The 112,407-nt window shown below is 67.9% G+C and carries 115 protein-coding genes and 1 riboswitch (2 of these 116 cut by a window edge); of the genes, 58 read left to right on the forward strand and 57 right to left on the reverse strand.

The window, feature by feature from the left end:
• From CJ177_RS24635 to CJ177_RS24685, 11 genes are all read left to right on the forward strand, one after another.
• Positions 1–374, forward strand: the end of a protein-coding gene (locus tag CJ177_RS24635; protein ID WP_179443280.1) for a DUF6779 domain-containing protein. The gene continues 613 nt to the left of window position 1, outside the view; 374 of the gene's 987 nt are visible here — the last part of the coding sequence; its start codon lies beyond the left edge, outside the window; the stop codon is at positions 372–374.
• Positions 375–521: 147 nt separating this feature from the next.
• Positions 522–1,448 (forward strand): Rossmann-like and DUF2520 domain-containing protein, encoded by a 927-nt coding sequence (locus CJ177_RS24640; protein WP_005244966.1) that lies wholly within the window; start codon positions 522–524, stop codon positions 1,446–1,448.
• Between the two features lie 5 nt (positions 1,449–1,453).
• Positions 1,454–2,389: a pantoate--beta-alanine ligase gene (panC, locus tag CJ177_RS24645; RefSeq protein ID WP_025431748.1), complete on the forward strand. Its 936-nt coding sequence runs from the start codon at positions 1,454–1,456 to the stop codon at positions 2,387–2,389.
• A gap of 18 nt (positions 2,390–2,407) precedes the next feature.
• Positions 2,408–2,854: an aspartate 1-decarboxylase gene (gene panD / locus CJ177_RS24650; protein WP_005262154.1), complete on the forward strand. Its 447-nt coding sequence runs from the start codon at positions 2,408–2,410 to the stop codon at positions 2,852–2,854.
• A 3-nt stretch (positions 2,855–2,857) separates the two neighbouring features.
• On the forward strand, positions 2,858–3,673 hold the full coding sequence (locus tag CJ177_RS24655) for a type III pantothenate kinase (RefSeq protein WP_095868866.1): 816 nt from the start codon (positions 2,858–2,860) through the stop codon (positions 3,671–3,673).
• A gap of 122 nt (positions 3,674–3,795) precedes the next feature.
• Positions 3,796–4,329: a cysteine dioxygenase family protein gene (locus CJ177_RS24660; protein WP_005244961.1), complete on the forward strand. Its 534-nt coding sequence runs from the start codon at positions 3,796–3,798 to the stop codon at positions 4,327–4,329.
• The gene (locus tag CJ177_RS24665; RefSeq protein ID WP_005244960.1) at positions 4,326–4,748 is read left to right on the forward strand and encodes a rhodanese-like domain-containing protein; all 423 of its coding nucleotides are present in this window, start codon (positions 4,326–4,328) and stop codon (positions 4,746–4,748) included. Before CJ177_RS24660 ends, CJ177_RS24665 begins: the two co-directional genes overlap by 4 nt.
• A 141-nt stretch (positions 4,749–4,889) precedes the next feature.
• Entirely contained in the window at positions 4,890–6,401 is a 1,512-nt protein-coding gene (gene lysS / locus CJ177_RS24670) for a lysine--tRNA ligase (RefSeq protein ID WP_005244958.1), read from the forward strand.
• A gap of 138 nt (positions 6,402–6,539) precedes the next feature.
• The gene (locus tag CJ177_RS24675) at positions 6,540–6,890 is read left to right on the forward strand and encodes an Lsr2 family protein (protein WP_005244957.1); all 351 of its coding nucleotides are present in this window, start codon (positions 6,540–6,542) and stop codon (positions 6,888–6,890) included.
• A 100-nt stretch (positions 6,891–6,990) separates the two neighbouring features.
• Positions 6,991–7,926: a triacylglycerol lipase gene (locus CJ177_RS24680; RefSeq protein WP_061044540.1), complete on the forward strand. Its 936-nt coding sequence runs from the start codon at positions 6,991–6,993 to the stop codon at positions 7,924–7,926.
• A gap of 605 nt (positions 7,927–8,531) precedes the next feature.
• Positions 8,532–11,069 carry an ATP-dependent Clp protease ATP-binding subunit gene (locus CJ177_RS24685; protein WP_005244954.1) on the forward strand — a complete coding sequence of 846 codons (2,538 nt, stop codon included), beginning with the start codon at positions 8,532–8,534 and terminating at the stop codon, positions 11,067–11,069.
• 69 nt (positions 11,070–11,138) lie between these two features.
• Here the strand turns inward: CJ177_RS24685 and CJ177_RS24690 are convergent, their stop codons facing one another.
• Positions 11,139–11,720, reverse strand: coding sequence for a TIGR03086 family metal-binding protein (locus tag CJ177_RS24690; RefSeq protein ID WP_095868867.1), 582 nt, complete (start codon positions 11,718–11,720; stop codon positions 11,139–11,141).
• Positions 11,721–11,781: 61 nt separating this feature from the next.
• On the opposite strand from CJ177_RS24690, the gene CJ177_RS24695 reads away from it, so the two are divergent.
• Both CJ177_RS24695 and CJ177_RS24700 read left to right on the forward strand, forming a co-directional pair.
• Positions 11,782–12,732: a YafY family protein gene (locus CJ177_RS24695; protein WP_005244951.1), complete on the forward strand. Its 951-nt coding sequence runs from the start codon at positions 11,782–11,784 to the stop codon at positions 12,730–12,732.
• A 39-nt stretch (positions 12,733–12,771) separates the two neighbouring features.
• A complete protein-coding gene (locus tag CJ177_RS24700; RefSeq protein WP_005244949.1) occupies positions 12,772–13,209 on the forward strand; it encodes an OsmC family protein in 438 nt (145 codons plus the stop codon).
• A gap of 10 nt (positions 13,210–13,219) precedes the next feature.
• Here the strand turns inward: CJ177_RS24700 and CJ177_RS24705 are convergent, their stop codons facing one another.
• From CJ177_RS24705 to CJ177_RS24725, 5 genes are read right to left on the reverse strand one after another with little or no spacing between them, the layout of a single operon-like run.
• Positions 13,220–13,555, reverse strand: coding sequence for an SH3-like domain-containing protein (locus tag CJ177_RS24705; protein ID WP_005262166.1), 336 nt, complete (start codon positions 13,553–13,555; stop codon positions 13,220–13,222).
• Entirely contained in the window at positions 13,552–14,241 is a 690-nt protein-coding gene (gene scnC / locus CJ177_RS24710) for a thiocyanate hydrolase subunit gamma (protein WP_005244945.1), read from the reverse strand. The genes CJ177_RS24705 and scnC overlap by 4 nt, the downstream gene beginning before the upstream one ends.
• The gene (locus CJ177_RS24715; RefSeq protein ID WP_025431751.1) at positions 14,238–14,537 is read right to left on the reverse strand and encodes an SH3-like domain-containing protein; all 300 of its coding nucleotides are present in this window, start codon (positions 14,535–14,537) and stop codon (positions 14,238–14,240) included. Before CJ177_RS24715 ends, scnC begins: the two co-directional genes overlap by 4 nt.
• Positions 14,534–14,977 carry an SH3-like domain-containing protein gene (locus CJ177_RS24720; protein ID WP_025431752.1) on the reverse strand — a complete coding sequence of 148 codons (444 nt, stop codon included), beginning with the start codon at positions 14,975–14,977 and terminating at the stop codon, positions 14,534–14,536. The genes CJ177_RS24715 and CJ177_RS24720 overlap by 4 nt, the downstream gene beginning before the upstream one ends.
• A gap of 23 nt (positions 14,978–15,000) precedes the next feature.
• Positions 15,001–15,195 carry a CbtB domain-containing protein gene (locus CJ177_RS24725; protein WP_005244942.1) on the reverse strand — a complete coding sequence of 65 codons (195 nt, stop codon included), beginning with the start codon at positions 15,193–15,195 and terminating at the stop codon, positions 15,001–15,003.
• 236 nt (positions 15,196–15,431) lie between these two features.
• On the opposite strand from CJ177_RS24725, the gene CJ177_RS24730 reads away from it, so the two are divergent.
• Entirely contained in the window at positions 15,432–16,097 is a 666-nt protein-coding gene (locus CJ177_RS24730; RefSeq protein WP_095868868.1) for a DsbA family protein, read from the forward strand.
• Here CJ177_RS24730 and CJ177_RS24735 read toward each other — a convergent pair.
• Positions 16,094–16,549, reverse strand: a complete 456-nt coding sequence (locus CJ177_RS24735; RefSeq protein WP_095868869.1) for a hypothetical protein — start codon at positions 16,547–16,549, stop codon at positions 16,094–16,096. The genes CJ177_RS24730 and CJ177_RS24735 overlap by 4 nt on opposite strands.
• A gap of 142 nt (positions 16,550–16,691) precedes the next feature.
• On the opposite strand from CJ177_RS24735, the gene CJ177_RS24740 reads away from it, so the two are divergent.
• A complete protein-coding gene (locus CJ177_RS24740) occupies positions 16,692–17,633 on the forward strand; it encodes a DUF5996 family protein (RefSeq protein ID WP_061700400.1) in 942 nt (313 codons plus the stop codon).
• Positions 17,634–17,649: 16 nt separating this feature from the next.
• Here the strand turns inward: CJ177_RS24740 and CJ177_RS24745 are convergent, their stop codons facing one another.
• From CJ177_RS24745 to CJ177_RS24755, 3 genes are all read right to left on the reverse strand, one after another.
• The gene (locus CJ177_RS24745; protein ID WP_061044536.1) at positions 17,650–18,444 is read right to left on the reverse strand and encodes a CbtA family protein; all 795 of its coding nucleotides are present in this window, start codon (positions 18,442–18,444) and stop codon (positions 17,650–17,652) included.
• Entirely contained in the window at positions 18,435–18,629 is a 195-nt protein-coding gene (locus CJ177_RS24750) for a CbtB domain-containing protein (protein ID WP_005244930.1), read from the reverse strand. Before CJ177_RS24750 ends, CJ177_RS24745 begins: the two co-directional genes overlap by 10 nt.
• Before the next feature lie 22 nt (positions 18,630–18,651).
• A riboswitch (cobalamin riboswitch) is annotated at positions 18,652–18,785 on the reverse strand.
• A gap of 51 nt (positions 18,786–18,836) precedes the next feature.
• Positions 18,837–19,151, reverse strand: coding sequence for an antibiotic biosynthesis monooxygenase (locus tag CJ177_RS24755; protein ID WP_005244929.1), 315 nt, complete (start codon positions 19,149–19,151; stop codon positions 18,837–18,839).
• A gap of 32 nt (positions 19,152–19,183) precedes the next feature.
• Between CJ177_RS24755 and CJ177_RS24760 the strand changes: the two genes are divergently transcribed.
• On the forward strand, positions 19,184–19,939 hold the full coding sequence (locus CJ177_RS24760; RefSeq protein ID WP_061700401.1) for an alpha/beta fold hydrolase: 756 nt from the start codon (positions 19,184–19,186) through the stop codon (positions 19,937–19,939).
• A gap of 12 nt (positions 19,940–19,951) precedes the next feature.
• Here CJ177_RS24760 and CJ177_RS24765 read toward each other — a convergent pair whose 3' ends face one another.
• Entirely contained in the window at positions 19,952–20,830 is an 879-nt protein-coding gene (locus CJ177_RS24765; protein ID WP_025431756.1) for an A/G-specific adenine glycosylase, read from the reverse strand.
• 100 nt (positions 20,831–20,930) lie between these two features.
• On the opposite strand from CJ177_RS24765, the gene CJ177_RS24770 reads away from it, so the two are divergent.
• Complete coding sequence (locus CJ177_RS24770) at positions 20,931–21,557, forward strand: carbonic anhydrase (RefSeq protein WP_005244926.1); 627 nt, start codon at positions 20,931–20,933, stop codon at positions 21,555–21,557.
• A gap of 59 nt (positions 21,558–21,616) precedes the next feature.
• Positions 21,617–22,375, forward strand: a complete 759-nt coding sequence (locus tag CJ177_RS24775; RefSeq protein WP_061700402.1) for a hypothetical protein — start codon at positions 21,617–21,619, stop codon at positions 22,373–22,375.
• Here CJ177_RS24775 and CJ177_RS24780 read toward each other — a convergent pair.
• Genes CJ177_RS24780 through CJ177_RS24790 form a run of 3 tightly spaced genes read right to left on the reverse strand, consistent with a single transcriptional unit; the run spans position 22,368 to position 26,236 of the window.
• The gene (locus CJ177_RS24780; RefSeq protein ID WP_061044532.1) at positions 22,368–23,330 is read right to left on the reverse strand and encodes an asparaginase; all 963 of its coding nucleotides are present in this window, start codon (positions 23,328–23,330) and stop codon (positions 22,368–22,370) included. The two genes, CJ177_RS24775 and CJ177_RS24780, sit on opposite strands and share 8 nt — an antisense overlap.
• A 15-nt stretch (positions 23,331–23,345) precedes the next feature.
• Positions 23,346–24,791: an amino acid permease gene (locus tag CJ177_RS24785; protein ID WP_005244919.1), complete on the reverse strand. Its 1,446-nt coding sequence runs from the start codon at positions 24,789–24,791 to the stop codon at positions 23,346–23,348.
• Positions 24,788–26,236 (reverse strand): aspartate ammonia-lyase, encoded by a 1,449-nt coding sequence (locus tag CJ177_RS24790; protein ID WP_025431758.1) that lies wholly within the window; start codon positions 26,234–26,236, stop codon positions 24,788–24,790. Before CJ177_RS24790 ends, CJ177_RS24785 begins: the two co-directional genes overlap by 4 nt.
• A 221-nt stretch (positions 26,237–26,457) precedes the next feature.
• On the opposite strand from CJ177_RS24790, the gene CJ177_RS24795 reads away from it, so the two are divergent.
• On the forward strand, positions 26,458–27,177 hold the full coding sequence (locus tag CJ177_RS24795; RefSeq protein ID WP_061700405.1) for a FadR/GntR family transcriptional regulator: 720 nt from the start codon (positions 26,458–26,460) through the stop codon (positions 27,175–27,177).
• Between the two features lie 15 nt (positions 27,178–27,192).
• Here CJ177_RS24795 and disA read toward each other — a convergent pair whose 3' ends face one another.
• Complete coding sequence (disA, locus tag CJ177_RS24800) at positions 27,193–28,278, reverse strand: DNA integrity scanning diadenylate cyclase DisA (RefSeq protein ID WP_005244912.1); 1,086 nt, start codon at positions 28,276–28,278, stop codon at positions 27,193–27,195.
• A gap of 85 nt (positions 28,279–28,363) precedes the next feature.
• Here disA and CJ177_RS24805 point away from each other — a divergent pair, with 85 nt between their 5' ends.
• Entirely contained in the window at positions 28,364–28,927 is a 564-nt protein-coding gene (locus CJ177_RS24805; protein WP_037179973.1) for a PaaI family thioesterase, read from the forward strand.
• 20 nt (positions 28,928–28,947) lie between these two features.
• Here CJ177_RS24805 and radA read toward each other — a convergent pair whose 3' ends face one another.
• Together radA and CJ177_RS24815 are read right to left on the reverse strand one after the other, a co-directional pair.
• Entirely contained in the window at positions 28,948–30,330 is a 1,383-nt protein-coding gene (radA, locus tag CJ177_RS24810) for a DNA repair protein RadA (RefSeq protein WP_037206067.1), read from the reverse strand.
• Between the two features lie 46 nt (positions 30,331–30,376).
• The gene (locus CJ177_RS24815; protein WP_005244901.1) at positions 30,377–31,009 is read right to left on the reverse strand and encodes a hypothetical protein; all 633 of its coding nucleotides are present in this window, start codon (positions 31,007–31,009) and stop codon (positions 30,377–30,379) included.
• 263 nt (positions 31,010–31,272) lie between these two features.
• On the opposite strand from CJ177_RS24815, the gene carD reads away from it, so the two are divergent.
• The 6 genes from carD to CJ177_RS24845 all read left to right on the forward strand — a co-directional run bounded on the left by carD (position 31,273) and on the right by CJ177_RS24845 (position 36,685).
• Positions 31,273–31,761: an RNA polymerase-binding transcription factor CarD gene (gene carD, locus CJ177_RS24820; protein ID WP_005262216.1), complete on the forward strand. Its 489-nt coding sequence runs from the start codon at positions 31,273–31,275 to the stop codon at positions 31,759–31,761.
• An 18-nt stretch (positions 31,762–31,779) separates the two neighbouring features.
• The gene (gene ispD / locus CJ177_RS24825) at positions 31,780–32,460 is read left to right on the forward strand and encodes a 2-C-methyl-D-erythritol 4-phosphate cytidylyltransferase (protein ID WP_005244899.1); all 681 of its coding nucleotides are present in this window, start codon (positions 31,780–31,782) and stop codon (positions 32,458–32,460) included.
• Positions 32,460–32,936 carry a 2-C-methyl-D-erythritol 2,4-cyclodiphosphate synthase gene (ispF, locus tag CJ177_RS24830; protein WP_005244898.1) on the forward strand — a complete coding sequence of 159 codons (477 nt, stop codon included), beginning with the start codon at positions 32,460–32,462 and terminating at the stop codon, positions 32,934–32,936. Before ispD ends, ispF begins: the two co-directional genes overlap by 1 nt.
• An 11-nt stretch (positions 32,937–32,947) precedes the next feature.
• On the forward strand, positions 32,948–34,342 hold the full coding sequence (gene cysS / locus CJ177_RS24835; RefSeq protein ID WP_061044526.1) for a cysteine--tRNA ligase: 1,395 nt from the start codon (positions 32,948–32,950) through the stop codon (positions 34,340–34,342).
• Between the two features lie 2 nt (positions 34,343–34,344).
• On the forward strand, positions 34,345–35,313 hold the full coding sequence (gene rlmB, locus CJ177_RS24840; protein ID WP_061700406.1) for a 23S rRNA (guanosine(2251)-2'-O)-methyltransferase RlmB: 969 nt from the start codon (positions 34,345–34,347) through the stop codon (positions 35,311–35,313).
• Positions 35,314–35,488: 175 nt separating this feature from the next.
• Complete coding sequence (locus CJ177_RS24845) at positions 35,489–36,685, forward strand: fatty acid desaturase (protein WP_095868870.1); 1,197 nt, start codon at positions 35,489–35,491, stop codon at positions 36,683–36,685.
• Positions 36,686–36,689: 4 nt separating this feature from the next.
• Here the strand turns inward: CJ177_RS24845 and CJ177_RS24850 are convergent, their stop codons facing one another.
• The 3 genes from CJ177_RS24850 to CJ177_RS24860 all read right to left on the reverse strand — a co-directional run bounded on the left by CJ177_RS24850 (position 36,690) and on the right by CJ177_RS24860 (position 40,547).
• Positions 36,690–37,571, reverse strand: a complete 882-nt coding sequence (locus CJ177_RS24850; RefSeq protein ID WP_061044523.1) for a biotin-dependent carboxyltransferase family protein — start codon at positions 37,569–37,571, stop codon at positions 36,690–36,692.
• Positions 37,572–37,628: 57 nt separating this feature from the next.
• Entirely contained in the window at positions 37,629–38,726 is a 1,098-nt protein-coding gene (gene ald, locus CJ177_RS24855; RefSeq protein WP_095868871.1) for an alanine dehydrogenase, read from the reverse strand.
• A gap of 213 nt (positions 38,727–38,939) precedes the next feature.
• Entirely contained in the window at positions 38,940–40,547 is a 1,608-nt protein-coding gene (locus tag CJ177_RS24860; protein WP_005244891.1) for a PucR family transcriptional regulator, read from the reverse strand.
• Between the two features lie 132 nt (positions 40,548–40,679).
• Here CJ177_RS24860 and CJ177_RS24865 point away from each other — a divergent pair, with 132 nt between their 5' ends.
• From CJ177_RS24865 to CJ177_RS24875, 3 genes are all read left to right on the forward strand, one after another.
• Positions 40,680–42,197, forward strand: a complete 1,518-nt coding sequence (locus tag CJ177_RS24865) for a CoA-acylating methylmalonate-semialdehyde dehydrogenase (RefSeq protein ID WP_095868872.1) — start codon at positions 40,680–40,682, stop codon at positions 42,195–42,197.
• Between the two features lie 20 nt (positions 42,198–42,217).
• Positions 42,218–43,606: an aspartate aminotransferase family protein gene (locus CJ177_RS24870; RefSeq protein ID WP_095868873.1), complete on the forward strand. Its 1,389-nt coding sequence runs from the start codon at positions 42,218–42,220 to the stop codon at positions 43,604–43,606.
• A 129-nt stretch (positions 43,607–43,735) separates the two neighbouring features.
• Entirely contained in the window at positions 43,736–47,017 is a 3,282-nt protein-coding gene (locus CJ177_RS24875) for an NAD-glutamate dehydrogenase domain-containing protein (protein ID WP_095868874.1), read from the forward strand.
• A gap of 44 nt (positions 47,018–47,061) precedes the next feature.
• Here the strand turns inward: CJ177_RS24875 and pxpB are convergent, their stop codons facing one another.
• Both pxpB and CJ177_RS24885 read right to left on the reverse strand, forming a co-directional pair.
• Complete coding sequence (gene pxpB / locus CJ177_RS24880) at positions 47,062–47,682, reverse strand: 5-oxoprolinase subunit PxpB (RefSeq protein ID WP_005244878.1); 621 nt, start codon at positions 47,680–47,682, stop codon at positions 47,062–47,064.
• Complete coding sequence (locus CJ177_RS24885; RefSeq protein WP_005244877.1) at positions 47,682–48,440, reverse strand: LamB/YcsF family protein; 759 nt, start codon at positions 48,438–48,440, stop codon at positions 47,682–47,684. The genes pxpB and CJ177_RS24885 overlap by 1 nt, the downstream gene beginning before the upstream one ends.
• A 125-nt stretch (positions 48,441–48,565) precedes the next feature.
• Here CJ177_RS24885 and CJ177_RS24890 point away from each other — a divergent pair, with 125 nt between their 5' ends.
• The 4 genes from CJ177_RS24890 to CJ177_RS24905 all read left to right on the forward strand — a co-directional run bounded on the left by CJ177_RS24890 (position 48,566) and on the right by CJ177_RS24905 (position 51,488).
• Positions 48,566–49,720 (forward strand): hypothetical protein, encoded by a 1,155-nt coding sequence (locus tag CJ177_RS24890; protein WP_095869220.1) that lies wholly within the window; start codon positions 48,566–48,568, stop codon positions 49,718–49,720.
• Positions 49,717–50,478 carry an ESX secretion-associated protein EspG gene (locus tag CJ177_RS24895; RefSeq protein ID WP_005244875.1) on the forward strand — a complete coding sequence of 254 codons (762 nt, stop codon included), beginning with the start codon at positions 49,717–49,719 and terminating at the stop codon, positions 50,476–50,478. The genes CJ177_RS24890 and CJ177_RS24895 overlap by 4 nt, the downstream gene beginning before the upstream one ends.
• Before the next feature lie 63 nt (positions 50,479–50,541).
• A complete protein-coding gene (locus CJ177_RS24900; RefSeq protein WP_061701023.1) occupies positions 50,542–50,955 on the forward strand; it encodes a hypothetical protein in 414 nt (137 codons plus the stop codon).
• Positions 50,956–50,975: 20 nt separating this feature from the next.
• Entirely contained in the window at positions 50,976–51,488 is a 513-nt protein-coding gene (locus CJ177_RS24905) for a DUF3558 family protein (RefSeq protein WP_061701024.1), read from the forward strand.
• 7 nt (positions 51,489–51,495) lie between these two features.
• Here CJ177_RS24905 and CJ177_RS24910 read toward each other — a convergent pair whose 3' ends face one another.
• From CJ177_RS24910 to CJ177_RS24920, 3 genes are read right to left on the reverse strand one after another with little or no spacing between them, the layout of a single operon-like run.
• Complete coding sequence (locus tag CJ177_RS24910) at positions 51,496–52,389, reverse strand: metal ABC transporter permease (protein WP_005566094.1); 894 nt, start codon at positions 52,387–52,389, stop codon at positions 51,496–51,498.
• On the reverse strand, positions 52,386–53,264 hold the full coding sequence (locus CJ177_RS24915) for a metal ABC transporter ATP-binding protein (RefSeq protein WP_005244871.1): 879 nt from the start codon (positions 53,262–53,264) through the stop codon (positions 52,386–52,388). Before CJ177_RS24915 ends, CJ177_RS24910 begins: the two co-directional genes overlap by 4 nt.
• Before the next feature lie 13 nt (positions 53,265–53,277).
• The gene (locus tag CJ177_RS24920) at positions 53,278–54,234 is read right to left on the reverse strand and encodes a metal ABC transporter solute-binding protein, Zn/Mn family (protein ID WP_095868875.1); all 957 of its coding nucleotides are present in this window, start codon (positions 54,232–54,234) and stop codon (positions 53,278–53,280) included.
• Positions 54,235–54,372: 138 nt separating this feature from the next.
• Between CJ177_RS24920 and CJ177_RS24925 the strand changes: the two genes are divergently transcribed.
• On the forward strand, positions 54,373–55,461 hold the full coding sequence (locus CJ177_RS24925) for a substrate-binding domain-containing protein (RefSeq protein WP_061043583.1): 1,089 nt from the start codon (positions 54,373–54,375) through the stop codon (positions 55,459–55,461).
• Positions 55,462–55,480: 19 nt separating this feature from the next.
• Here the strand turns inward: CJ177_RS24925 and otsB are convergent, their stop codons facing one another.
• Positions 55,481–58,021: a trehalose-phosphatase gene (gene otsB, locus CJ177_RS24930; RefSeq protein ID WP_095868876.1), complete on the reverse strand. Its 2,541-nt coding sequence runs from the start codon at positions 58,019–58,021 to the stop codon at positions 55,481–55,483.
• A 68-nt stretch (positions 58,022–58,089) separates the two neighbouring features.
• Positions 58,090–58,728 (reverse strand): cholesterol catabolism transcriptional regulator KstR, encoded by a 639-nt coding sequence (gene kstR / locus CJ177_RS24935; RefSeq protein WP_005566090.1) that lies wholly within the window; start codon positions 58,726–58,728, stop codon positions 58,090–58,092.
• A 94-nt stretch (positions 58,729–58,822) separates the two neighbouring features.
• On the opposite strand from kstR, the gene CJ177_RS24940 reads away from it, so the two are divergent.
• The 6 genes from CJ177_RS24940 (at position 58,823) to CJ177_RS24965 (ending at position 65,857) form a co-directional block, all read left to right on the forward strand.
• Complete coding sequence (locus tag CJ177_RS24940; protein WP_095868877.1) at positions 58,823–60,988, forward strand: acyl-CoA dehydrogenase; 2,166 nt, start codon at positions 58,823–58,825, stop codon at positions 60,986–60,988.
• 82 nt (positions 60,989–61,070) lie between these two features.
• Positions 61,071–62,111, forward strand: coding sequence for an acyl-CoA dehydrogenase family protein (locus CJ177_RS24945; RefSeq protein WP_061701028.1), 1,041 nt, complete (start codon positions 61,071–61,073; stop codon positions 62,109–62,111).
• Positions 62,096–63,247 carry an acyl-CoA dehydrogenase family protein gene (locus CJ177_RS24950; RefSeq protein WP_095868878.1) on the forward strand — a complete coding sequence of 384 codons (1,152 nt, stop codon included), beginning with the start codon at positions 62,096–62,098 and terminating at the stop codon, positions 63,245–63,247. Before CJ177_RS24945 ends, CJ177_RS24950 begins: the two co-directional genes overlap by 16 nt.
• Positions 63,248–63,261: 14 nt before the next feature.
• Positions 63,262–64,272, forward strand: a complete 1,011-nt coding sequence (locus CJ177_RS24955) for a bifunctional MaoC family dehydratase N-terminal/OB-fold nucleic acid binding domain-containing protein (protein WP_095868879.1) — start codon at positions 63,262–63,264, stop codon at positions 64,270–64,272.
• Positions 64,269–64,691 carry a MaoC family dehydratase gene (locus CJ177_RS24960; protein ID WP_005265182.1) on the forward strand — a complete coding sequence of 141 codons (423 nt, stop codon included), beginning with the start codon at positions 64,269–64,271 and terminating at the stop codon, positions 64,689–64,691. The genes CJ177_RS24955 and CJ177_RS24960 overlap by 4 nt, the downstream gene beginning before the upstream one ends.
• Positions 64,688–65,857 (forward strand): lipid-transfer protein, encoded by a 1,170-nt coding sequence (locus CJ177_RS24965; RefSeq protein ID WP_061701031.1) that lies wholly within the window; start codon positions 64,688–64,690, stop codon positions 65,855–65,857. The genes CJ177_RS24960 and CJ177_RS24965 overlap by 4 nt, the downstream gene beginning before the upstream one ends.
• On the opposite strand, the gene CJ177_RS24970 is transcribed toward CJ177_RS24965, so the two are convergent.
• Positions 65,829–66,938 (reverse strand): NAD(P)/FAD-dependent oxidoreductase, encoded by a 1,110-nt coding sequence (locus CJ177_RS24970; RefSeq protein ID WP_095868880.1) that lies wholly within the window; start codon positions 66,936–66,938, stop codon positions 65,829–65,831. The genes CJ177_RS24965 and CJ177_RS24970 overlap by 29 nt on opposite strands.
• Positions 66,939–67,048: 110 nt before the next feature.
• The gene (locus CJ177_RS24975) at positions 67,049–68,689 is read right to left on the reverse strand and encodes a LuxR C-terminal-related transcriptional regulator (protein WP_095868881.1); all 1,641 of its coding nucleotides are present in this window, start codon (positions 68,687–68,689) and stop codon (positions 67,049–67,051) included.
• A 151-nt stretch (positions 68,690–68,840) separates the two neighbouring features.
• On the opposite strand from CJ177_RS24975, the gene CJ177_RS24980 reads away from it, so the two are divergent.
• Entirely contained in the window at positions 68,841–69,797 is a 957-nt protein-coding gene (locus CJ177_RS24980; protein WP_025431767.1) for a daunorubicin resistance protein DrrA family ABC transporter ATP-binding protein, read from the forward strand.
• Complete coding sequence (locus tag CJ177_RS24985; protein WP_005244857.1) at positions 69,794–70,612, forward strand: ABC transporter permease; 819 nt, start codon at positions 69,794–69,796, stop codon at positions 70,610–70,612. The genes CJ177_RS24980 and CJ177_RS24985 overlap by 4 nt, the downstream gene beginning before the upstream one ends.
• A 9-nt stretch (positions 70,613–70,621) precedes the next feature.
• On the opposite strand, the gene CJ177_RS24990 is transcribed toward CJ177_RS24985, so the two are convergent.
• The 3 genes from CJ177_RS24990 to CJ177_RS25000 form a co-directional block, all read right to left on the reverse strand.
• Complete coding sequence (locus CJ177_RS24990) at positions 70,622–71,050, reverse strand: ester cyclase (protein ID WP_025431768.1); 429 nt, start codon at positions 71,048–71,050, stop codon at positions 70,622–70,624.
• A 104-nt stretch (positions 71,051–71,154) separates the two neighbouring features.
• Complete coding sequence (locus CJ177_RS24995; RefSeq protein ID WP_095868882.1) at positions 71,155–71,736, reverse strand: NTP transferase domain-containing protein; 582 nt, start codon at positions 71,734–71,736, stop codon at positions 71,155–71,157.
• Positions 71,737–71,771: 35 nt separating this feature from the next.
• Complete coding sequence (locus tag CJ177_RS25000; protein WP_095868883.1) at positions 71,772–72,764, reverse strand: isopenicillin N synthase family oxygenase; 993 nt, start codon at positions 72,762–72,764, stop codon at positions 71,772–71,774.
• A 244-nt stretch (positions 72,765–73,008) separates the two neighbouring features.
• On the opposite strand from CJ177_RS25000, the gene CJ177_RS25005 reads away from it, so the two are divergent.
• The gene (locus CJ177_RS25005; protein WP_025431769.1) at positions 73,009–73,953 is read left to right on the forward strand and encodes an alpha/beta fold hydrolase; all 945 of its coding nucleotides are present in this window, start codon (positions 73,009–73,011) and stop codon (positions 73,951–73,953) included.
• On the opposite strand, the gene CJ177_RS25010 is transcribed toward CJ177_RS25005, so the two are convergent.
• A complete protein-coding gene (locus CJ177_RS25010; protein WP_005244852.1) occupies positions 73,950–74,849 on the reverse strand; it encodes a LysR family transcriptional regulator in 900 nt (299 codons plus the stop codon). The genes CJ177_RS25005 and CJ177_RS25010 overlap by 4 nt on opposite strands.
• Before the next feature lie 154 nt (positions 74,850–75,003).
• Here CJ177_RS25010 and CJ177_RS25015 point away from each other — a divergent pair, with 154 nt between their 5' ends.
• Both CJ177_RS25015 and CJ177_RS25020 read left to right on the forward strand, forming a co-directional pair.
• Complete coding sequence (locus CJ177_RS25015) at positions 75,004–76,308, forward strand: NAD(P)/FAD-dependent oxidoreductase (protein ID WP_095868884.1); 1,305 nt, start codon at positions 75,004–75,006, stop codon at positions 76,306–76,308.
• Positions 76,309–76,317: 9 nt separating this feature from the next.
• The gene (locus tag CJ177_RS25020; RefSeq protein WP_095868885.1) at positions 76,318–76,782 is read left to right on the forward strand and encodes an NUDIX domain-containing protein; all 465 of its coding nucleotides are present in this window, start codon (positions 76,318–76,320) and stop codon (positions 76,780–76,782) included.
• 32 nt (positions 76,783–76,814) lie between these two features.
• Here CJ177_RS25020 and CJ177_RS25025 read toward each other — a convergent pair whose 3' ends face one another.
• From CJ177_RS25025 to CJ177_RS25070, 10 genes are all read right to left on the reverse strand, one after another.
• Positions 76,815–79,526, reverse strand: a complete 2,712-nt coding sequence (locus CJ177_RS25025) for a molybdopterin cofactor-binding domain-containing protein (protein ID WP_095868886.1) — start codon at positions 79,524–79,526, stop codon at positions 76,815–76,817.
• A complete protein-coding gene (locus CJ177_RS25030; protein WP_095868887.1) occupies positions 79,523–80,332 on the reverse strand; it encodes a xanthine dehydrogenase family protein subunit M in 810 nt (269 codons plus the stop codon). The genes CJ177_RS25025 and CJ177_RS25030 overlap by 4 nt, the downstream gene beginning before the upstream one ends.
• 4 nt (positions 80,333–80,336) lie before the next feature.
• Complete coding sequence (locus CJ177_RS25035) at positions 80,337–81,704, reverse strand: 8-oxoguanine deaminase (protein ID WP_095869221.1); 1,368 nt, start codon at positions 81,702–81,704, stop codon at positions 80,337–80,339.
• Positions 81,704–82,615, reverse strand: a complete 912-nt coding sequence (gene pucL / locus CJ177_RS25040) for a factor-independent urate hydroxylase (protein ID WP_005244846.1) — start codon at positions 82,613–82,615, stop codon at positions 81,704–81,706. Before pucL ends, CJ177_RS25035 begins: the two co-directional genes overlap by 1 nt.
• Before the next feature lie 3 nt (positions 82,616–82,618).
• Complete coding sequence (uraH, locus tag CJ177_RS25045; RefSeq protein ID WP_005244845.1) at positions 82,619–82,948, reverse strand: hydroxyisourate hydrolase; 330 nt, start codon at positions 82,946–82,948, stop codon at positions 82,619–82,621.
• Positions 82,948–83,460: a 2-oxo-4-hydroxy-4-carboxy-5-ureidoimidazoline decarboxylase gene (gene uraD / locus CJ177_RS25050; RefSeq protein WP_005244844.1), complete on the reverse strand. Its 513-nt coding sequence runs from the start codon at positions 83,458–83,460 to the stop codon at positions 82,948–82,950. Before uraD ends, uraH begins: the two co-directional genes overlap by 1 nt.
• Before the next feature lie 44 nt (positions 83,461–83,504).
• Positions 83,505–84,824 (reverse strand): amidohydrolase family protein, encoded by a 1,320-nt coding sequence (locus CJ177_RS25055; RefSeq protein ID WP_095869222.1) that lies wholly within the window; start codon positions 84,822–84,824, stop codon positions 83,505–83,507.
• A gap of 120 nt (positions 84,825–84,944) precedes the next feature.
• Positions 84,945–85,712 (reverse strand): alpha/beta fold hydrolase, encoded by a 768-nt coding sequence (locus CJ177_RS25060; RefSeq protein WP_095868888.1) that lies wholly within the window; start codon positions 85,710–85,712, stop codon positions 84,945–84,947.
• Complete coding sequence (locus tag CJ177_RS25065; protein WP_005244841.1) at positions 85,709–86,773, reverse strand: isopenicillin N synthase family oxygenase; 1,065 nt, start codon at positions 86,771–86,773, stop codon at positions 85,709–85,711. Before CJ177_RS25065 ends, CJ177_RS25060 begins: the two co-directional genes overlap by 4 nt.
• Positions 86,754–88,136, reverse strand: a complete 1,383-nt coding sequence (locus tag CJ177_RS25070; RefSeq protein WP_061043599.1) for a uracil-xanthine permease family protein — start codon at positions 88,134–88,136, stop codon at positions 86,754–86,756. The genes CJ177_RS25065 and CJ177_RS25070 overlap by 20 nt, the downstream gene beginning before the upstream one ends.
• 141 nt (positions 88,137–88,277) lie before the next feature.
• On the opposite strand from CJ177_RS25070, the gene CJ177_RS25075 reads away from it, so the two are divergent.
• Positions 88,278–88,841, forward strand: coding sequence for a helix-turn-helix domain-containing protein (locus CJ177_RS25075; RefSeq protein WP_025431772.1), 564 nt, complete (start codon positions 88,278–88,280; stop codon positions 88,839–88,841).
• Positions 88,842–88,844: 3 nt separating this feature from the next.
• On the opposite strand, the gene CJ177_RS25080 is transcribed toward CJ177_RS25075, so the two are convergent.
• From CJ177_RS25080 to CJ177_RS25105, 7 genes are all read right to left on the reverse strand, one after another.
• Positions 88,845–89,573: an aspartate/glutamate racemase family protein gene (locus tag CJ177_RS25080; RefSeq protein WP_005244838.1), complete on the reverse strand. Its 729-nt coding sequence runs from the start codon at positions 89,571–89,573 to the stop codon at positions 88,845–88,847.
• A gap of 12 nt (positions 89,574–89,585) precedes the next feature.
• A complete protein-coding gene (locus CJ177_RS25085; RefSeq protein WP_005244837.1) occupies positions 89,586–91,124 on the reverse strand; it encodes an NCS1 family nucleobase:cation symporter-1 in 1,539 nt (512 codons plus the stop codon).
• Between the two features lie 179 nt (positions 91,125–91,303).
• Complete coding sequence (locus CJ177_RS25090; RefSeq protein ID WP_005244836.1) at positions 91,304–92,017, reverse strand: GntR family transcriptional regulator; 714 nt, start codon at positions 92,015–92,017, stop codon at positions 91,304–91,306.
• A 10-nt stretch (positions 92,018–92,027) separates the two neighbouring features.
• On the reverse strand, positions 92,028–92,960 hold the full coding sequence (puuE, locus tag CJ177_RS25095) for an allantoinase PuuE (protein WP_005244835.1): 933 nt from the start codon (positions 92,958–92,960) through the stop codon (positions 92,028–92,030).
• Entirely contained in the window at positions 92,957–93,100 is a 144-nt protein-coding gene (locus CJ177_RS47450) for a hypothetical protein (RefSeq protein WP_179443281.1), read from the reverse strand. The genes puuE and CJ177_RS47450 overlap by 4 nt, the downstream gene beginning before the upstream one ends.
• 86 nt (positions 93,101–93,186) lie before the next feature.
• Entirely contained in the window at positions 93,187–94,434 is a 1,248-nt protein-coding gene (locus tag CJ177_RS25100) for an aldolase/citrate lyase family protein (RefSeq protein ID WP_005244834.1), read from the reverse strand.
• Between the two features lie 61 nt (positions 94,435–94,495).
• Complete coding sequence (locus CJ177_RS25105; RefSeq protein ID WP_005244833.1) at positions 94,496–95,074, reverse strand: TetR/AcrR family transcriptional regulator; 579 nt, start codon at positions 95,072–95,074, stop codon at positions 94,496–94,498.
• Between the two features lie 78 nt (positions 95,075–95,152).
• On the opposite strand from CJ177_RS25105, the gene zapE reads away from it, so the two are divergent.
• Positions 95,153–96,070: a cell division protein ZapE gene (gene zapE / locus CJ177_RS25110; RefSeq protein WP_037180085.1), complete on the forward strand. Its 918-nt coding sequence runs from the start codon at positions 95,153–95,155 to the stop codon at positions 96,068–96,070.
• Positions 96,071–96,113: 43 nt separating this feature from the next.
• Here the strand turns inward: zapE and CJ177_RS25115 are convergent, their stop codons facing one another.
• Entirely contained in the window at positions 96,114–97,430 is a 1,317-nt protein-coding gene (locus tag CJ177_RS25115; RefSeq protein WP_095869223.1) for a TrpB-like pyridoxal phosphate-dependent enzyme, read from the reverse strand.
• A 115-nt stretch (positions 97,431–97,545) separates the two neighbouring features.
• Between CJ177_RS25115 and CJ177_RS25120 the strand changes: the two genes are divergently transcribed.
• From CJ177_RS25120 to CJ177_RS25140, 5 genes are read left to right on the forward strand one after another with little or no spacing between them, the layout of a single operon-like run.
• On the forward strand, positions 97,546–98,520 hold the full coding sequence (locus CJ177_RS25120; RefSeq protein WP_095868889.1) for a DUF4129 domain-containing protein: 975 nt from the start codon (positions 97,546–97,548) through the stop codon (positions 98,518–98,520).
• Positions 98,502–98,984, forward strand: a complete 483-nt coding sequence (locus tag CJ177_RS25125; protein ID WP_005244829.1) for a hypothetical protein — start codon at positions 98,502–98,504, stop codon at positions 98,982–98,984. The genes CJ177_RS25120 and CJ177_RS25125 overlap by 19 nt, the downstream gene beginning before the upstream one ends.
• A complete protein-coding gene (locus CJ177_RS25130) occupies positions 98,981–99,937 on the forward strand; it encodes a MoxR family ATPase (RefSeq protein WP_005263839.1) in 957 nt (318 codons plus the stop codon). The genes CJ177_RS25125 and CJ177_RS25130 overlap by 4 nt, the downstream gene beginning before the upstream one ends.
• Positions 99,934–101,157: a DUF58 domain-containing protein gene (locus CJ177_RS25135; RefSeq protein WP_095868890.1), complete on the forward strand. Its 1,224-nt coding sequence runs from the start codon at positions 99,934–99,936 to the stop codon at positions 101,155–101,157. Before CJ177_RS25130 ends, CJ177_RS25135 begins: the two co-directional genes overlap by 4 nt.
• On the forward strand, positions 101,154–101,486 hold the full coding sequence (locus CJ177_RS25140; protein WP_061701042.1) for a hypothetical protein: 333 nt from the start codon (positions 101,154–101,156) through the stop codon (positions 101,484–101,486). The genes CJ177_RS25135 and CJ177_RS25140 overlap by 4 nt, the downstream gene beginning before the upstream one ends.
• Here CJ177_RS25140 and CJ177_RS25145 read toward each other — a convergent pair.
• From CJ177_RS25145 to kstD, 3 genes are all read right to left on the reverse strand, one after another.
• Positions 101,465–101,992, reverse strand: coding sequence for an NlpC/P60 family protein (locus CJ177_RS25145; RefSeq protein WP_005244825.1), 528 nt, complete (start codon positions 101,990–101,992; stop codon positions 101,465–101,467). The two genes, CJ177_RS25140 and CJ177_RS25145, sit on opposite strands and share 22 nt — an antisense overlap.
• A gap of 171 nt (positions 101,993–102,163) precedes the next feature.
• On the reverse strand, positions 102,164–103,030 hold the full coding sequence (locus tag CJ177_RS25150; RefSeq protein WP_005244824.1) for a MaoC/PaaZ C-terminal domain-containing protein: 867 nt from the start codon (positions 103,028–103,030) through the stop codon (positions 102,164–102,166).
• A complete protein-coding gene (kstD, locus tag CJ177_RS25155) occupies positions 103,020–104,738 on the reverse strand; it encodes a 3-oxosteroid 1-dehydrogenase (protein ID WP_082833614.1) in 1,719 nt (572 codons plus the stop codon). Before kstD ends, CJ177_RS25150 begins: the two co-directional genes overlap by 11 nt.
• 147 nt (positions 104,739–104,885) lie before the next feature.
• Between kstD and CJ177_RS25160 the strand changes: the two genes are divergently transcribed.
• Genes CJ177_RS25160 through dmpG form a run of 3 tightly spaced genes read left to right on the forward strand, consistent with a single transcriptional unit; the run spans position 104,886 to position 107,645 of the window.
• The gene (locus tag CJ177_RS25160; RefSeq protein WP_095868891.1) at positions 104,886–105,671 is read left to right on the forward strand and encodes a 2-keto-4-pentenoate hydratase; all 786 of its coding nucleotides are present in this window, start codon (positions 104,886–104,888) and stop codon (positions 105,669–105,671) included.
• Positions 105,672–105,681: 10 nt separating this feature from the next.
• Positions 105,682–106,584, forward strand: a complete 903-nt coding sequence (locus tag CJ177_RS25165; protein WP_061701045.1) for an acetaldehyde dehydrogenase (acetylating) — start codon at positions 105,682–105,684, stop codon at positions 106,582–106,584.
• The gene (gene dmpG, locus CJ177_RS25170) at positions 106,581–107,645 is read left to right on the forward strand and encodes a 4-hydroxy-2-oxovalerate aldolase (protein WP_095868892.1); all 1,065 of its coding nucleotides are present in this window, start codon (positions 106,581–106,583) and stop codon (positions 107,643–107,645) included. The genes CJ177_RS25165 and dmpG overlap by 4 nt, the downstream gene beginning before the upstream one ends.
• A 28-nt stretch (positions 107,646–107,673) precedes the next feature.
• Here dmpG and CJ177_RS25175 read toward each other — a convergent pair whose 3' ends face one another.
• The 3 genes from CJ177_RS25175 to CJ177_RS25185 all read right to left on the reverse strand — a co-directional run bounded on the left by CJ177_RS25175 (position 107,674) and on the right by CJ177_RS25185 (position 109,743).
• Positions 107,674–108,051, reverse strand: coding sequence for a VOC family protein (locus CJ177_RS25175; protein ID WP_095868893.1), 378 nt, complete (start codon positions 108,049–108,051; stop codon positions 107,674–107,676).
• Between the two features lie 133 nt (positions 108,052–108,184).
• Positions 108,185–108,532, reverse strand: a complete 348-nt coding sequence (locus tag CJ177_RS25180; protein ID WP_005244812.1) for a hypothetical protein — start codon at positions 108,530–108,532, stop codon at positions 108,185–108,187.
• A 2-nt stretch (positions 108,533–108,534) separates the two neighbouring features.
• Positions 108,535–109,743 (reverse strand): Rieske 2Fe-2S domain-containing protein, encoded by a 1,209-nt coding sequence (locus tag CJ177_RS25185; RefSeq protein ID WP_095868894.1) that lies wholly within the window; start codon positions 109,741–109,743, stop codon positions 108,535–108,537.
• Between the two features lie 190 nt (positions 109,744–109,933).
• On the opposite strand from CJ177_RS25185, the gene hsaA reads away from it, so the two are divergent.
• The 3 genes in view from hsaA to hsaC are tightly spaced (at most 8 nt apart) and all read left to right on the forward strand, a layout consistent with a single transcriptional unit that may run on beyond the window.
• Positions 109,934–111,109: a 3-hydroxy-9,10-secoandrosta-1,3,5(10)-triene-9,17-dione monooxygenase oxygenase subunit gene (hsaA, locus tag CJ177_RS25190; protein WP_005244809.1), complete on the forward strand. Its 1,176-nt coding sequence runs from the start codon at positions 109,934–109,936 to the stop codon at positions 111,107–111,109.
• A gap of 8 nt (positions 111,110–111,117) precedes the next feature.
• A complete protein-coding gene (gene hsaD / locus CJ177_RS25195) occupies positions 111,118–111,996 on the forward strand; it encodes a 4,5:9,10-diseco-3-hydroxy-5,9,17-trioxoandrosta-1(10),2-diene-4-oate hydrolase (protein ID WP_095868895.1) in 879 nt (292 codons plus the stop codon).
• A protein-coding gene (gene hsaC, locus CJ177_RS25200; RefSeq protein WP_005263859.1) for an iron-dependent extradiol dioxygenase HsaC crosses the window boundary here: on the forward strand, positions 111,996–112,407 show its beginning. Its footprint extends 491 nt past the window's final position; the window shows 412 of its 903 coding nt (coding positions 1–412); its start codon is at positions 111,996–111,998; the stop codon falls past the right edge of the window. The genes hsaD and hsaC overlap by 1 nt, the downstream gene beginning before the upstream one ends.

Here is a 112,407-nt window from a genome sequence, read left to right on the forward strand (position 1 = left end):
CCGAGACGTCCATCGTGGAACCTGCGTACGCCGGATACACCGAACCCGAGATCGAGGTCGAACCGGAACCGGAACCGGAGCCCGAGCCGGTTGCCGAGACCCGGCCGGCACCCGAGCCTGTTGCCGAGGTCGGGCCCGAACTGGTCCCCGAGCCCGAACCGGTCCCCGAGCCCGAGCCTGTAGCGGAGTCCGAGCCCGACTCCGAGGCGGAGGCAGAGCCCGAAGCGCGGCGGGGCCGCCGACGGGCGCCCGAGGACGACGAATCGTCGGGTGCGCACTCGAACGGGCTGTCCGTCGCCGAGATCATGGCCAACATGCAGTCGGCATCCGGAACCGGCCAGAGCGCCGGAGGCAGGCGTCGCCGGGCCGAATAAGGCCGGACGCGCCCGAGGATCAACCCGCATCGTGTGAGGCATATATCACTCCGCAGGCACATGGCGGGGTGCGTTCGAGCCGGGCTATCCTCACTCGAGAACGTCTGGTACCCGCCGAGCGGGACTGGAACGAACGAGAGGACGAAGGTGACCTCTTTCGGGATCACTAATGGCCCTGCGCCTGCGAGGTTGACGGTGGGAATCGTCTCCGCCGGCCGGGTCGGTACAGCAATCGGTGCCGCGTTGGAGCGGGCAGGTCACGTCGTCGTCGCCTGCTCGGCTGTCTCCGACGCGTCACGTCACCGGGCACGGACCCGGCTTCCCGAGACCGAGATTCTGCCGGTGGCAGAGGTCGCGGCCCGCTCAGAACTGCTCGTTCTCGCCGTCCCCGACGCCGAACTGCCGTCACTGATCGCTGGGCTGGCCTCCACCAGCGCGGTGCCGAGTCGCGCGATCGTGGCTCACACCTCCGGCGCGAACGGCATCGGGATCCTCGACCCCCTCACCGAGCAGGGCGTCGTTCCGCTCGCGATTCACCCCGCGATGACGTTCACCGGGCACGACGAGGACACCGTCCGTCTCGCGTCCGCCTGTTTCGGCATCACCGCCGCCGACGACATCGGTTACGCGATCGCACAGTCGCTGGTCCTCGAGATCGGCGGCGAGCCCGTCCGGGTCCGCGAGGACATGCGGCCGCTGTACCACGCCGCTCTCGCGCACGGCAGCAACCACCTGGTGACGCTCGTCGTCGACGCCGTGGCCGCGCTGCGCGTCGCCCTCGAGGGCCAGGAATTGCTCGGCCAGGAGCTGATCGGCGACGATCCGAACGGCCTGGCCGAGCGAGTCCTCCAGCCGCTGCTCTCCGCGGCGCTCGACAACGCCCTGCGGCGTGGGCCGTCGGCACTGACCGGGCCGGTCGCGCGAGGCGATTCGGAAGCGGTTGCCACGCATCTGCGGGTACTCGAAGAGGTCGATCCGCGGATCGCGGCCGGCTACCGTGCCCTGTCTCTGAGGTCGGCGCAACGCGCCGGCGCCACACCTGAACTGCTGGAAATCCTGGAAGACCGGAGGTGAGTTCCGTGAGCGATCTGCAGGGCGGATACAAGCGCGGCGAACTGACCGTGCACCACGACCCGAACGTGCTGACCCGGGTCTCGAAGGCGCTCCGCGGTGTCGGCCGCCAGGTCGCGCTCGTGCCGACGATGGGAGCCCTCCACACGGGTCACCTGGAACTGGTGCGGCAGGCCAAGCTCACCGGCGCGGTGGTGATCGTCTCGATCTTCGTCAACCCGTTGCAGTTCGGCGCCGGCGAAGACCTCGACGCCTACCCGCGCACCCTCGACGCCGATCTCGAACTGCTGCGCGAGGCCGGAGTCGAGCTGGCGTTCGTGCCCACCGCAGCCACCATGTACCCGGCAGGACCGCGGACCACGATCCATCCCGGACCGCTGGGTGCCGAGCTGGAGGGCGCGTCCCGGCCGACACACTTCGCGGGCATGCTCACCGTCGTCGCCAAGCTGCTGCAGATCGCAGCGCCGAACGTCGCGTATTTCGGCGAGAAGGACTACCAGCAGCTGACGCTGATCCGGCAGATGGTGACCGACCTGAACTTCGACGTCCGGATCTTCGGCGTGCCCACGGTGCGTGAGCACGACGGGCTGGCACTGTCCTCGCGCAACCGCTACCTCGACGAGGCGCAGCGCAACGCGGCGACGGCACTGTCCGCGGCCCTGATCGCCGGGGCCCACGCCGCCGCCGGTGGCGCCGAGGCGATCCTGGCCACCGCGCGCGAGGTGCTGGCGTCCGTCCCGGAAGTGGAGGTCGACTACCTCGAAGTGCGGGGCGTCGATCTCGGTCCCGCCCCCGAACGAGGCGACGGCCGGCTGCTCGTCGCCGCCAAGCTCGGAACCACCCGATTGATCGACAACGTCGGTGTCGCCGTCGGCACCGGTTTCCTCGAACGCGACGCCGAACCACCGTCGGGCGCGGCCACAGACGAACTTCTTTCCCGCTAGAAGAGTAAGGACCGGAACATGTTTCGCACCATGATGAAGTCGAAGATCCACCGCGCCACCGTCACACACGCCGACCTGCACTACGTAGGCTCGGTGACGGTCGACCAGGATCTGATGGACGCCGCCGACCTCCTCGAGGGCGAGCAGGTGTGCATCGTCGACATCGACAACGGCGCGCGGCTCGAAACCTATGTGATCGCCGGCGAGCGGGGAAGTGGTGTCATCGGGATCAACGGTGCGGCAGCGCATCTGGTCAAGCCCGGCGACCTCGTCATCCTCATCGCCTACGGCGTCATGAACGAGCAGGAGGTGCGCGACTACGAGCCGCGCGTCGTGTTCGTCGACGCCGCCAACTCGCCGATCGAGCTCGGTGCCGACCCGGCGCACGCGCCGGAGGGCTCCGGTCTCATCACCCCGCGCATGCTGTCGACGCTCGACGCCGAGCGCGAATCCAGTTTGGTGTAACCCATGCTCCTCACCGTCGACGTCCGGAACACGAACATCGTTCTCGGACTGTTCACCGGTACCGGTGAACACTCGAAGTTGGTGCAGGACTGGCGGATGCGCACCGACGCGAGGATGACGGCCGACGAGCTGGCCCTCATCTTCCGGGGGCTCCTCGGCGCGCACGCCGATCAGATCACAGGTGTGTCCGCGCTGTCGACGGTGCCGTCGGTGCTGCGGGAGATCCGCGTGATGCTGACGCGGTACTGGGGGCACGTCCCGCACGTGCTGGTGGAACCCGGGGTGCGAACCGGTGTTCCGCTGCTCGTCGACAACCCCAAGGAGGTGGGCGCCGACCGGATCGTGAACAGTCTTGCGGCGCATCACCTCTACGACGCACCGTGCATCGTGGTCGACTTCGGGACGTCCACGTGCGTCGACGTCGTGTCCGCCAAGGGTGAGTTCCTCGGCGGCGCCATCGCGCCGGGCCTCGAGATCTCCTCGGACGCACTCGCGTCGCAGTCGGCGGCTCTGCGCAAGGTCGAACTGGTGCGTCCCCGCTCCGTCGTCGGTAAGAACACCGTCGAGTGCATGCAGTCGGGTGCGGTGTTCGGTTTCGCCGGGCTCGTCGACGGGCTGGTCCGCCGCGTGCGCAAGGAACTGCCCGCCTTCTCCGGTTCCGACGTGGTGGTGATCGCGACCGGTGACCGCGCGCCGCTGATCATGCCCGAGACGGAAACCGTCGACGAGCACGAACCGGATCTCACGCTCGAAGGGCTGCGCCTGGTCTACGAGCGGAATCAGGCTCGCCGGGGGGCGCGTCGCAGCCCGCTCGAGTGACGGGTTCCCTCTTCGCGGAAGTTATGTCAGAATGGTCCCCGTGAATCTCTGCACGAGTGCTCAGGAGTGTTGTCGAGGCTGAACGCTGCCTTGACCAATTCACACTTCTGGGAGTCTCTCTCGTGCTCGCAACGTATTCTTCTGCATCTGTACCCACCCGTCTTCGCCCGGCTGACCTGCTGCGCATCACCGACCAGGGTGCTTCCGAGGTCCTCGACGGCCGCCACGACGTCCTGCTCCCGCAGAGCTGGCCCACCGACGAGCGCTGGTCGACCCGGCTCTACTCGGATGACGACGTCGACGTCTGGCTGATCAGCTGGGTTCCCGACCGGAACACCGAATTGCACGACCACGCAGGCTCTTTCGGCGCGCTCACCGTTCTCAGCGGCGCGTTGTCCGAGTTCCGTTGGGCGGGTGACCGTCTGCGTCACCGCACTCTCGAGGCAGGCGATCAGGCCTCGTTCCCGCTCGGCTGGGTCCACGACGTCGTGCGGGCGCCGGACGCACCCGGGGCGGAGGTGGTGACGCCGACCCTGAGCGTGCACGCCTACTCGCCGCCGCTATCGGCCATGTCCTATTACGAGGTCACCGACCACGGCACGCTGCGCCGTACCCGGACCGAGCTCACCGATCTCCCCGAGGGTGGTTCGAAGTGAACATCGACCAGATGCTCGAAGAGGCCCGCACCCAGATCGACCGCATGTACGCATTCGAGCTGCCCGAGGCCGTGGCGCGCGGCGCGATCGTGGTGGACATCCGCCCGCAGGCGCAGCGAGCGATCGAGGGAACGCTGCCCGGTGCACTCGCCATCGAACGCAACGTCCTCGAGTGGCGTTGCGATCCCACCAGCTCGGCGCACCTGGCGCTGGCAGTGGACCACGACGTCGAGTGGATCATCGTCTGCTCCGAGGGCTACACGTCGAGTCTCGCCGCGGCGGCGCTGCAGCAGCTGGGCCTGCACAAGGCGACCGATCTCGTCGGCGGGTACAAGGCGATCAAGGCGGCGGGACTGCTGGGCTCGCTCATCGCCACGCAGCACTGCGTGCGGGAGCTGGCCACCGTCTCGGCTCACTGACGGCGAGCCGTCTCATGACACTGACGGCGAGCCGTCTCATGACACTGACGGCGAGCCGTCTCATGACACTGACGGCGAGCCGTCGCATGACACTGACCTCTGAATAGGGGCACGGTCGGCTGTCGATTAGGCTGGTGACCCGTGAGTGAAGTAGCAGCCCAGCCAGTCGACGACACCCCCGAGCAGCTTCGGATCCGCCAGGAGAAGCGTGAGCGCATCCTCGCGGAGGGACGCGAGGCGTACCCGGTGTCGGTGGCGCGCACCCACTCGCTGGCGGAGATCCGGGCCAAGTACCCGGAACTCGAGCCCGACACGGCCACCGGTGACCAGGTCGGTGTCGTCGGCCGGGTGATCTTCGTGCGCAACACGGGCAAGTTGTGCTTCGCGACGCTGCAGGAAGGCGACGGCACCCAGCTGCAGGCGATGATCAGTCTCGCCGCTGTCGGCGAGGACGCTCTCGCGTCGTGGAAGGCCGATGTCGACCTCGGCGACTTCGTGTTCGTGCACGGTGAGGTGATCAGCTCCCGTCGCGGTGAGCTGAGCGTGATGGCCGATTCGTGGCAGATCGCGTCCAAGTCGCTCCGGCCGCTGCCCGTTGCGCACAAGGAGATGAACGAGGAGTCGCGGGTCCGGCAGCGCTACGCCGATCTGATCGTGCGCTCCGAGGCGCGGGAGAATGCGCGTAAGCGGGTGGCTGTCGTCCGTGAGCTCCGGAACGCGCTCGAGCGTCGCGGGTTCCTCGAGGTCGAGACGCCGATGCTGCAGACGGTGGCGGGCGGCGCGGCGGCCCGTCCCTTCATCACGCACTCCAATGCCCTCGATATCGATCTCTACCTCCGTATCGCGCCCGAACTGTTCCTGAAGCGGTGCGTCGTCGGCGGTATCGAGAAGGTCTTCGAGATCAACCGGAATTTCCGCAACGAGGGTGTCGACTCGACGCACTCGCCGGAATTCGCGATGCTCGAGACATACGAGGCGTACGGCACGTACGACGATTCTGCCGTCATGATCCGGGAACTCGTCCAGGAAGTGGCGCAGGCCGCTTTCGGTTCGCAGGTCGTCACTCTCGCCGACGGCACCGAATACGACTTCAGTGGTGAATGGAAGACCCTCGAGATGTACCCGTCGCTGTCGCAGGCGATCGGTGTCGAGGTCACTCCTGATTCCACCGTCGAGGAATTGCTGGCGCTCGCCGAGAAGGTGGGCCTGGAGGTCCCGAAGGACAAGGGTTACGGGCATGGGAAGCTCGTCGAGGAACTGTGGGAGCACCAGTGCGGCGACCAGTTGTTCGAGCCGACGTTCGTCCGTGATTTCCCGGTCGAGACCTCGCCGCTGACTCGTGACCACCGCAGCAAGGCCGGGGTGACGGAGAAGTGGGACCTCTACATCCGCGGGTTCGAGTTGGCCACGGGCTATTCGGAATTGGTCGATCCGGTCATCCAGCGTGAGCGGTTCGTCGATCAGGCGCGTCTCGCGTCGGCCGGCGACGACGAGGCGATGGCCCTCGACGAAGAATTCCTCGCCGCAATGGAGCAGGGAATGCCGCCGACCACCGGTACCGGAATGGGAATCGACCGTCTGCTCATGGCTTTGACGGGATTGGGAATCCGCGAAACAATCCTCTTTCCCATTGTTCGGCCTTCTACTCGCTGATTCACCAGGGTGAATTCGCGCGGATAAATTCGATCCATTCCTCGTATTCCGAATCGGAAGAACAGGGGTATGGTTACCTCCGGGTCGTAGCTCACGTTGACGATGAGACGTCGCTTCATTCGAGAGGAATTTCATCCCATGGCTAAGAAGGTCACTGTCACCCTGATCGACGATGTCGATCAAGAGGCGTCTGCCGACGAGACGGTCGAGTTCGGACTCGACGGTGTCCAGTACGAGATCGACCTTTCCTCGGAGAATGCGGCGAAATTGCGCGAGCAGCTCGACGTGTGGGTTTCCCACGCGCGCAAGGTGAGCTCGCGCAAGCGCGGCAAGGCCGTGGCGGCTCCGGCCGCCACCAAGTCTCGAGTTTCGGTCGATCGGGAACAGAGCGCCGCTATCCGGGAATGGGCGCGCAAGAACAACAAAAAGGTTTCTGCGCGCGGGCGTATCTCCGCGGAAATTATCGACGCCTACAACAAGGCGAACTGAAAGTTAGCTGGGAACAGAATTCGCTGATTCGCTACGCGACGTGACCTGGACTGTTACCGTCCCGCACTGATCCGTTAATCGGGAAGTCTGGGGGGTAGCTGTGCGGCGCTGCGTGACCGTTTCAGGGATTCTGTTCCTGGCGTTCGTGATGTGGTCCGGGGTGGCGTCCGCAGCGCCGACCTATCCGGTGCCGGATTCGTTCCTCGCCGGCGTGCCCCTCGAATTGGGAAATCCGGGCGGTTCGGCCCCGGGTTCGAACGACTGGTCCTGCCTGCCGAGTGACGCGCATCCCGAACCGGTGGTCCTCGTCCACGGCACTGGAGGCGCACGCCAGACCAACTGGGCGGTGTACGCACCACTCCTCGCGAACGAGGGCTACTGCGTGTATTCCCTCACCTACGGCAACTTCCCCGAACTGCCGTGGCCGCTCGATGCGATCGGCGGGATGACGCCCATCGACAGCGGCACCGCTCAGATCGCCACGTTCGTCGATCAGGTGCTGTCGAGCACGGGGGCCTCGAAAGTCGATCTCGTCGGACATTCCCAGGGCACCCTGCAGGCGAACAACTACGTGAAGTTCTTCGGCGGCGCAGACAAGGTCTCGAAGATCGTGTCATTGGCACCGCCGTGGCACGGAACGTACGGCAACGATCAGATCAGCGTCGGGCGGTCCCTGCGGGCGCTCGGCGTCGACGACGAGGTGGCGGCAGGTTTCCCCGTCTGCGGGGCCTGCCCCGAGATGTTCCAGGGGTCCGCGTTCATCGACCGCATGCGGGCGGACGGGGTCTACGTCCCCGGCATCGAGTACACGAACATCGCCACCCGCTACGACGAACTGGTCGTCCCGTACACGAGCGGCATCGAGCCGGGCCCGAGCACCACGAACATCGTCGTCCAGGACGGTTGCGAGCAGGACTACTCCGACCACGTCGCCGTCGCCGGTTCGGCACGGGCCGCCGGATTCGTGCTCAACGCGCTCGATCCCGCCCACCCGCGCGACGTGCCGTGCCGTTTCGTCGCCCCCGTCGCGGGGTAGCCCTTTCCCGCCTCGTCGCCGGTTACCGGGGGAGTCCTGAGGAACCCGCTGGGTATCGCCGCCGACGCCGGGTGGAAACGTATGGGTGGCGAACTCACAGCTCATCGACATACCCTGTCCGGACACGCAGGTCTCGCTTCCTTCGGGAAACGGGTCGCGAACTTCGCGGGCAAGAGGTTGTCGCATTTCTGCGACACCACGGTCACGACGTGCCCGCAGGGTCCCGTCCAGGAACGTCTGGATGGTGAACAACTGGAAAGAAGTGTCCATTCGAGCCAGTCCCGGCGGCTACGAAATGGTGGTCCACATCGGCATCGCGGAACCTGTTCGCTCCAGGCGTACAGCGAAGGGGAAACGATTGCCGGAGCTGGGGCGTTAAATACGGGTAAGCAGGCCTGCTCTTCCACCTAAAGGGGTGGAGGGGCAGCAGGTCGATCGGCAGCCAACTAGAGTAATAGCTGGGGTCGTGGAACCTTCGTCGGTTCGGGGCTTCTGCCCTCCGAGCAGGCGCTGGCGATCTGCTTGTAGTGCCGGAGCGAAACGCGGCGAACAGGGACGAGACACCCGGTCTCGTGACTGCACGTCGGAAAGTGTGAGGGAGAGCGATGTTCGAGAGGTTCACCGATCGCGCACGGCGCGTTGTTGTCCTGGCTCAAGAAGAAGCCAGGATGCTCAACCACAACTACATCGGTACGGAGCACATCCTGCTCGGCCTCATTCACGAGGGCGAAGGTGTCGCTGCCAAGTCGCTGGAGTCGTTGGGCATCTCCCTCGAAGGAGTGCGCAGCCAGGTCGAGGAGATCATCGGCCAGGGCCAGCAGGCCCCGTCCGGCCACATCCCCTTCACCCCGCGTGCCAAAAAAGTCCTGGAGCTCAGCCTGCGCGAGGCACTGCAGCTCGGACACAACTACATCGGCACGGAGCACATCCTGCTCGGCCTCATCCGCGAGGGTGAAGGCGTCGCAGCGCAGGTGCTGGTCAAGCTCGGTGCCGACCTCAACCGGGTGCGTCAGCAGGTCATCCAGCTGCTCTCCGGCTACCAGGGCAAGGAGCCGGCCGAGGCCGGCGGCACTCGTGGCGAGGCGGGCACCCCGTCCACGTCGCTGGTGCTCGACCAGTTCGGTCGCAACCTCACCCAGGCCGCCCTCGAAGGCAAGCTCGACCCCGTCATTGGCCGCTCGAAGGAAATCGAGCGCGTCATGCAGGTGCTGTCGCGCCGTACCAAGAACAACCCGGTGCTGATCGGCGAGCCCGGTGTCGGTAAGACCGCCGTCGTCGAGGGGCTCGCTCAGGCCATCGTCAACGGCGAGGTGCCCGAGACGCTCAAGGACAAGCAGCTGTACACGCTCGACCTCGGGTCGCTCGTGGCCGGCAGCCGTTACCGCGGTGACTTCGAAGAGCGACTGAAGAAGGTCCTCAAGGAGATCAACACCCGCGGCGACATCATTCTGTTCATCGACGAGCTGCACACCCTCGTGGGTGCAGGCGCGGCCGAGGGCGCCATCGACGCGGCCTCGATCCTCAAGCCGAAGCTCGCCCGCGGTGAGCTGCAGACCATCGGTGCCACCACCCTCGACGAGTACCGCAAGTACATCGAGAAGGACGCCGCACTGGAGCGCCGCTTCCAGCCGGTGCAGGTCGGCGAGCCGACAGTGGAACACACCATCGAGATCCTCAAGGGCCTTCGCGACCGTTACGAGGCGCACCACCGCGTGTCCATCACGGACGGTGCACTCGTCGCCGCGGCCACCCTGGCCGATCGCTACATCAACGACCGCTTCCTGCCGGACAAGGCCATCGACCTCATCGACGAGGCCGGAGCCCGGATGCGCATCCGCCGGATGACCGCACCGCCGGACCTCCGCGAGTTCGACGACAAGATCGCCGACGCCCGCCGCGAGAAGGAGTCCGCGATCGACGCGCAGGACTTCGAGAAGGCCGCGAACCTGCGCGACAAGGAGAAGACCCTCGTCGCTCAGCGTGCGGAGCGGGAGAAGCAGTGGCGTTCCGGTGACCTGGACGTCATCGCCGAGGTCGACGACGAGCAGATCGCCGAGGTCCTGGGTAACTGGACCGGCATCCCCGTGTTCAAGCTCACCGAGGAGGAGACCACGCGTCTGCTCCGTATGGAGGAGGAGCTGCACAAGCGGATCATCGGTCAGGAAGACGCGGTCAAGGCGGTCGCCAAGGCGATCCGTCGTACCCGTGCCGGCCTGAAGGACCCGAAGCGTCCGTCCGGTTCGTTCATCTTCGCCGGCCCGTCCGGTGTCGGTAAGACCGAGCTGGCCAAGTCGCTCGCCAACTTCCTGTTCGGTGAGGACGACGCTCTCATCCAGATCGACATGGGTGAGTTCCACGACCGCTTCACGGCGTCGCGGCTGTTCGGTGCCCCTCCCGGCTACGTCGGCTACGAAGAGGGCGGCCAGCTCACCGAGAAGGTGCGCCGCAAGCCGTTCAGTGTGGTGCTGTTCGACGAGATCGAGAAGGCACACCAGGAGATCTACAACACGCTCCTGCAGGTGCTCGAAGACGGCCGTCTCACCGACGGTCAGGGCCGGACCGTGGACTTCAAGAACACGGTGCTCATCTTCACCTCGAACCTCGGTACCTCGGACATCTCCAAGGCTGTGGGTCTCGGCTTCACGTCCGGTAAGGGCGACGAGTCGAACTACGAGCGGATGAAGCTCAAGGTCCACGACGAGCTGAAGAAGCACTTCCGTCCCGAGTTCCTCAACCGCATCGACGACATCGTCGTGTTCCACCAGCTCACCACCGAGCAGATCGTTCAGATGGTGGACCTGATGGTGGCACGCGTCGAGGTGGCCTTGAAGAACAAGGACATGACGATGGAGGTCACCGACAAGGCCAAGTCGCTGCTGGCCAAGCGTGGCTTCGATCCGGTCCTGGGTGCGCGGCCGCTGCGTCGCACCATCCAGCGCGAGATCGAGGACCAGCTGTCGGAGAAGATCCTCTTCGGCGAGGTCGGCCCCGGTCAGATCGTGTACGTCGACGTCGAGAACTGGGACGGCGAAGGCGCGGGCGAGGACGCGAAGTTCACGTTCCGCGGCGAGACGAAGCCGGTCACGGTTCCCGACGAGGTTCCGGTCGACCTGGCCAAGTCCGGCGCAGCCGACTCGGAGTAGACAGGCAGCAATCGCACGACAACGGGCCGCCGGTGGTTTTCCACCGGCGGCCCGTTCGTGTGTGCAGGGTCAGATGCTCTTGCGTCCCGACCAGTTGGCGAGGCGCTCGGTGGGACCGGCGGTGGGGTGCGGCTCGACCACGTCCGCGAACGGCACGTGCCCGCCGCGCGTCTCCGCCGGGATCGCATGCCGTGCGACGGCGAGCATGGCCTCGGCGAGTTCCGGGCGAGTTTCGGAGGGTTGGCCGGTGGCGACGGCCAGGTCCCAGCCGTGCACGAGGGTCTCGTTGATGTAGCCCCAGATGGCGGCACGGCCGGGGACGGTGCCCCACGGCGCCGTCACCGTCGCGTCGAGCCGGCTGTCGTCGGTCCAGACGGGCCACATGCGGTCCGTGGCGGACCGGTAGGCGTCCGCGTAGCCGTCGCCGGAGATGTCGGTGACGACGAGCGGAACGGTGCTCGGGTCGCCGCCCTCACCGATCACGCGGGCACGCTCCACGGTGGCGACCAGGTGGCCGAGCAGGGTGCGGACGTCGAAGTCGGCGCACGGAGTGGATGCCGTCAGCTGGTCCTCGCGGACTTTCTCGATGAGGCCGGTCGTCCAGGTGAGGGCTTCGCGGTGCAGGGGCCGGGGATCTGTCGTGTTCGTCATGAGGCAACTATCGCCGCAAAACATGACATCTCCTGTCATGTATTTCTGACAGACTTCTCCCATGCGCGCCGATCGCCTGCTCTCGCTCGTCCTCCTGCTCCGCAACCGCGGGCGCATGTCGGCGTCGGCGTTGGCCCGCGAACTCGAGGTGTCCCCGCGCACCGTGCTGCGGGACATCGACGCATTGTCCACGGCGGGGATACCGGTGTACGCCGAACGCGGCCGTGACGGCGGCTTCGAGTTGCTGCCGGGATTCACCACCGACCTCACGGGCCTGACTGTCGACGAGGCCAAGGCCCTTCTGGCGGCAGGCTCTGCGGTGACGTCGGAATCGCTGGGCATGGCACCGGCGTTCGCCTCGGCCATGCGCAAGGTGGTGGCGGCGATGCCCGACGCGCACCGGGCGGCGGCGACGAAGGTGGCGGAGCGGGTGTTCGTCACCCAGGGAACGTGGCTGACCGATCCGGAGCCGGTCGACGATCATCTCGGGCTGATCCAGCAGGCGGTGTTCGTGGGCCGGCGGCTGAGCATCCTCTACCCGTCGCGGGGCAACGATGCGGTGTGGCGCGTCATCGACCCGCAGGGCCTCATCCATGCGGCGGGACGGTGGTATCTGGTGGCGACGGACGCCGGCCGCGACCGGACGTACCGGCTCGAGCGGATCGAGGACGTCCGCGAACTCGACGAGCCGGCGCAGAGATCGGCCGACATCGACCTGGCCGCGATCTGGGAGCGTCGCCGTTCGGCGTTCCGGGCGCGCGGGACACCGGTGGTCACCGACGTTCTCGTGCGCCGTGAGCGCCGCGACGACCTGGTGGAGCGTGCCTATGCCGTCCGATCCGAGCAGTCGGTCGACGGCGACCGGGTGCGCCTGGAAGTGGTGTTCGGCGACGACTCCCACGCACGCGGGGTTCTGTGGGCGTTCGGCGAGGACGCGGAAGTGCTGGCACCGGACGCTCTGCGGGCCGCCCTGCGTTCCCGCGCGCTGCGGATGGCCACCCGGTACGAGTAGGTTCGACACGTAAACCGAAGAACCACGAGAGGATGTGGCATGCCGACACGTACCGCACGGACCGCTTGGAACGGATCGCTCGAACAGGGAAGCGGCCAGGTGGAACTCACCAGTTCCGGAGTCGCGACCTTCGACGTCTCGTTCCCCAAGCGGGCGGCCGAAGAGGCGGGTGGAACCACCAGCCCGGAGGAGCTGATCGCCGCGGCGCATTCCTCCTGCTACGCGATGCAGCTGTCCGCACTCATCGCAGAGGCAGGCGGCACCCCGCAGAGCCTCGAGGTGAAGGCGGATGTCTCACTCGGACCGGACAACCCGGGTTTCAAGCTCACCGGCATCAAGCTGACGGTCCGCGGCGAGGTGGACGGTCTCGACGCCGACGGCTTCGCGAAGGCCGCTCAGGCCGCCAAGGAGTCGTGCCCCGTCAGCAAGGCGCTCACCGGAGTCGAGATCACGCTGGACGCGGCACTCGAGTCCTGAGTCCAGTCGGCTACTGACGGTTGAACCGTGCGCGCACTTCCTCCATCTTCGCCTGGAGTTCGTCCGGGCTGATGACGCCCTTGTCCATCAACGCGTGAGCGGTGGCGACGACGGACCGGGAGCGGACGGGGAAGTCGCGGTAGACGGTTTCGCCCAGCTGGTCCTCGGTGTGGCGCCTGTCGAGATTGTCCCAGGCGCCACGCCAGGACAGGCATTCCGCGGTGGCCTGCATGCTCGATTCCCACGGGTCGGGCTTGCGGTCGAGGTCCGGTAGCGTCACGTCGTCGCGGGTCGTCTCCGGCGTCAGCGTGTTCAGGATGACGTCGTATGCCTTGTCCGTCATCATCGCGCGGTTCCTCCGTTGTCCGAGGGTGGTGTGGTCGCAGTCCAATCGACCTGCGGGACGGCGACGCCGATCATGGTGTCGCGGGTGACGATCGACGCCAGTTGTTCCTCACTCCACCCCTCGGTGCCCTCGGGGCGCATGGGCATCACCATGAACCGTGATTTTTGATTCGAATCATGCACGCGCACTTCGACATCCGACGGGAAGTGTAGACCGAACTCCGCAATCACCTCGCGGGGCCAGCGCACCAACCGGCGACGATAGTTGGGGGTGCGGTACCAGTCCGGAGACATACCGAGAACGGGCCGCGGATAGCACGAACACAACGTGCAGACGATGACGTTGTGGACCTTCGGAGTGTTCTCCAGCACGTAGAAGTAGGTGTAGTCGCTCGGCGTGCCCGATCCGGTCGGGTCGCGCCAGTCGATCCCCACTTCTTTGCAGGTTTCGGTGCCGTCGGCCAGCAGTCGCTTCTTGAATTCCGGGTCGACCCACGCTTTCGCGACCAATTTCGAACCACCCGAGGGCCCTACCGATTCGGCCCATTCGGAGAAACGGCGGTGATCCTCGCGGGAGAACAGTCCGTGTTCGATGGACAGTTCCCGAATCGCGGTCTCCAGGATCTCGAATTCGCTGACCTCCTCCGAGGCCTGGATCGGGGCGTGATCGTCGTGCGAGTGCGTCATGTGTCCGCCTCTCCTGCCGGCTCGAGCCAGCGCTCGGAGCACTCGGTTTCCAACGTGTCGATCTCGAATCCGGTGTAGCGGGGCCAGAGGTCGGTCTGCCGGAAGCGGACGACGTAGAACGGCTCGGTCCGGCCGTCGTCCACGCGTCCCCACGCCTCGTCCTCGGGAATCACCCACTCCGGGCGGTGCTCGACGACGACTCCGGTGCGCCCGCGGATGAATGCCTGGGTTCGGGTGTGGAACATCGACGTCGCGTCCTTGACGGTGACCCGGTCGCCGATCTCGAATTTCGTCATGACCGGCCTCCGGTCGCGTTCCCGCCACCCGACCGGGCCCGGACCTCGTCGATCTTGGCGGAGAGTTCGTCGGGCGTGATCAGGCCCTTGTTGATGAGTGTCTTGGCGGCCACCGTGATCCACCGCGCGTAGTACGGCAACCCGAAGTACAGCGTTGCGCCCAGGTCGTTCTCGGCGCGCCGGCGCTCCTCGGAGTTCCACACACCGCGCCACCCGAGGCACTCGCACGTGACGTATGTACTCATCTCCCAGTCCTCTTCGACCTTCTCCTCGTACTTGACGGGAAGGGCGGTCTGGCCGCCGACGTCGTGGAGAACGTGTCGCAACGCGTCGAACGCGGAATTGGACAGGTAATACGGCGAATCCATCTCTGCGTGATGGACCGGGCCGTACTCCGCGACCCTGTTCGCCTGTGCTTCGAAATCTGCTGGAGAGTTCATCGCGTGCTCCGGTGGTGGTGGAACTAGTGACAGGGAACTCCCAGGAGATGGCGGCCGTCGTGCATCAATTCGTGCAGGTACATGCCACTTCGGGAGATCGCACCCTGGTCGAATCCGACCAGGTAGAGGGTGAGCAGAGCGAGCAGGACGACTCCGACGGCGATCAGCACGATTCCGAGTGACTCGACGGACTTGCTCGGTGAAGAGACGTAAACCATGGCTACTCCTGGAGGAGTTCGGGTTCCGCAACTGTCGGCCGTCGATTGTCCGGGCATCGCGACGAGCGCCCCTCACTCAGCGGCACGATCGATACGACGTTACTCTCGCCGTGTCGATCTCATCACCGTACCGTTCGGTCGAATCCGGCGTGCGGAAATGCAGCGCGGCGAACCAAGACAAACACCGTGTCGCACCCGGCGGAACAGAATGCACCGGCGATTCGTTCCACTGAACTGTGACGACACAGCAGAACACCGACGGCGACATCGAGATCGAAATCTGGTCCGACGTCGCCTGCCCCTGGTGCTACATCGGCAAGCACCGTTTCCTGGCCGCCCTCGCGGAGTTCGAGGGGCGTGACCGGGTGAACGTGGTGTGGCGGTCGTATCAGCTGTCGCCGGAGACGCCGGTGGGCGAGCGGCGCAGCGAACTCGACGCCCTGGTGGAGAGCAAGGGCATGTCTGCCGAGCAGGTCCGTCAGATGTTCGGACACGTTGCGCGCACGGCGGCCGACGAGGGGCTGAGTCTCGACTTCGACACCGTGATCGCCGCCAACACCTTCGACGCCCACCGGTTGATCCACCTGGCGGGCGACGAGCGAGATGCCGTGGTGGAGGCGCTGTTCCGCGCGCACTTCGGTGAGGGAGCCGTGATCGACGACCGCGAGGTGCTCGTCGACATCGCGTCGCGGGCCGGGCTCGACGCCGACACCGTGCGCGCCGAACTCGAGTCCGATGCCGGTGCGGACGCGGTCCGCGCCGACCTCGAGACCGCCCGTCGACTGCAGGTGTCGGCGGTGCCGTTCTTCGTCGCCAACCGCCGCGTCGCCGTGTCCGGTGCGCAGCCGAAGGACGTGTTCCTGCAGCTTCTGACGCAGGCGAGCGCGGCGCCGGTGAACTAGCGGCGCGTGACGTACCGGTTGGCGTCGGGCCGGAACATGAGTGCCACCGCCGCGATCACCGCCACGAGATGGGTGAGCCGGGCGGTCGCGATCACCGCGACGTCGAGCGTCAGACCTGCGACGGCGGACATCGGGTCGTTGCCGGCCGACAACCAGGCGAGCGGCTCCATCACGAGCGAAGCGACGCCGAAGACGCCGAGACCGATCGCGAGAGTGTTCCGCGCCCACGCCCTGCCACTGCGGAATCGGGTCATGACGAACAGCACCGCGCCGTAGACGACGACGCGGACCGCGAGTTGTCCGGCGAGGCTGCCGACGTCGGGGTCCGGGCCGTCCAATGCCGTCGATGTGTGCGCGATGGCCTCGACCACGCCGGCGAACAGGGCGAGTCCGAGCAGCCAGTACGCGCGCTCGACCGTCTGCGGGACCGAGGGTGCAGTACGAGTGGTCATGTCCCCATGCTGGTATCGGCGACGTCGCGGCACATCACCCCACGGAGTGGAGTTCACCCCTACCCGGGTATCGGTGCGACGTGCTTGCCATCACCCCGGACGAGGGGCACATTGAAATGCACGTCATCGGCAGGGAGGCACTGTGCGCGAGCAGACACGACCCGGAGATGCATGGCCGGCGTTGAAGGTGGACGACTGGACGACGACGCGGGACACCCTGCACATGTGGACGCAGATAGTCGGAAAGATCCGCTTGGCCCACGCACCGTTGATCAACCACTGGTGGCAGGTCCCGCTGTACGTGAGTCCCCGCGGTCTCACGACGTCGACAGTCCCGTACGGCACCGACTGTTTCGACATCGAATTCGACTTCGCCGACCATCGACTGGTGATCCGCACGAGCACCGGCGGCACCGGGACGGTTGCCCTCGAACCGAAGTCGGTGGCCGATTTCTATGCGGAGACGATGGACACGCTGGCCGAACTGGGTGTGGCGACGACCATTCTGGCCCGGCCCAACGAGGTGGACCCCGCCGTCCCGTTCGCGGAGGACACCCAGCACTGCTCGTACGACGGTGAGTCGGTGCACCAGTTCTGGCGGCAACTCGTGCAGGCGGACCGCGTCCTGCACGAGTTCCGTTCCCATTTCATCGGGAAGGTCAGTCCCGTGCACTTCTTCTGGGGTGCGCTCGACCTGGCCTGCACCCGGTTCTCCGGGCGAACCGCACCGACTCACCCTGGGGGAGCACCGAACTGCGGAGACTGGGTGATGGTCGAGGGCTACTCGCACGAGCTGAGCAGCTGCGGTTTCTGGCCCGGCGGTGGTGTCGAAGGCGCGTTCTACGCGTACGCCTACCCGGAACCGGACGGCTTCGCCGACTACCCGGCCGGGCCCGACGGAGCGTTCTACAGCAAGGAGAACGGACAGTTCCTGCTGCCGTACGAGACCGTCCGAACCGCAGACGATCCCGATGCCGCACTGCTGAAGTTCCTGCACAGCACGTACGACGCGGCCGCCGAACGGGGTGGCTGGGACCGGGCCGCCCTGGAGGCGGACCCGGCCCGATGGGACAAATCCCGCTGACGCCCTGACAGGTGGGTCAGGCGGCGTTCGCCGACGCGGGCGTCGTGACCCGGGTGGCACGCTCCGTGAGGAACGCGAATGCCAGTCCGAGGACCAGCCACAACGTGGCCTGCGTCGCGAGGGACGACAGGCGGAACTGCCACAGAAGCACTGCGGGGAAGTCGTCGCCCACTTCGTTGACGGTGGGCAGCACGAGGTATCCGACGGTCACCACCACGAGGAAGGCGAGAACCGGCGCCGCGATCCGCACCGACAGGAACTCCTGCGCTGCGACGGCCTTCGCCGCGAAGACGGAGGCCACCACCGCGAGCAGGCCCAGCACGACTGCGGCGAGCCACAGCCAGGTGCGCTGGGTGATCGTTTCGGGGTCTCCGACAGCCGGTGGGTTGGCGGGGTACTTGAAGAACGGCACCGCCTCGATTGCCAACCAGCCCAACGTGGCCAGTGTCAGCCCGAGCAACGGCCCCGACAGCGTCGTCAGCCGACGCGCGTAATTCGCGACGACGGCGAAGATCGCTCCCAGAGCCAGGCCCGCGAGGGACGTGGCGAGGAACAGTCCGAAGCGCTGTCCGTCACGGCTGACCAGTGCTTCTTCCTCGTCGTGCGAGTGCCCGGCCGGCTCCTCTGCCTGCGTGGCGTCGTGCGAGTGGACTTCGGCTTCGGCAGCGCTGTTCGACTCTTCGATCGCGATGGCCGCATCGATGTGCGACTCACCGAGGACGAAGGCGACGCCACCGGCCAGGATGCCTGCGATCAGGCCGGCCAGCAGACCGCGGATGAGGAGTTTCGCGAAGGAATCGGTCAGTGGCATGGCAGGCCCAGGAGGTGGCGGCCGTCGTGCATCAGTTCATGCATGTACATGCCACTGCGCGAAATCGCGCCCTGGTCGAAGCCAACGAGATAGAGAGCGAGCATCGCGAACAGAACGATCGCGAAAGAGATGACGGCGAGACGGGTCGTGTCGACCGACGAGCCGGGTGCGTAGGCGAGTGCCATAGTTCCTCCTGGGATTTCGCGTCCCCTAGGTCCAGGCGATGGCCGCAGTATCTGGCTGTCGAGGTGGCTCCCGTGAAGGACTACTCCGATTTACAGTGGCGCGACCGCTCCGGGATTGCACCGGATTCCTGCCGAACCATCGCTTTGTCCTGCGAACTTTTGCACCCGGCGGGCCGTCGTGTCAATCCTCCCGCTCGGCCCTGGCTCTCAGTTCTTGTTCGCCGCCGCGACGTCGAGAACGACCTCGAACTCGAGCAGCGAAGCTCCGGACGCCACCGGCTTCTTCTGCTCACCCGCGTGTGCTTCCCGGGCCGGACCGTCGCGCCACGCCGCGAATGCCTCTTCGCTCTCCCACTGGGTGACGACGAAGTAGCGGTTCTCGCCCTTGACGGGGCGCAGAAGCTGGAATCCGAGGAAGCCGGGGGAGTTCTCCACGGCGTGCGCGCGCGCCGCGAAGCGCTTCTCGAGTTCGGGGCCCGCGCCCTCGGGGATTTCGATTGCGTTGATCTTCACCACTGCCATGCGGGCGAGATTACTCCGCTAGCGTCGGAGGGGTGGTGGGTGAGAGTGCGTTGCACGACGAGGGTGGGACGGGACAGCCGATTCTGCTGCTGCACGGGCTGATGGGCAGCGCCCGGACGTGGGGCCGGCACGTGCCGTGGTTGCGCGAGCACGGCCACGTCTTCACGTTCGACGCCGCAGGTCACGGCAGGCCCGCACCGTCGCGGTTGACGACGGAAGCGTTCGTGGAAGACCTGGCCGCCGCGGTCGCGCCCTTCACCGAGCCGTGGGTGGTGATCGGTCACTCGATGGGCGCCCTGCACGCGTGGTGCCTTGCGGCCGAACACCCAGAGAAGGTATCGGCGCTCGTGCTCGAAGACATGGCCCCCGACTTCCGGGGCCGGACCGCCGCGGACTGGGCGGCGATGATCTCGAACTGGCCGCAGCCGTTCGCGACCCGGGAAGACCTGCTCGAATTCTTCGGTCCGGTTGCCGGACAGTACTTCCTGGATTCTTTCGAGAAACGCGCCGACGGCTGGTACCTGCACGGGGACGTCGACACGTTCCGCGACATCTCCGAGGAGTGGGGCGGCAGGCACTTCTGGGACCAGTGGGCGTCGATCACGGTTCCGGCCCTGCTGATCGAGGGGGAGTTCACCATCACCCCAGACGGTCAGATGCGGACCATGGCGGAGCGGCATCCCGGCGCCGAGTACGTCCGTATCGAGCAGGCCGGGCACCTCGTCCACGACGACCAGCCGGAGCAGTACCGGAAGGTGGTCGAGGCATTCCTCGACGGGCTCGGCTGAGCCGCCCGGCGGCTAGCTTCCCTCGCCGGCCAGGGCGAAGAGGCCGTCGTCGGTCTGCTCGACGAGTCCGTCGACGAGCAGGGAGTGGAGGGCGCGGTCGCGTTGGCCCGGATCGCCCGGCCACACCTGGTCGAGCCGGACCCGTTCGACCGGGGCGGAGCTCTCACGGAGTACGGCCATGAGCTTGCCGCGCACCTGACGGTCGGTGCCTGCGAACTTCTGGACCTTCCGGCGCTCACCGGTGTGCGCCGGACGTCCGGCATCCACCCAGGCGCAGCTGGGCAGCGGGCAGCGAGCGCATTCGGGGGAGCGGGCGGTGCACACGGTGGCCCCCAGCTCCATGAGGGCCGCGGAGAACGTGGCCGCCCGTGCCCGGGTGCGGGGGAGCAGCGCGGACACGTCGGCGAGGTCACGCGTGGTCGAGGGATTTCCCGGCTCGGCGCTTCCGTGTACGGCCCTGGCGACCACCCGCCGGACGTTCGTGTCGACGACGGGGACCCGCTGTCCGTAGGCGAAGCAGGCGACGGCCCGCGCGGTGTAGGCACCGATGCCGGGCAGGCCGAGGAGAGTGTCGACGTCGCTCGGAACCACGTCGCCGTGCTCGGCGGCCAGTACTCCGGCGCACTCGTGGAGTCGCAGCGCGCGGCGCGGGTAGCCGAGCTTGCCCCACGCGCGCAGTACGTCGGCCTGACTCGACGCGGCCATGCGGGACGGGACGGGCCAGCGCTGCACCCATTCCTCCCAGATCGGGGCCACCCGGACGACGGGCGTCTGCTGCAGCATGATCTCGCTCATCAGGATGTGCCAGGCGGTGACGCCGTCGCGGCGCCACGGCAGATCCCGGGCCTGTACGTCGTACCAGTTGATCAGCGCGGAGGAGTCAACGGCCACTTCGTCCTCACAAGTCCCTTCGTTCACGGGGGAAACAGATTTTCCGCGGTCGTCACATTCCCGTCGCGACGGTGCGACACGCTCGGTGCACAATGATCCCATGCCTAATTCCAACCCCGTGTCCGCGTGGAAGGCCCTGCGTCAGGGTAACGACAGATTCGTGAGCGGCACCTCGCTCCATCCCAGCCAGGGCATCGCCGATCGCGCGAAGCTCGTCGGCGGCCAGCACCCCACGGCCGTCCTGTTCGGATGCGGAGACTCCCGCGTCGCCGCCGAGATCATCTTCGATCAGGGTCTGGGCGACATGTTCGTCGTCCGCACCGCCGGTCACGTGATCGACGACGCCGTGCTCGGGTCCATCGAGTACGCCGTCGGGGTGCTGAACGTGCCGCTCATCGTCGTGCTCGGTCACGACAGCTGCGGTGCCGTCAAGGCGACGCTCGACGCCCTCGACGACGGCAACGTGCCGCCCGGGTTCATCCGCAGCATCGTGGAACGTGTCGCGCCGTCGATCCTCATGGGACGCCGCGAGGGCCTCAGTACCGTCGACGAACTCGAGGGCCGCCACGTGGTGGAGACCGGGGCGCTGCTCATGCAGCGGTCGCGCATCATCGCGGAGAAGGTGGAGAGCGGCGCGTGCGCCATCGCGGGTGTCACGTACAAGCTGTCCGACGGCCGCACCCACCTGCAGGGCGCCGTCGGGGACATCGGTGAGCTCACGGACTGACCGCGACACGCCGCACCCGCTGAGCCGTTGCCGCGCGACGCCGAACTACCGTTGACGTCGTGCTGGAACCGAATGGACCGTTGCCCCCCGAGATTTACTGGCGCCGCAGGGCGCTGGCGATCGGCGGCGCCATCGTCGTGTTGCTGCTCGTCGTGTGGTTGATCAACTCGCTTCGTGGTGGCGGTGACTCCGAGACGGATCCGGCGGCAGCGAGTTCCTCGTTGACCACTCCTGTGTCGATTTCCCCGACAGCCTCGGGTTCGTCCACGTCCAGCGGCAGTTCGGGCGGTTCCGGTGGCGGTGGCGCCGCTGCCGCCGGCGGCGAGGCCTCCTCGGGCGCGTCCGGTTCGTCCGGGGCGTCGAGCAGCGGTGCCTCGAGTAGCGCGGCTCCCAGCGGCCAGCCGGTCGCCGCGGGACAGTGCCCGGACCAGTCGCTGGCCATCAAGGTGGCCGCCGACAAGCCGACGTACCTGGCGGGTGAGGAGCCGAGCTTCACGACGGTCGTCACCAACATCGGCACCACACCGTGCGAACGTGATCTGGGCAGCAGCCTCCAGCAGGTGCTCGTCTACACGATCGACGGTGCCGTGCGGCTGTGGTCCAACATCGACTGCTTCCCGCAGTCCGCGGCCGACGTGCGCACCCTCGCGCCCGGTGAGCAGGCTCAGTTCACCGTGAAGTGGTCGGCCAAGACCTCCGCCCCCGACTGCCTGACGCAACCGGAACCCCAGCGTGATCCGGTGGGGCCCGGTGCGTACACCGTGGTCGGCCAACTCGGTCAGCTCCGCAGCGCGCCGGAGCCGTTCAACCTCAGCTGATCCTCGGTGCGGGGTCGATGCGTGAGCGTCGATCGAATTCCTTGTCGAGGTCGGTGTGCTCGGGGTCGGCGAGCAGCGCCGCGAGAAGGATGCGGGCCTGACCTGCTCTGAGGTCGGTGGAAAACAGTGCACCCGCCGAGACGAGGTCGTGCCCGCCGCCTCCACCGCCGTAGGTGGCGGAGGTCGGGCCCTGCGGCACCCGGGTGGTGACCACGACCGGGATCCCGGCGGAGGCGCAGTCCCGGACCGCCTCGACGATCGCCGGGTTCGCGTTCCCGGATCCGAGCCCGTCGAGCACCAGTCCTTGGGCCCCGGCGGCCCGGCACGCGTCGATTTGGACGCGGTCGGCCCCGGGATAGGCGGCGACGATGTCGACGCGGGTTCCGGAGATCGGATGCCACGGCAGCGGATCGAGACTTCGCCGCGGGGTGACACCGGCGGGGTGGACGGATCGGAACGCGTCGAGTGACGTCGTGTCGACCTTCCGCGTTCCCGACGCCCGGTGCAGGGCGCCTCCGAACGCGATGAGGACACCCGCGCCGCGCAGAGCGGGATCCGATCCCGCGGCCACCGCGTCGGCCAGATTGGCCTGGGCATCGGATTCCGGGTGGTCGAACGTGCGCTGCGCACCCGTGAACACCACCGGCCGCGGGTCGGCGTGGTGGAGGTCGACCAGGTACGCGGTCTCCTCCATGGTGTCGGTTCCGTGGAGCACGACCACCGCGTCGAGTTCGGGGTCGCGCAGTTCCGCGGTGACGGCGTCGCGGACCCGGTCCATGTCGGCGAACGTCATGCTCGAACTGTCCTTCGACATCACGTCGACGACACGGAGTTCCGTCCCGGTCCACGCACTGCCCAGCAGGTCCGGGCCTGCGACCACCGGTCTGCTGACACCCTGCCCGTCCCGCCTGCTGGCGATGGTGCCTCCGGTGGTGACGACGGCGACTTTCGGCACTGTTGTCCTTTCTCGCTAAACGGTCGGGCGGTCCGAGGCCAGGGTGCGGATGCGGTTCCGCGCGCCGAACCAGCCGATCACCAACAGCGGGGCGATGATCGCGATGGACCCGACGGTCCAGGTTCCGACGGGGTGATCGAACGCCATCAGTATGACGACGCACGCGAGGAACGCCAGGGTCAGGAGCCCGGTGTAGGGGGCGCCGAACATCCGGAAACCGGGCCGGGCGAGTTTCCCTTCCTTGGCGAATTTCCACAGTTTCAGCTGGCACAGCACGATCACGGCCCAGGCGCTGATGATCCCGAGCGCAGCGAGGTTCAGGACGATCTCGAACGCCTGCGCGGGAACGACGGCGTTGAGTCCGACGCCGAGCAGGATGACGAATCCGGTGAGGGCGATGCCGCCGTAGGGCACCCCGGCCTTGTTCATGCGGGCGGCGAACGAGGGCGCCGATCCGGCCATGGCCATCGAGTGCAGTATTCGGCCGGTGGAGTACAGGCCGGCGTTGAGCGAGGACAGCGCGGCCGTGAGCACCACGAGGTTCATGATCGCGTCGGCGCCCTGCACATCGATGGAGCCGAAGAACGTGACGAACGGGCTCTCGCCGGCGTGGTACTCGGTGTAGGGGAGCAGCAGCGACAGCAGCAGGACGGAGCCGACGTAGAAGACGAGGATCCGGATGATGACCGTGTTGATCGCCTTGGGGATGACCTTCTGCGGGTTCTTCGTCTCGCCCGCAGTGGTTCCCACGAGTTCGATGGAAGCGTAGGCGAAGACGACGCCCTGGATCACCACGACGGCGGGCAGGATTCCGTTGGGGAAGAGTCCGCCGTTGTCGGTGATCATGCTGAAGCCCGACGAATGTCCTTCGATCGGCGTTCCGAACAGCACGAAGTAGATGCCGAAGCCGAGGAACGCGGCGAGGGCGACGACCTTGATGAGGGCGAACCAGAACTCCAGTTCACCGAACACCTTGACGGAGACGAGATTCAGCCCGAGGACCAGTACGACCGCGGCGAGGGCGAAGACCCATTGGTCGACGTTTCCGAGCGGTGCCCAGTACTTCTTGAAGAAGTTCATGTACAGCGCGACGGCGGTGACGTCGACGACGGCTGTCATCGCCCAGTTCATCCAGTACAGCCAGCCCGCGGCGAAGGCCATCTTCTCGCCGAAGAATTCCCGCGAGTACGACACGAACGACCCGGAGGTGGGTCGGTGCATCACGAGTTCGCCCAGGGCTCGCAGGATCAGGAAGGCGAAGAACCCGCAGAGGGCGTAGACGAGGACGAGGGCGGGGCCGGCTTGCTGGAGGCGTCCGCCCGCGCCCATGAACAGGCCGGTGCCGATCGCTCCGCCGATCGCGATCATCTGGATCTGTCTCGGGCCGAGCGCTTTCCGGTAGCCGAGGTCTTCCTCGACGAAGATGTCTGCGCCGGAGGTGTCGTCCTTCTCGATCGTCACGAGACCACCTCCGCGGCAGCGGCGACGGGTGTCTGCCGTGGCGAACCGGACGCTCTCAGGTTGGCGAGATGCTCGGGGCTGAGGAGGCGGTCGAGTTCTTCACGGTCGAGCAGACCGGCCTCGATCACGAGGTCGGCGACCCGGCGGCCGGAGACCAGCGCTTCCTGTGCGATCCGGGTCGAGGCGGTGTAGCCGATGTACGGGTTGAGCGCGGTGACGAGTCCGATGGAGTCCTCGACCCGGGCACGCAGCAGATCGGTGTTGGCCGTGATGCCGAGTACGCAGCGGTCGGCCAGGATCCGGCAGGCGGCGCCGAGGTGGCGCATCCCCTCGGACAGGGAGTGCACGATGATCGGTTCGAACGCATTGAGCTGGAGCTGCCCGGATTCGGCGGCCATCGTGATGGTGACGTCGTTGCCGATGACCTCGTAGGCCACCTGGTTGAGGACTTCGGGGATCACCGGATTGACCTTGCCGGGCATGATCGACGAACCGGCCTGTACCGGTGGGAGATTGATCTCGTTCAGGCCCGCGCGCGGCCCCGACGACAGCAGGCGGAGGTCGTTGCACACCTTGGACAACTTGACCGCGATCCGCTTGAGCACGCCCGAGAGGTGGACGAACTGACCGACGTCCTGGGTTGCCTCGACCAGGTCCGTGGCCAGGACGAGGGGGAATCCGGTGAGTTCCCGCAGCGTGTCGCACGCTGCCTCGGCGTAGCCCGCGGGGGCGTTCAGGCCCGTGCCGATCGCGGTGGCGCCGAGATTGATCTCGTGGACGAGGAGAGCGGCCTCGTCGAGGCGGGTGCGGTCCTCGTCGATCATCACCGAGTACGTGGCGAATTCCTGGCCGAGCGTCATCGGCACCGCGTCCTGGAGTTGGGTGCGCCCCATCTTCACGGTGTCGGCGAACTCGACCGCCTTGGTCGCGAAGGCCTCCTGCAGGACGCGCATCGCATCCAGCAGGTCGTCGATCGCGAAGATCGTCGCGATGTTGACCGCGGTGGGGTAGACGTCGTTGGTCGACTGGCTGAGGTTCACGTGCTCGTTGGGATGGAGCTCCGCGTACTCCCCGCGCCCGTGGCCGAGGATCTCGAGTGCCCGGTTGGCGATCACCTCGTTGGCGTTCATGTTGGTCGACGTCCCGGCGCCGCCCTGGATGACGTCGACGACGAACTGCTCGTGCCAGCGGCCGTCGACGATCTCCCGGCACGCCTCCCCGATGGCGTCGGCCCGGCGGTGATCGAGGATCCCGAGTTTCTCGTTGGCGCTCGCCGCGGCCCATTTGACGTAGGCGAGCCCGCGAATCAGATAGGGGTTGGTGGAGATCGGCCGGCCGGTGATGGGGAAGTTCTCCACGGCCCGCAGCGTGTGGATTCCCCAGTAGGAATCCGCAGGCACTTGGCGGTCGCCGAGCAGATCGTGTTCTGTTCGCGTTTCGAGCACTTGATCATTCCTCACGGGGATTCGCGCGAGCCGTTGCTCTGCACGGATGCGGCGGATGGAGTCTGCTGCTCGAAGAGGGTAGATTTCTCGGTCGAGCCACCCGGCTATCCACCTGCCAGGCTGTCAGACAGGTGCAGTTGTTACCGCGCTCACTCGCAGGCGTCAACCCCCGGCGGTGCCTCGGATTGACGTTGCCGCCGGTGCGTGAGCAGAATATCTACATGAACCTGTCAGACAGCTGGGCAGCCAGGCGTCCCGTCACGGCGCGGGTCAGTGCTGCGGAGGCGGTCCTCGCGGACCTTCGCGACGCGATCACCTCGGGTGAGCTGACGGTCGGCGAACGACTTCCCTCCGAAGCGTCCCTCGCCGCGCGGCACGGGGTCAGCAGGTCGGTGATCCGGGAGGCCCTGCGGTCCTGCCATGCGCTCGGACTCACGGAGACGAAGTCGGGCCTCGGAACGTTCGTCGTCAGCGATTCGATCGCTCGCGACCTCGACTTCGGGAACTATGCGGCCAACGAGCTCGTCGAGGCGCGTCCGCACGTGGAGATTCCCGCCGCCGGATGGGCGGCGCAGCGGCACACCGTCGAGGACCTGGCCGCCCTGCGCGGCCTCGTGGACCAGATGCGGGACGAGGACGATCCCCTCGTGTGGGTGTCCCTGGATGCGCAGTTCCACGCGTTCATCGCCAGGACGAGCCGGAACCGCGTGTTCGAATCCGTGATCGTCGACATCCGCGAGGCACTCACCCGGCAGTCCGAAACGCTGAATCTCGTTGCGGGGCGGCAGCAGAAGTCGAACGACGAGCACGACCGGATCGTGGAGGGCATCGCCTCCGGAAGTTACGACAAGGCCGCCCGCGCCATGGCCGAACACCTGGACGCCGTCCGGGTCGCACTGGAATCCGTGGTCGGAGATGCCGGCCCGGACCGCCGACGGTAAGGACGAGAACAAGCCCTAGTCGTACGGGCCCGAGATCGACGTCTCGGCGAGCCGGGACAGGCCCTCGCGGATGTGCCGGGCCCACAGCCCACCGATCCCCTCCACCGACTGCAGATCGGCGGCTGTCGCGGCCAGCAGTGACTGCAGCGTCCCGAACGAGCCGACGAGCCGGTGAATCTGGTTGAACTGCAGTCGGGGAACGCGGGTGAGGACGCGGTAGCCGCGAGGACTCATCGGCGCCTCGAGCGCTTCGATGGTGCCAGGGTAGCCGAACGCCCGGGCCAACGTCGTGAGGTCGAGAAGGTCTGCGTCCGTGATCCTGTCGAGCGCGGAGAGGGACTTCTCGACGTCGTCGGCGGGCGCCGGGCCGGTGCCGGCCAGGTAGTCGCGCACGATGAGTTCTCGCGCCACGTCGTTGTCGCCGACGAGTTCCTCGAGTTGCAGTGCGAGCTGACGCCCGTCCGTGCCGAGCTCGAGCACGTCCTGCTCGATCTCGACGGACACACGCCGCACCATCTCCAGCCGCTGTACCACGGTCAGGGCGTCGCGGAGCGTGACGAAATCCTCGATCTCGACCACCGACAACTGGCGGGTCACCTCGTCGAGCCGCGCCTTGTACCGCTCGAGGGTGGCCACCGCCTGATTGGCACGCGACAGGATCGTGGCGGACCCGTCGATGACGTGCCGGATGCCGCCGACGTACACGCTGACGATGCTCATCGACTGGCTGACCGACACCACGGGGTACCCGGTCTGCATTGCCGTCCGCTCGGCGGCACGGTGACGCGTGCCGGACTCGACGGTCGGGATCTTGTGGTCGGGGACCAGCTGGACGTTGGCGCGCACGATGCGGGACCCGTCGGTGGACAGAACCACGGCGCCGTCCATCTTCGACAGCTCACGCAGGCGGGTCGGCGCGAACTCCACGTCGAGCTCGAAGCCGCCGTCGCAGATCTCTTCCATCTGCTCGTCGTAGCCGAGGACGATCAGGGCGCCCGTGCGACCGCGCAGAATGCGTTCCAGGCCGTCGCGAAGTGCTGTTCCGGGAGCCAGCCGGGCTATCGTTTCGCGCAGCGCAGACGACGACTCGGCATCGTTCATCGCGCAATACTCCCGCTGAGGTAGACGTCACTTGTCGGGGACCGCCGCGGAAACACGTCCGGACCCGCGTTTAGATTACCTATCCATGAGTAGTACCTGGACTTTGCCCGACGACCTGACCCTGCCCGCACCGGTCGGCAGTTTCCCCGCCGCAGGTCAGCCCGTGCCGCAGCACTGGTCACGGTGCTTCGGGTGCGGCGACCAGTCTCCTGCCGGGATGTCGATGAGCTTCACGGCCGGGGAGGGGCTCGACGTGTGGGGCCGGCTCGAGGTGGCCCCTCGCTACCAGGGCGGTCCGGGAGTGATCCACGGCGGCATCCTCTCGACCGCGTTCGACGAGGCGCTGGGCATGGTGTGCCGATCGATCGTCGACGGACCGGTGGTCACGGGTCATCTGGAGATCGACTTCGCCAAGCCCATCCCGCTGGGTTCCGTCCTCGAATTCCACGCGCGCATCGACGGATCGATCCGCCGCAAGGTGTACGCGAGCGCCGAGGCGCGCATCGTCGAGGGGCCGACTGCCGATCCCGACGTGGTCGTGGCGACGTCGCGGGGGCTGTTCCTCACCGTGACGGCCGAGCACTTCGAGAAGACCAAGGACTTCGTCGACGGTGTGCCGGAGCGCCCGTTCGGCACGTCGTCGATCTGAGCGTCACCGCGATCCGAGCGTCACCGCAGTGACGCGATGGCTGCCCCCAGGTTCCCGACCTCGGTGACCTTCATGCCCTTCGGAGCCGCCCCGGAGTCGAGGGGAACGATCGCGCGGGTGAATCCGAGGCGGTAGGCCTCGGCGAGCCTGCGCCCGACGCCGGGTACCCGGCGAACCTCACCGGCCAGTCCCACTTCGCCGAGGATCACCAGTCCGTCCGGAACGGGCTTGTCCTTGACCGCGGACGCGACGGCGAGGGCCAACGCGAGATCGGCGGAGGGCTCGGTCATCCGCATTCCGCCGACGGTGGCCGCGTAGACGTCGTTCTTCGCGATCGGCACCCCGCACCGGCGGTCGAGCACGGCCAGCACCATGGCCACGCGGGCGCTGTCGAGCCCGCTCACGGCACGCCGGGGTGCCGGCATGGATGTGGCGGCCACGAGAGCCTGCACCTCACCGAGGAGGGGCCGCTTGCCGTCCATCATGACGGTGACTGCGGTTCCGGGAACGGCCTCGGCACGGTGATGAAGGAACAGTCCGGACGGGTCGCTGATGCCGGCGATGCCGTCTTCCCGCAGTTCGAAGCAACCGACCTCGTCGGCGGCGCCGAAACGGTTCTTGACGCCGCGCACCATCCGCAGCGTGGAGTGTTTGTCGCCCTCGAAGTGCAGCACCACGTCGACGAGATGCTCGAGCGACCGCGGTCCGGCGACCGCACCGTCCTTGGTGACGTGGCCGATGAGGAGCACCGGCACGCCGCTGGCCTTCGCGAGGGAGGTGAGGGCGCTGGTGACGGCCTTCACCTGGGTGACTCCGCCGACCACGCCGTCGACGTCCGCGGCCAGCATGGTCTGCACGGAGTCGACGATCAGCAGGGTGGGGCGCACCTGCTCCACGTGACCGAGGATGGTCGCGAGGTCGGATTCGGCGGCGAGATAGACCCGCTCGTGGACGGCACCCGTGCGGTCGGCACGCAGCCGCACCTGTCCGGCGGATTCCTCACCGGTGACGTAGAGGGAGCGGTCGTCCGGGCCGCGGCGGGCCCACTGGTGGACCACCTCGAGGAGCAGGGTCGACTTGCCGACGCCGGGTTCGCCGGCGAGGAGAACGACGGAACCGGGTACCACGCCGCCGCCGAGCACACGGTCGAGTTCGTCGATGCCCGTGGGCTTGGCGCGGGTGGACGTGCTGTCGATTCGCGTGATCGGAGTGGCCGGGGTGGACGGAAGTACCGCTCCGGCCCCGGCTTTCGCGAGCGAGGCACCGGGGCGGCTGGCGACGGACGCGACGATCGGGGCCTCGTCCATCGATCCCCAGCTACCGCACTCGGGGCACCGGCCGACCCATTTGGGAACGGTGCACTGGCACGACGAGCAGCGGAAGCTGGTTTTGAGTTTGGCCACCGGGCCAGCCTAGGTATCGGGTCCGACAGCGGACCCGGTCCGGCTGTTAGTGTCCGCCGCCCTCGGCTTCGGATCCGGGGGACGTGTCGGAGACGTGGCGCTCGGTCTCGTGGCCCGCGTCGACGGGAACGGACACGGTGACGTCTCCGGCCTTCTCGAACGCGAACGTGACGGGGACGGTGAGGCCCGGGCGGACGCCTTCCTTCAGGCCGTCCAGGGTGACGAGGACGACGTCGATCGGTGCGTCGGCACCTTCGTCCGTCTGGCCGGCGGCGTCGGCGCTCGCTTCGGCGTCCTCGCCCGGCTGGCCGGCGACGAGCGCGGTCTGCGGCGCGATCTCGAGGCCGCCCGCCTTGTCGCCGAGGGTGACGGACTGCGCGAAGTCGGTGCTGATCCGGGTCAGCTTGTCCGGGGTGTCCTCGTTGTTGTTGATCGCGATGAACGAGAGGACGGCGTTGCCGCCCGGCTCGAGGCTGTACTCGGCGGAGTTGGGGTAGACCACGTGCACGTTCCGCAGGGCGATCGACCCGACGTCCGCGCTGTTGCCGTTGACCGCGGCGACCTGACTCGACGTCTGAGTGATCTGGCCCGCGCTGCAGGCGGACAGCACGAGTGCTGCGCCGGCAGCGAGAGCGACGGCGGTAGCGACTCGGCGAGTCGACTTGTCGAGAGCAGTCACGAGTTGTCCTCCGGTGTCAGGTTCGCACTTCAACTAGGCAGAGTAGTAGTTCGTCCGCGTGGCCTGCTCGCTGGGTACTCACAATGGTTGTCTGCGTGCGGTTTCGGCGCTGGAGAACCGCCCGATCGGGGTGTCCGGAATGCACGTATCGGGGACCCTGTCAACCCCTACGGTCAGGCCATGATGCCCCTGACCTGCACCGTTGATGAGACCAGGTTCCGGACACGTGTTAAACTCGAATGATCGAAAGGGGCACGGGACAGATGATTTTTAAGGTCGGAGACACCGTCGTATACCCCCATCACGGTGCGGCGCTGATCGAAGCAATTGAAACCCGCACCATCAAGGGTGAGCAGAAGGAATATCTCGTTCTCAAGGTTGCTCAGGGCGATCTCACCGTACGGGTTCCCGCAGACAACGCAGAGTACGTGGGCGTACGCGACGTCGTCGGCCAGGAAGGTCTCGACAAGGTCTTCCAGGTACTGCGGGCACCGCACACCGAAGAACCCACCAACTGGTCGCGCCGCTACAAGGCGAATCTCGAAAAGCTCGCGTCAGGTGACGTCAACAAGGTCGCCGAGGTCGTTCGGGACCTGTGGCGTCGTGAGCAGGATCGCGGCCTGTCCGCAGGAGAGAAGCGCATGCTCGCGAAGGCGCGGCAGATTCTTGTCGGCGAACTCGCACTGGCCGAAGGCACCGACAGCGACAAGGCCGAGACCATCCTCGACGAGGTCCTCGCGGCCGCGTCCTAGACAGTCGCGATACCCACAGTGGCCGAGGGAAATGGTCCTGTAGTCGCACTGGTTCCCGCCGCAGGTCAGGGAGTGCGTTTGGGCGAGAACAAGCCCAAGGCATTCGTTGATCTGGGTGGGACGACCATGCTTACACGCGCGGTCGACGGGCTCCTGCAGTCGGGGGCTGTCGACCGCGTCGTCGTGATCGTTCCGGAGGAGCTCGTCGAGTCGACGCGAAACCTCCTCCCCGGTGAAGTCACCGTCGTCGCCGGCGGAAGCGAGCGGACCGATTCGGTTCGCGCCGGACTCGCCGTCGCGGACGACGCCGAATACGTGCTCGTGCACGACGCCGCCCGAGCGCTCACACCACCGTCGCTCATCGCGCGGGTGGTCGCGGAGCTGCGGTGCGGCCGCAGCGCGGTCATCCCCGTCCTCCCGGTGACGGACACCATCAAGACCGTCGACGTTCTCGGCGCGGTCACCGGCACCCCCGAACGGTCCGAACTGCGGGCCGTACAGACGCCGCAGGGTTTCACCGCGGAACTGCTCCGGCGCGCCTACGACGCCGCCGACGGCATCGCCACGGACGACGCCGGCCTGGTGGAGCGCCTCGGGGAACGGGTCCGCAGCATCGTCGGAGAACCCACAGCATTCAAGATCACCACGCCGCTGGACCTCGTGCTGGCCCGCGCGCTGGTGGAAGAGGGAGCGCACTAGTGCGAGTCGGAATCGGGACGGACGTCCACCCGATCGAGCAGGGACGGCCGTGCTGGATGGCCGGCCTGCTCTTCGAGGACGAGAACGGCTGCGCGGGTCATTCCGACGGCGACGTGGCCGTTCACGCACTCTGCGACGCCCTGCTCTCCGCCGCCGGACTCGGCGATCTCGGCTCCGTCTTCGGAACCGGCAGACCCGAATGGTCCGGGGTGAGCGGTGCCGCGATGCTCGCCGAGGTACGCCGCCTCCTCGAAGAGGACGACTTCGGTGTCGCCAACGCCGCGGTCCAGGTGATCGGGAACCGGCCGAAGATCGGCCCGCGCCGAAACGAGGCGCAGAAGGTGCTGAGCGACATTCTGGGCGCGCCGGTTTCGGTGTCCGCGACCACCACGGACGGGCTCGGCCTCACCGGGCGCGGCGAGGGGATCGCCGCCATGGCCACCGCGTTGGTCATTCCCGATCGAAGCGCCAGGTAGGATCGCTGGTCGTGACCCTGCGCCTATTCGACACCGAGACGCGGGCCATGCGTGACTTCGTTCCGCTGGCCCCTGGACACGCATCGGTGTACCTGTGTGGCGCCACGGTGCAGGGCGACCCCCATATCGGCCACGTACGCAGCGGCGTCGCATTCGACGTGCTGCGACGCTGGCTGCTCGCCCACGACTACGACGTGGCATTCGTCCGCAACGTCACGGACATCGAAGACAAGATCCTGAACAAGGCCGCGGAGGCGGGCAGGCCGTGGTGGGAGTGGGCCGCCACGTTCGAGCGGTCCTTCACGTGGGCCTATCAGCAGCTGGGTGTGCTGCCGCCGTCCGTCGAGCCGCGAGCCACCGGCCACATCACGCAGATGGTCGAGATGATGCAGCGCCTCATCGACAACGGCCACGCGTACGCGGCGGGCGGGGACGTCTACTTCGACGTCCGCAGCTACCCGCGGTACGGCAGCCTGTCCGGGCACAAGCTCGACGACGTGCACCAGGGCGAGAGCGCCGGCGAATGCAAGCGCGATCCCCGCGACTTCACGCTGTGGAAGGCGGAGAAGCCGGGCGAGCCGTCGTGGCCGACGCCGTGGGGCCGGGGCCGGCCGGGCTGGCACCTCGAGTGCTCCGCGATGGCCGAGTTCTATCTCGGGGCGGCGTTCGACATCCACTGCGGTGGCCTGGACCTGGTGTTCCCGCACCACGAGAACGAGATCGCGCAGGCCAAGTGCTCCGGCGACGACTTTGCGCAGTACTGGCTGCACAACGGGTGGGTCACCATGGGTGGCGAGAAGATGTCGAAGTCGCTCGGCAACGTTCTCTCGGTGCCGAACGTGTTGAAAAAGGTTCGGCCGCAAGAGCTTCGCTACTACCTGGGCAGTGCCCACTACCGGTCGATGCTCGAGTACTCCGACACTGCGCTCGACGAGGGGGCCGCGGCGTTCCGCCGGATCGAGTCGTTCGTCATGCGCACGCAGGAGCGTGCCGGTGAGGTGCCGGTCGGTCGGTGGACCGAGGCGTTCGCTCGCGCGCTCGACGACGATCTCGCCGTCCCCGCCGCGCTCGCCGAGGTGCACGGCAAGGTCCGCGAGGGCAACATCGCCCTCGACGGCGGAGATCTCGAGGGTGCGCGCGGGATCGCGTCGCAGGTCCGGGCCATGCTCGGAATCCTCGGCGTCGACCCGCTGGACGAGCACTGGACTCAGGAGACCGCGGATGCGTCCGCGGCAACCGATGCCCTGGACGTTCTGGTCCGGGCCGAACTCGAGCGCAGGCAGAGTGCCCGCGCCGAGAAGAACTGGGCTGTGGCCGACGAGGTGCGTGACCGTCTCATCCGGGCGGGCATCGAGGTCACCGATACCCCCAACGGGCCCGAGTGGTCTCTCAAGGCAGGACAGTAGTAATGGCTGGAAATTCGAGTAGGCGCGGAGCCATCCGCAAGGCCGGTACCAAGAAGGGGCAGGTCGCCGGTTCCGGTGGCCAGCGCCGCAAGGGACTGGAAGGCCGCGGCGCCACCCCGCCCGCGGAAGCCCGCACCAAGCACCCCGCCGCCAAGCGCGCCGCCCGCGCGTCCAGGGAAGCCGACAAGCAGCCCGGCCGCGGTCGTCAGACCGCCGGACGCAAGGTGCTCGACGGCCCCGAGAATGTGCTCGGTCGCAACCCCGTCGTCGAGTGTCTGCGCGCCGGCGTCCCCGCGACCGCGCTGTACGTGGCGGTCGGGACCGAGAGCGACGATCGCCTCAAGGAATCCGTTCAGCGGGCGGCCGACGCGGGCATCTCCATTCTCGAGGTTCCCCGGACCGATCTCGACCGGCTCAGCGCCAACGGCATGCACCAGGGCATCGCGTTGCAGGTGCCGCCGTACCGCTACGCGCACCCCGACGACCTGATCGCGGAAGCCCGCAAGCATCAGGAGGCGCCGCTGCTCGTGGCTCTCGACAACATCACCGATCCCCGCAACCTCGGTGCCGTCGTGCGTTCGGTGGCCGCGTTCGGTGGTCACGGTGTGGTGATCCCGGAGCGCCGCAGTGCGTCGGTCACCGCGGTCGCGTGGCGGACGAGCGCCGGCGCGGCAGCCCGCCTGCCGATCGCTCGCGCCACCAATCTCACTCGCACGCTGAAGGATTGGGCGTCCAAGGGCGTCCAGGTGGTCGGTCTCGATGCGGGTGGCGACACCACCCTCGACGAGTTCGACGGCAGCGGCCCCGTGGTGGTCGTGGTCGGCTCGGAGGGCAAGGGCCTGTCGCGCCTGGTCCGCGAGAACTGCGACGCCATCCTCAGCATCCCGATGGCGGGCCCCGTCGAATCGCTCAACGCGTCCGTCGCCGCGGGTGTCGTGCTCGCCGACATCGCCCGTCGTCGCCGCGGCTAGGCCTCCCGGACCCAGCGAACAGCAGGTCGTCGTCGGGCAAGCCCGCACGGTCGGTAGCGGGCTGAGGGCGCCGCTGTCAACACTGTCGGCACCTACCGTAGACCTACAGTGTTGACAGGCTGCTACCAGCGGCGTTCACTGAGGTCATCAGTGACGGCGAGGTTGGAGGCCGGTCATGGCAATCACCGATATCAAGGAATACGCGCACCTCACCCAGCAGGATGTCGAGGCGCTCGGATTCGAACTCGACGCACTACGCCGCGACGTCGCGGAGTCCCTCAGGTCGAAGGACGCGACGTACATCCGCCGCACCATCGCGTTCCAGCGAGTGCTCGACGGACTCGCCCGACTGATGATCCACGGCAGCCGGTCGTCCACGGGCGTGGTCCTCGGGACGACGGCACTGGGTGTGGCCAAGAGCGTCGAGAACATGGAGATCGGCCACAACGTCTCGCACGGGCAGTGGGACTGGATGAACGATCCCGAGATCCACTCGAGCACCTGGGAGTGGGATCAGGTGGGGCCGTCGTCGCAGTGGAAGTATGCGCACAACTTCCGTCACCACAAGTACACCAACGTGCTCGGAATGGACGAGGACGTCGGGTTCGGCGTCATGCGCGTCACTCGCGATCAGGAATGGCGTCCGATCCACCTGGTGCAGCCGATTCAGAACCTTCTGCTCGCGGCGTCGTTCGAATGGGGCATCGCGCTCCACGACCTGCTTCCGCCCAGTGCCGAAGACAAGGCGAGTCGGCGTCTGCGTCCACCGGTGCGAGATCTGCTCGGCAAGATCGCGCGGCAGATGGGCAAGGACTACGTGCTGTTCCCGGTTCTCAGCGGACGGCGGTGGCGACGAACGCTGAAGGCGAATCTCGTTGCCAACCTGCTGCGGAACGTATGGTCGTACGTCGTGATCTTCTGCGGGCACTTCCCCGACGGAGCCGAGAAGTTCACGCTCGCGGAACTCGAGGACGAAAGCCGGGCCGAGTGGTATCTCCGACAGATGCTCGGCACCGCGAACTTCCGGGCAGGCGCCGTCATGGCCTTCATGAGCGGCAACCTGTGCTATCAGATCGAGCACCATCTCTTCCCCGACATTCCCAGCAATCGGTACGCCGAGATCTCGACCGCGGTGCGCGGCCTGTGCGAGAAGTACGACCTGCCGTACACCACCGGTTCGCTTGCGCGGCAGTACCTTCTGACGCTGCGCACCATTCACAAACTGGCGCTGCCCAACCGATTCCTCCGGGCGACGTCGGACGACGCGCCGGAGACGGCCTCGGAAGCGAAGTTCCGTGGGCGGTCGGCGCTCGGAGCCGATCCCGTGACCGGACGGCTTCGCGGGCTCCGGACCGCGCTGGCAGCGAGGTAGGCCGTCACCGCGGAATGGTCGACGCCACCATGCGGTGGAAGCGGACCCGGTGCCCGGGTCGCAATTGTGCGGCCACCGCAAGATCGGCCTCGGCGACCACAGCGATCACCGGATAGCCGCCGGTCACCGGATGATCGGCGAGGAACAGGATGGGCTGACCGTTGGGCGGCACCTGCAGCGCCCCCGCGACCATGGCCTCGCTCGGCATCTCCTCCGTCACGGCGCGGTGCAACGGTCCCGGACCCTCGAGCCGCGCCCCGACGCGATTGGTGTCGGAGCTGACCGTCCACGTCTCGCGGAGAAGGGCCTCGACGGACGCAGGGGTGAACCAGTCGTCCCGTGGCCCGAGCCGGACGCGCATCATCAGCGGATCCTCGGGGGCGGTGGGTGGGGGGATGATCTCGTCCGCGGGCCAGTCGCCGGCATCCGCACCGACCAGCAGCCGATCACCCTCGGCGACGGGATCGGGGCCGATCCCCGACAGAGTGTCGGTGGACCGGCTCCCCATCACCGCGGGCACGTCGAAACCTCCGCGCACCGCGACATAGCTGCGAAGCCCTTCCGGCGCGAACGCGATCTCCAGCAGGTCGCCGGTGTTCAGGTGCAGCATCGTGTAGTCGGGCCGGGGTTCGGAATTGACGGTGACGGGATTGCGGGCGCCCGTGACGGCGACGGAGACGGTCCCGGCCGCACGCACCGCGAGCCCACCGAGCGTGACCTCCAGCGTGGCTGCGTCGGAATGGTTGCCCACCAACCGGTTTGCGCTGTCGTGCGCTTCGCGGTCGGCGGCACCCGACTCGCCGACGCCGATCGACGCGTAACCGGGGCGGCCCCGATCCTGCACGGTGGTGAAGGGTCCGGTGCGCACGACCTCGAGCCAAGCCATCGTTCGATTGTCCCGCATCCGCAGGTCCGCCGGATACGCTCTCGTCGGATCAGTCGCTCAGGAGACTGCGGTGTAGCCGTGGGCGGCAGCGACTTCGGCGGAGAGCAGTTGTCCGTCGTGGGTGGACAGTCCCTCGGCGAGTCCGGGGACGGTCGCGGTGGCGTCTTTCCAGCCCTTGTCGGCGAGGGTGACGACGTAGGGGAGGGTGGCGTTGGTGAGCGCGTAGGTGGAGGTGCGGGGGACGGCGCCGGGCATGTTGGCGACGCAGTAGAAGACGGAGTCGTGGACCTGGTAGGTGGGTTCGGCGTGGGTGGTGGGTTTCGAGTCCTCGAAGCAGCCGCCCTGGTCGATGGCGATGTCGACGAGCACCGACCCGGGCTTCATCCGCGAGACGAGGTTGTTGGAGACGAGGGTGGGGGCCTTGGCGCCGGGGACGAGGACGGCGCCGATGACGAGGTCGGCGCCCTCGACGGCCTGTTCGAGTTCGAGGCTGTTGGAGGTGATGGTTTTGACCTGGCCGTGGTACTGGGCGTCGATCTCGCGGAGGCGGGCGATGGACAGGTCGAGGACGGTGACGTCGGCCTGCATGCCGTAGGCGACGGCGGTGGCGTTGCGGCCGGAGACGCCGGCGCCGATGACGACGACCTTGGCCGGGCGGACGCCGGGGACGCCGCCCATCAGGACGCCGCGGCCGCCGCCCTGGCGCATGAGGTGGTAGGCGCCGGCCTGTGGGGCGAGGCGTCCGGCGACCTCGCTCATCGGGGCGAGCAGGGGGAGGGAGCCGTCGGCGCCGACGACGGTTTCGTAGGCGATGGCGGTGGTTTTCGACGCGAGCAGGGCGTCGGTGCAGTCCTTGGATGCGGCGAGGTGCAGGTAGGTGAAGAGCACCTGGTCTTGGCGCAGGCGCGCGTATTCCTCGGCGATGGGTTCTTTGACCTTCAGGAGCAGGTCGGCGGTGTCCCATACCTGGTCGGCGGCCTGGAGGATTTGGGCGCCTGCGGCTTTGAAGTCTTCGTCGGCGAAGGACGAGCCGATGCCGGCGTCGGATTCGATGATGACTTCGTGGCCGCGTTCGCTGAGTTCGTGGACACCGGCGGGGCTGATGGCCACGCGGTATTCGTGGTTCTTGATCTCGCGGGGGATGCCGATCTTCATGAGAGCTCCGTGCTGTCGGAAATTCGATTGGTAGGTGCCAATAGTGAAGAAAGCATCTATTCCTGCCAACAGTTGTGAAGATAATTCTCGACATTGAGGTACTGGCTCGCGACTATTCGAATGCCGGCGCCCCTAGCCGGTCGTCGTCGAACGATGTTCGGAGAGTGGCTTCGCCCCGTGAGTACTTATTAACCGCCCGCCGTTAACAAGTACTCACGGGTGGCGGAGCCGCAGGATCAGCATGGCCGTGTGCAGCGACGTCCGGGACTCGGCGTCGTCCAGGTCGACACCGAGCAGTCGCTGGATCGTGGCCAGTTTCGCGTAGAGCGTGGGGCGAGAGAGGTGGAGCTGTTTCGCGAGTTCGGTCTTGTTGCCACCGAGTTCGAGGAAGCTGCGCAGGACGTCGACACTGTCGCCGCCGTGTCGCGCCTGATGTTCCAGCAGGCCACGGAGTTCGGTCTCGGCGAAGGCCTGCACCCGCGGATCGGTCCGGATGAGGGCGAGCAGCCCGCGCAACCGGATGTCGGCCGCTCGGTGAAAGACCTTGTCGCCCGGTGGCAACGACAGCGCGACCTCGGCGATGTGAGCGGATTCCGTCAGGCCGCCCGCGGCGTCCAGGAGCCGGGTCGATTCGGGACCGACGCCGATCGTGCAATGGAGGACGCCGTCCAGCCGGGTGAGCGCGGCACGGATCGCCGCACAGAGTTCGGACAGCGCGTCGGGTGTGGACGCCGGCGGATGCGACAGGAGCAGGTCGATCTGTCCGGCGCGGGTGTTCGCGGTGAGTGCGGTTTGCCGCGACGTCCGGACAGCGTGGCGGACGGCGTCCAGCATGTTCACACGTCGCCGCTGCGCGAGAACCTGGTCGGCGCTGGCGGTTTCGCTGACCCGGACCGTCATCGGCAGGTAGGTCAGTGCCGGCCGGAGGCCGAGCGCATGGGCGCGCGCCGTCGCCTCGGCCTCGTCCTGGATGCGTCCGCGGCGGAGTTCGTCGATGAGCCCGCTCTGGGCCTGCTGCTCGAGCGCGGTCCGGTCCTGCTCGACCATGCGGTTCAGCGCGAGCGCCTGCGCGGCACGCTCGAGGGTCATCCGCGCCCGACCTTCGGCGGCGACGGGGCGAGGGGCGACGAGTCGTCCCCACTCCTGCCGATGCGCGCCGACCGGCGTCGTCGTCCACGACTCCGGGCCGTCGATCGCGGTCTGATGCGACACGGGCGTCAGCCGCGACCGACGTTCCCACTCGGCGAGGAGATCCGCCGCCGTGGTTCCCTGCGCCGCGAAGGCCAGTACCTGCCGGTTGAGGTCCTCGAGCACGATCGGGGCGCCGAGCATGCCGGCCGCGGCGTCGACGATCTCACCGAGCGACGCCCGCTTCATGCTCAGGTCGGTGAAGACCTCGTGCACGTGCCGGGCGAACGCGACCTCGTCGTACTGCTCCGCGACGATCGATCGGTGCACTTCCTCGGTGACCTCGACGAACCGGATCTGGCGGTGCAGTGCGATGACGGGAAACGACAGTCTGTCGGCGGCGCGCGCTACTCCTTCCGGCACGGTGTCGACGTGGACGCCGAGTTCGACGACGAGTCCGGCTGCGCCCGCCGCCGCCAGTCCCTCCAGGTACGCCACGCTCGACGAGTCGTCCGCGAGCGGCTGGCCGGTGGTGAGGACGAGTTCGCCACCCTGGAGGAGATTCGACAAGTCGGGTAGATCGCTGACGTGCACCCAACGCACCGGCCTGTCGAGCGGTCCGCCGCCGATCACCTCGGGTGTTCCCGCCTGCACGACCGGGAGCGCCAGGATGTCGACGATGGTGGGCTGCATTTACACAGTGTAAATCAGAAGTCGTATTTCCTTACAGAACGTCGGGCTTCAGCGCCTTGTCGGCGGACCAGAGTGAAGACATCGCACTTCGCGCGGAGTTTCCGCGTATCGGCTCTCTCGGTAAGGACACCCATGACACACAGCGATGGCGCAGCGCAGACCCGGACCATCCCACACTGGTTCGACAACAAGAGTTTCACGGGTACGAGCGGTAACACCGCTCCGGTGACGAACCCGGCGACCGGTGCCGTCACCGGTCAGGTCGCCCTGGCCGGCGTCGAGGACGCCCGCGCCGTCATCGACGCCGCCGCCGCCGCGTTCCCCGCCTGGCGCGACACCTCCCTCGCCAAGCGCACCCAGGTGATCTTCACATTCCGGGAACTGCTCAACGCCCGCAAGGGCGAGTTGGCGGAAATCATCACCGCCGAACACGGCAAGGTCGTCTCCGACGCATTGGGTGAGGTGAGCCGCGGCCAGGAGGTCGTCGAATTCGCCTGCGGCATCGCACACCTACTCAAGGGCGGCATGACCGAAAACGCCTCCACCAACATCGACGTCTCCTCCCTCCGCCAGCCCGTCGGCCCGGTCGGCATCATCTCCCCGTTCAACTTCCCCGCCATGGTCCCGATGTGGTTCTTCCCCATCGCCATCGCCGCCGGCAACACCGTCGTCCTCAAACCGTCCGAGAAGGACCCGACCGCCGCGATCTGGATGGCCGAACTCTGGGCCGAAGCCGGACTCCCCGCCGGCGTCTTCAACGTCCTCCAAGGCGACAAGACCGCCGTCGACGAACTCCTCACCCACCCCGCCATCAAGGCCATCAGCTTCGTCGGCTCCACCCCCATCGCCCAGTACGTCTACGCCACCGGCACCGCCCACGGCAAACGCGTCCAAGCCCTGGGTGGGGCGAAGAACCACGCCATCGTCCTGCCCGACGCCGACCTCGACCTCGCCGCCGACGCCATGGTCAACGCCGGCTTCGGCTCCGCCGGCGAACGCTGCATGGCCATCTCCGCCCTGGTCGCGGTCGGCGACATCGCCGACGAACTCGTGACCAAGATCAAAGAGCGCACCGACACGTTGAAGATCGGCGACGGCACCCGCGACTCCGACATGGGCCCGCTGGTGACCAAGGTGCACCGCGACAAGGTCGCCTCCTACATCGACGCCGGCGAAAACGACGGGGCCACCATCGTCGTCGACGGCCGCACCGTGCACGCACATGGCGGTGCGGACGGGTTCTGGCTCGGCCCCACCCTGATCGACCACGTCACCACCGACATGAGTGTGTACACCGACGAAATCTTCGGACCCGTCCTCTCCGTCATCCGCGTCGACTCCTACGACGAGGCCCTGGAACTGGTGAACTCCAGCCAATTCGGCAACGGCACCGCCATCTTCACCAACGACGGCGGCGCCGCCCGACGGTTCCAGAACGAGGTCGAGGTCGGCATGGTCGGCATCAACGTCCCCATCCCCGTCCCCATGGCCTACTACAGCTTCGGCGGCTGGAAGAACTCCCTCTTCGGCGACACCCACGCCCACGGCACCGAAGGCGTCCACTTCTTCACCCGCGGCAAGGTCGTCACCACCCGCTGGCTCGACCCCAGCCACGGCGGCCTCAACCTCGGATTCCCCCAGAACAACTGAGCCGGAAAGGACCTACGGTCATGACGACGACAGTCTCCCAGGAACTCTTGCCCACCGGTCAGTCCCTCGACGCGGCCCGTGCCGAAGGGGAGCGCGCGTATGCCCTCGACCGCGCGCACGTGTTCCACTCGTGGTCCGCGCAGGAGCAGATCACCCCGATGACGATCCTCGCGTCCGAGGGTTCGTACGTGTGGGACGGTGCCGGGAACCGCATGCTCGACTTCTCGTCCCAGCTCGTCAACACGAACATCGGGCACCAGCACCCCAAAGTCGTTGCCGCCATCCAGGACCAGGCCGCGAAGCTGTGCACCATCGCACCGCAGTACGTGAACGACGCCCGCTCCGAGGCCGCGCGGCTGATCGCCGAGCGGACCCCGGGTGACCTGAACAAGGTGTTCTTCACCAACGGTGGCGCCGACGCCAACGAGCACGCGGTGCGCATGGCTCGGCTGCACACCGGCCGCTACAAGGTGCTGTCGCGGTACCGCTCGTATCACGGCGGCACGGACACGGCGATCAACCTCACCGGCGATCCGCGGCGGTGGCCCAACGACTACGGCAACAGCGGAGTCGTCCACTTCCACGGACCGTTCCTGTACCGGTCGCAGTTCCACTCGGAGAACGAGCAGCAGGAGACCGAGCGCGCGCTCGAGCACCTCGACCAGCTGATCCGCCTCGAGGGGCCGAACTCGATCGCAGCGATCGTGCTCGAATCGGTTCCCGGGACCGCGGGGATCATGGTGCCCCCGCCTGGTTACATGGCCGGTGTCCGCGAAATCTGTGACCGCTACGGCATCGTGTTCATCGCCGACGAGGTGATGTCCGGGTTCGGCCGGACCGGAAAATGGTTCGCGATCGACCATTTCGGTGTCGTTCCCGACCTGATCACCTTCGCGAAGGGGGTCAACTCCGGCTACGTCCCGCTCGGTGGTGTCGCGATCAGCGAGAAGATCGCGGCGACGTTCGCCAACCGGCCGTACCCCGGCGGGCTCACCTATTCGGGACATCCGCTTGCCACTGCAGCCGCCGTCGCGACGATCAACGCGATGGAGGACGAGGGGATCGTCGAGAACGCGGCCCGGATCGGCAGCGAGATCCTCGGTCCCGGACTGCGTGGCCTTGCCGACCGGCACCCGTCGATCGGTGAAGTCCGCGGACTCGGCGTGTTCTGGGCGATCGAACTCGTCGCCGACCGTGCCACGAAGGAACCGCTCGCTCCGTACGGCGCCTCCAGTCCGGCGATGAACGAGGTGATCGCGGCGTGCAAGGCAGGAGGATTGCTGCCGTTCGCCAACTTCAATCGCATTCACGCTGTGCCGCCGTGCACCGTCACCGAGGCCGAGGCCCGTGAGGGGCTCGCGATCCTCGACACGGTTCTCGACATCGCGGACGCGCACCGCAACTCCTGACACACCCCGTCTGCCGACACACCCGTGTCCCGACACTCGATCCGTCCCGCGGTCAATGGCGCCCGCGGGGCGGATCTTTCTCATTTCCCACGAAAACACACGGCGCCCGGATCTCAACGGAGAGAATCTATGAGCTCGACCACGTCCACGCTCGCACTGTCCCTGCCGGAAGGCTATGTCGAAGAACGGGATCGGCCACCGGCTCCCGACGTCGCCATCCTCGACCGATTGAGTGCCGATGCATTCGACCTGCACGTCGACACCGTCGGACCGAACGAGAACCGGCAATTCCGGGTCACGCTCTACAGCGGAGGCTCGACCGTGTCGCTCGAGCGGGTGCTCCGACTTCTCGGGAGCCTCGACCTCGAGGTCGTCGACCAGCGGACGTCGGTGTTCCGCCGCACCGACGGACTGGTGTGCCGGCTCTACGACTTCCGGGTGTCCGCGGGACCGCTCGTCACGTCCGCGGTGGCGTCGGGATCCGTCGAACCCGAGGCTGTCCTGGAGACCTTTCGTGCGATGTGGTCGCGTCGCGCGGAGGCGGATCGGTTCAACGTGCTGGTGCTCGCTGCCGGCCTGGACTGGCGGGAGGTCGTGCTCCTGCGCGCGTACGCCCGCTTTCTGCGGCAGAGTGCTCTGCCCTACGACCAGGGCCGGATCGAGGCGGTCCTGCTGTCGCGTCCCGAGTTCGCGTCGGCGCTCGTGGATCTGTTCCATGCGCATTTCGATCCATCCCGTCCCGGTGGCGGCACGTCCCGCGACGACGAGGTCGAACAGCGCGCGCGCCGAGTCGAATCGCTGCTCGCCGACGTGGAGGGCCTCGACGCCGACCGCATCCTGCGCGCCTACTCTGGCCTCGTCGCGGCGACGACCCGCACCAACTTCTATCGGGACGGAGCGCTCGGTCCGGCTCGTCCCCAGTTGTCGCTGAAGTTCCGCTCCGCCGAGATCGACGAGCTTCCGCGGCCGCGGCCGTTCTACGAGGTCTTCGTGTATTCACCGGACATGGAGGGCGTGCACCTGCGGTACGGACCCGTCGCGCGCGGCGGGCTCCGCTGGTCCGATCGCCTCGACGACTACCGCACCGAGATCCTCGGACTCGTCAAGGCGCAGGCAGTGAAGAACGCCGTCATCGTGCCCGCGGGCGCCAAGGGCGGATTCGTCGTGCGCAACCCGTCGTCCACCGGCCAGGACTGCTACCGCCAGTTCATCTCCGGGCTGCTCGACGTCACCGACAACCGTTCGGACACAGCCGAATCGATTCATCCCGACCGGGTCGTCTGCCGGGACGGCGACGACCCCTACCTCGTGGTGGCGGCGGACAAGGGCACTGCCACGTTCTCCGACGCCGCCAACGACGTGGCCCGGACGTACGACTTCTGGCTCGGTGACGCGTTCGCGTCCGGCGGTTCGGTCGGCTACGACCACAAGAAGATGGGCATCACCGCGAAGGGTGCATGGGTGAGCGTCACCCGGCATCTGGCCGAACTCGGTATCGATGTCGACCGTGACAGTTTCACGGTGACGGGGATCGGCGACATGAGCGGCGACGTCTTCGGGAACGCCATGCTGGCGAGTACCGGCATCGGGCTGGTCGCCGCGTTCGACCACCGCCACATCTTCGTCGACCCCACTCCCGGCACGGAGCAGGCCTGGAAGGAACGCTACCGGCTGTTCGAGCTGCCGCGATCGTCGTGGGCCGACTACGACCGGACCCTCATCAGTGCAGGCGGCGGCGTCTGGTCGCGTGAGAGCAAATCGATTCCGGTGAGCAGCCAGATGCGGACGGCGCTCGGTCTCGCTCCGTCGGTGACGACGTTGACGCCGCCGGAGATGATCCGCGCCATCCTCGCCGCCCCGGTGGATCTCCTGTTCAACGGCGGAGTCGGGACGTACGTCAAGGCCTCGTCGGAGTCGCACACGGATGCGGGTGACAAAGCGAACGACACCGTCCGGATCGATGCGGGCCGGCTGCGCGCGCGGGCCGTCGCCGAGGGCGGCAACCTGGGCATGACTGCGCTCGCCCGCATCGAGTTCGCCCGGACCGGTGGGCTCGTCAATACGGATGCACTGGACAACTCGGCCGGAGTGGACTGCTCGGACCACGAGGTGAACATCAAGATCCTGCTCGACTCACTGCCCGTCGACCGGCGGCTGGACCCGGCCCGGCGCTCGGACCTGCTCGGGGCGCTCACCGGCGACGTGTCGGAACTCGTGCTCGCCAACAACCGTGCGCAGAACCGGGTGCTCGGCGACGCCCGGTCGAACGCCCACCGGATGGTGGACGTGCACTCGAGGATGGTGAACGACCTGGTCGACAAGCGCGGTCTGGACTGCGAGCTGGAGGCGCTTCCGAACCCCGACGGCTTCGCCGAATTGTCGGAGGCCGGGCAAGGACTGACCTCGCCGGAACTGGCGACCCTCCTCGCCCACGCCAAGCTGGATCTGAAAGCGGAACTCGAGGATACGGACGTCTTCTCCGACGGGTACTTCTCCGAACGGCTCGGCGCGTACTTCCCGGCCGCGCTGCGCACCGTCCTCGCCGTCGACGCGCATCCCCTCCGCCAGGAGATCCTCGCCACCGAGATCGTGAACGACATCTTCGCCCGCGGCGGACTCACGTACGCGTACCGGCTGCGTGAGGAGACGGGGGCCGGGCCCGCGGATGTGGTGCGCGCGTTCGCCATCACATCGGAAGTGTTCGGGCTTGCGCAACTCTGGTCCGACATCGCCGCGGCGAAACTACCACCGGCGACGGAGTACGAACTGGTCGTCGAGGCCCGCCGGCTGCTCGACCGGGCGTCGCGGTGGTTCCTCGCCAACCGTCGTCAGCCGCTGTCGGTGGACGCCGAGATCGACAATTTCCGGGGCGAAGTCCACACGCATTCCGGCGACGTCGGCGGATGGCTCCGCGGCGCGGAGGTGCTGGCGATGGAGGACACGCGTCGCTCCTACGACGAGGCGGACGTCGAGACGTCCATCGCCCGGCGTATCGCGGACGGCCTCTACCGGTTCAGCCTGCTCGACATCGTGGACGTCGCCCGCGAACTGGAGCACGACGTCGCCGAGGTGGCGCCGCTCTACTTCGCCCTCTCCGATCACCTCGGCGTGGATCGGTGGCTGATCAAGGTGTCGGCGCTTCCGCGGGGTGAACGGTGGCACACCCTCGCCCGGGTGGCGCTGCGGGACGACCTGTACCGCTCCGTCCGGCTCCTGACCCGGGACGTACTGTCGTCGGGGGAGCCCGGCGATGCGCCGGACTCCCGGATTCTGCTGTGGGAGAATGCGAACCGGGCGAGGATCGAGCGTGCACGCCGGACGTTGGCGGAGATCGACGCCGCGTCCACCCACGATCTCGCGTCACTGTCGGTAGCGGCGCGTCACGTGCGATCGATGGCGGATCTGCACTGACACAACGTGCTTCGCGCCTGTGAGTACTTATTAACGTCGGGCGGTTAACAAGTACTCACGGGTGCGAAGCGCACGACGACGCCGGGGCGCAGCAGGGCGGGGGGAGTGCGTTCGGCATCCCAGATCGGTTCGTCGGTGGTGCCGATGAGTTGCCACCCGCCGGGCGAGCTGCGGGGATAGATTCCCGTGAACTCCCCGCCCAGAGCCACGGTCCCGGCGGGGACGGAGGTCCGAGGCGTCGAGCGACGCGGGACGTGCAGCTCGGGTGCGCCGCCGGTGAGGTAACCGAAACCCGGTGCGAAGCCGCAGAACGCCACCGTCCACGGTGTTCCGGTGTGTGCGGCGACGACGCCGTCGACACCGAGACCGGTCAGCTCGGCCACGTCCTCGAGGTCGGGACCGTCGTAGCGCACGTCTATCCGGATCTCGTCGGGGGCATCCTCGGCGACCGTCGCCTCCGATTCCGTGGTCCGCACCCACTTGGCGACGCGGTCACGGCTGGTCGCGCCGTGGTCGAACCGCACCAGGATGGTGCGCGCCGCCGGAATCACCTCGACGACCCCGGGTGGCCGGGACTTGTCGAGCGCACGAAAATGCGCGAGTACGGTGCCGAGATCCTCGAACTCGGCGAGGACCGCGCTTTCTCCGACGTCGAGGATGCGCATCACACGAACGGCTCCACCGTGATGCCCTCGGTGTCGAGCAACGACCGGATGGCGGTGGCCATCTCGACGGCTGCGGGCGTATCGCCGTGGACGCAGACTGATTCGGCGGTGACCGTGAGTACCGTGCCGTCGACCGCTTCGAGGGTGTGATCGGCGACGAGCCTGCGGACCCGTTCGGCCACCACCGCGGGATCGTGCAGGACGGACCCGTCCGTCGTGCGCGGCACCAGCGTTCCCTCGGGTGTGTACGCGCGGTCCGCGAACGCCTCGGTGACCGTCCGCAGTCCGGCCTTCTCGGCCTCCTCGAGGAACACGGAACCGGGCAGACCGAGGACGGGCAGCGTCTCGTCGTACGCGCGGACTGCCGCGACCACCGCGCGGGCCTGCTCGCGGTGGTGGACGATCGCGTTGTACAGCGCGCCGTGCGGTTTCACGTACGCCACCGCGGAGCCGGAAACCTGGGCGAGACCGTCGAGGGCGCCGATCTGATAGACGACGTCGGCCGTCAGGTCGCGTGGGACGATGTCGATGAACCGGCGTCCGAACCCGGCGAGGTCGTGGTAGCCCACCTGCGCGCCGATCCGGACTGTCAGCTCGGACGCCGCCGAACAGGTGGACAGCAGCGTCGCGGGATCGCCCGCATGAAACCCGCACGCCACGTTGGCGCTGGTCACGAGCTTCAGCATCGCCAGGTCGTCGCCGAGGGTCCAGGCGCCGTAGCTCTCGCCGAGGTCGCTGTTCAGATCGATTGCCGGCACATATTCGATACTAGGGTTCCGAGTGCCGTCTTGTAGATTCTCTCGCGGGGGCGGAACCGGTGAGGGTCCTGCTGCGTCAGAACAATTGACCGTGCGTGGTGGACTGCGCCATCGGAGGGGGAAACGTGACCGACCCGGCATACATCAAGGATCCCGAGAACTTTCACTCGGATCAGTGGGATCACGCGAGGATCGCGAGCGCCGTCGCCGGCATGAATGTCGAGCACGTCAGCGGCATCGCACGAGCCTGGACCGAACTGGGGACGACGGCCCACGACGCGATCGTCGAGTTCAGCGACGCGATCAAGAAGACGATCGGCGACAGCTGGCACGGTGCAGCCGCGTCGGCGGCCTACGGCGAGACCGAGCGGTACTCGACCTCCGCGCCGCAGGCGCAGGCACAGCTTCACGGAGTCGCGGACGCGCTGACGCCGCTGGCGGAGACGGTCGCGTCGCTCCGGTCGCAGGTTCCCGAAACCATCGGCACCGGACTGTGGGACAAGTTGACGCCCTGGGACACGGACACCGAAGACGAGTACTACCGGCGCGAGGGCGAAGCGCGCGAGAAAATGGCCACGATCTACAACCCCGGACTCGCGACCTCGGACGGCAACGTCCCGTCGTTCACGAAACCGGAGAGCATCGTCGACGTTCCTGCGGGTCCGGCCGGGCCCGGTGTCGACTCCGCGAGCGGCACCCCGGGTTCGAGCGATCGGCTCGGTGGACCGAGCGCCGGGCAGCCGAATTCCGGCGACGCTCCCGTCAGCGACCCGTCCGGCGAGCCTGGTGTGGACGGCGCACCCGCGGACGGCACGCAGCAGAATGCAGCAACCGCGCCGTCGGCTGCCGCCACACCGGCGACGACGGCCCCGGCCTCGGTGACGGGGGATCAGGCGCAGAGCCGGTCGGGCATGCCTCCCAGCGCCGATTCGTCCGCTGGTGCCGGCTCGCGATCCGCAGGTGTGGGTGTGGGTTCCGGTGGCGGCGGACTGGGAGTCGGCGGACTCGGCGGTGGCGTCGGCGCCGGGAACCGGCCGGGGGCCGTGGCCCGGCCCGGCACCGCACCCGGGGTCGCGGGGGTCAACGCCGGAGGTCGCGCGGGTGCCGGAATGCGGGGTACCGGCCCGATGGGTGGGGGAATGATGGGCGGCGGAGGAGCCGCCAAGGGTGGCGGCGAGGACAAGGAACACAAGACACCCGACTACCTGATCACCCTCGACAACGGTAACGAGTTGATCGGCACACTGCCCCTCGTCTCGCCGCCGGTGATCGGCGCATGAACATGCGCAATTGGCGGCTGCGTCCAGAACTGTTCGACGCGCTGTGGGCCGGTACCGGGCAGGACCGCATCCCGTACCCGTTCCGAATCGTGAGCGCGCACCCCGGGCTCAATGCGTATGTCGCCGAGCAGAACCGGATACGCGAAGCGTTCGCGGGAGCCGAACACGACGATGTGAGGTCGGCGTTGGGCGTGCTCGCCGAGCCCGAGGTGTATGTCGAGATCTCCGGTTCGACCGCCGACGAGACCCCGATCCGCATCATCGGTGCGCAACACCGGCAATGGGTGGTGATCGCTTCGCAACTCCCCGGCCGGGCACCGCGGATCGGTGGCGACGTCGTGATCGGCGCCGGTGCGGCCGGGCGACTGGGCACCCAACTGATCGGGCTGATCCCGCAGAACGCCGCAGGCCGACGCCGGTTCCAGCGGCGCGACGAACAGGACACCCACTTCTCTCGGGGAATCCTGCAGGAGGTCAATCGGGTGGCCCCCGCCCCGCGACTCGAATCCGCCGTGCAGAAGGGATACGCGGGACGCGGGAAGATCCGGGTCTTCCGTGGTCCTCGCTACGGCAGCGGCAGGGACGTCGGCGTCATGCAATGGATCGACATCGCCGGCGACGGACGCTACGTGATCGGACCGCACGATCCCGCCGCCGCGCACCCCGCAGGCCCCGAACAGCTCGTATCGTCGCTCGACACCCTGATCAGGGTCGGTACGACTCCTCGAGCAGGTTCGGTCGGTGCCCGCGGTTGGTAGATTGCCACGCGCCGGCGATTGCACAGGTGGGGACACAGCAGGACACACAGAGGAGACACCGACATGGCGGGGCCAGAAGCACCGGAAGCCGGATGGAAGGCTTTCACCGAGAACGTCGTCGGGGGAGGCAGGCTCGAACTCGACCCCGCCGGCATAGAGCAGTGCATCAAGCTGTGCCAGGAGCATGCGGATCGCATGAAACTTCTCGGAGGCAGAGCGCGCCGAGAACTTCGCGCCACGGATCTTGGGCTGGGGGAACAGGACATCGAGTCGGCCAGGCAACTTGCACGAAAGTTTGATGAGAAGGCGATCGGCGGAGATGGCATCGAGTTCGGCAACAGTGCGGTGGGCTTGTTTCTGGCTCACGAAACCTACGCATCGGACATGAAGTCGATGTTCGAGGCTGTATTGGCGAGCTACAAAGAGCAGGACGCTGCAACCGCCGCGCGATTGGGATCCGTTGGAGTGCAACTGTGAGGCGTTACTCATATCGCGCGATGATGGGGGCGCTGAGCCTGCTGTCAGTGGTCGGGGTCGGCGCGTGCTCGCAGCCGGTCGATGGGAAGCCCGCTGGAGAACCTGCTATCGAGATTTCTTACCAGCCATGCGACGCCCTCTCGCCGGAAGCGCTTGCCGCGGCGAGGATCGATGCGGCCCCGCCTGACCGGATGCCGGATCGAAATGACCCGCCGAATCATGCGTGCGGATTCTTGTCTCGAGACCCTTATTACGTAGCTGTCGTATCCGCGATCGGCGCATCCATCAGCGGCATCGCGAGCGACGACCGCTTCAACATCCTGAGTGAGACCGAGATCGGCGGGCGGCGTGCTCTGGTGTCGGATTTCCGCGGCGGTAGTGCGTGCACGGTGTCGGTGGCGATCGAGCCGGGGATTCTCGAGTTCATGATCGGGTACAGCGAGTTGGAGGATTTCACAACAGTCGACGCGGCGTGCGATCAGGCGACGAAGGTGGCGACGACGTTGGCGCCCTATTTCCCTGACCACCTGTAGTGGCGGCTCAGTGCGTGTGTGCGTGGGTGGGGGTGATGCGTCCCGCGTTCTTGCGTCGTGAGGAGCCGCTGAGCCGGCACACGAGGTAGATGACGAACGAGATCGTGGTGACGAAGCTCGACACGGGCACTCCGGGTGCGAGGGACAGCAGGATGCCGCCGACGGCGGCGAGTTCGGCGAACACGATCGACAGGATCGTGGCCTTCAGTGGGCTGGCGGTGACGTAGGCGGCGGCCGCGGCGGGGGTGATGAGCAGCGCCATCACCAGCAGCGCCCCGACGATCTGGACGCCGAGGGCGGCTGTGATGCCGACGAGCACGGCGAACACGATCGACAGCGCACGGACGGGGACGCCGCGGGCCTCGGCGACGTCGGGGTCGGTGCTCGCGAAGAGGAGGGGGCGGTAGATGAGGCCGAGGACCCCGATGACCAGCACGGCGCAGAGCAGCAGCAGTTGGAGGCCGCTGTCTCCGGGCGCCACGATCTGGCCGATCAGCAGTGAGAAACTGGTGCCGGTGCGCCCTTGGTACGACCAGATGAACAGCACCGACAGACCGAGTCCGAACGCCATGATCACGCCGATCACGGAGTCGCGGTCGCGGGCCTTCGCGCCGAGCAGCCCGAACAGGACCGCCGCGACCACCGACCCGGCGATGGCGCCGGCCCCGACGCTGACTCCGATGAGCAGGGCCGCCGACGCGCCGGTCAGCGACAGCTCGCTCGTGCCGTGCACGGCGAACGACATCTGCCTGCTCACGATCAGCGGGCCGATGGCTCCTGCCAGCAGGCCGAGGATTGCGCCGGCGATCAATGCCTGCTGGACGAAGTCGTACTGCAGGAGGTCGACGGTGGCCGAGACGTCGAACATGTGCGACATCGCGTCGGTGAATTTGTTGCTCATGCGTGTCCCTCGTCCGTGTGGTGCACACCCTCACCGGGGCGGAGGCCGCCCGCGCTGCCGAGCGCGTCGATGGCGTCGCCGGTGCCGATGACGACGAGGCGGCCGCGTACGTGCAGCACCTCGACGTCGGTGCGGTACAGCTCGGACAGCACTTCCGACGTCATGACCTCTTCGGGTTTGCCGATGCGGAACTGTCCGTCGACGAGGTAGAGCACGCGGTCGACGAGGGGGAGGATCGGGTTGATCTCGTGGGTGACGAACAGCACCGCGGTGTCGTGGGTGCGGCGCCGCCGGTCGATGAGTCCCGACACGAGATTCTGGTTGGCCAGGTCGAGGCTGAGCAGCGGTTCGTCGCACAGCAGGATCTGCGGGTTGCCGACGAGGGCCTGCGCGATTCGCAGTCGTTGCTGCTCACCGCCGGACATGGAACCGATCGGTGCGTCCGCGTAGTTCTGGGCGCCGACTTCGGCGATGGCGGCGTCGACGATCGCCCGGCGCCGGCCTCGCCGGAGGATGCCGGTTCCCCACTGGTGGCCGTCGACGCCGAGCCCGACGAGGTCGCGGCCCCGCAGCGGCAGCCCGTCGTCGAGCGACTTCTGCTGAGGGATGTACCCGACGTGCGAATTGCCCTTCCGCGCCGGGGATCCGGCGATGCGCGCGGTACCGGAGCTGAGGGCGAGCTGGCCGAGCAGCACCTTCAGCAGCGACGTCTTGCCCGACCCGTTGGGTCCGAGGACGGCGACGAATTCGCCGGGTTCCACGGTGAGGTCGAGGTCCTGCCAGAGTGTGCGTTCGCCGAAGGACAGTCGCGCCCCCGTCAATTCCAGTGCGGGGACGCGACCGTTGCCGGCGTTCTTCGAAGTGGGTTCTGTCACAAGCCGATCAGTTCTATTGCAGAGCCGCAGCAAGCGACTCGGCGGTGTTGGTCTGCCACTGAATGTAGTCCAGGCCTTCGGGCAGGGTTTCGGTCACCTCGACGACGGGGATACCCGCTGACTCGGCCGTGGCCCGCACGTCCTGGGTGACCCGGTCCTGCGTCTGCACGTTGTAGACGAGGGCCTGCACCTGCTTGTCGGTGAGCAGCTGTCGTGTCGCGGCGATGGCGGCGGGTGCGGGGTCGTTGCCGTTCTCGATGGCGCTCGTGAAGTCGGGCGGGGTGACGTCCTTCAGGCCCGCGGACTGCAGCAGGTAGTAGGCGATCGGTTCGGTCTGGGCGACGGGTGCGTCCTTGTGCGCTGCCGCGATGCCGTCGGTGATCGCGGAGATCTGCTCGAGCTGACCGTGGAAGGTGGCGGCGTTGGCCTTGTAGGCGTCGGCGTTGTCGGGGTCGAGTTGGCCGAGCTTGTCCGCGATGGACTGCGCGGTGGCGTCGACGGTGTCGACGTCGAACCAGACGTGTTCGTTCACGTCGCCGTGGTCGTGGCCCTCGTGCGAGTCGCCACCGTCCGAGTGCTCGTCCTCGCCCGCGTGCGCGCCGCCCTCGAGGAGGTCGAACGCGTTGACCGTGAGCTGGTCGCTGTTGCCGGTGCCGATGATGTCGTCGACGAAGTGGTCGTACCCGCCGCCGTTGTAGACGATCAGGGAGGCGTCGGTGAGCGTGGCGGCGTCGGTGGGGCTCGCCTCGAACGAGTGCGGGTCGGACGACGGTTCGGTGATGATCGAGGTGACGTCCACCTTGTCGCCGGCGACGGCCTGCGCGACGCTGCCCCACACGTTCGTCGACGCGACGACGGTCAGCGTGCCGTCGCCGGTCGTGTCGGAGCTGCACGCGGTGAGGGTGAGGGCCGCGGCGAACGACAGCCCGACGGCCGCCGTGGCGGCACGAAAACCTGAGGAAGCGCGCACAGAAAACTCCTGACCGAAGACGAACGCTAAACGCTATTGGAAACCGTTACCGTTGCACTTTAGCGGATAGGTCCTGGTAGTGCACTTTCGGTGCAGCCCCGACGCGCCCGAACGCGGGCCAGGTACTAACGTCCCCCTATGCCCAGGTCTCGACAGCCTCGTCGCCAAGCCACGCTGGCGTCGCTCGCGGCCGAGCTCAACATTTCGCGCACGACGGTGTCGAACGCCTACAACCGGCCGGATCAACTCTCCGCGGAACTCCGCGACCGGGTGCTGCAGGCGGCCAAGCGCCGCGGCTATCCCGGCCCGGACCCGGTGGCCCGCTCCCTGCGCACCCGCAAGGCCGGTGCCGTGGGACTGCTGCTCACCGAGGCCCTCAGCTACTCCTTCCGCGACCCCGCCGCGATGAGCTTTCTGTCCGGACTGGCCGAGTCGTGCGAGGCGGCCGGGCAGGGTCTGCTGCTGATTCCGGCGGGCCCGGGTCGCGAGGAGGCGGACGCCGCCGCGGTCGTGCAGCAGGCGGGCGTCGACGGGTTCGTCGTGTACTCGGTGGCGGACGACGACCCGTATCTCGCGGCGGTGTGCGAGCGTCACCTGCCGATGGTCGTGTGCGATCAGCCGCGGGAGATCCCGGGGGCGTCGCTCGTCGGCATCGACGACCGCGGCGCGATGCGGGGCCTCGCGGACTATCTGATCGGGCTCGGCCACCGCGACATCGGCGTGCTGAGCATGAGGCTGGGGCGTGACCGCTCGGATGGGGTCGCCGACGCCGAGCGTTTGCGGTCACCGAACTTCCACGTCCAGCGCGAACGCATCGAGGGAGTGCGCGACGCCATGTCCGACGCCGGCCTGGACCCTCGGACGCTGACCGTCGTCGAGCGGTTCGAGCACACCGGGAAGTCGGGGCACGCCGCTGCCGCGCAGGCACTGGGCGTGAATCCGCGGATCACCGCGCTCGTGTGCACCACCGACGTCCTCGCGCTCGGCGCGCTGGACTGGGCGCGCTGGCAGGGCATCGACGTGCCCGGCCGGCTCTCGATCACCGGATTCGACGGAGTCGACGACGCACTGCGCGAGGGCCTGACCACCGTGCGGCAACCCCAGGAGGAGAAGGGGCGCCGGGCAGGCGCCCTGCTCATGTCCCCGTCGCACTCCGGCGTCGCGACCGTCGAGATGCTCGAAACCGAACTGCTGCGGGGTTCGACGGCCGGGCCCGCCAAGCGCTGACCCGGCCATCCCACACACGCTAGGCCAGCAGCTGAGCGCAGCGCAGCAGTCCCAGGTGGCTGTACGCCTGGGGGTGGTTACCCAGTGACCGCTCGGCGACGGGGTCGTACTCCTCGCTGAGCAGTCCGGTCGGCCCGGCGGCGTCGACGAGTTGCGCGAACAACGCCTCCGCTTGCGACCGCTGACCGATCAGCAGGTACGCCTCGACCAGCCACGCCGCGCAGAGGTGGAACCCGCCCTCGGTGCCGGGCAGTCCGTCGTCATGGTGGTACCGGTACACGGTCGAACCGCTGCGCAGTTCCGCCTCGGTGGCCGTGACGGTGGCCGCGAACTTCTCGTCCGACGGGTCGATCAGCCCGGACAGCCCGATGTACAGGGTGGCGGCGTCGAGGTCGGTGCCGTCGTAGGCGGCGGTGTACGAGCGGACCTCGTCCTTCCAGCCCTTCTCGCGCACCTCCTCGGCGATCTTGTCGCGCAACGGCGTCCAGCCGGGCTCGATGTCGCGGCCGAAGTGCTCGGCCAGCGCCACCGCACGGTCGACGGTGACCCAGCCCATCACCTTCGAGTACACGTGGTGACGCGGGTTGTCGCGGATCTCCCAGATGCCGTGGTCGGGTTCGAACCAGCGACGTTCGACGGCCTCGACCATGGCGCAGACCAGTTCCCAGTCGCGGTCGTTGAGCGGCACCAGGGCGCCCTGCTTCTCGCGGGCGTGGGACAGGTCGTGGATGAGTTCGACGATGGGCCCGAACACGTCGAGTTGCACCTGCTGGTTGGCCGCGTTGCCGATGCGGACCGGCCGCGAGCCCGCGTAGCCGGGCAGCGAGTCGATGACGGCCTCGGGCGGCAGACCGCCACCGTGCAGCGTGTAGAGGGGGTGCAGGCGTTCGGGGCCAGGCAGCGTCTCGAGGACGTCGTGCACCCAGTCGAGGTAGCCCTCGGCCTCGCTGAGGGATCCGAGACTGACGAGCGCGGACGCGGTGAGCGCCGCGTCACGCAGCCAGCAGTAGCGGTAGTCCCAGTTGCGGACGCCGCCGATCTCCTCGGGCAGCGAGGTGGTGGCCGCCGCCATGATCGCTCCGGAGTCGACGTGCACCAGGCCGCGGAGGGTGAGCGCGGAGCGCTTCATCAGGTCGGGTTTGAGCGTGGGCAGGGTGAGGCTCTTCGCCCAGTCCGACCAGTACGATTCGGCCAGTGCGCGGCGCTCCTGCTCGGGCGTCTCCGACGGTCCGAGTTCTTCGGTGCCGCACCGCAATTCCAGGACGACGTCGCCGCCGGACGGGTCGACGACGGCGTGCGCGGTCTGCTGGTTGCCGTCGGACGTGACGTTCCACTGCACGCCGGGGGAGCGCAGCACGATCGGCTCGTTGGTGCCGTGCACCCGCAGCCCCTCGGATACTGCCTCGAGGATGACCTGGCCCTGCCCGAACTCGGGCCGCGGTGCGAACGTCACGACGGCGGCGGCCTGCCCGCTGATCACCCGGGTCAGGTCGGTGCGGCCCTGGCGGACGTCGTGCGGCAGGTAGTCGGTGACGGACAGGCTGGCCCACCGTGTCTGCACGGTCATGGTGCTGTCGATGTACCGCTGGCTCAGCGGCAGCGCGCTGCGGTGCGGGCCGACGCTGAAGTGGCCGGCTTCCGGTCCGCCGAGCAGGTGCGCGAACACGGACGCCGAGTCGGGTTCGGGATGACACAGCCAGGTGAGAGTCGCGTCGGGGGTGACGAGGGCGACGGTCCGCGGGCTGGCGAGCATGGTGAGGCGCTCGATCGGCGGCGCGTGTGCCCCGGACAGCCAGGTGCGGCGCTCCTCGAGCAGGAACGCGAGGGCCGCGGCCACGTCTTCGGTGGTCGACACCCGGAATTCGGCGAGACTCTCGCCGGGGCCCACCTTCACGCCGAGGTCGGGGCCCTGGAGACGGGCGAAAGCCTTCTCGTCGGTGACGTCGTCGCCGACGAAGACGGCTGCCGTCGCACCGTCCTGGTGGCGGATCAGGTCGAGCGCATGACCCTTGTCGGTCGCGACGACGGCCAGTTCGATGACGGACTTGCCCTCGGTGATCTGCACACCCACGCGCTGTCCGGCGTCGGCGCGCACGGCGGCCAGGGCCAGGGCGCCTTCCTCCGCGTCGGCGTTGCGGACGTGGAGGGCGACGCTCGCCGGCTTCGCTTCCACCGACGTGCCGGCGTGCAGCGCGGCGATCCGGGTGAGTTCCTCGGTGATCTCACCGAGAAGTTTCTTGGCGTCGGCGTCGATCGCATGGATGAACCCGATGTCGAATTCCGAGCCGTGGCTGCCGACCAGTTGAACCTCGGCGGGCAGCCGCGACAGCGCGGCGAGGTCCTTGAGTGCCCGGCCCGAGATCACGGCCGCCGTCGTTCCGGCGAGGCTGGCCAGGGCGCGGAGAGCGCGCACCGATTCGGCGTGGGGGAACGCCTTCTCGGGGTCGGAGACGATGGGGGCCATCGTGCCGTCGTAATCGGAAGCGACGAGCAGACGAGGGGTCCGCGCAACCCGCGAGAGGGCACGACGAAGTTCGATGGGCAGATCATGGGCGCTCACATGTTCAAATCTAGGGGATGTGACGGCTGTGAGCGCGTTGTCGGCCGGGGCTGTGCCCCGATCGCGTCCTATTCGGGTCTGCGGCTTCCGTCACCGAGCAGCAGTTCGACGGTGAGTTCGAGGCGATTCGCGACATCGGTCGCGGACGAGCGGCGGGTGAGCCAGGCCACCAGGTTCGACAGCCACACGTCGGAGATGACGCGGGCGACGGCCAACTGGTCTTCGGTGGGCTCGGTGTCCGTCATCGCGCGGGCGAACAGACGGTCCATCAGCTTGCCCACCTGATCGACCTCGGCGGCGGCGGACGCGTCGGCGAACATGAAGGCGCGCGTCATGGCCTCGGTCAGCAGTGGATCGCGCTGCATGGCCCGGGTGATCTGGCTGAGGATCAGCTGCATCCGCTCGAGCGGGTTCCGGCCCGGCGGGTTCTTTCCCCGCGAGTCGATCCGCTCGAACTCGCGGGCGAGCGCCGACACCAGCAGGTGCACCTTGGACGGGAAGTAGCGGTACAGCGTCCCTACGGCGACGTCGGCGCGTTCGGCGACGGCCCGCATCTGCACGGCTTCGTATCCGCCCTTGGAGGCCAGGGCCAGGGTCGCGTCGAGGATCCGCTTGCGCCGTTCCTTCTGCGCGTTGGAACTGAGATCGTCCTCGCCCAGCGTCGCCGCAGCGACCGTCGTGGACCGTGATCGAGAGCTGGTCGTCATTACCTGTTTTCCTTCGCGCCTTGACTCATGGCCAGGTGTCATATTAGAACACGTTCTAGACGAATGTGTCATTCAGGAGAGGCGGATACCCGTTGTGACAATCGCCACCACCGAGGAACAGAGGGCTGCAGCGGGTTCGATCCAGGCTTGGGCGCGGTCCACGGACCCGCTGGTCACAGTACGGCAAGGACCAGCAGATTCGTGGCGTACGTCGTGGCCGTCCTTCGCCTCGCTCGGAATTTTCTCGGTCGCCGTGCCCGACGAGGTCGGTGGGTCGGGAGCGGAGATCGTCGATCTCGCCGCGATGCTCGAACAGGCCGCGACTGAACTCGTCCCGGGTCCTGTTCTCTCGACCGCTCTCGCCGCGCTCGTCGTCGGCCGCAGCTCCGGCGCCGCCGCGAAACGGTGGTCCGAGGACCTCGCCGACGGCGCGATGCCGTGCTCGGTGGCTCTCGGCAGCAACTCCCCGGTGAACGCGACCCTCGCGGCCGACGGCGGGCTGACGCTCACCGGCGATGCGGGCTTCGCGATCGGCGGTGACACGGGGGTGACCGTGCTGCTGCCTGCCGACGCGGGCGACGGCGTCGTGTGGTGTCTGGTCGACGGCGAATCCGACGGCCTGGACATCACGGTCGCCGACACGATCGACAAGAGCCGCCCGCTCGCGCGGGTGCGGTGCGATCGTGTGGCGATCGCGGCCGACCGGGTGCTCGCGGGGGTGCCGGACGGGCTCGTGCCCGACCTCGCCGCGACACTCGCCGCGGCGGAGGCGTCCGGGATCGCGGCCTGGTGTCTGCGAACGGCGGTGGAGTACGCCAAGATTCGCGAGCAGTTCGGCAAACCGATCGGATCGTTCCAGGCGATCAAGCATCTGTGCGCGGAGATGCTGTGCCGCGTCGAACAGTCCGGCGCGGCGGCGTGGGATGCGGCCGTGGCGGCGGAGGACGCGTGGGGCGCGGGCGGCGGCGAGCTTCCGGTCGCGGCCGCGGTCGCGGCGTCGCTCACGCTCGACGCCGCCGTCGAGACCGCCAAGGACTGCATCCAGGTGCTCGGTGGGATCGGCTTCACCTGGGAACACGACGCGCACTTCTACTTGCGCCGGGCGACGTCGCTGCGACAGCTGCTCGGCGGCTCCGCCCGCTGGCGGGCGCGGGTCACGGAACTGACGCGCGCCGGTGCTCGCAGGCACCTGTCGATCGACCTGTCCGGGCTCGACGACGAGCGGGCGCAGATCCGCGCCGAGATCGCCGAGCTGGTGGCGCGACCGGAGTCGGAGCGGCGCGCGGCCCTCGCGGAATCGGGCTACCTGGCCCCGCACTGGCCGGCGCCCTATGGGCGGGGTGCGCGCGCCGCGGAGCAGATCCTGATCGAGGAGGAACTGGCGGCCGCCGGGGTCGGCAGGCCCGACCTCGTGATCGGCTGGTGGGCCGTGCCGACCATCCTCGAGCACGGCAGTGCCGAGCAGATCGAGCGTTTCGCGACCCCGACGCTGCGCGGCGAGATCATCTGGTGCCAGCTGTTCAGCGAACCCGGCGCCGGCTCCGACCTCGCGGCGCTGCGGACGTCCGCGGAGAAGGTGGACGGCGGGTGGCGGCTGAACGGTCAGAAGGTGTGGACGTCGAGGGCGCAGGAAGCGGACTGGGCGATCTGCCTGGCCCGCACCGACCGGGACGCGCCCAAGCACAAGGGCATCAGCTACTTCCTCGTCGACATGACGAGCCTCGGCATCACCATCTCGCCGCTGCGCGAGATCACCGGCGACGCCCTGTTCAACGAGGTGTATCTCGAGGACGTGTTCGTGCCGGACGAGCTGGTGGTCGGGAATCTCGGCGACGGCTGGAAACTGGCCCGCACCACGCTGGCGAACGAGCGGGTGGTGATGGGCGGAGGCTCCTCGCTCGGTGAGGCGATGGAGGAACTGCTCGCGCTCGCGGGGGACGGCGACCCGGTGACCGACTACAAGCTCGGGCATCTCATCGGTAATGCGCTCGTCGGCTCGCAGCTCGAACTGCGCACCACCCTCCGGCAGCTGGACGGTCAGGACCCGGGACCCGAATCGAGTGTCCGCAAGTTGGTCGGTGTCCGCCAGCGGCAGGCGGTCGCGGAATTCGCGATGGAACTCGGTGGCGTGGACGGCTGGGTGGAGGGTCCGCTGGCGCGGGAATTCCTCAACACGCGCTGCCTGTCCATCGCGGGCGGAACGACGCAGATCCTGCTGACGGTCGCGGCCGAGCGGATTCTCGGGCTACCGCGGGGCTGAGCCGCGTCGCGATGGTCTTTCGCGGGGTCCGGGATGGTGATACAACTAGAACACGTTCTAAATTGAAAGTGGGATTGTCAGCGTGGACTTCACTCGAGACGAAACCCAGGAGGCCGTGGCTCAGGTCGCGGCGGGACTGCTGGCCCGCGACCTCGACGGCGACGCCCTCTGGGCCGCGTTCGCCGACGCCGACCTGCTGACCCTCGCACTGCCGGAGCGTCTCGGCGGTGAAGGGCTCTCGGTCACCGACGTCGGTGCGCTGCTCACCGAGGTCGGGCGGAAGGCGGCGCAGGTCCCGGCCCTCGCAACGCTCGGATTCGGTGTGCTGCCCATCGTCGCACTGGGCGACGACGCACAACAGGACGCACTGCTCACCGGTCTCGCCGACGGCCGCACGTTCACCGCGGCGCTCGCCGAACCCGGGGCGCAGTTCCCGGCACGGCCCTCGGTGACCGCGGTCGCGGACGGGGACGGCTACTCCGTGACCGGGCGCGTGCTCGCGGTCCCGTTCGCCGAGCGGGCGCACCGGATCCTCGTGCCCACGGACACCGGGGTGGTGCTGGTGGACCCGGGCGCGGACGGCGTCACGCTCACGCCGACACCCTCGGCGTCGGGGAGCCCCGAATTCGCGATCACGTTCGACGGCGCGCGGGGCGAACTGCTCGCGGCCGGCGACGACGCGGTGCAGACGCTGTACCGCATCGCCCTGGCGTCGATCGGGGCGGTCGCGGACGGACTGCTTTCGGGCGCAACGGTTCTGGCAGGAGAGCACCTCGCGACCCGCCACCAGTTCGGCAAGCCGCTCGCCACGTTCCAGGCCGTGTCGCAGCAGATCGCCGACGTCTATGTCACGTCCCGCACCCTCCACGTGTCGGCGCTCGCGGCGTCGTGGCGGGTGTCCGAAGGCCTGGACGCCCAGGACGATCTGGACGTGATGGCGTACTGGATCGCCGCCGAAGTGCCTGCCGCCATGCAGGTTCTGCACCACCTGCACGGCGGGATCGGCGTCGACGTCACCTACCCGCTGCACCGCTACTACTCGACCGCCAAAGACCTGGCCCGCCTCGTGGGCGGCGCCTCGTACCGACTCGACCTCGTGGGGGCCCGGTGTTCATCGATCTGACCGACGAGCAGCGTGAGCTGCAAGCGGAACTGAGGCGCTACTTCTCCGGGCTGATCTCGCCGGCCGAGGCCGAGGTGATGCGCACGGAGCGCCATGGCAGCACCTACCGCGAGGTCATCCGCCGGATGGGCAAGGACGGCTGGCTCGGGGTGGGCTGGCCGGTGGAGTTCGGAGGCCGCGGCTTCGGCGAGATCGAGCAGCAGATCTTCGTCAACGAGGCGACCCGCGCCGACGTGCCGCTACCCGCGGTCACGTTGCAGACGGTGGGTCCGACGCTGCAGAAGTACGGGACCGAGGAGCAGAAGCGCAAATTCCTTCCCGCGATCCTGGCCGGCGAGGTGCACTTCGCGATCGGCTACACCGAACCGGAAGCGGGCACCGACCTCGCGGCGCTGCGGACCACGGCCGTGCGCGTGGGTGACGAGTACGTCGTCAACGGGCAGAAGATCTTCACCACCGGCGGTCACGACGCCGACTACCTGTGGCTCGCCGTCCGCACGGGCTCGGCGGATTCGCGTCACCGCGGCATCTCCATCCTGATCATGGACACCAAGGACCCTGGCTACAGCTGGACACCGATCATCACGTGCGACGGTGCGCATCACGTCAACGCCACCTACTACTCCGACGCCCGGGTTCCCGCGGACATGCTGGTCGGTGAAGAGAATCAGGGCTGGCGACTGATCACCACCCAGCTCAACCACGAACGCGTCATGCTCGGACCGGCAGGCCGGGTGGGAGGTCTCTACGACCGCATCCGCAACTGGGCCGTCGCGCACGAACTGCTCGACGAGCCGGACGTGCGGCGCGCGCTCGGCGAGATCCACGCGACGTTCCGCCTCAACGAACTACTCAACTGGCAGGTGGCGTCGAGTGAGGCGGACGCCGTCGACATCGCCGACGCGTCCGCGACGAAAGTGTTCGCCACCGAACGTATTCAGCGCATCGGCCGGCTCGTCGAGGAGATCGTCGGACGCTACGGCGACCCGTCCGAGCCGGAGACCGCCGACCTCATGAAGTGGCTCGACATGCAGGTGAAGCGCAACCTCGTCATCACGTTCGGTGGCGGTGTCAACGAGGTGATGCGCGAGCTGATCGCGACAGCCGGTCTGAAACTTCCCCGAGTCCCGCGATAGGAGCGCCGCGCGAAATGAGTTCCGAACAGATTCTCGCTGCCGCGGAAGAGGTCCGGTCGGCGGGCCCGAGCGCTCCTCGCCCCGGGCGGGACCCGATCAACCTGCCGATGATCCGCAACTGGGTGGAGGCGATCGGCGACCGGAATCCGATCTACGTCGACGAGGCGGCGGCGCGGGCAGCGGGACACGACGCCGTCGTGGCCCCGCCCGCGATGGCCCAGGTGTGGACGATGCAGGGACTGAACGCGGTTCGGCAACCCGACGACCCGCTCGGGCGGATGACGACGATCCTCGACGAGGCCGGGTTCACGTCCGTCGTCGCCACCAACTGCGATCAGATCTACCACCGCTACCTGAAGGTCGGCGAGGAGGTCACCATCACCACGACCCTCGAGGACCTCGTGGGTCCGAAGAAGACGGGCCTCGGTGAGGGGTGGTTCTTCACCACCCGCAGCCTGTGGCGGGTCGCGAACGGCGACGGCACCGGCGAGGTCGTGGCCGAGATGCTGTTCCGCATCCTGAAGTTCGCCCCGAAACCCGCTGAACCGGTGGCGCCTTCGGCGAACGGTCAGGGCGCGTCCTTCGACGACCTCGACCCCGCCAAGTTGATGCGGCCCAGCGCCTCGCAGGACACCCAGTTCTTCTGGGACGGGGTTGCCGCGCACGAGTTGCGGATCCAGCAGCGGGAGGACGGATCGCTGCAGCACCCGCCGGTGCCCGCGCTGTGGAAGGACAAGGCGGAGACGACGGACTACGTCGTCGCGTCGGGTCGCGGCACGGTGTTCAGCTACGTGGTCCACCACGCGCCGAAGGTCCCGGGACGCTCGCTGCCGTTCGTGGTGGCGCTGGTCGAACTGGAGGAAGGCGTCCGGATGCTCGGTGAGCTGCGCGGTGTCGACCCTGCCGAGGTGACGGTCGGGATGCCGGTGGAGGCGATCTACCTCGACTTCCCGGGTGACCAAGAGACGGGCGGCACGCCGTGGACCCTGTACGCGTGGCAGCGCGGAGCGAAGGAGCAGTCATGACGTCCACACTCGATGTCGCGGTGGGAACGACGCTTCCGGAATTGACCGTGACCGGCGACCCGACGTTCGTCGTCTCGGCCGCGCTCGCGACGCGCGACTTCCAGGACGTCCACCACGACCGCGACCTGGCGCAGCAACGCGGGTCGAAGGACATCTTCGTCAACATCCTCACCGACACGGGACTGGTGCAGCGGTTCGTCACCGACTGGGCGGGACCGAACGCGGTGATCAAGTCGATCGCGTTGCGCCTCGGGGTTCCGTGGTACGCCTACGACACCCTCACGCTGAGCGGCACGGTGGCGTCGGTGGACGACGGCGTCGTCACTCTGGACGTCGTCGGGAAGAACGGTCTCGGCGACCACATCACGTCGAAGGTGACCCTCGTCCTGGACGGACGCACGAACGGAGCGGGTGCATGAGCGGGTTGTCGGGCAAGGCTGTCATCGCCGGGATCGGCGCCACCGACTTCTCGAAGAACTCGGGCCGGAGCGAATTGCGGCTGGCGGCAGAGGCGGTCACTGCGGCGCTCGACGACGCCGGGCTGACCCCCGCGGACGTCGGCGGCCTGACGTCCTTCACGATGGACACCAACACCGAAGCGGCCGTGGCCCGTTCGGTCGGCATTCCGGACCTGAAGTTCTTCAGCCGCATCCACTACGGCGGGGGCGCGGCGTGCGCGACCGTGCAGCAGGCGGCGATGGCCGTGGCCACCGGTGTGGCCGACGTGGTGGTGGCGTACCGGGCGTTCAACGAGCGGTCGGGAATGCGGTTCGGGCAGGTGAACTCCGGTCTGGTGCAGCAGGTGAACTCGTCGGGTACCGACAACGCGTTCTCCTACCCGCACGGCCTGTCGACGCCGGCGGCGTTCGTCGCGATGGTCGCCCAGCGATACATGCACGAATACGGCGCTACGAGCGAGGATTTCGGACGGGTCGCGGTCACCGACCGCAAGCACGCCGCCACCAATCCGAACGCCTTCTTCTACGGCAAGCCGATCACCCTCGAGGACCACCAGAACTCCCGATTCATCGCCGAGCCCCTGCACCTGCTCGACTGCTGCCAGGAGTCCGACGGCGGCATCGCGATCGTGGTCACGTCACCGGAGCGGGCGAAGGATCTGAAGCAGAAACCGGCCGTGATCGCCGCGGCGGCTCAGGGGAGCGGCAGCGACCAGTACATCATGACCAGCTACTACCGTCCGGAGCTCGCGGGACTGCCCGAGATGGAGCTGGTCGGCAGGCAGCTGTGGGATCAAGCCGGGCTCGGACCGCAGGACATGGATCTGGCCGTCCTCTACGACCACTTCACACCATACGTATTGATGCAGCTCGAAGAACTCGGCTTCTGCGGCCGCGGCGAGGCCAAGGACTTCATCGCCGACGGTGCCATCGACCTCGACGGCAGTCTGCCGCTCAACACCCACGGAGGCCAGCTCGGCGAGGCCTACATCCACGGGATGAACGGCATCGCCGAGGGTGTGCGTCAGATCCGCGGCACGTCCGTGAACCAGGTCTCCGGCGTGCAGAACGTCCTCGTCACCGCCGGGACCGGTGTGCCTACGTCAGGGTTGGTGCTGACGGCCTGAGTCCGGCCCGAGTCTGTCGTCGCGCAATGTGTTTCGCGACATACCCGGCATCCCTGCCCACCCCGCCGGTGAGCATCGAGGCGAACGCCTGCAGGAACGGCAGCCCCACGAAATACAGTCCCGGATGGTCCGGCGAGACTCCGCGGGACTGCTCGGGCCACCCGTCCGATCCGGTGACGGGGATCTGGATCCACGACGTGTCCTTGCGGAACCCGGTGCACCAGATGACGTTGCGGACGTCGAGTGCGGTGCCGTCGTCGAGGACCGGTCTGCCGTCGTGGACGCCGGTGACCTTCTCGGGGAAGTGCTCTACACCGGCGGCGGCGAGGTCGGCCCGTTTGACCCGCAGCAGCGGTCCGCCACCCGAACGGACGTGGACGCGCATCTTCCGGCCGACGGGTGTGCGTTCCGTCAGAACGTGATTGGCCATGAACCACATGATGGGGATCGCGACGTGGGCGGCGCGCCCCTCGAGGTCGAACGGCACCTCACCGCGGACCGGTCCGGAGATCGTGGTGCGATGCGAATGGGAGACTTCCAGCGCGATGTCCGCGCCGGAGTGGCTGCACCCGACCACCAGCACCGGCCCGTCCTGCAGTTGGGACGGATTGCGGTAGTCGCTCGAATGCAGTTGCCGGATCCGGGGGTCGAGACGCTCGGCGAGATCCGGGAGGACCGGGGACTGCCACGTTCCGGAGGCGACGACGACGTTGTCTGCCTCGAATCGGTCCGTCCCGGCCGTGACGACGTATCGGTCGCCGACACGGGACAGGCCGTCGACGGTGGTGCCGGTCCGGATCGGTAACGCGAATCGCTCCGCGTAGGCCTCGAAGTAGTTCGCGACCTCGTCCTTCCCGGGCCAGGACCAACCCCGGGCGGGAATTCCCCAGCCGGGCAGACTGTCGTACCGGGCGGGACTGTAGAGCCGGAGCGAGTCGAACCGTTCCCGCCACACGTCTCCGACGCGGTCGTGAGCGTCGAGGATCACGAATCGCTGCCCGCATCTTGTGAGGTGGTATCCGGTGGCGAGGCCGGCCTGTCCGGCGCCGATCACGATCGTGTCGAAGCGTTCTGTGGACATCGTCTGTCTTCTTCCCTCGGGTGATCGGTGGTCATGCTCAACGCTATGACCGGGGCCGATCTCGGCGCGTCGGGAGAATGGCGCAGATACGTACGACCGTATGGGTACTTTCATGCAGACGGCCCGACGAGGCGATGCTCGTAGGCATAGGCCGTGGCCGCGGACCGAGACGAGATCCCCAGCTTGACGAAGATGTTGCTCAGGTGCCGCGCAACCGTCTTCTCGCTGAGGAACAGTTCCGTCGCCACCGCCCGGTTGCTCTTGCCCGCCGCCACGAGGCGGAGCACACACACTTCACGCGCGGTCAGGGGAGTGCTGACCGCCGGGTCGGGGCGGAACTCTGCCCGCAGTCGCTCGAGATCCGGGACCGCGCCCAGTTGCCGGTAGGTGGCGGACGCGAGGTCGTGCTCCATCTGCGCGGTGTCGTCGTCACCCAGGTCGCGGCACACCAGCGCGACCGACTCCCGGACCCGCGCGCACTCGTAGGGCGCGCCGATGTCCTGCCAGCGCCGCCACGCGTCGCGCAGAACGGTCAGTGCGTCGCTGCCCCGTCCCTCGGCGTGCAGCACCGATCCCGACGCCTGAGCTGACAGTGCGCGCAGGTAGGGGATCGCGAACCGTGTTGCGATCGAGTCGAGTTCGTCGGCGGCGGTGCGAGCCGCCGAGACGTCGCCGGCGGCGAGCTGGATGTCCACGCAGGCGGGCAGCAGCCGTGCGCGTTCCACGGCGCCGGTGGACTCGTCCACCGCACAGCGGATCGAGGCGACCGCGCTGCCGACCCGCCCCTGCGCCATCCGCAGCAGCGCGAGTCCGGGTTGCGGTCGCCTGCCCCAACGGTTCGCCTCCAGGAACAACTTCTCGGCCTGGGCGACCTCGCCGCGCAGGCGGTGGAGGTCGGCCATCACGTAGGCGGCGGACCCGACGGCGGCGTGCGAGGCGAGCCGCTCGTGTGCCCGCCGCGCCGAGTCCATCGCCGTGGGCCACTCGCCCTGCAGTTGCAGGATCTCGGCGCGGTGGACGAGACACTGACCGCGGTAGGGGACGAGGTCGGGTTGCGAAGAGCACCACTCCTCCAGCGCCACAGTCCATTCCCTGGACCGGCGGAGATCGCACATGTTCTGGCACTGCTCGATCACGGCGCAGTACACGATCCCCGCCACCACCGGGGACACCTCGTCGGACGTCACCCCGACCATCGCCTCGTCGAACGCGGACACCGCGTCGGCAACGTCCCCCAGCAGGACGAGCGAATGGCCGGTGCCCAGCACCCCGAGCGTCGTCAGATCCGGGTCGGCGAACCGGGTGCCCGCCTCCGTGATCGCACGGAAGATGTCGTATGCGGCCTTGCCGTCACCGGCGTCGATCCGTTGCAGTCCCTGCGGCACCAGCAGGTAGCCGCGCTCGGCGCAATCGACGCCCGCGGTGTCCAGCAGTCGCTGCGCCTTGCCCAGCCAGCCGCCGCCGCGCGCCTGCTCGCCCCGCATGATCAGGACGAACGAGAGCCAGAACGCGGACCGCGCGGAGCGCACCGGTCGACCCACGCGGGCCCACTCGTGCACCGCCCGTTCCCACCATTCGGTGCTGGCGTCGTCCTCACCGAGCAGGTAGGCGGCAGTGGCGACCAGTTCGAGGTCGTCACCGGACAGCGGGGTCTGCCGGTCGGCGCCCGACAGTCGTGCGTAGGTGTCGCGCCAGTCTCGTCGTTCGAAGGCCGCACGGCCCGTCCGGAGTTCCGACGTCGCGTCGGACATCACTGTCTCCTGCCGAAGATCTGCGCGCTGACCTGCTCGGATTTTCAGACTACCGCCGCACCGGGCCTGCCGGGAACGTCGAATATTCCTCGCAACCTGTCGGTGCCTCGAGTCACACTGGGGGCCACACGCCAACGGATGGGAACTTCTGATGGTCGATGCGATAACAGCAGAGGGTCTGGTCAAGAAGTACGGCAAGGTCACAGCGCTGGACGGGGTCGACCTCGCGGTCCCGTCGGGAACGGTGATGGCGCTGCTCGGCCCGAACGGCGCCGGCAAGACGACGGCGGTGCGGGTCTTCACCACGCTTCTCGTCCCGGACGCAGGCCGGGCGGAGGTGGCCGGTCTCGACGTCGTCCACGATGCGCGGGTGCTCCGATCCCGGATCGGCGCGTCGGGGCAGTATGCGGCGGTCGACGAGTACCTCACCGGTTTCGAGAACCTCGAGATGGTCGGGCGGCTCTACCACCTCGGGGGCAAACGCAGTAAGGCACGCGCCCGTGAACTGCTCGAACAGTTCGACCTGGTCGAGGCGGGAGATCGTCCCGTCAAGGGCTACTCGGGTGGCATGCGCCGGCGTCTCGACCTCGCGGGAGCGCTCGTGGCCGAGCCGGAAGTGTTGTTCCTGGACGAACCGACCACCGGGCTCGACCCCCGCGCCCGGCTGGCTCTGTGGGACGTCATCGACAATCTCGTCGCCAGGGGCACCACGCTTCTCCTGACCACCCAGTACATGGAAGAGGCCGAGCGCCTCGCCGACCAGATCGCGGTGATCGACCACGGTTCGGTCATCGCCCGCGGAACCGCCGACGAATTGAAGGACCGCGTGGGCGGTGAGCGCATCGAGCTGAGCGTCCGGGAGGGCATCGAACTCTCCGTCGTGCGCGACGAACTGGCCCCACTCGCCGCAGGCGACATTCTGGTGGAAGAAAACGTCCGCCGGGTGACGGTGCCGGTGACCGGCGGTGCGGACGCCCTCGTCGAGGCGCTGGGCCGCCTCTCCAACAGAGGAGTGAAGGTGTTCGACGTCGGCCTGCGCAGACCGACCCTGGACGACGTCTTCCTCACCCTGACCGGACACGAAGCCGAAGAGGAGCACGTCTCATGAGCGCCCCACAAACGGCGTCCGTGCACACCGCACTCGCGGACGGGCTCACGATCGCCAAGCGCAACATGATCAAGATCAAGCGCGTCCCCGACCTCATCGTGTTCACCACGTTGTCGCCGATCATGTTCGTGCTGCTGTTCGCGTACGTGTTCGGTAGTGCCATCCAGGTTCCCGGGATGTCCTACCGGGAGTTTCTGATCGCCGGGATCTTCACGCAGACAGTCATCTTCGGGGCCACGTGGACGGGTCTCGGGATGGTCGAGGACCTGCAGAAGGGGATCATCGACCGATTCCGGTCGCTGCCGATGGCCCCCTCCGCCGTGCTCCTCGGCCGCACCTCCACCGACGTCCTGATCAACATCGTCAGCCTCGTCGTGATGTCGCTGACCGGCCTGATCATCGGGTGGCGCATCCACTCGAGCCTCGGCGAAGCGCTGCTCGGCTACCTGCTCCTGCTGCTCTTCGCCTACGCGCTGTCGTGGGTGATGGCGGTGGTCGGTTTGTGGATCCGAACACCGGAAGTGTTCAACAACGCCAGCTTCATCGTCATCTTCCCGCTCTCGTTCATCGCGAACACGTTCGTCGAGACCACCAACCTGCCCGGTCCGCTGAAGGTGATCGCGGAATGGAATCCGGTGTCCGCGGTGACGCAGGCCGTGCGGGAACTGTTCGGAAACACCAACCCGGCCATGACCGTTCCCGACGCGTGGCCGTTGCAGCACCCGATCATCGCCTCCCTGGCATGGTCGGCGGTGCTGCTGGTGATCTTCGTGCCGTTCGCGATCCGGCGGTACAAGAAGGCGGTCAGCCGCTGAAGGTTGGCGTCAATTCGCCGCGGCGGGGATCACCCCCAACTGCTGGAGCATGGCGAGGACGTCCTTGTCCGACCACTTCTCCGCGATCCGCCCGTTCTCGATGCGGTGGATGACGGTGGCGGTCATCTCCATGTGGTTCCCCGTCGCGGGAATTCCGGGAAGATCACCCGTCTGCGTTCCGGTGCACAGCAGCCGGGTGACCACCTTGTCGCCCTCGGCCACCTGATCGTCGATCCGGTGTGTCCCCGGTGTGGCATCCCAGAACAACCGGAACTCCTGCTTCAGTCCCTCACGCCCTGGTGCGTCGAGACCGGGAAACGGCGCCGGTGAATGGTCGAGGTAGTTCTCGTCGACGAGTTCATCCAGTGCGTCGATGTTGCCTGCGTCGATCTCGGTGTAGAAACGCCGGATCAATTCCTTGTTCGTTTCCAGTGACATGACTCCATTGTCTGCCGGTCGCGGCGCGGCGTACACCCTTGCCGGCCGGACCAACGGGACGCCCGTTGCGTCAGATCGAACGAGCGTCCCGTTCGTCCAAGGGGTTAGCGGAGTTCGCGCGGCGAGTCGACGTCGCGGCCCGACCCCAGGTCGGAGCAGTCGACGGCCTCGGCGCCGTGTGCCCCGAGATAGTTCCGTGCGCCGGAGTCTCCGGTGAGACTGCGCCGCAGCGGAAGCCAGTGGGCGCGGCCGATCAGCACGGGGTGGCCCGGGCGTCCGGAATAGTGGGCCTGACGGAGCGCCGAGCGGGCGTCGCCGGGCGGCGCCGATGCCACCCGACGGACGGCGTCGACACCGAGGTCGGGGAGATCGACGAGGGTGATGACGACGGCATCGACGTCGTCGAACGTCGCCGCGACCTCCAGCCCCCGGCGCAGGGAGGCCGACAGCCCCGACTGCCAGTCCTCCGCGATCCCGACGGTGACGGGGACGCCGCCCGGCAGTAGGTCCTCGGCTTCGTCTGCGCGGGCCCCGAGCACCACGACGGTGGGCGCGCATCCGGCGTCCGACAGCACTCGCACGCCGCGCGCGAGCCACGGTTCCCCGTCCGCGCCGACGACGAGTGCCTTGGGCATGCCCATGCGCGAACCGGCCCCGGCGGCGAGCAGCACGCCCCCGATCGTCATCGTGTTCTCACCGGTCTGCGCTGCATGCGTTCAACTTACTTTTCCCTGGCGAAGTTCGCGTTGACACGCTGGTAGAGGTAGTCCTCGGCGGTGATGTCGGGGTACTTGCCCGCCGGTCCGGAGATGACGACGTCGCGGTTGGCCTGGGCGAAGAACGCGAGGCTGTAGCGGGCGCCGTGGTCGCCGTCCGGTCCGGGATTCTTGACGCGGTGGAAGTTGGACGGCAACCGGTCGTCGCTCCACCGCATCAGCATGTCGCCGATGTTGCAGGTGATCGCGTCCCCGGACGGCTCGATGAGCGTCCACTCCTGGGTGTCCATCTCCTTGCCCGGCAGCACCTGCAGACCGCCCTGGCCTTCTTGCTGGAACAGGAGGGTGAGGCAGTCGAAGTCGGTGTGGGCGCCGGCGCGCCACAGGCCGAGGTCGCTCCGAAGGTGCTCCGGGATGGCGAAGTAGTGCAGCATCCGCAGGGTGCTCTGGTAGCTGTCCACCGACGGGTCGTGGGCCTCGGCGAAGAAGCCGCGCTCGAACCCGAGCTTGTCGGCGAAGCACGACAGCAGTCGCATCGCCACGTCCCAGCACTGCGCCTCGAATCCGAGCATCGTGTCGCGGAAACCGGCCAGCTCCTCCTCGGTGGGCCACAGGTCGCCCATGTGCGGCCGGGTGATCTGGTACGACTCCTTCTCGTCCGGGACGCCGATGGACGGGCGCACCTGGGTTTTGCTCTCCCACCCGGAGTTGAAGCCCTTCTTCAGCGGGTACTGCGCCTTCACGGCCGAATCGAGGGCGAAGAACTGCTCGGACATCGCGAACGCCCTGCGCACGTCGGCGAGGTCGATGCCGTGGTTGTAGACCTGGAAGAAGCCGACGTCGACCGCCGCGTTCCACAGCTGTTCGGTGATGTCGGAGCGTCGAGCATCGAAGTCCGAGAGGTCGATTCGGCGGATCTCGCGATCGGTAGTCTCCGTCCCGAGCCCACCCATGCGGGATTCCTTGGCGAGTTCGTTCAGCGCGTGGCTGCCGGTCATCGTGTCTCTCCATCCTCGATTACATGCAATCTTCCGTGTTTGACCCACTATTGCTCGTAAACGTGACGAGTGACGACTTCGATGTGACGTGCGCGTTAAATGCATGATCGGCACATAAGTAGAGTCGACGGGCCGGACAGTTCGGAAGCAATTACATGCAATCGATACTTCACGCCCCCGCCGGGGCGTGCACCGTAGACTGGCCGGTGGCCTCGATACGCCAACAGTCGGAACGGACGGACACATGGTGGATCCGAACAGAGTCGGCGAACCTGCCCGGCAGGAGTTCGCGCAGCAGTGGGGCGGCTCCGGCAGCGTCGTCGACATCGACGGTCCCGTCCACTGGGTCGAATACGGTGCCGACACCGGATCCCTTCCGGTGGTCATGGTTCACGGCCTCGGCGGCTCGCATCTCAACTGGGTCCGGATCGCACCGGTCCTCGCGGAGCGCACCCGGGTGCTCACCGTGGATCTCCCCGGATTCGGGCTCAGTCCGTCCGGGCATCGCCGGACGGGGGTCGGCGCCAACGCCGAGGTGCTGCATCGCTTCCTCCGTGACGTCGTCGGCGGTCCCGTGATCCTGATGGGCAACTCGATGGGCGGCATGATCTCGCTGTTCGAGGCGGCGGCGCACCCCGAGACGGTTTCGGCGCTGGTTCTCGTCGACCCCGCACTCCCTGTCGCGCAACGGATCCCGGACCCCCGGATCGCCGCGCAGTTCGCGATGTACTTCACGCCGTTCGTGGGGGAGCGGTTCCTGCAGTACTCGAGCAGGAAGTTGACGGACCGGCAGTTGGTCGAGCGGATGATCGATTTGTGCTTCGCCGAGCCGAGCCGGGCGTCGGAAGATTCCCTCGACGCCGCAGCGGCTCTCACGGGATACCGGCGCGGGCTGCCGTCCGAGGATGCTGCGTTCCTTCAGGCCAGCCGGTCGCTGATGCGGGTCCTGGCTCGCCCGCGCCGATACCTCGACACCATGCGGTCGATCGCACAACCCGTTCTCCTGCTCCACGGCGACCGCGACCGACTGGTTCCGGTCGCGGCGGCCCGCAAGGTGGCGACGGCAAACCCGCGGTGGGACAGCGTGATTCTCGCGAACGTGGGGCACACCCCGCAGCTCGAGGTTCCCGACACGATGCTCGACCACGTGCACACGTGGGTCGACCGGCACGGACTGATCGACGCCTAGGCTTCGGCCGACCCGCCGGACCCGGCGATCGACTGCGCCAGCGCGCGGAACAGGTGGGTGAGTTCGGGTCTCGTCGCCGTTCCGCTCCGGACGACCCCGCACACCGGGATGCGCAGCCGGTCGTGCGCCTCGCGCAGGAAGCTCAGCCCTCGGCGGGGAGTCGCGTCGGCCGTGTCGGCATACAGCACCGTCCACGACCGCGGGGTCGTGAGGACGTCGAGGGTGGCCGTGTGGTCGCTGGGGATCGACGGTCCGAGCATGACCCGCTGCCCGACCTGCCGGAACGCGTCCTCGACGACGGTGTGGATCAGGATCTGACTGCTGCGTGGCGGGAGCAGCAGGGGGTACGGCGCCAGTTCGCTCAGGTCGACGGTCGAGACCCCCGCCAGTGGGTGTTTGCTCGACGTCACGATCACCAGGTCCTCGAGCCCGAATTCCACCGTTTCGAGCCCGGGCCGGTCGACGCCGCCGCGAATGAGCGCGAGATCGGCGTCCCCCGACGCGACCGCGGTCATCCGGTCGGTGAAGTCCTTGATGACGAATTCGATGTCGAGCTGCGGGAAGTCTTCGCGGACAGTGGATATCGCCTCGAGGCTCTGGGTTGCGAAGCTCATGCTCGCGCTGATACGGAGCCGGTTGCGGGGATCGAGTCCCACCGACAGCGCGCGGGCCTCGAGGCCCATCATCTCGGCTGCGATGGGCATCAGCCGTTCGCCTGCCGCGGTCAGCCGCGTGGCGCGCGTCGACCGCTCCAGGAGGGTGGTGCCCAACTCGTGTTCGAGCTTCGCGATCTGGTGGCTGATCGCCGACTGGGAGATGAAGCAGCGTTGCGCCGCGCGCGAGAAACTGCCCTCCTCGCCGACCGCGAGGAAGTAGCGAAGCTGTCGGAACTCCATGACCTGAGGTTACGTCCTTCCGTGAAGACTTATGAGCAATCGAGATAACACAATTTCGATTTCCCCAGCTTACTGGCGATTAACATTGGTCGATCCCTAATGTGGAGCTCATACGCGGCGCTAAGTAGACGCCAGAAGCAGTAGGAGGTTTTCGGTGGATCGCACACAGGTCGTCATCGTGGGATCGGGATTCGGCGCCCTTGCGGCGGCGAAGAAGCTCGGCAAGGCAGGCACGCCGTTCGTGCTGATTTCCGAGACCACCGAGCATCTGTTCCAGCCCCTTCTGTACCAGGTCGCCACCGGTGTCATCTCGCCCGGCGAGATCGCCCCGTCCATCCGCGCGATCCTCGCCAAATACCCCAGCGGTGACGTCCGGCTCGGCCGCGTCGTCGACGTCGACCCGGACAAGAAGCAGGTCGTCTACGAGGCCGGCGGGGTGAGCCACACGATCGGTTACGACAGCCTGATCGCCGCGACGGGCGCCCGGCAGGCCTACTTCGGCCACGACGAGTTCGCCGAGGTCACGTACGCGCTCAAGACCGTCGCCGACGCCGACCGGCTGCGCCGGCAGATCGTCCGCTGCTTCGAGGAGGCGCACACCACCTCCGACCCGGAGCGTCGCCGCGACCTGCTGCACTTCATCGTGATCGGTGCCGGTCCGACCGGTGTCGAACTGGCAGGTCAGATCAAGGAACTGGCGGGCCGCTACTTCGAGAAGTCGCTCCGCGACATCACGTCCGAAGACGTCACCGTCACCCTCGTCGAGGGTGCGAACGAGACGCTGCCGGTCTTCGGCGGCAAGCTCAGCAAGTACACGCAGGACTCGCTGGAGAAGGCGGGTGTCGAGGTGGTGCTCGGCACGATGGTCACCGACATCGACGAACACGGTGCCACGCTGTCGTCGCCGAGCACCGGTTTCGAGAAGCGCCTCACGGCGGACACGATCATCTGGTCGGCCGGCATCCAGGCCAACGACTTCGCCGCCGTGCTGGCGGACCGGACCGGCTGTGAGACCGGCCGGGGCGGGCGCCTGCTGGTCGACGAGGACCTCACGGTGGGCCGCTACGACGACGTCTACGCGATCGGCGACATGGCGTCGCTGAACAACCTGCCCGCCCAGTCGCCGTTCGCGATGCAGGGTGGACGGCACGTCGCGGCCATCATCACCGGGAAACGCGCCCTCGGAACGCCGTTCACGTACCGCGACAAGGGCAGCATGGCGATCATCAACCGGTTCCGTGCGATCACCCGCGTCGGCAAGGTCGAGCTGACCGGTGTACTCGCCTGGTTCCTGTGGCTCGCCGTGCACCTCGTCTACCTGGTCGGATTCCGCAACCGGTACGTCGCGGTGATGTCGTGGTGCGGTTCGTTCCTCGGACACCGCCGCCCGCACTTCCACTACGCCCAGGAGATCGAACCCGCCGAACTGACCGAGCAGCGAGAGGGTGCCGCGGCCTGACATCGGTCGATGACCGTCACCAGCGCTGGAGTGCTCCTGTATCGCACCGACGATGCGGGGGTGCTGCAGTTGTGGCTCGTGCACATGGGCGGCCCGTTCTGGGCGCGCAAGGACGAGGCCGCGTGGTCGATCCCCAAGGGGGAATACGCCGAGGGCGAGGATCCCTACGCGGCCGCACTGCGCGAGTTCGAGGAAGAGATCGGCGCGCCGCCGCCGGCCGTCGAGTACGAGTTACTCGGCGAATTCCGGCAGCCCTCACGCAAGCTGATCACCGTCTACGCGGCGGAGGTGAGCGAGGATGTCACGTTCGTCGAGAGCAACACGTTCGAGCTGGAGTGGCCGCCGCGGTCGGGGAAGTTTCAGCAGTTCCCCGAGGTCGACGACGCCCGCTGGTTCCCGGCGAGCGTCGCCGAGACGAAGCTGGTCAAGGGGCAGCGTCCGATCATCCAGGCGTTGCGCCTTCGCCGCCCGTGAGTACTTATTAACCCCCCGCGGTTAATAAGTACTCACGGGCGCGGGAGCGCACGCCAGACGGCGGCGGGGGTCATCGGGATACGACGAAGCCGGGCGCCGGTGGCGTCCGCGATCGCGTTGGCCAGGGCGGGGGCGACCGGGTTGTACGGGGACTCGCTCATCGACTTGGCGCCGTGCGGGCCCAGCTCGTCGTAGGTGTCCGCGAAATAGACCTCGGTGTCCGGCACGTCCACGAGCTGCGGGATGTGGTAATTCCGGAGCTGCGGGTTGAGCACTGTCCCGGCGCCGTCGAGCAGGATCTCCTCGTACAGCGCGCTGCCGATCGCCTGCGCGACACCGCCCTCGACCTGCCCGCGGCACTGCTGCGGGTTGAGGACCGTGCCGGCATCCGCCGCCTGGATGGACTGCAGGATCCGGACCTCCCCGGTGACGGTGTCGACCGCCACCCGGAACGCGTGCACGTTGAACACCACCGAGCGGGGGGTGCCGTCGTGCCTGCCCTCGGCGCGGATCGGTCCCTCGGGCACCAGCTTGTCGAGTTCGACGACCCGCCCGGCGACCTCGACCGCGTCGGGTGTCAGCGCGCAGTGTGCGTCCTCGGCGGCACCCGCGACGCGGCGGGCCACCTCGAACAGCTGCTCCCGCAATCGGGTTCCCGCAAGATGCACCGCCTTCCCCGCGACCACAGTGCCTGCCGAACCGAACGCGCCGGTGTCGTGCCCGGCGACGTCGGTGTCGGATTGCAGCACGGTGATCCGGTCGGCGGTGGTGCCCAGCGCGGACGCGGCGAGCTGGGCGTGCACGGTGGTGGTGCCGTTGCCGAACTCCGCGGTACCCACCCGAAGTTCGTACCGGCCGCCCTCGACGAGGGTGCAGGACACGTCCGCGAAGTGCCCCCGCGGCGGGATGGTCGCGATCATGGACGCCGCCATGCCCTCACCGACCCGCCACTGCGGGCCGTCCGGCGGGCGCACGTCGTTGCCGCGGCGCAGTGCGGCCTCCGCAAGGTCGAGGCACTGGTCGAGTCCGTAGCTGCCGTACGTGAGGTCGCCGTGCTCCACCTCGAAGTCGACGAAGTCGTCGCCTGGGACGACCACGTTGCGGCGGCGCAGTTCGAACGGATCGATGGACAGCTGCGTCGCCAGCTGATCGAGCGCGGATTCCACCGCGAAGATGATCTGGCCGAGCCCGTAGCCGCGGAACGCTCCGGACGGCAGGTTGTTGGTGTAGACGGCCTGTGCGTCCACCCGCTTGTTCGGCGACCGGTACAGCGCAACGGATTCGCTGCAGCCGTGGAACATCACGCCGACCGAGTGGTTGCCGTAGGCGCCGGCGTCCGAGAGCACGTCGACGGCGAGCGCGGTCAGCTTTCCGTCCCCGTCGGCCCCGACCTTCACCGCGACCCGCATGGGATGCCGGCACGGGGCGATCGTGAACTGGTCGGAGCGGGTGAACTCGTACTGCACCGGTCTGCCGGTGCGCAGAACCGCGAGGGCCACGAGGTCCTCGACCAGCATTTCCTGCTTCGCACCGAATCCGCCACCGACGCGGGCGGTGAACACCCGGACCTGCGAGCGGTCCAGCGAGAACAGGTGGGCGAGTTCGTCGCGGACGAGGAACGGCACCTGGGTGCTGCTGCGGAGGGTGAGCCGCCCGTCGGAGTCGAGCCAGCCGACGGCCGAGTGGGTTTCGAGATGCGCGTGCTGCACGCGTTGCGTCTGCCACGTGCCCTCCACGACGGCACCCGTGTCCCGCGCCGCCGCGAGTCCGCCCGCGAGGTCGCCGACTTCGCCGTGGACCTCGGCCACCAGGTTCCGGGACGGGTCCGCGATCCGGGAATCGGCGCCCTTGTCACCGTGCAGCAGGGGGGCACCGGGGCGGCGTGCCAGGTCGGGATCGAAGACCGGTTCCAGCACTTCGTATTCCACGTCGATCAGTTCCACTGCGCGCCGGGCGATGTCGACGGAATCCGCGACGACGGCCGCGACGCGCTGCCCCCGGAACCGGAGGATCGTGTCGAACACGTAGGTGTCGTCGGGGTCGTCGGTGCGGAACTCGTGGCGGGCCGTGGAGAAGGCGACGTCGGGACTGTCGCGGTGGGTGAGCACCGCGTGGACGCCGGGCAGCCTCTCCGCGGCGGACGTGTCGAGTCGGGTGATGCGGGCGTGCGCGTGCGGGCTGCCGAGGATCTGGATGTGCGTCAGGCCCTCGACGGCCAGGTCGAGGGTGTAGGGTTCGGCGCCGCACACCACCCGGGTGGCGGCAGGCGCGCGAATGGAGCGGCCGAACGACTCACCGGCACTGTCCGATTCGGTGGTGCACACGGCACCGACGGCGTCGCGAATGGCGCGATAGCCGGTGCAGCGGCACAGATTCCCCTTCAGTGAGCGCGGCAGGTCGGCGCGTTGACCGGAGTCGAGCGCGGACGCCGTCACGACAATTCCGGGTGTGCAGAACCCGCACTGGAAGCCGGCCGCATCGACGAACTGCTGCTGCACGGGGTGGAGTCGATCGGGACTGCCGAGCCCGGCCGCGGTGGTCACCTCACGGTTCTCGGCGCGATGCGCCGGCACCACACACGAGTGCACCGGAGCGCCGTCGAGCAGCACGGAACAGGCGCCGCAATCGCCGGCGTCGCAACCCTTCTTGACCGCGAACCGCTGCTGCTCCCGCAGGAAGGTGCGCAGGCACTGACCGGGTCGTGGGTCGGCATCCACCGACTGCCCGTCGACCGTCAATTTCATTCCAGCTCCCTCCTGATCTCCTCGGCGAGGACTCCCGTGACGTGCCGACGCCAGTCCGCGGCGCCGTGCGCGTCGGTCAGGTAGTCGTCGGGGGAGATCCGTTCCGACAGAGACCCGCTCAACACGTCGGGGCCGGGAACGGCGGGGAAGCGGAGGACGAACGGGCGGACGGTCGACGCGGTGACGGTCAGCGCGAAACCGTCCGCGTCGGCACGCCCGGCCAGCAGGGCGCCGGACCGTCCGAGCGGCGAGTACGCGATCTTGCGCAGCGACGTGCGGCCCCGCAATGCGGTGGCGGGAAGGTCGATGCTGCGGATCAGGTCACCGGTTCCGAGCACCGTGCGACCGGCATCGGTGACGAATCGGTCGACCGGGACTCGGCGTTCACCCCCGTCGGCGGTCCAGACCAGGAGTTCGGCGTCGAGGGCGCAGCACAGCGTGATCATGGCCCCGGCCGGGAGCGCCAGCGCGAGGTTGCCGCCGACGGTCGCGGTGTGCCAGATCTTCCACGACGCGACGAGGGACTCGGCGCACGGCCGGAACAGGCTCGTCGCCGTCCACTCGGCGGGAAGCGGTGCGTTGCAGAGATTCTCGATGGTGCACGTCGCGGCGAGCTCGAGTCCGTCGTCGTGGACGGTGATCGCAGGCCAGTCGAGGGTGGTCAGGTCCACCAGCCGGGTGACCGTCGGCTGCGGTTCCGAGTACAGCCAGGTGCCGCCCGCCAGGAACGCCGCTCCGGGTTCCGGGGCGGGCAGGTCGTCACGGCTGCGTGGGGCCGAGAGTTCCGTCACGAACGACAGATCCATCGACTCACCCCGCCTTGCGCACCAGGGCCCGGTGGGCCTGCTCGACCTCCGCGGCGACGTTCTCCTCGTTCATGGTGATCACTCTCCCACGCTCGACGACCGCTCGCCCGTTCACCAGAAGTAACTCCAGCGGCGGTGTGACTCCGAGCACCAGCGCGGCCACCGGATCGGTGATGCCGGAATGTGCGAGGGTGTCGACCCGCCACAGTGCGAGGTCGGCCAGTTTGCCGGGCTCGAGGGAGCCCAGTTCGTCCTCCCTGCCCAGGACGCGGGCCCCGCCGCGCGTGGCGAGTTCGAGGGCGGTGCGCACCGTCATCTCGCCCGGGCCGCCGCGGGCCCGCGCGAACAGCACGGCGTGCCGGGCCTCCTCGAGCATGTTGCACGCCTCGTTGCTGGCGGCGCCGTCGACGCCGAGCCCCAGCGGAACCCCCGCCGCGTGGAGGTCCTTGGCGCGGGCGATCCCGGCGCCGAGGCGCGCATTGGACGTGGGGCAGTGGGCTGCGCCGGTGCCGGTGCCTGCCATCGCGGCGATCGCGACGTCGTCCAGGTGGACGGCATGCGCGTACCAGACGTCGGGGCCCACCCAGCCGAGTTGCTCCATGTACTGCACCGGGGTGCAGCCGAACCGCTCGTGGCAGAAGTCCTGCTCGTCAAGGGTTTCCGCGAGATGGGTGTGAAGCCGCACGCCAGCGGAACGGGCGAGGGCCGCGGCCTCGGTCAGGAGGTCGCCGGTGACGGAGAACGGGGAGCAGGGCGCCACCGCGATCCTCAGCATCGAGTCGGGAGCCGGGTCGTGCCAGCGGTCGATGACGTCCTGGGTGCCCTTCAGGACGTCCTCGAGACGCTCCACCACCGAATCCGGTGGCAGTCCGCCCTGACTGTGGCCGAGGTCCATCGACCCTCGGCTGGGGTGGAACCGGAGCCCGACGGTCTGCGCGGCCTCGACCTCGGCTCCGAAGACGTCGCCGCCGTCGCGCGGCACGACGTAGTGGTGGTCCGTCGTGGTCGTGCATCCGTGCTTCGCCAGCCAGGCGAGACCGCCGGTGGCCGCGGTCCGGACGGCGTCGGCGTCGATGCCCGCCCAGATCGGGTACAGGGTGGTCAGCCAGCCGAACAGGGTGTCGTCGGCGGCGAGCCCGCGGGTGATCCACTGGTACAGGTGATGGTGGGTGTTCACCAGCCCGGGGGTGAGCAGGCAACCCCGTCCGTCGATCACCCGAGCGCCGTCGATCACCGGCGCGGGACCGGCACCGACGTCGACGATGCGGTTGCCCCGCACGACGACGTAACCGTCCGGATACTCGGTGCCCGCCGTGTCGACGGTGGCGACGTGCGCACCGGAGACGACGACGGTGGCCGGGTCGGCGGACATCAGCTGAGCCAGCCTGCGTACGCCGACCACGCGGGTCCGGCGTCCGGGGCGTCGGACCGCTGCACCGTCGCCTGGATCAGGCCGTACGGGCGGTCGGCGGCGTGGAAGACCTCGTTGTCGTTCGCTACCCCGAAGCGGGCGAGGTCGTGGGCGAAGTGGTGCTTGTTGGGCGCGGACAGGCGCACTTCCGCGAGCACGGGGTAACGCTCGAGGATGGCCTTGCCGATCTCGTACAGCGTCTGCTGCAGGGCGAGCGAGTGGACGGTCGCGAACGTCGCGACGATCTGCTCCTTGATGCCGGCGTAGACACCGTTCCAGTCGACGTCGGTGGTGACGAACCGCCATTGCACGACAAGCGAAGTCGCCATCACCCGGTCGTGGGTCTCCTCGAGGATCGTGTACTCGTCCTTCAGGAATCCGAAGAACTCACTGCCCGTGGACTTGAGGATCACCAGATCCTTCAGCCCGCCGACGACCCACGTGCCGTCGGCGTCGACGGTGATCGCCGCGGTGCGCACCTCCTCACCCGTGCGCACCCAGGTGTGGTCGTGCTCCGCTCCGTCGACCACCGCGCGCTGCCAGGCGTACTCCTCGATCTCGATGCGGGCGCCCTCGACCGGGGCCACGTCGTCCACGAAATGTCGTGCCAGCGTCAGCCCGTACTCCTCGATGGAGTCGAGGCCCTTCTCCTTCGCGTAGGAGTACGCCGTCTGCTTCTGGGTGTCGGTGGGCAGCACCGAACTCTGGTCGCCGGCGAGATGCGCCGCCGAGAAATCGCCGCGCAGGCAGGTCGACACGCTCACGTCCCGGATCTCGTGCCGGGGGGTGTCGCGGTAGATCCGCACGATGCGGTTCTCGGCTTTGCCGTACTGGTTGTCGCCCAGGACGATGGCGCCGGTGAGGTCGGTCATTCTTCAGCTCCCGCGGTAGGTGGAATAGGCGAAGGGGGACAACAGCAACGGGACGTGGTAACCGCGCTGCGGGTCGTCGAGGACGAACGTGACGCACACCTCCGGGTAGAACGTCTCCTGGCCGCGGGCGGCGAAGTATTCGCCGGTGTCGAAGGCCAGCGAATAGGTGGCCGCGATGAGACCCTCCGGCGCGATTTCGGCGATGCGGCCGTCCGAATCCGTCGCCGCGCTCGCGATGACGTCGCCTTCAGGTGACAGCAGGCGGACGTGCATCCCGGCCGCGGGTGTGCCGTCGGTGGCGTCGAGCACGTGGGTGCTGAGGATCTTGGACATCAGTGTGCCGTGTCTCCGATCTCGCCGAGAAGGCGTTCGAGGCGTATCCGGTTGATGGCGGCCAGTTCGGTCCGCAGGATCTTGCGCTCCGTGGCGCCGTCGTTGCCGAGGCGGTCGCGCAGCACGTCCAGCAGTTCGTGCGCCGACCGACCGGACGCGCACACCAGGTAGACGTGCCCGAACTTCTGCTCGTACTCCTCGTTACCGGCCCGCAGGCGCGCGCGGACGTCGTCGTCGGCGGCGGCGACCGCCGACTGTTCGCGAGCGGACGACGGGTTGTCCGCCCGGTCGCCGATCCTCGGGTGGCCGGCCAGGGCCGCGTCGATCTCGGACTCCGTCAGGTCGCCGAGCACGTTCTCGGCGGCGGTGTACAGCGCGTCGGCGGACGGAAACGGACGGCCGGCGGCCATCCGCTGCGCCCACACCGTCGACGAGCAGCACTGCACGAGCAGATCGACGGCCCGCGCGTCGCTCAGTGCGTTGAACGAAATCAGGCCGGGCGGTTCGGTCATGAGGGCTCCTCGCTCGTGCGCCTTTTCGGTACCTCTGGCTACCACTATGGCGCACCGGTGGCGGTCAATTCGGCGATAAGCCCTGCTTCGTCGACCCTGGTGCTGTGTCCGTCCCGGATCAGCACTTCGCCGTCGACCAGCACGGTGTCGACGATCTGCCGGCTCCCGGTGGTCAACAGCGTCGCGCCCGGGTCGCGGACCGGCAGGCAACCGAAGTCGCGCTCGAAGCGGATCAGGGTCAGGTCGGCTGCGCCGCCGACGGCCACACCGTTCGGGCGGGACGCGAAACCGACATTCTCGTTCGCGCCGTTCGTCGCGAGGTCCATCATGGCGTCGAATCCGAACAGGTCGGCCGTCTTGCGATGCGCCCGCTGCACGTAGGCGCCCATGCGCAGCGTTTCGAGCATGTCCTGGGTGTCGTTGCTGGCGGCGCCGTCGACGCCGAGCCCGACCGCGATGCCTGCCTCGAGCATCTCCGGGACGGGGGCGACGCCGCTGCCGAGACGCATGTTGCTCATCGGGTTGTACGAGACGGCCACACCGCGGCGGGCCAGCACCGCGCGCCCGTGGGCGTCGAGTTCGCAGCAGTGCACGGCGAGCAACCGGTCCCACAGGAACCCGTTCGTGTCGAGGTAGTCGACCGCGCCCGCGCCGCCGTGTTCGCGGCACATCACGTCGTCGGTGGGGGTCTCCAGTAGGTGGATCGACACGGTCATGTCGCGTTCGCCCGCGAACTGCCGCACTGCCGCCATCCCCTCCGGCGTCAGCGACCGGGGGTTGGGGACGGCCAGACCGACCGTGACGCGTGTGCCGTCGGCCTGCTTGACCAGCTGGTCGGTGTGCTCGAGCACGCCGGGCAGCGGCTGCAGGAGGCGCGGGTCGACGCCCCATTTGCGCGTTGTGTCCGCGCGGTCCGCCACTCCGCGGCCGAGGAGCGCCCGCACGCCGGTGTCTTCCAGGGCACGCAGCACCGCGTCGTGCACGTCCGGAGACGGATGCGGCCACATGTGCTCGACCAGCGCCGTGGTTCCGCTGCGCAGGGCGTCGAGGCTCGCGGCGACCGCGGCCAGGTAGGCCCGCTCCGGGGTGATGACCGCGGATTCCTCACCCACGGTCAGCAGCCAGCTGAGCAGCGGCTGCCCCTCGCCGATGCCGCGCATCAACGACTGCTGCAGGTGGGTGTGGGTGTTGACGAATCCGGGGATCAGATATGCCCCCGCACCGTCGACCGCTGTGGCCCCCGACGGTGCCGGAGCGGTCGGGCGGATCTCGGTGATCAGACCGTCGGCGATCAGGACCTCGCGGTGCGGCAGCCAGCTGCCGTTCGAGTAGACGGTGACATCGGAAATCAGATCGGCATGCATCCGCATCCTCCATGGGTTCTCGGGAGTGCGGCTGGTTCGCGCCCGCCGGACACGGGTTCGCACATTGCTCGTTTCAGCCATGGGCAATGTGCTCCGAAATATAGCGGGATCGTGTTTCCATCAGATTTCCTGTGCAGAAACAGGTCTCGCGACAACCGAGGCGCAGAAGTCGACGAGTGCCGTGACCAGGGCCTTGCGCGCCGACAGTTGCGGGGCGTGATCGCTGTCCAGCGTCACCACCCGCGCGCCCGGCACCCGGTCCTGCATCGCACGCTGCGTCACGAGCGGTACCGAACGGTCGAGCGTCGCCTCCACGTACAGGCGCGGGACGGAGCCGAACCGCTCCGGCGTCCACGTCGGGGCCATGAGACGTGCAGTCTCGAGTTGCGGCAGCAGCTTTCGCGCAGCAGTGATCGCATCACCGGCCGACGATTCGTGAAAGAACACGGCGGCTGCGACTTCCGGCGGCACAATGGTCCCGGATCCGTCGGGGGTGGACTCCAGCCAGGCCGAGACCCCGACCGGTTCCGGTAGGTGCAGGTCTGCGCAGAGGTCGCCGAAGTTGCTTCCCGAGGGCAGCATCATTCCGGCGACATACACCACACCCGCGATCCGGTGCGGAATGCGTTCGGCCACCTGGGTGGCCACGATGCCGCCTCCGGAGTGTCCGGCCACGAACACGGGCCCGCCCAGCGAAACAATGTGCGCCACGACGTCATCCGCCACGGCGTCCAGGCCGGTTCGCGCACCGTCCGGCCAGCTCCCGACACCGGGAAGGTCGAGCGGGTGCGGCTCGTACCCGTTGTCGCGCAACGGCTCCAGAAGTGTGTCCCACACCCAGCTGCCCGCCCACGCGCCGTGGACCAATACGACGTGCCCACGGGTCACCGGGCGGCCGCCCGGTCCGCCGCGGCGAGGACCCGCTCGGCCTCCCGCCCCGCGGCCGTGTTCTTCTTGCCGTGACGCGAACCCGCCAGTTTCGCCTTGATGTGCTCACGGACCGTCACCGGCTCGTAGCCGTCCTCGGAGCCGCCGCACAATTGCGGCAACGACGCGATCACCGCATCGACGTTGCCGTCGTGGAAGAACGCCGCCGATCGCCGGCGCTTGATCGTTCCGTCGACGACGGGGGGAGTCACCCGGTGCAGCGTCGACATCCACCGGTCGTTCGTGAGCCGGGCGGTGAGATCGCCCAGGTTGACGAGCAGCGCGCCCTCCGCGGGGCTCACATCGTGCCAGCGCTCGTCGCGTCCGAGCACCTGCAGGCCTGCCACGCGATCGGCCCACAGCACGGTGACCAGTCCGAAGTCGGTGTGCTCACCCATACCGGTCAGCTCGCCGTCCAGGGTGACGCTGCCCTCCGGCAGCGCGTAGTTGTTCATGCGGAGGACGTCGATGGAATGGTCGGTCAGGGCGGTGAAGAACTCCGGATCGAGCCCGAGGGCGTCGGCGAAGATCCGCGTCAGGGTGCGGGCGACGCGCTCGCCGTGCGCGTAGTAGGCCTGCACGGAGTGCGTGAAGGAGGGCACCTCGGGCCACACGTTCAGTCCGTAGTCGTCCTCGGACAGGTCCAGGTCCGGGAACGACCGGGCCTCCGTTCCGACGTTGTAGGCCTCGAAGAAGTCGTTCATCCGGGTGGCCGATTCGACGCCCAGGCTCAGGCTGAGTGATTCGCTCTTCGGCGGACTGTACCCGCGGTTGGCGCCCTCCACGCGATACGTCTTCTTCGTCTCCAGGGGCAGCGCGAAGAAGTCGTCGACGGCGCCGGCGAGTCCCTCGACCACCGGTTCGGGGATGCCGTGACCGAGGATCTGGATGAATCCGACGGTGGCGCAGGCCGAGTCGATCTCGCGCGCCACCCGGGCGCGTTCCGTGTCGGACCCGCCGGTCACGTACGGGGAGATGTCGATGACGGGGACGTCGAACGGCTCAGGCACGGGCGGCAACATGCGGCTCCTCGGAGGTCGGGGGAACGGGGTCGGCTGCGATGACGGGTGCGGAGGCGGCGCGGGCGGCAGCGCCGATCCGAGTGTGGTTGAACAGCAGGTTCAAGGAGAACGCGGAGATGGCGGCGAGTGTGATGCCGCTGCCGAGCAGGATCTGGGCGGACGAGTTGAAGTGCTCGAACATGCCCTCGGCGAACTCGGGGAGCAGGCCGATGCCCACCGACACCGCGACGATGGTGGTGTTGATCCGGTCGCTGAGATCCACCTTGCGGAGCGTGTTCATCCCCACCACCGCGACCGTCGAGAACAGGATGATGCCGACCCCGCCGACGACCGGCGCGGGCAGAGCGGCGACGACGGTGCCCATCTTCGGGATCAGTCCGAGGACGATCAGGATCGCACCGCTGGTGGCCGTCACGTACCGGCTGTGGACGCGGGTGGTGGCGACGGCTCCGACGTTCTGCGTGAAGATCGTGTCGACGAACGCATTGAAGATGCCGCCGAGTACGCCGGACAGCGCATCGCCGACGAGGCCACGGGCCACGTCGCCCTTGGTGAGGGGCTTTCCGGTGATCTCGCCGAGCGCAAGCATGCTCGCCGTCGACTCCGCGAACACCACTGCCATCACGATGCTCATCGCCACCACCGCCGTGATCGGGAACTCCGGCGCCCCGAAGTGGAACGGAGCGGTGATGCCGAACCAGGGGCTGCCGGAGACGCCGCCCAGGTCGATCAAGCCCATCGGAATCGCGACGAGCGTGCCGATCACGAGGGCGAGGAGCACGCCGAGCTGGGTCCAGATCCCGCGGCCGAGGCAGAGGAAGGCGATCGCGACGAGCACGACGACACCGGCGAGCATGATGTTGCCGGGATCCGCGAAACCGTCTGCCGTCGGATCGTTTCCGACGATGAGGCCGGCGGCGACGCCGATCAGGGAGATGCCGACGACGGTGAGGACGACCCCGGTGACCAGCGGTGGGAAGAACCGGATCAGCCGCGCGAAGGGTACGGCGAGGGCGAGTCCGACGAGGCCGCCTGCGAGCATCGAACCGTACACCGCCTGCAGCCCGTATTCCTTGGCGATGAGGATCATCGGAGTCAGCCCGGCGAACGTGGCGCCGCAGACGATCGGCAGCCGTGCGCCGGCCAGCTTGCCCACCCCGAGGCTCTGGATGATCGTGATGATGCCGGCGATCAGAAGGTCGGCGCTGATCAGCAACGCGACGGTGGACTTGTCGAGTCCTACTGCGGCACCGAAGACCAGCGGGACGGTGATGCAGCCGGTGTACATGATGAGCACGTGCTGCAGACCGAAGGCCGCTTGCCGCACCAAGGGCAGGCGCTGGTCGACTGCGTGGAAGGACATGGGTCGATCTCCGTCCGAGTGAAGGGAGCGTTCGAGTTCACGTTCTATTGAGCACGTCAATCTTTACTAAGCAGGGTCAATTTCGTTTCGTCCGTGTTATCAGTCGCGGTTTCCGCGAAACACGGTGCTAGCGTTCGCTTCATGGACGAGGATCAACGCACGCTGGCCGTCGCTATCGGCACGGCGATCAGGTCGGCCCGGCGTGATGCGGGACTGACCCTGCGCGACGTGGCGGCCGAAACGGGACTGTCGCAGCCGTTCCTGAGTCAGGCGGAGAACGGCCACTCGGTGCCGAGCGTCATGAATCTGCACCGGGTGGCCCAGGTGCTGGGAACCACGGCGCACGCCCTGCTCGAACAGGGCGCGCGCACGCCGACGAGTCTGGTGCGCAGCCGGGAGGGCAGGCGCTTCGCGCTGTCGGACGGCGCCGTGCTGCGGTTCTGCTCCACGGGCGTGCGCGCGATGGAACCGAACGAGGTGACGGCGCAACCGGGTTCGCAGGCCGGCGAACACACCGAACACGCCGGCGAGGAGTTCATCTACGTCATCGACGGCAGCATCCGCGTGGAGGTCGGCGTCGAGGAGAGTTACGTGCTCGACCGGGGAGACACGCTGTACTACCCGGCCACCGTGCCGCACCGGTGGTTCAACGACGCCGGGGAACCGGCACGGTTCCTCATCACGAGCACCCCGCCGTCCTTCTGACCGTCAGCGGCCGAAACCCTCGAGCAGTCCGGTGTACTTCTTGGGCAGGGGCGCCGCGAATTCTCCGCGCGCACCGGTCCGGAGACCGAGCGTCACGAGGGACTGCACCATGAGGGTGGCCGCCGCCACGCCGTCGACCACGGGCACCCCGAGTTCCGCCGAGATGACGGCACACAGGTCGGCCATGCCCGCGCAGCCCAGCACGATCGCGTCCGAACCGTCCTCGTCGAGGGCGGCCCGGCACGCCTCGGTGATCACCTTCACCGCATCCGGGTCGCGGTCGAGGTCGAGGACGGCGATCTCGCACGCGTGCACCCCGAGGCAGAAGCGTTGCATGCCATACCGTTCGGCCAGTTCCCACGCTCGGCCCCGGGTGCGCCCCAGCGTCGTGACGACGCTGAACCCGCGGCCGAGGAAGCTCGCGGTGTGCATGGCCGCCTCCGCGATTCCGAGTACGGGACCGGACGCCAGTTCGCGGGCCGCGTCGAGGCCCGGGTCGCCGAAACAGGCGATCACGTAACCGTCCACCCCCGCCTCCTCACCGCGGGCGATCTCCTCGAGAAGCCCGGGGACGCTGAGTGCTTCGTCGTAGTGACTCTCGATCGACGCGGGACCCATCTTCGGGCTCACCGCCTCGACGAGCGTCCCGGGGCCCGCGACGGAGCGGGCGCAGTCGCCGATCTTGTCGGTCATCGACTGTGTGGTGTTGGGATTGACGATCTTGATGAGCACGATGTTTCGAACCTACGCTTCGATCGGGGTCGCGCGATGCGCACGACGGGCGCCGGCGGACAACAGGAGATAGCAGGTGAATCCGACGCCCATGCCCAGGAACCACGAGTACTGGGCAGCGCCCGCCATGCCCCATACGTCGAGTCCGAACGGCTGCGCCTTGAAGACGACGGGCACGACGGCGACCAGCGCTCCGACGACGGTGGAGATGATCGCGGCCGGGTTGTAACCCTTCTTGTACCAGTATGTTCCGCCCTCGGACATGGTGAACATGTCGTCCAGGATCACTCGCTGCCTGCGCACCAGGTAGTAGTCCGCGATGAGGATTCCGAACAGCGGTCCGATGAACGCCCCCAGCGTCTCGAGCGTGTAGTGGATCACCTCGGGATTGTTGTACAGGTTCCACGGTGTGATCAGGACGGATCCGACGGCGGCGATCATCCCGCCCGTACGCCAGCTGATGCGCTGCGGGCTGACGTGCGAGAAGTCGAATGCCGGGGAGACGAAGTTGGCGACGATGTTGATACCGATGGTGGCGACGATGAAGGTGAGGAGGCCGAGGACGACGGCGAACAGGTTGTCCATCTGCGCGACCGTCTCGACGGGATCGGTGATCAGGCGGCCGTACACGGGCAGGGTCGCGGAGGCGGTGACGACGGTGAGGATCGAGAAGAACAGGAAATTCACCGGGAGGCCGAGGAAGTTGCCGCGTTTGACCGCGCCGAACGTCTTGCCGTACCGGGAGAAGTCGCCGAAATTGAGCATCGGGCCCGAGAAGTACGACACGACAAGTGCGATCGCGCCCAGCACCACGGGCACAGCAGACCAGCCGGTGTAGTTCACCTCGCCGAGGTTCAGGCTGATGTTCGACCATCCGGCCTCGCTGATCAGGTAGATCGCGAGCATCAGCATCACCACGTAGACCGCGGGGCCGCAGAAGTCGATGAACTTGCGGATGCTCTCCATGCCGCGCCAGAAGACCAGCGCCTGCAGCACCCACATCGTCATGAACCCGGCCCAGCCGAGCGCCGACAGTCCGAGGAACCCGTGCTCGTGCACGTCCGCCCAGGGCGCCAGACCCGGCCAGATCTTCAGGCCGAGGATCACGAACGCGTGCGACGCCAGGTACGTCTGGATTCCGTACCAGGCCACCGCGATGAGGCCGCGGATGATGGCCGGGACGTTGGCGCCGAGAACGCCGAAGGCGCTGCGGCACATGACCGGGTAGGGGACGCCGGTGACCTGGCTGGGTTTGGCCACCAGGTTCGCGAACACGTTGACGATCGCGATACCGACCACCAGGGCGACGAGAACTTGCCAGCTGGTCAGGCCGAGCGCGAACAGGCTGCCCGCGGTGACGTAGCCGCCGACGCTGTGCACGTCGGACATCCAGAACGCGAAGATGTTGTACGACGACCACGACTGCGTCTTCAGTGGCGCGAGATCGTCGTTGGTGAGTCTCGGGTGATAGCCGGGCTTGATCAGCCCGGCGCCGGCCAGGTGTGCACCGGGGACTGTTTCCCCCTCGTTGGAGGGCGCTGTCTGAGTCATCGTTTCGCTCCCTGGTGCAGTACGGACACGACTGCGTCGACGTAAGGGTGCCTCGGTGAAAAGCACACCACCGAAGTGCTGGGAGCAAAAGTAGTTTTCGGATATTTCCTGGTTGTGACGGCGAAGATATATTCTCGCCGGCGCACGGTCCGAGCCGAGAATATATCTTGCCGGACGGTCTACCCGGGCGTGTCCCGGAACATTCCGGTGTCCGTGGGGAGGGCGGCGATCACCGTGTCGAGTTGTTCGTTGTGCCGGTCGGTGGCCGCCTTCAACGCCGCGCCGTCGCGGGCGAGGAACGCCGCCAGCATGTCCCGGTGCCCGAGGTGAAGTTGCAGCCGTGCCGGCGTCCCCACCTGCGACATCGGCTGCACCGGCTCGGTGATGTTCCACGCCGACTCGAACATGTGCAGCAGTCGCTGCATCCGGCACGGCGATGCCAGGGCCAGGTGAAAGTTGCGGCTCTCCCGGTGGTAGGCGGTCAGGTCGTCCTCGAGAACCGAACGGTCGAGTGCCGCGTACGCCTCCCGGGCCCGGGCGTCGTCGGCCTCGTCGGCGAGGGTGACCGCCACGGAGTGCGCCGCCGACTCGAGGACCCCCCGCACCAGGTAGAGCTCCTCGAGTTCGTCGACGGTCAGCCGGGCGACCGTGTACCCGGCGTTGGCTCGGTGGTCGACGAGACCTTCGCCGATCAGCGTCTTCAGCGACTCGCGGATCGGGATACGGCTGACGCCGAAGTGCTCGGCCACCTCGTCCACCGGAATCGGGGTGCCCGGCGGGGCCCCGCCGCTGAGGATCACCCGGCGCAACTCCTCCAGGATCACGGTCTGCGAGCTGCCGGGATCCCGGTTGGCCAGGTTCATGACCAGCACCGACGGTCGTCGCGGGGGCATCGGGCCGTCCTCAGGCGGGGTGTACGGCGCGCCAGTGGCGGGCGATCTCGATGCGCCGGGCGATCCACACGTCGTCGTGGGACTGCACGTGATCGAGGAACCGCTCCAGCGCCGCGGTGCGGGCGGGCCGTCCGACGATGCGGCAGTGCAGACCCACGGACAGCATCTTCGGCGCCCCGGCCGTTCCCTCCGCGTACAGGACGTCGAAGGCGTCCCGCAGGTGCGCGAAGAACTGCTCACCGCTCGGGAAACCGCCGGGCGACGCGAACCGCATGTCGTTGGTGTCGAGGGTGTACGGCACCACCAGGTGGTCGACGACGCCCTTTCCGGGGGCGTCGACCTTCACCCAGTAGGGCAGGTCGTCGGCGTACGAATCGGAGTCGTACTCGAAGCCGCCGTGCTCGACGACCAGCTGCCGGGTGAGCGGGGAGTCGCGGCCGGTGTACCAGCCCAGCGGGGCCTCGCCGGTGAGGTCGCGCAGGATGGCCACCGCCTCGGCCATGTCCTTGCGTTCGGCGTCCTCGTCGGAGAGCTGGTACGACTTCCACCACAGACCGTGGCAGGCGATCTCGTGACCGAGTTCGCGAAAGGCGCTGACGGCCTCCGGGTTCCGCTGCATCGCCTTGGCGACCGCGAAGATCGTGAGCGGCAGCCCGCGTCGCTCGAATGCCCGGAGCACGCGCCACAGTCCGGCGCGGGATCCGTATTCGTAGATCGATTCCATGCTCATGTGCCGGTTCGGGAACGGCTGGGCCCCGACCATCTCGGACAGGAACGTCTCCGACGCCTCGTCGCCGTGGAGCACGTTGTTCTCGGCGCCCTCCTCGTAGTTGAGGACGAACTGGACGGCGATCTTCGCGCCGCCCGGCCACTGCGGATCGGGTGGGTGCTGCCCGTATCCGACCAGGTCACGGGGGTAGCTGGAGTCGAAAGCGTGGGTCATGATTCCAAGCCTGCCCGACCCGCCTCGGTCAGGGAACCCCACAGGCGCAACCGCGCCGTGCCGGCGTCCCGGTCGCGGACGCTCGCCTCGCCCGGGGGCGGACTGTGGAAGCTGGGCGCGGTCAAGGTGTTCGGGGTCACGGGTGCGGCTACCTCCTGATCGGGCGTGCGGGCAAGTGTAGGGCGTCGAAGTGAGTGCTGCGGGCGGTCCTCGTGCGGGGAGGTGCTCAGCTCCCCGGAACCACCGCCCGGGTGAGGAGGTCGCGCAGCGTGTCCACCGTGCATCCGGGGGCTTGCGCGCGGACCGCGTCCTCGTCGAACGCGCCGCACGCCAGTCCCCGCAGGATCACCGTCGCGAGCGCCTGGGCGGTAGCCGGTTCGTCCATCACCCCGCCACCCTGGCGGTCGAGGTACGCCTGCACACGGGAGGCGGCGGCGGGCAGCGCGGCGCGGTAGAAGTCGAACGTCGCGAGCCAGCGGGTGATCAGATGCCCGGGATGCATGTCCCATCCCTGGTAGTACCCGCGTTCGAGCGAACGGGTGACGAGCCGGTAGTGCCGGGCCAGCGCGGCGTGGATCTCCTCGTCGCTGCCCTGCGGGATGACCTGGGTGGATCCGTCGCACACCCACACCCCGGTCTGGGCCGCCGCCACCAGCATCACGGACTTGGCGTGGTCGGCAACCGGATGCTCGAGCGACTGGAACCGTGACGCGATTCCGCAGGCCGCGCTGTAGTCGTAAGTGCCGTAGTGCAATCCGGTGCAGCGCCCGTCGGCGAGGTGGATGGCCTTCGCGACGGTCACGGTGCCGTCCGGTCCGAGCACGGCCTGCGGGCTCTCGATCTGCAACTCGAAGAGCAGCGACCTGTCGGGGAGCCCGTACGCTCGCTCGAGTTCCTCGCACAACGCGACGACGGCGGTGACCTGCTGGGCTGCACGCAGTTTCGGCACCGTGAACACGAAGCCGTCGGGAACCCCACCCGCGCCTTCGAGGACGAGTTCGAGCGTCCGGATCCCGCGGCGGCGCTCGTGCGGAGCCAGACCCTTCGCGCGGATGCCCAGCGACCGCGGGCCGGACGGGTCGGACGAGAGCAGTCGCAGCGTACGTCCCGCCTCCAGTGCGGCCGCGTCCTCGACGTCGTCGCTCCGCCAGCCGAAGCCGTCCTCGAAATCGATCCGCAGATCCATGATCGGACGGTGCTCGAGCATCGCGCGGACGTCGGGAAGCGCACCGGTCGTTCCGATTTCGGACAGCGCATTCGTGTGCCTGTCCAGCAGTTCGACAGCCTGCTCACCCCACACCCTCGGGGTGTCCGGTCCGGCGTCCGCCGCACTCACGTAGACGGTGTGGACGGGCTGCGGTTGCTGCCGATCACCCGGAAAGGCGTCCGCGAGCTCGGTGTCGACGGGGTCGAGGAGTGCGTCGACGCGGTCGAAACCGCTGTCGGGGAGACGGCTGAGGTACTGGGGGTTCACGCCACGATCTTGGCAGAAACGCGGGATTCTCGTCGTCCACGCCCCGCCGGGTGGCCTTCGTTCAGGCCGTCACACCGCGCAGATACCACTCGACGGCGCGGGCCAGTTGCCGCACGCTGCGATCGGTGCCTGGCTCGATGCCGTCGAGTGACCGGGCTCCCACGAAACGGTCGAAGACCAGGCCTTCGACGACGCTGACGAAGTCCGCGCCCGCGTTCTCGGGGTCGGCGACGCCGAGAGCGTCGAACAATTCGGTGGCGCGGGCACGGGAGAACAGGCACGTCGCGAGGAGTGCGTGCAGGTCGGCGTCACCGGACAGTTCGACGGTCAGCGCGTGCCGCGCGACGACGTCGTCGTGGCGGGTGTGCAGCAGCCGGTCCAGTGACCGGGCCACGCCCTCGGCGACGGAGGCGAGGTCGAGGGGCGGGGCCGCCGTGGTCTCGAATTCCTGCCGCGAGCGTTCGGCGAGCCGGCGCACGGCGGATTCGATCAGTGCTCGCCGGGTGCGGAAGTAGTAGGACGTGGATCCGCCCGGCAGATCCAGTGCGCGGTCGACGGCCCGATGCGTCAGCGCGCGGATGCCCTCCCGCGCGATGATCGTGATCGCCGCGTCGGCTATCTGCTCACGCCGCTCGGGCACGGTGTCGTCCTCCTCACATCGGCTTGTCGCCCGAGACTCTACATTCGTAGTGTTTCCTCTGTGGATGTAGAGGTTCTGTTGGACGACGCGCAGCGCGCGGCCGCGGCCGTCCTGCACGAGACCGCCGAGGGCATGGAGCAGGGGAGGCCCGGAGTTCGCGGCGTGTACCTGTGGGGACCCGTCGGACGTGGCAAGACGTGGTTGATGGACCGCTTCCACGGGTCGGCGGAGGTCCCGAAGCGGCGCGTGCACTTCCACTCGTTCTTCCGCCGGCTCCACGCCGACGCGCACACGCTGGGGTCCATCGACCTCGCGATCGATGCGGCACTCGGGGATGTCCGGCTGCTGTGTTTCGACGAGTTCCACCTGCACGATGTCGGGGACGCGATGCTGGTCGCGCGACTGCTGAAGGCCCTGTTCACCCGCGGGATCACGCTGGTGGCGACGTCGAACTATCCACCGGAAGGGCTGTTGCCGAATCCGCTGTTCCATCACCTGTTCGCGTCGTCGATCGCGGTGCTGGAACAGAATTTGACTGTCGTGCGGGTGGCCGGTCCCGTCGACTACCGCACCGTGGCCACGGCGGACGGCGGGTTCGCTGCCGGACGTTTCGTCCGAGCTTCCGGCACCGAGCCTCCGGCACTGTCCGAGCGCGTCGCCCTGACCGTCGGGACCCGCACGGTGACGGCCTCCGCGGTGCGGGACCGCACGGTCTGGTTCGAGTTCGCGGTGCTGTGCGGCACCCCGACCGCACCTGCCGACTACCTCGAACTGTCCGAGCGGTTCGGATGCTGGGTGATCACCGGTGTGCCCCGACTGCGGGAGGTCGGCGCGGAGACCGTGCGACGGTTCGCGAACGTCGTCGACGTGCTGTACGACAGGGGGACTTCGCTGACCCTGGTCGCCGATGCGTCGTGGGACGACGTGTTCGCCGGACTCGACGGCACCCTCGACGTCGACCGGCTGGTGAGCAGGCTGTCGACGCTGAGCCGGTGACCACCGAGGCAGACCCGTACGTGGGTCTGCCTCGGTGAATCGATCAGACGTACCGGCTGTACGCGGGGAGGTCCAGCTGGCCGTTGCCGGACAGTCCGATGACCACGACCTCCGGTTCGGTGACCGTGCGGGCGTGCTCGATGGCCGCGGCCACCGCGTGCGTCGATTCCGGCGCGGGGATGATGCCTTCGGCGCGGGCGAAGAGCAGTCCCGCGGCGAGTGCGTCGTCCTGTTCGATCGCGGTCGCCTCCATCAGCCCGAGGGCGACGGCGTGCGAGACCATCGGCGACATGCCGTGATACCGCAGACCACCCGCGTGGATGGCGGGCGGAACGAAATCGTTGCCCAGCGTGTACATCTTCAACAGCGGCGTCAGACCGGCGACGTCGCCGAAGTCGTAGCGGTATTCGCCCTGCGTCAGCGACGGGCACGCCGCAGGCTCGCAGGCGACGAGGCGGGTGGTGGTGCCCTCACGCAGATTGCGACCCAGGAACGGGAAGGTCAGGCCCGCGAGATTGGAACCACCGCCGGCGCAACCGAATACCGTGTGCGCGACAGGCTCACCCGCCTCCTCCAGCTGGACCATCGCTTCCTGGCCGATCACCGTCTGGTGGAGCATGACGTGGTTGAGGACGCTGCCCAGCGAGTAGTGCGCGTCGGGATCGTTGGCGGCCACCTCGACGGCCTCGCTGATCGCCATGCCCAGCGAGCCGGTGGTGTCGGGGTGCTCGGCCAGGATCGCCCGACCGGCTTCGGTGAGGTCGGACGGAGACGGATGACAGATGCCGCCGTATGCCTCCATCTGGAGCCGGCGGTACGGCTTGGCGTCGAAGGACGCGCGAACCTGCCAGACCTCCACCTCGAGACCGAGCAGGGCGCCGGCGAACGACAGCGACGCGCCCCACTGACCCGCACCGGTCTCGGTGGTGAGCTTGGTGGTGCCCTCGAGCGCGTTGTAATAGGCCTGTGCCACAGCCGTGTTCGGCTTGTGCGATCCGACGGGGCTGACGCCCTCGTATTTGTAATAGATCCGTGCCGGTGTGCCGAGCACTCGCTCGAGCCGGTGTGCGCGCACCAGCGGCGACGGGCGCCACATGCCGTAGATCTCGCGGACCGTCTCGGGGATCTCGATGTACCGTTCCGTCGCGACCTCCTGTTCGATAAGGTTCGCGGGGAACAGCGGTGCCAGGTCTTCCGGTCCCAGTGGCTCACGTGTGCCGGGATGCAGGTGCGGCGGAACGGGTTCCGGAAGATCGGCGGCAAGGTTGTACCAGTGCGTGGGTACGGCCGAGGGAACCGAAACCCCCAGAGGTTCCAGCGATCGAGCCAGTTCGGCTCCGGTTACCGGGGACGTGGTCAAGTAACTCTCCTTCGTGGATGGATACGTCCCGAACATGCTGCGCTGTCCGCCGCCGCGAACGGGTGATTTTCCCGGTCCGCGCGTGTCACGATGGAGGGGCAACTCGGGAGTGAGGATGCCGGACCGTCGCGTGCGAAGCAGGGTCGTCCACACGGTCGCCCTGCTGGCGGCCGTCGTGACGGTCACCCTTGCGGTCCGGGTGGTCCCCGCGCCCGACACCCCCGCGACACCGTCGGAGCCGGGCGCAGGTGCGACGCGCGCCCTGATCATCCTCTCGGCGATCGCCGTCGTCGTCGCGGCGGTGGCGCTGGCGTCCGCCCTTCGCAGCGGCCGGCCGCGGGTCGCCCCCGACCCGCCGCCGGTAGGGCTCACCGGAAACACCGGCTCCTCGGTCTCGCGTCGGCACATTCTCGGATGGGCGGCGTTCGCCTCGCTCCTCGTGGCCGCGGCGTTCCTCCTCGGGTCCGTCGGTGGTGACGAGCCACCGGACCGTCAACCGTCGCCGGCGAGCCCGGCCGCCGACGACGGGGCCGACCGAACCGGCGAGTCCGTGCCCACCGAGACTCGTCCGCCGCCCGACCTGGTGGACGAGACCCGCGAGGACCTGACGGAATTGTGGACCGCGGCAGCGATTGCCGGTCCGATACTGGTGACCGTGCTGATCCTCGGCGCCGTGGCCCGGCGCCCCCTCCGGTCGCGGGTCGGGGCCTGGACCGCGGCGAGTTCCCCCGACGGTCCGGCTGCCTCGCAGTCGCTGGCCCGGGCAGCGGAGGAAGGTCTCGCCGTGGTCGTGGCCCCGAGTCTGCCGCCGCGTGAGGCCATCATCGCCAGTTACGCCGCCATGGAAGATGCGCTGCGCGAGGCGCCGGGCGCCGAACCGCGGGAGTCGGACACCCCGTCCGAAGTGCTGGCTCGCGCAGTGCAACTCGGAGCGCTGCGCTTCGAGGCGGCGGCGCCGCTGGTGCGGCTGTTCTCCGAGGCACGGTTCAGCCTGCATCCGATGGGCGAACTGCACCGTGACGAGGCCGCCGATCTGCTCCGGCGTGTGCTCGACGACCTGGGGAGCGACGCGTGCTCGCCGTCGCGGTAGCCGGTGTCGGGGCAGTACTGGCCGTGGAGGTCCCGCTGGTGGCCGCCGGCCGGTACAGTGCGGCCGTGCTGATCGCGGGAGCGGTGACCGCGCTGGTGCTCTTCGAGATTCGACGGCGCATGGCACCCGGGGACGTCGAGGATCAGCCGCCGGGACCGGAGGCGGAGCGGGCCGAGGCGACGGCCCGCTGGATGGCACGGACGGAATCATTGATCAGCTGGGCGGACGGTACGCGCGGCGACTGGGACCACCATCTGCGTCCGCTCCTGGCGCGCGAGTTCCAGCAGTCCACCGGACAGCGGCAGGGACTCGACCCCGCCGACACCGCAGCCGCGGGTGAGGTGTTCTTCGGCGACTTGTGGCAGTGGGTCGATCCCGAGTGCGTGCAGCGCTCCGACAGGGCCGCACCCGGGCCGGGCCGGGACGTGCTGGACCGGATCCTGCAACGGCTGGAGCAGCTGTGACGATGCCCGCCGAGGTCACCACCGCGCGCGCCCACGCGGTGCTGGCGGAGGTCGAACGGGCGGTGGTCGGCAAACACGACGAACTCACGTCGATCCTGCTCGCGGTACTCGCCGGCGGGCACGTGCTCATCGAGGATCTGCCCGGACTCGGAAAGACCTTGGTGGCACGATCTTTCGCTGCCGCGCTCGGGCTCGACTTCACGCGGGTCCAGTTCACCCCCGACCTGCTGCCCGCCGACCTGCTCGGCGCCACCATCTACGACATGCCGTCGGGTCGGTTCGAATTTCGTCCGGGCCCGATCTTCACCAACCTGCTTCTCGCCGACGAGATCAACCGCACTCCACCCAAGACCCAGGCCGCACTGCTCGAGGCGATGGCGGAGGGGCAGGTCAGCGTCGACGGCACCACCCGGATCCTGCCGCGTCCCTTCATCGTGCTCGCCACCGACAATCCCATCGAGTACGAGGGCACCTACCCGTTACCCGAGGCGCAGCTGGACCGGTTCGCGCTCCGCCTGCGACTGGGATATCTCACCGAGACCGACGAGCACGAGATGCTGCGCCGACGGCTCGACCGGGGATCCGCCGCCGTCGTCGTCGAGCAGGTGGTCGATGCGGCCGACCTCCTGGCGATGCGCGAATCGCTCGAGCAGGTCAGTGTTCATCACGACGTCCTCGGGTATGTCGTCGCGCTCGCGAACGCCACCCGGCATCACCCGCAGGTCGAGGTCGGGGCCAGCCCCCGCGCCGAACTCGACCTCGTACAGCTGGCGCGGGCGCGCGCCCTGCTCTCGGGCCGGGACTTCGTCATTCCCGAGGACATCAAAGCCCTGGCCGTTCCCGCTGTCGCGCACCGCATCAGCCTGCGCCCGGAGATGTGGGTGCGCCGCATCCGCAGCGACGACGTCCTCGCGGAACTGTTGCGCCGTCTCCCCGCGCCGAGGGCACGATGACGGAGCACCAGCTGACGTGGCGGGCATCGCCGGCAGCCCTCGCACTGACGACCTGCGCCGCCGTGGCATTGACGGCGGGTGTCGTGGGGCGGTGGTGGGAACTGATCGTGTTCGCCGCCCCGATGCTGGGAGCGCTCGGCACGGTGATGTGGTTGCCCCGTCCGGCCATCGGCGTCCGGGTCGAGGCGTCGGCACGCATGCTGCGGTGTTTCGAATCAGAGTCCGTGCACTTCTCGGTGGACGTGACGGCCTGCGGTGGTGCGGCGGAACTCGAGGTGGCACCGGCGCCGTCCGACGGCTACACGGTCGAGCCGGTCGGCGACGGCGACTACGTGGTGTCGGCGGACCGGTGGGGCCGGTACGAATCCGCACTGACGGTCACGGCACGTGCCGGCGGCGGCCTGCTCACCGCTTCGCTACCGGTTCCCGTCACGGAGCTGCGGGTGTTCCCGTTGGCGCCGCCGATGCCGACTCCGTTGCCCCACGCCACACTTCCGGACCGAATCGGCGCACACCGCACCCGCCGATTCGGTTCGGGCGTCGAGTTCGGGGACATCCGCCCGCACGCGCCGGGAGACCCGCTGCGGAGCGTCAACTGGCCGGTGAGTGCCCGCCGCGGCCGGCTCCACGTCACCGAACGGATCATGGACCGCGCCGCGGACGTCGTCGCCGTCCTCGACACCACCCCGCAGGCACCGGGCCCCGCGTCGGAGAGCCTGCACCGGACCGTGCGCGGGGCGACGCAGGTGGTGCAGACGGCCCTGCAGCGCGGCGACCGGGCCGGGGTCGTCGTTCACGGGCTCCGGCTGCGATGGCTCGGCGCCGACATCGGGCGCAGGCAGTTCTACCGAATCCTCGACACCGTGCTCGACTCCGAGGCCGGCGCCGCCGAAGGCACACTCGTCCCGAGGGTCGCGCTGCCGCCGAGGGCCGTGGTCATCGCGTTCTCCACCATGCTGGACACCAACTTCGCGCTGTCGCTGCTGGAGCTGAGGCGGCGCGGTCACGTCGTCGTGGCCGTCGACGTGCTCCGCGGCCCGCCGTTCGAGTACGAACTCGATCCGATGACCGGCAGGATGTGGCGGCTCGAGCGGCGGAACATGTACCGGAACATGGGCGTTCTCGGGGTCCCGGTGGTGGCGTGGGACGACGATTCCGCACTGGATCTGGCGCTGGCCCTCGCCGATCGTGCCCGCCGGCGGTCGGGGGCACTCCGATGAGATGGATTGCGGTGGTCGTGGTGCAGGCGGCGCTGGTCGCGCTCGTCCTGGGCAACGCGTCCGCGTTCGCGGCGGCCGCCGCGGGTGTCGCGGCGACGGGACTGTTGCTCGTCGCGTACACCGGCCTCGCACCGGGAATCTCGACGCTGCTGCTGGGCGCGGTTGTCACCGGTGCTGCGGCGTCTCTGGCAGCGGCACTGCCGGACGGGCCGGCATGGGTGTCCCTGCTCGGGCCGGTTGCGGCGGTGGTGCTGTTCCTCGTCGCGGTGTGGCCGTACGTCGCCAGGCGCACCCGCACGGCCGAGGATCAGAACCGGCGGATGCTGTAGATGTGGAACTGCGACAGCGGCGCCAGACCTACGGGCACGCCGCGCCCGTACGCATTGAAGACCTGACCGAAGCCGGCGTAGATACCGATGTGCGACGCGTCCGGGTTGAGCACCACGATGTCGCCGGGAGCCAGCGCCCACAGCGGAATGGGTGCGCCGACCTCGGCCTGCTCCCACGTGGTGCGTGGCAGATTCACCCCCGCCTGCCGGAATGCCCACTGCACCAGCCCCGAGCAGTCCCACGCGTCCGGACCCGTCCCACCCCACAGATAGGGCTTGCCCGTCTGGGTCGTCGCGGCGGCGAGCGCGGCCAGCCCGGTCGGGGTGGGAATGGGCGTCGGGAGAACGGAAGAACCCATCGAACTGCCGCCGGTGCTGCCGCTGTCGGAACTCCCCGCCACCGGTGCGGCGTTCGCGGGAAGGGCGACGAGGGCGGTCGCACAGAACGCGAGAGCACCGGCAACGGCAGCGCGCCGCACGGGACGGAGATGTCTGCGCTGGGACACGAGGTCCCCCCTTTGTTCGCTACTGCTCGTGGAGAGCCGTGGAACCGCCCCGACCATCGGTTGACACGTCTCGATGAGGTCACGGAAAGCGTACAAAGTGTTGCGGCATCGTGCCTGATAATTGCGAATATCCGTCCGAACTGGGCAGATTCGGTCAAATTTCGGTAACTGTCACCCCTGGGCCAGGGTCAGCACCACGTCTGCCAGGGCCGGAGCATGATCACGCTCGGGAACCGTGGCCGAGATGAGGAGGCAGCCCTCTTCCCGCCAGATCCGCGTGTGCAGCGTCTCGCCGGGAAAAACCACGCCCGCGAACCGGACTCGGAACCCCGCGACCTGCGACGCGTCCGAGTCGAGCACCGCGTCGACGGCCGCTTTGCACACCATCCCGTAGGTGCACAGGCCGTGCAGAATCGGGGCGGGAAACCCTGCGGCGGAAGCGAACTTCGGGTCGGAATGCAGGGGGTTGCGGTCACCGCACATCCGGTACATCAGCGCCTGCTGCGGAAGGACAGGGGTGTCGACCTCGACGTCGGCAGGCCGGTCGGGCAACTCGACGGACTGCGACGGGCCGCGCTCACCCCCGAAACCGCCTTCCCCGCGGGCGAAGATGGACGACCGCCCGGTCCACAGGGGAGTGCCGTCGAGGTCGGTGGTCGTCGATTCCTGCACGATGACGGCGGCCTTGCCCTTGTCCCACACCTCGGCGATACGGGTGGTGGTGCGGGCCTTGCCCTCCGGGGGAATCGGCTGGTGCACGGTCACTTCCTGGCTGCCGTGGACCACGTTTGCGAGGTCGATCTCGACTCCCGGGAACGACACACGCGGGGCCTCGGTCGCGTGGAAATTCGCGGCCACCGTGGCGAACGTGGGGAGCACCTGCGGCTTCCCGTCGGTGAGGTACCGCAACTCCTTCTCGTCGAGCGGACGGGATCCGGCACCGAGAGCCAGGTGGTAGTGCTGCACGTCGGAACTGGTCCAGGAGAACTCCTGAACGGGCAGTTCGGCTCCGATGGCGATGTTCGGATCAATGGGCATTGGTGGTGTCTCCGGTGAGTGACGTCGGGGAATCGGCCTGGGAGGACTTGTCGAGGATATCGAGAACCGCGAGATAGCCGAACGTCATCGCCGGGCCGATGGTCGCGCCGGGGCCGGCGTAGGTGTGGCCCATCACCGGGCCGCTGGCATTGCCCACCGCATAGAGGTTCTCGATCGTGCTGCCGTCCTCCCGCAGCACGCGGGCGTTGCGGTCGGTGCGGAGACCGCCCTTGGTGCCGAGGTCGCCCGGGACCATCTTGACGGCGAAGAACGGCGCCTTCGCGAGCGTCCCGAGGCTCGGATTGGGCTTGTTGCGGGGATCCCCGTAGTAGTGGTCGTAACCGCTCTCACCACGGCCGAAGTCCTCGTCCTTGCCGTTCCGGGCGAAAGTGTTGAAACGCGAGACCGTTTCGGTGAGTGCGTCGACCGGCACGCCGATCTTCCCGGCCAGCTCGGCGACGGTGCCCGCCTTGACGATCACACCGGCCTTCAGCCAGCGACCGGGGAACGGGGAGCGCGGCGTGACTCCGGCGAACGCATACCGGTCGCGGTAACGCTGGTCGAGGACGAGCCAGCACGGCACGTTCTCGCCCGGTCCGTCGCCCTGGCCGTGTGTGCCGCCGTACATCGCGTGCGTCGCCTCGACGTACGGCGCGGATTCGTTGACGAAGCGCTTGCCGGATTCGTTGATCATGATGCAGCCGGGCAGGCTCCGCTCGGACAGCGCGAACCACGGGCCGCCGGTGAGCGGGATGGACGGTCCCCACCAGGCGTCTTCCATCAGATCGAGCGCGGCGCCGAGCTTTTCGCCCGCCCAGATGCCGTCGCCCGTGTTGGCCTTCGCGCCGACGGTCCATTCGGTGCCGATCGGTGCCCGCTGGTACTTCTTGCGGGCCTCGTCGTTGTGCTCGAATCCGCCCGACGCGATCACGACGCCGCGGCGAGCCCGGAACACCTGTGGCTGTCCGTCGACCGTGGCGTTGACGCCCTTGACCACGCCGTCCTCCACGTACAGGTCGGTGAGCGGGGTGTCGAGCAGGATCGGGACGCCGGCGGCCTTCAGTCCGGCCTGCAGTCCGGCGACGAGCGCCTGACCGCGGACGAGCAGGCGCTTCCCGGTGAGCTTGGCGCCGAGGAATCGGAGCCCGACCCGGGCCGCGCGCAGCGGGCCGCGGGGGTTGCGCATCAGCAGGTTCAGCCAGCGGTAATCGGCTTGGGTGATCACGAAATTCGACGGGGCCTTGACGTAATCGGGTTCGAGCTTCGCGAGGTCGGCGCCGAGCTTCCTGCCGTCGAAGGGTGTCGGCTCGACGGACCGTCCGCCGAGCCGTCCGCCGGGGGCCTCGGGGTAGTAGTCGGAGTATTCGGGCACCCACTGCAGTTTCAGCGGGCTGTTCTTCAGCACGAACGACAGCATCTCGGGGCCGCGGTCGATGTAGGCGTCGATCCGGTCCTTCGGGACGACGTCGCCGATGATGCTGTGCAGGTAGGTCCGCGCGGCGTCCGTGGTGTCCTCGACTCCCGCGGCGATCAGCGCCTCGTTGTTCGGGATCCACACGCCACCGCCGGAGCGTGCGGTGGAGCCGCCGAAGTGCGGCGCCTTTTCGAGGATGACGACGCTGAGTCCCTTGTGGGCGGCGGTCAGGGCCGCGGTCATTCCACCGGCACCGCTACCGACGACCACGATGTCGTATTCGTGCTTGCTCATGTAGAACACGTTATAGAATGATGGGGTTGTCAGTCCATCCTTTCTGCCAGGAAGTATTACTGACGCCAACAAACAAGAACGAAACACGTTGCAGTGGAAACCGGTGGGCGTGCGCACGCAAACGAACTTCAGGGAAGGTCCTCAACCATGCTCTCGACGCAACTACGCACCGAGTTGGCGAATCAGCTCGACGCCGCGGAACGGGGCCGTGCTCCCATCGGCCCCCTGACCGCGGACCACCCCGACATCGACGTCGTCGACGCCTACGAGATCCAGTTGATCAACATCCGCCGCCGGCTGCAGGACGGAGCGAAGGTCGTCGGGCACAAGGTCGGCCTGTCGTCCCTCGCCATGCAGCAGATGATGGGCGTCGACGAACCCGACTACGGCCACCTGCTCGCCGACATGGAGGTCTTCGAGGACCAGCCCGTCGACACGGCGCGGTTCTGCTTCCCGCGCGTCGAGGTCGAGGTCGCGTTCATGCTGGGCGCCGACCTCCCCGGCGCAGGCTGCACCGAGCAGGACGTCCTGGACGCCACCGTGGCGTTCGCGCCGTCCATCGAGCTGATCGACAGCCGGATCACCGATTGGAAGATCACACTGCCCGACACGATCGCGGACAACGCGTCGTCCGCCGGTTTCGTGCTCGGGAAGAACCGGGTGCGGCCCGCGGACATCGACATCACAGCCATCGACGCCGTGCTGACGAGCAACGGCGAGACCAAGGCCGAGGGGCGCAGCGACGCGGTGCTCGGCAATCCGGTGACGGCCGTCGCCTGGCTCGCGCAGAAGGTCGAGAGCTTCGGCGTCCGGCTGAAGGCCGGCGACATCGTGCTGCCCGGATCGTGCACCCGCGCCATCGACGCGCATCCGGGCGATCACTTCCGCGCCGAGTTCAGTGGGCTCGGCTCCGTATCCCTGCAGTTCAAGTAGGAGTTTGTTCATGACAAAGGCAAGTGTGGCGATCGTCGGTTCGGGCAACATCAGCACCGACCTGCTCTACAAGCTGCAACGATCCGAGTGGCTCGAACCCCGGTGGATGATCGGGATCGACCCCGAGAGCGAGGGCCTGGCACGGGCCCGCAAGATGGGGCTGGAGACGTCGGCCGAGGGTGTCGACTGGTTGCTGAACCAGCCGGAGAAACCCGATCTCGTCTTCGAGGCCACGTCCGCGTACGTGCATCGGGAGGCAGCGCCGCGGTACGAGGCCGCCGGCATCCGGGCCGTCGACCTGACACCCGCCGCCGTCGGACCGGCCGTGGTCCCGCCGGCGAACCTGCGCGAGCACCTCGGCGCCCCCAACGTCAACATGATCACGTGCGGAGGTCAGGCCACGATCCCGATCGTGTACGCCGTCTCCCGCATCGTCGACGTGCCCTACGCCGAGATCGTCGCGTCGGTGGCGTCCGTCTCCGCGGGCCCGGGCACCCGCGCCAACATCGACGAGTTCACCAAGACCACCAGCCGCGGCATCGAGACCATCGGCGGAGCGCAGCGCGGCAAGGCCATCATCATCCTCAACCCGGCCGACCCGCCGATGATCATGCGGGACACGATCTTCTGCGCGATCCCCGAGGACGCCGACCGCGCCGCCATCACCGATTCCATCCACCGCGTCGTCGCGGACATCCAGCAATACGTCCCCGGCTACCGGCTGCTCAACGAACCGCAGTTCGACGACCCGAGCGTCGTGTCGGGCGGGCAGGCGACGGTCACGACGTTCGTCGAGGTCGAGGGCGCAGGCGACTTCCTGCCCCCGTACGCGGGCAACCTCGACATCATGACCGCGGCGGCAACCAAGGTGGGCGAGGAGATCGCCCAGAAGCTCCTGAGTGTGGAGGCATGAGAACTATGGTTCATTTCGACGCCAGTTGGGACATCCGAGTCACCGACACCTCGCTGCGGGACGGTTCGCACCACAAGCGGCACCAATTCACCGGTGAGGAGGTCCGGGCCATCGTCGGTGCGCTCGACAACGCCGGGGTCCCGGTCATCGAGGTGACGCACGGCGACGGACTGGGTGGGTCCTCGTTCAACTACGGGTTCTCCAAGGTCCCGGAGCAGGAACTCATCTCGATCGCCGTCGACACGGCGAAGAACGCGAAGATCGCCTTCCTCATGCTGCCGGGGCTCGGCATCAAGGACGACATCATCGTCGCCCAGGACAACGGCGCCTCGATCTGCCGCATCGCCACGCACTGCACCGAGGCGGACGTGTCCATCCAGCACTTCGGGCTGGCCCGCGACCGCGGTCTCGAGACCGTCGGCTTCCTGATGATGGCGCATTCGATCGCACCGGAAAAGCTCGCCAAGCAGGCCCGGATCATGGCCGACGCCGGCTGCCAGTGCGTGTACGTGGTCGACTCCGCTGGCGCGCTCGTGCTCGAGCAGGTGTCGGACCGCGTCGAGGCGCTGGTGCAGGAACTCGGCTCGGACGCCCAGGTGGGTTTCCACGGTCACGAGAACCTCGGACTCGGTGTGGCCAACTCGATCGCCGCCGTCCGGGCAGGAGCCAAGCAGATCGACGGCAGCACAAGACGATTCGGCGCCGGTGCCGGTAACGCGCCGGTCGAGGCGTTCGTCGGCGTGTGCGACAAGATCGGCGTCAAGACGGGGATCGACTTCTTCGCGATCGCCGACGCCGCCGAGGACGTGGTGCGTCCGGCGATGCCCGCCGAATGTCTCCTCGACCGTCAGGCGCTGATGATGGGGTACGCCGGCGTCTACTCGAGCTTCCTCAAGCACGCCGAACGCCAGGCCGAACGGTACGGCGTCTCGTCCGCCGAACTGCTCGTCCGCGCCGGCAAGCGCAAGCTCGTCGGCGGCCAGGAGGATCAGCTCATCGACATCGCGCTCGAACTGCAGCGCGAGCGGGCTGCGGCTGCGCCGCCCGTGAGTACTTCTTAACGTCGGGCGGTTGATAAGTACTCACGGGTCAGCGGGCGGTCTCCCACAGCCCGACGACGTTGCCCTCGGAGTCGGTGAAGTATGCGGCGAATCCCATGTTCCCGACGGGGGTCCTGCCGGTGACGGTCTTGCCACCGAGGGATTCGATCCTTTCGAGGGCGGATTCGATGCTCTCGACGTCGACGGTGACCACGGGAGAGTTCACCTCCCCGCGCTGCATCATGCCGCCGTTGATGTAACCCGGTTCGTCGGGCATGCCGCTCTCACCGACGGGTCCGGTGGTGACCATGCTGTAGTCCATGTCGGGGATCTCGGCGATGGCCCACCCGAATGCGTCCCGATAGAACGCTCGTGCGCGGTCACCGTCGTCGAAGGGGATCTCGAAGTGCACGATTCGGCCTGTCATGGCACGCCTCCGGTTCGGCTGGAACCGCCGTATCCGACGGCACATCCAGCCTAAGCGCCCGATGTGACATTCGTGCAGCCTGACTGCACGAATGTCACATCGGGCGCCGCATCCGCCGCAGCGGCACCGACGACTATTCGACGCGATCTCGCACGTCGATGAACCCCTCCATCACCGCGTGGTTGATGCTGTCCCACAGTCGCGGGCACCCCTCGCGGAGCGCGGTGGACTGTCCCTCGCCGACGGCGTCCCGGAACGTCGGGCACGTCTTCGCAGGGTCGTCCGTCCACTGGACGCTTGTGTGCTTGAGGCTGTTCTTGCGCACCAGCACACAGGTTCCGCACGTACGGCACTCGACTTCGTTCATGCCGTCGTCGAGGTAATTGGCCTTGTCGGCCAACGTTTGCGCATGAATGGCCTCGAGCCGAGCAGGCTGCCCGGCGAAGTCGGGAGCTTTGGCCCATTCGGTCGAGGCACTCATGATCAGACCTGCGCTTCCTTGCTCTCGGACCGCTCCGCAGTCGTACTCTCGGACCCCTCCGCAGTCGTACTCTCGGACCCCTCGGCGGCCTCCCGCTCGGCCTTCTGACGGGCCAGGTTCTCCTCGACCTCGTGCTGCCAGGCCTCGTTGGCCTTGGTGGTGTCGACCTCGAACTCGAAGCGCTGCGTCATCTTGTCGGTGACGTCGGCGACGTCGACGTAGAACTGGTCGTACCAGCGTCGCAGCTGGTAGACCGGACCGTCCTCGTCGCAGAGCAGGGGGTTGTCGATCTTGGTCTTGTTCTTCCAGATCTCGACGTCCTGCAGGAATCCCTCGGCGATGCCCTCGGTGAACTTCGCGGCCAGCTTGTCGGCTGTTTCGTCGTCGATGCCGGTCGGCTTCTTGACGGTGACGCCGTACTGGAGCATGAACGAATTGTTCGTCACCGGATAGTGGCAGTTGATGAGGACGCTCTCGACCTCGTACCCGCCGTAGCTGTTCCACAGCGGATTGATCATGTAGGACGGCCCGTAGTACGCGGCCTCGGAGCGCAGCAGTGATTCCATGCCGTACTGCGTCGCCATCCCGACGTCCGGGCGACCCTTCGTGTTGAGGTACTGCGTTGCGATGTGGCCTTCGAAGACGTTCTTGAAGTACGTCGGGAATGCGTAGTGGATGTAGAAGAAGTGCGCCATGTCGACCACGTTGTCGATGATCTCGCGGCAGTTGGACCCTTCGATCAGCATCGAGTTCCAGGTCCAGTCGGTCCATTCGTCGCTGTAGGCGCCCTCGATGCGGGGGATGGTCACGTTCTCCGGCGGGGGATTGCCCTCCGGGTCGTTCCAGACGAACAGCTGACCGTTCTGCTCGAGGGTGAGCCACGCCCGGGTGCGGGCGATCGGGGGAACCCGGCGGGCGTAGGGAATGCTGGTGCACTTGCCGTTGCCGCCCCAGCGCCAGTCGTGGAACGGGCAGGCCACGGAGTCGCCCTTCACGGTGCCCTGCGACAGGTCGCCGCCCATGTGCCGGCAATACGCGTCCAGAACCTTCAGTTCGCCCTTGCTGTCGGCGAAGACGACGAGTTTGGTGCCGAATGCCTCGATCGAATGCGGTTTGCCGTCCTTGAACGTCTTGGTCAAACCGAGGCAGTGCCAACCACGCGCGAAGCGGGTCTGGACCGTGCCCACATCGATCTCGCGAATCTGCGCCATTGTGCCCTCACATCCCTTCATGCTGTTAGTAGAACACGTTATAGAACTTCGACACGATCCGCCAGATTTTCGGGGGCTTTCTTCCAGACCCGGGCCGTCAAACAGCACCTTTGCCGGTATCTCGACATAAATGGGAACGTGTTCTAGTCTCAGAAGATAAGTGAACCATCGAACGAGACAGGAGCGTCCTGTGGGTGACCATGACAGTCACGAGGTGATGCAGCGGCTCGACGCACTACTGCCGACGCTGCGAGAGCGTGCGCAGGAGACCGAGGATCTACGTCGTATCCCCGACGATTCCATGAAGGCGCTCCAGGAGACCGGATTCTTCCGGTTGCTCCAGCCTGAACAGTGGGGTGGTTACCAAGCGGATCCGGTGCTGTTCTACTCCGCGGTGCGGAAGATCGCGAGCGCCTGCGGTTCCACCGGCTGGGTCTCGTCGATCATCGGTGTCCACAACTGGCACCTCGCCCTGTTCTCGCAGCAGGCTCAGGAAGACGTGTGGGGTAACGACACCGACGTCCGGATCTCGTCGTCGTACGCGCCGATGGGCGCGGGCCAGGTCGTCGACGGCGGATACACGGTCAACGGTGCCTGGGCCTGGTCGTCCGGCTGTGATCACGCCAGCTGGGCAGTGCTCGGTGGGCCCGTCATCAAGGACGGCCGCCCCGTCGATTTCGTCAGCTTCCTCATCCCGCGCGAGGACTACCGGATCGACGACGTGTGGAATGTCGTGGGACTCCGCGGAACCGGAAGTAACACCGTGGTGGTGGAGGACGTCTTCGTCCCGACGCACCGCGTTCTCAGCTTCAAGGCGATGAGCAACCTCACCGCACCCGGGCTCGAGCGCAATACCGCGCCCGTCTACAAGATGCCCTGGGGAACAATCCATCCCACCACCATCTCCGCGCCGATCGTCGGGATGGCCTACGGCGCCTACGACGCGCACGTCGAACATCAGGGAAAGCGCGTCCGCGCGGCGTTCGCCGGCGAGAAGGCGAAGGACGACCCGTTCGCCAAGGTTCGCATCGCCGAGGCGTCGAGTGACATCGACGCCGCCTGGCGCCAGCTGTCCGGGAACGTCGCCGACGAATACGCACTGCTCGTCGCGGGTGAGGAAGTGCCGTTCGAGCTGCGGCTGCGGGCACGCCGCGACCAGGTGCGCGCGACGGGCCGCGCCATTTCGTCCATCGACAAACTATTCGAGAGCTCGGGGGCCACCGCGCTGGCCAACGGCACGCCGCTGCAGCGTTTCTGGCGGGACGCGCACGCCGGACGCGTCCACGCGGCCAACGATCCCGAGCGCGCCTACGTCATGTACGGCACAGGCGAATTCGGACTGCCCATCACCGACACGATGGTCTAGGAGAACACGTGACGACTACCGAAGAGGCCCTCACGTTCGAGTCCACCTCGAAGTTCGCCCAGGTCCGGCCCGACCTGAAGTTGCACTACCACGAGGCCGGGATCGGCAACGACACCACGATCGTGCTGCTGCACGGCGGCGGGCCGGGCGCTTCGTCGTGGTCGAACTTCGCCAGGAACATCCCGGTTCTCGCCGAGAAGTTCCACGTGCTCGCCGTCGACCAGCCGGGCTACGGGTTGTCGGACAAGCCGACCGAGCACCCGCAGTACTTCGTGCACAGTGCGTCGGCGTTGAAGGATCTGCTCGACACCCTCGACATCGGCGGGCGTGTCCACCTGCTCGGCAACTCCCTCGGTGGCGGTGCCGCAGTGCGTTTCGCGCTGGACTACCCGGACCGCGCGGGCCGGCTGGTGCTCATGGGTCCGGGCGGACTCAGCGTCAACCTGTTCGCCCCGGACCCGACCGAGGGCGTCAAGAACCTCGGCAAGTTCGGCTACCAGCCCACCCGGGAGAACCTCGAGGCGTTTCTGCGCATCATGGTGTTCGACCAGAAGTTGATCACCGACGAACTGATCGACGAACGTTTCGCCGCGGCGAGTGCACCCGAGTCGCTCGCCGCCGCCAAGGCGATGGGAAAGTCGTTCTCCTCGGCCGACTTCGAGCTGGGAATGCTGTGGCGCGAGGCGTACAAGCTGCGCCAGCGGGTGCTGCTGATCTGGGGGCGCGAAGACCGGGTCAACCCGCTCGACGGGGCGCTGGTGGCGCTGAAGATGATTCCGCGGGCGCAGTTGCACGTCTTCGGCGGGTGCGGGCACTGGGCGCAGCTGGAGAAGTTCGACGAGTTCAACCGTCTGGCCACCGTTTTCCTTCTGGACGGGGGTAAGTGATGAGTATTCGTTCACTGGCATACATGCGCATCGAGGCCACCGACATGGCCGCGTGGCGCGAATACGGTCTCAAGGTGCTCGGCATGGTCGAGGGCAAGGGCTCCGACCCGGACGCCCTGTATCTGCGGATGGACGACTTCCCGGCTCGCCTCGTGATCTTCCCGGGGGAGCAGGACCGGCTGTCGGTGTCGGGCTGGGAGACGGCCAATGCCGCGGAGTTGCAGGAGGTCCGCGACAACCTGTCGGCGGCCGGCGTCGCGTTCAAGGAGGGGACGGCCGAGCAGCTGCAGGACCGCAGGGTCGACGAGCTGATCACGTTCGAGGACCCGTCGGGTAACACGCTCGAGGCGTTTCACGGTGCGGCGCTGGAGCACCGGCGCGTGGTCAGCCCGTACGGGCACAAGTTCGTCA

Source organism: Rhodococcus sp. ACPA1 (assembly GCF_002300195.1).
Taxonomy (GTDB): Bacteria; Actinomycetota; Actinomycetes; order Mycobacteriales; family Mycobacteriaceae; genus Rhodococcus_F; species Rhodococcus_F opacus.

What these genes read in the sequence shown, in the direction of transcription:
- panD (WP_005262154.1), top strand. Translation starts at nt 2,408, where the DNA reads ATGTTTCGCACCATGATGAAGTCGAAGATCCACCGCGCCACCGTCACA.
- CJ177_RS24655 (WP_095868866.1), top strand. Translation starts at nt 2,858, where the DNA reads ATGCTCCTCACCGTCGACGTCCGGAACACGAACATCGTTCTCGGACTG.
- CJ177_RS24675 (WP_005244957.1), top strand. Translation starts at nt 6,540, where the DNA reads ATGGCTAAGAAGGTCACTGTCACCCTGATCGACGATGTCGATCAAGAG.
- CJ177_RS24685 (WP_005244954.1), top strand. Translation starts at nt 8,532, where the DNA reads ATGTTCGAGAGGTTCACCGATCGCGCACGGCGCGTTGTTGTCCTGGCT.
- CJ177_RS24690 (WP_095868867.1), bottom strand. Translation starts at nt 11,720, where the DNA reads ATGACGAACACGACAGATCCCCGGCCCCTGCACCGCGAAGCCCTCACC.
- CJ177_RS24695 (WP_005244951.1), top strand. Translation starts at nt 11,782, where the DNA reads ATGCGCGCCGATCGCCTGCTCTCGCTCGTCCTCCTGCTCCGCAACCGC.
- CJ177_RS24700 (WP_005244949.1), top strand. Translation starts at nt 12,772, where the DNA reads ATGCCGACACGTACCGCACGGACCGCTTGGAACGGATCGCTCGAACAG.
- CJ177_RS24705 (WP_005262166.1), bottom strand. Translation starts at nt 13,555, where the DNA reads ATGATGACGGACAAGGCATACGACGTCATCCTGAACACGCTGACGCCG.
- scnC (WP_005244945.1), bottom strand. Translation starts at nt 14,241, where the DNA reads ATGACGCACTCGCACGACGATCACGCCCCGATCCAGGCCTCGGAGGAG.
- CJ177_RS24715 (WP_025431751.1), bottom strand. Translation starts at nt 14,537, where the DNA reads ATGACGAAATTCGAGATCGGCGACCGGGTCACCGTCAAGGACGCGACG.
- CJ177_RS24720 (WP_025431752.1), bottom strand. Translation starts at nt 14,977, where the DNA reads ATGAACTCTCCAGCAGATTTCGAAGCACAGGCGAACAGGGTCGCGGAG.
- CJ177_RS24725 (WP_005244942.1), bottom strand. Translation starts at nt 15,195, where the DNA reads ATGGTTTACGTCTCTTCACCGAGCAAGTCCGTCGAGTCACTCGGAATC.
- CJ177_RS24735 (WP_095868869.1), bottom strand. Translation starts at nt 16,549, where the DNA reads ATGACCACTCGTACTGCACCCTCGGTCCCGCAGACGGTCGAGCGCGCG.
- CJ177_RS24745 (WP_061044536.1), bottom strand. Translation starts at nt 18,444, where the DNA reads ATGCCACTGACCGATTCCTTCGCGAAACTCCTCATCCGCGGTCTGCTG.
- CJ177_RS24750 (WP_005244930.1), bottom strand. Translation starts at nt 18,629, where the DNA reads ATGGCACTCGCCTACGCACCCGGCTCGTCGGTCGACACGACCCGTCTC.
- CJ177_RS24755 (WP_005244929.1), bottom strand. Translation starts at nt 19,151, where the DNA reads ATGGCAGTGGTGAAGATCAACGCAATCGAAATCCCCGAGGGCGCGGGC.
- CJ177_RS24770 (WP_005244926.1), top strand. Translation starts at nt 20,931, where the DNA reads ATGCCTAATTCCAACCCCGTGTCCGCGTGGAAGGCCCTGCGTCAGGGT.
- CJ177_RS24795 (WP_061700405.1), top strand. Translation starts at nt 26,458, where the DNA reads ATGAACCTGTCAGACAGCTGGGCAGCCAGGCGTCCCGTCACGGCGCGG.
- disA (WP_005244912.1), bottom strand. Translation starts at nt 28,278, where the DNA reads ATGAACGATGCCGAGTCGTCGTCTGCGCTGCGCGAAACGATAGCCCGG.
- CJ177_RS24805 (WP_037179973.1), top strand. Translation starts at nt 28,364, where the DNA reads ATGAGTAGTACCTGGACTTTGCCCGACGACCTGACCCTGCCCGCACCG.
- carD (WP_005262216.1), top strand. Translation starts at nt 31,273, where the DNA reads ATGATTTTTAAGGTCGGAGACACCGTCGTATACCCCCATCACGGTGCG.
- rlmB (WP_061700406.1), top strand. Translation starts at nt 34,345, where the DNA reads ATGGCTGGAAATTCGAGTAGGCGCGGAGCCATCCGCAAGGCCGGTACC.
- CJ177_RS24845 (WP_095868870.1), top strand. Translation starts at nt 35,489, where the DNA reads ATGGCAATCACCGATATCAAGGAATACGCGCACCTCACCCAGCAGGAT.
- CJ177_RS24850 (WP_061044523.1), bottom strand. Translation starts at nt 37,571, where the DNA reads ATGGCTTGGCTCGAGGTCGTGCGCACCGGACCCTTCACCACCGTGCAG.
- ald (WP_095868871.1), bottom strand. Translation starts at nt 38,726, where the DNA reads ATGAAGATCGGCATCCCCCGCGAGATCAAGAACCACGAATACCGCGTG.
- CJ177_RS24860 (WP_005244891.1), bottom strand. Translation starts at nt 40,547, where the DNA reads ATGCAGCCCACCATCGTCGACATCCTGGCGCTCCCGGTCGTGCAGGCG.
- CJ177_RS24865 (WP_095868872.1), top strand. Translation starts at nt 40,680, where the DNA reads ATGACACACAGCGATGGCGCAGCGCAGACCCGGACCATCCCACACTGG.
- CJ177_RS24870 (WP_095868873.1), top strand. Translation starts at nt 42,218, where the DNA reads ATGACGACGACAGTCTCCCAGGAACTCTTGCCCACCGGTCAGTCCCTC.
- CJ177_RS24875 (WP_095868874.1), top strand. Translation starts at nt 43,736, where the DNA reads ATGAGCTCGACCACGTCCACGCTCGCACTGTCCCTGCCGGAAGGCTAT.
- pxpB (WP_005244878.1), bottom strand. Translation starts at nt 47,682, where the DNA reads ATGCGCATCCTCGACGTCGGAGAAAGCGCGGTCCTCGCCGAGTTCGAG.
- CJ177_RS24895 (WP_005244875.1), top strand. Translation starts at nt 49,717, where the DNA reads ATGAACATGCGCAATTGGCGGCTGCGTCCAGAACTGTTCGACGCGCTG.
- CJ177_RS24900 (WP_061701023.1), top strand. Translation starts at nt 50,542, where the DNA reads ATGGCGGGGCCAGAAGCACCGGAAGCCGGATGGAAGGCTTTCACCGAG.
- CJ177_RS24905 (WP_061701024.1), top strand. Translation starts at nt 50,976, where the DNA reads ATGATGGGGGCGCTGAGCCTGCTGTCAGTGGTCGGGGTCGGCGCGTGC.
- CJ177_RS24910 (WP_005566094.1), bottom strand. Translation starts at nt 52,389, where the DNA reads ATGAGCAACAAATTCACCGACGCGATGTCGCACATGTTCGACGTCTCG.
- CJ177_RS24925 (WP_061043583.1), top strand. Translation starts at nt 54,373, where the DNA reads ATGCCCAGGTCTCGACAGCCTCGTCGCCAAGCCACGCTGGCGTCGCTC.
- kstR (WP_005566090.1), bottom strand. Translation starts at nt 58,728, where the DNA reads ATGACGACCAGCTCTCGATCACGGTCCACGACGGTCGCTGCGGCGACG.
- CJ177_RS24955 (WP_095868879.1), top strand. Translation starts at nt 63,262, where the DNA reads ATGAGTTCCGAACAGATTCTCGCTGCCGCGGAAGAGGTCCGGTCGGCG.
- CJ177_RS24960 (WP_005265182.1), top strand. Translation starts at nt 64,269, where the DNA reads ATGACGTCCACACTCGATGTCGCGGTGGGAACGACGCTTCCGGAATTG.
- CJ177_RS24965 (WP_061701031.1), top strand. Translation starts at nt 64,688, where the DNA reads ATGAGCGGGTTGTCGGGCAAGGCTGTCATCGCCGGGATCGGCGCCACC.
- CJ177_RS24970 (WP_095868880.1), bottom strand. Translation starts at nt 66,938, where the DNA reads ATGTCCACAGAACGCTTCGACACGATCGTGATCGGCGCCGGACAGGCC.
- CJ177_RS24975 (WP_095868881.1), bottom strand. Translation starts at nt 68,689, where the DNA reads ATGTCCGACGCGACGTCGGAACTCCGGACGGGCCGTGCGGCCTTCGAA.
- CJ177_RS24980 (WP_025431767.1), top strand. Translation starts at nt 68,841, where the DNA reads ATGGTCGATGCGATAACAGCAGAGGGTCTGGTCAAGAAGTACGGCAAG.
- CJ177_RS24985 (WP_005244857.1), top strand. Translation starts at nt 69,794, where the DNA reads ATGAGCGCCCCACAAACGGCGTCCGTGCACACCGCACTCGCGGACGGG.
- CJ177_RS24990 (WP_025431768.1), bottom strand. Translation starts at nt 71,050, where the DNA reads ATGTCACTGGAAACGAACAAGGAATTGATCCGGCGTTTCTACACCGAG.
- CJ177_RS24995 (WP_095868882.1), bottom strand. Translation starts at nt 71,736, where the DNA reads ATGACGATCGGGGGCGTGCTGCTCGCCGCCGGGGCCGGTTCGCGCATG.
- CJ177_RS25000 (WP_095868883.1), bottom strand. Translation starts at nt 72,764, where the DNA reads ATGACCGGCAGCCACGCGCTGAACGAACTCGCCAAGGAATCCCGCATG.
- CJ177_RS25005 (WP_025431769.1), top strand. Translation starts at nt 73,009, where the DNA reads ATGGTGGATCCGAACAGAGTCGGCGAACCTGCCCGGCAGGAGTTCGCG.
- CJ177_RS25010 (WP_005244852.1), bottom strand. Translation starts at nt 74,849, where the DNA reads ATGGAGTTCCGACAGCTTCGCTACTTCCTCGCGGTCGGCGAGGAGGGC.
- CJ177_RS25020 (WP_095868885.1), top strand. Translation starts at nt 76,318, where the DNA reads ATGACCGTCACCAGCGCTGGAGTGCTCCTGTATCGCACCGACGATGCG.
- CJ177_RS25025 (WP_095868886.1), bottom strand. Translation starts at nt 79,526, where the DNA reads ATGAAATTGACGGTCGACGGGCAGTCGGTGGATGCCGACCCACGACCC.
- CJ177_RS25030 (WP_095868887.1), bottom strand. Translation starts at nt 80,332, where the DNA reads ATGGATCTGTCGTTCGTGACGGAACTCTCGGCCCCACGCAGCCGTGAC.
- CJ177_RS25035 (WP_095869221.1), bottom strand. Translation starts at nt 81,704, where the DNA reads ATGTCCGCCGACCCGGCCACCGTCGTCGTCTCCGGTGCGCACGTCGCC.
- pucL (WP_005244846.1), bottom strand. Translation starts at nt 82,615, where the DNA reads ATGACCGACCTCACCGGCGCCATCGTCCTGGGCGACAACCAGTACGGC.
- uraH (WP_005244845.1), bottom strand. Translation starts at nt 82,948, where the DNA reads ATGTCCAAGATCCTCAGCACCCACGTGCTCGACGCCACCGACGGCACA.
- uraD (WP_005244844.1), bottom strand. Translation starts at nt 83,460, where the DNA reads ATGACCGAACCGCCCGGCCTGATTTCGTTCAACGCACTGAGCGACGCG.
- CJ177_RS25055 (WP_095869222.1), bottom strand. Translation starts at nt 84,824, where the DNA reads ATGCATGCCGATCTGATTTCCGATGTCACCGTCTACTCGAACGGCAGC.
- CJ177_RS25065 (WP_005244841.1), bottom strand. Translation starts at nt 86,773, where the DNA reads ATGTTGCCGCCCGTGCCTGAGCCGTTCGACGTCCCCGTCATCGACATC.
- CJ177_RS25070 (WP_061043599.1), bottom strand. Translation starts at nt 88,136, where the DNA reads ATGTCCTTCCACGCAGTCGACCAGCGCCTGCCCTTGGTGCGGCAAGCG.
- CJ177_RS25075 (WP_025431772.1), top strand. Translation starts at nt 88,278, where the DNA reads ATGGACGAGGATCAACGCACGCTGGCCGTCGCTATCGGCACGGCGATC.
- CJ177_RS25085 (WP_005244837.1), bottom strand. Translation starts at nt 91,124, where the DNA reads ATGACTCAGACAGCGCCCTCCAACGAGGGGGAAACAGTCCCCGGTGCA.
- CJ177_RS25090 (WP_005244836.1), bottom strand. Translation starts at nt 92,017, where the DNA reads ATGCCCCCGCGACGACCGTCGGTGCTGGTCATGAACCTGGCCAACCGG.
- puuE (WP_005244835.1), bottom strand. Translation starts at nt 92,960, where the DNA reads ATGACCCACGCTTTCGACTCCAGCTACCCCCGTGACCTGGTCGGATAC.
- CJ177_RS25120 (WP_095868889.1), top strand. Translation starts at nt 97,546, where the DNA reads ATGCCGGACCGTCGCGTGCGAAGCAGGGTCGTCCACACGGTCGCCCTG.
- CJ177_RS25135 (WP_095868890.1), top strand. Translation starts at nt 99,934, where the DNA reads ATGACGGAGCACCAGCTGACGTGGCGGGCATCGCCGGCAGCCCTCGCA.
- CJ177_RS25140 (WP_061701042.1), top strand. Translation starts at nt 101,154, where the DNA reads ATGAGATGGATTGCGGTGGTCGTGGTGCAGGCGGCGCTGGTCGCGCTC.
- CJ177_RS25150 (WP_005244824.1), bottom strand. Translation starts at nt 103,030, where the DNA reads ATGCCCATTGATCCGAACATCGCCATCGGAGCCGAACTGCCCGTTCAG.
- kstD (WP_082833614.1), bottom strand. Translation starts at nt 104,738, where the DNA reads ATGAGCAAGCACGAATACGACATCGTGGTCGTCGGTAGCGGTGCCGGT.
- CJ177_RS25160 (WP_095868891.1), top strand. Translation starts at nt 104,886, where the DNA reads ATGCTCTCGACGCAACTACGCACCGAGTTGGCGAATCAGCTCGACGCC.
- CJ177_RS25165 (WP_061701045.1), top strand. Translation starts at nt 105,682, where the DNA reads ATGACAAAGGCAAGTGTGGCGATCGTCGGTTCGGGCAACATCAGCACC.
- dmpG (WP_095868892.1), top strand. Translation starts at nt 106,581, where the DNA reads ATGAGAACTATGGTTCATTTCGACGCCAGTTGGGACATCCGAGTCACC.
- CJ177_RS25175 (WP_095868893.1), bottom strand. Translation starts at nt 108,051, where the DNA reads ATGACAGGCCGAATCGTGCACTTCGAGATCCCCTTCGACGACGGTGAC.
- CJ177_RS25180 (WP_005244812.1), bottom strand. Translation starts at nt 108,532, where the DNA reads ATGAGTGCCTCGACCGAATGGGCCAAAGCTCCCGACTTCGCCGGGCAG.
- CJ177_RS25185 (WP_095868894.1), bottom strand. Translation starts at nt 109,743, where the DNA reads ATGGCGCAGATTCGCGAGATCGATGTGGGCACGGTCCAGACCCGCTTC.